This is a genomic window from Grimontia hollisae CIP 101886 (genome assembly GCF_000176515.1).
In the GTDB taxonomy this organism is placed as follows: Bacteria; Pseudomonadota; Gammaproteobacteria; order Enterobacterales; family Vibrionaceae; genus Enterovibrio; species Enterovibrio hollisae.
In genome coordinates this window covers 1-115,343 of record NZ_ADAQ01000011.1, presented here as the reverse complement: position 1 = coordinate 115,343, position 115,343 = coordinate 1, and the positions used below count along the sequence as shown (strand labels likewise).

General features: G+C 44.8%; 94 protein-coding genes, 1 tRNA gene, 1 other RNA gene and 3 pseudogenes (1 of these 99 running past the window's edge). 64 read left to right on the top strand and 35 right to left on the bottom strand.

The genetic code is table 11. The annotated features are described in order from the left end of the window. A protein-coding gene (locus tag VHA_RS06805; protein WP_005503040.1) for a methyl-accepting chemotaxis protein crosses the window boundary here: on the bottom strand, positions 1-643 show its 5' end (the start). Its footprint begins 740 nt before the window's first position; 643 of the gene's 1,383 nt are visible here — the first part of the coding sequence; it begins with the start codon at positions 641-643; its stop codon lies off the left edge, out of view. A gap of 97 nt (positions 644-740) precedes the next feature. Between VHA_RS06805 and yccX the strand changes: the two genes are divergently transcribed. Beyond that, positions 741-1,013 carry an acylphosphatase gene (gene yccX, locus VHA_RS06800; protein WP_040528407.1) on the top strand — a complete coding sequence of 91 codons (273 nt, stop codon included), beginning with the start codon at positions 741-743 and terminating at the stop codon, positions 1,011-1,013. A 48-nt stretch (positions 1,014-1,061) separates the two neighbouring features. On the opposite strand, the gene VHA_RS06795 is transcribed toward yccX, so the two are convergent. The 6 genes from VHA_RS06795 to VHA_RS06770 all read right to left on the bottom strand — a co-directional run bounded on the left by VHA_RS06795 (position 1,062) and on the right by VHA_RS06770 (position 6,691). Beyond that, positions 1,062-1,391, bottom strand: coding sequence for a TusE/DsrC/DsvC family sulfur relay protein (locus VHA_RS06795; RefSeq protein WP_005503037.1), 330 nt, complete (start codon positions 1,389-1,391; stop codon positions 1,062-1,064). Positions 1,392-1,486: 95 nt separating this feature from the next. After that, positions 1,487-2,152 carry a Bax inhibitor-1/YccA family protein gene (locus VHA_RS06790; RefSeq protein WP_005503028.1) on the bottom strand — a complete coding sequence of 222 codons (666 nt, stop codon included), beginning with the start codon at positions 2,150-2,152 and terminating at the stop codon, positions 1,487-1,489. A 213-nt stretch (positions 2,153-2,365) separates the two neighbouring features. Further along, the gene (locus VHA_RS06785) at positions 2,366-3,115 is read right to left on the bottom strand and encodes an amino acid ABC transporter ATP-binding protein (protein ID WP_005503027.1); all 750 of its coding nucleotides are present in this window, start codon (positions 3,113-3,115) and stop codon (positions 2,366-2,368) included. 18 nt (positions 3,116-3,133) lie between these two features. Beyond that, a complete protein-coding gene (locus VHA_RS06780) occupies positions 3,134-4,234 on the bottom strand; it encodes an amino acid ABC transporter permease (protein ID WP_005503026.1) in 1,101 nt (366 codons plus the stop codon). Positions 4,235-4,237: 3 nt separating this feature from the next. After that, complete coding sequence (locus VHA_RS06775; RefSeq protein ID WP_005503025.1) at positions 4,238-5,446, bottom strand: amino acid ABC transporter permease; 1,209 nt, start codon at positions 5,444-5,446, stop codon at positions 4,238-4,240. A gap of 99 nt (positions 5,447-5,545) precedes the next feature. Then, complete coding sequence (locus VHA_RS06770) at positions 5,546-6,691, bottom strand: transporter substrate-binding domain-containing protein (protein ID WP_005503024.1); 1,146 nt, start codon at positions 6,689-6,691, stop codon at positions 5,546-5,548. A gap of 539 nt (positions 6,692-7,230) precedes the next feature. On the opposite strand from VHA_RS06770, the gene VHA_RS06765 reads away from it, so the two are divergent. The 4 genes and pseudogenes from VHA_RS06765 to VHA_RS19280 all read left to right on the top strand — a co-directional run. Beyond that, positions 7,231-7,321, top strand: a tRNA-Ser gene (locus VHA_RS06765). A 43-nt stretch (positions 7,322-7,364) separates the two neighbouring features. Continuing rightward, positions 7,365-7,512: non-coding RNA, RtT sRNA (locus VHA_RS18610), on the top strand. A 125-nt stretch (positions 7,513-7,637) separates the two neighbouring features. Further along, positions 7,638-7,778 (top strand): annotated as a pseudogene (locus VHA_RS19005) (IS630 family transposase); the annotation flags it as partial. Beyond that, positions 7,755-7,883, top strand: a pseudogene (locus tag VHA_RS19280) (IS630 family transposase); the annotation flags it as partial. The pseudogenes VHA_RS19005 and VHA_RS19280, both read left to right, overlap by 24 nt. A 106-nt stretch (positions 7,884-7,989) precedes the next feature. Here the strand turns inward: VHA_RS19280 and VHA_RS06755 are convergent. The 4 genes from VHA_RS06755 to VHA_RS18605 form a co-directional block, all read right to left on the bottom strand. Then, positions 7,990-8,832: a hypothetical protein gene (locus VHA_RS06755; RefSeq protein WP_005503022.1), complete on the bottom strand. Its 843-nt coding sequence runs from the start codon at positions 8,830-8,832 to the stop codon at positions 7,990-7,992. A 22-nt stretch (positions 8,833-8,854) separates the two neighbouring features. Continuing rightward, positions 8,855-10,312: a CAF1 family ribonuclease gene (locus tag VHA_RS06750; RefSeq protein ID WP_005503021.1), complete on the bottom strand. Its 1,458-nt coding sequence runs from the start codon at positions 10,310-10,312 to the stop codon at positions 8,855-8,857. 225 nt (positions 10,313-10,537) lie between these two features. Next, a complete protein-coding gene (locus VHA_RS06745; RefSeq protein WP_005503020.1) occupies positions 10,538-11,743 on the bottom strand; it encodes a protein-tyrosine phosphatase family protein in 1,206 nt (401 codons plus the stop codon). 777 nt (positions 11,744-12,520) lie between these two features. Further along, positions 12,521-14,167, bottom strand: a complete 1,647-nt coding sequence (locus VHA_RS18605) for a WH2 domain-containing protein (protein ID WP_005503019.1) — start codon at positions 14,165-14,167, stop codon at positions 12,521-12,523. Between the two features lie 447 nt (positions 14,168-14,614). On the opposite strand from VHA_RS18605, the gene VHA_RS06735 reads away from it, so the two are divergent. The 43 genes from VHA_RS06735 to VHA_RS06515 all read left to right on the top strand — a co-directional run bounded on the left by VHA_RS06735 (position 14,615) and on the right by VHA_RS06515 (position 69,063). Then, on the top strand, positions 14,615-15,241 hold the full coding sequence (locus VHA_RS06735; protein ID WP_005503018.1) for a hypothetical protein: 627 nt from the start codon (positions 14,615-14,617) through the stop codon (positions 15,239-15,241). 451 nt (positions 15,242-15,692) lie between these two features. Continuing rightward, the gene (locus VHA_RS06730) at positions 15,693-15,944 is read left to right on the top strand and encodes an EscF/YscF/HrpA family type III secretion system needle major subunit (protein WP_005503015.1); all 252 of its coding nucleotides are present in this window, start codon (positions 15,693-15,695) and stop codon (positions 15,942-15,944) included. Position 15,945: 1 nt separating this feature from the next. Beyond that, positions 15,946-16,479, top strand: coding sequence for a hypothetical protein (locus VHA_RS06725; protein WP_005503014.1), 534 nt, complete (start codon positions 15,946-15,948; stop codon positions 16,477-16,479). Position 16,480: 1 nt separating this feature from the next. After that, positions 16,481-16,939: a hypothetical protein gene (locus tag VHA_RS06720; RefSeq protein WP_040528404.1), complete on the top strand. Its 459-nt coding sequence runs from the start codon at positions 16,481-16,483 to the stop codon at positions 16,937-16,939. A 26-nt stretch (positions 16,940-16,965) separates the two neighbouring features. After that, positions 16,966-17,454 (top strand): tetratricopeptide repeat protein, encoded by a 489-nt coding sequence (locus VHA_RS06715; protein ID WP_005503010.1) that lies wholly within the window; start codon positions 16,966-16,968, stop codon positions 17,452-17,454. A gap of 10 nt (positions 17,455-17,464) precedes the next feature. Continuing rightward, entirely contained in the window at positions 17,465-18,640 is a 1,176-nt protein-coding gene (locus VHA_RS06710) for a hypothetical protein (protein WP_005503008.1), read from the top strand. Between the two features lie 43 nt (positions 18,641-18,683). Continuing rightward, positions 18,684-20,090, top strand: a complete 1,407-nt coding sequence (locus VHA_RS06705) for a hypothetical protein (RefSeq protein WP_005503005.1) — start codon at positions 18,684-18,686, stop codon at positions 20,088-20,090. Positions 20,091-20,432: 342 nt separating this feature from the next. Further along, positions 20,433-21,482 (top strand): type III secretion system translocon subunit SctE, encoded by a 1,050-nt coding sequence (locus tag VHA_RS06700; protein ID WP_005503003.1) that lies wholly within the window; start codon positions 20,433-20,435, stop codon positions 21,480-21,482. Positions 21,483-21,494: 12 nt separating this feature from the next. After that, the gene (locus tag VHA_RS06695; protein ID WP_005503001.1) at positions 21,495-22,223 is read left to right on the top strand and encodes a hypothetical protein; all 729 of its coding nucleotides are present in this window, start codon (positions 21,495-21,497) and stop codon (positions 22,221-22,223) included. A 44-nt stretch (positions 22,224-22,267) separates the two neighbouring features. Further along, a complete protein-coding gene (locus tag VHA_RS06690; RefSeq protein ID WP_040528403.1) occupies positions 22,268-22,903 on the top strand; it encodes a hypothetical protein in 636 nt (211 codons plus the stop codon). Next, entirely contained in the window at positions 22,812-23,204 is a 393-nt protein-coding gene (locus VHA_RS06685; RefSeq protein ID WP_040528402.1) for a hypothetical protein, read from the top strand. Before VHA_RS06690 ends, VHA_RS06685 begins: the two co-directional genes overlap by 92 nt. Positions 23,205-23,215: 11 nt before the next feature. Continuing rightward, positions 23,216-23,791: a hypothetical protein gene (locus VHA_RS18810; protein ID WP_005502995.1), complete on the top strand. Its 576-nt coding sequence runs from the start codon at positions 23,216-23,218 to the stop codon at positions 23,789-23,791. 297 nt (positions 23,792-24,088) lie between these two features. Further along, entirely contained in the window at positions 24,089-28,651 is a 4,563-nt protein-coding gene (locus VHA_RS19125; protein WP_104439925.1) for a hypothetical protein, read from the top strand. Positions 28,652-28,781: 130 nt separating this feature from the next. Continuing rightward, a complete protein-coding gene (locus tag VHA_RS06660) occupies positions 28,782-29,378 on the top strand; it encodes a hypothetical protein (protein ID WP_040528400.1) in 597 nt (198 codons plus the stop codon). Continuing rightward, entirely contained in the window at positions 29,375-31,279 is a 1,905-nt protein-coding gene (locus VHA_RS06655) for an FHIPEP family type III secretion protein (protein ID WP_005502990.1), read from the top strand. The genes VHA_RS06660 and VHA_RS06655 overlap by 4 nt, the downstream gene beginning before the upstream one ends. Positions 31,280-31,301: 22 nt before the next feature. Continuing rightward, positions 31,302-32,336, top strand: coding sequence for an EscU/YscU/HrcU family type III secretion system export apparatus switch protein (locus VHA_RS06650; RefSeq protein WP_005502989.1), 1,035 nt, complete (start codon positions 31,302-31,304; stop codon positions 32,334-32,336). After that, complete coding sequence (locus tag VHA_RS06645) at positions 32,329-33,135, top strand: OmpA family protein (protein WP_005502987.1); 807 nt, start codon at positions 32,329-32,331, stop codon at positions 33,133-33,135. Before VHA_RS06650 ends, VHA_RS06645 begins: the two co-directional genes overlap by 8 nt. 16 nt (positions 33,136-33,151) lie before the next feature. After that, positions 33,152-33,517, top strand: coding sequence for a hypothetical protein (locus VHA_RS06640; protein WP_269467214.1), 366 nt, complete (start codon positions 33,152-33,154; stop codon positions 33,515-33,517). After that, positions 33,504-34,505 carry a hypothetical protein gene (locus tag VHA_RS06635; RefSeq protein ID WP_005502985.1) on the top strand — a complete coding sequence of 334 codons (1,002 nt, stop codon included), beginning with the start codon at positions 33,504-33,506 and terminating at the stop codon, positions 34,503-34,505. Before VHA_RS06640 ends, VHA_RS06635 begins: the two co-directional genes overlap by 14 nt. An 11-nt stretch (positions 34,506-34,516) precedes the next feature. Then, positions 34,517-35,161, top strand: a complete 645-nt coding sequence (locus VHA_RS06630) for a hypothetical protein (protein WP_005502984.1) — start codon at positions 34,517-34,519, stop codon at positions 35,159-35,161. A gap of 2 nt (positions 35,162-35,163) precedes the next feature. Beyond that, positions 35,164-35,379, top strand: a complete 216-nt coding sequence (locus VHA_RS06625) for a FliM/FliN family flagellar motor C-terminal domain-containing protein (RefSeq protein ID WP_005502983.1) — start codon at positions 35,164-35,166, stop codon at positions 35,377-35,379. 213 nt (positions 35,380-35,592) lie between these two features. Next, positions 35,593-36,150 (top strand): winged helix-turn-helix domain-containing protein, encoded by a 558-nt coding sequence (locus VHA_RS06620; RefSeq protein WP_005502982.1) that lies wholly within the window; start codon positions 35,593-35,595, stop codon positions 36,148-36,150. 237 nt (positions 36,151-36,387) lie between these two features. After that, positions 36,388-36,681: an IS66 family insertion sequence element accessory protein TnpA gene (gene tnpA / locus VHA_RS06615; RefSeq protein WP_005501083.1), complete on the top strand. Its 294-nt coding sequence runs from the start codon at positions 36,388-36,390 to the stop codon at positions 36,679-36,681. Beyond that, complete coding sequence (gene tnpB, locus VHA_RS06610; RefSeq protein WP_133163958.1) at positions 36,660-37,022, top strand: IS66 family insertion sequence element accessory protein TnpB; 363 nt, start codon at positions 36,660-36,662, stop codon at positions 37,020-37,022. The genes tnpA and tnpB overlap by 22 nt, the downstream gene beginning before the upstream one ends. An 88-nt stretch (positions 37,023-37,110) precedes the next feature. Then, positions 37,111-38,613, top strand: coding sequence for an IS66 family transposase (gene tnpC / locus VHA_RS06605; RefSeq protein WP_005501078.1), 1,503 nt, complete (start codon positions 37,111-37,113; stop codon positions 38,611-38,613). Between the two features lie 416 nt (positions 38,614-39,029). Then, the gene (locus VHA_RS06600) at positions 39,030-39,608 is read left to right on the top strand and encodes a hypothetical protein (protein ID WP_123912587.1); all 579 of its coding nucleotides are present in this window, start codon (positions 39,030-39,032) and stop codon (positions 39,606-39,608) included. A gap of 1 nt (position 39,609) precedes the next feature. After that, positions 39,610-40,959, top strand: a complete 1,350-nt coding sequence (locus VHA_RS06595; RefSeq protein ID WP_005502978.1) for a TolC family protein — start codon at positions 39,610-39,612, stop codon at positions 40,957-40,959. Further along, complete coding sequence (locus tag VHA_RS06590) at positions 40,940-42,226, top strand: HlyD family secretion protein (RefSeq protein WP_123912588.1); 1,287 nt, start codon at positions 40,940-40,942, stop codon at positions 42,224-42,226. Before VHA_RS06595 ends, VHA_RS06590 begins: the two co-directional genes overlap by 20 nt. Further along, positions 42,220-42,633 (top strand): hypothetical protein, encoded by a 414-nt coding sequence (locus tag VHA_RS06585; RefSeq protein ID WP_040528391.1) that lies wholly within the window; start codon positions 42,220-42,222, stop codon positions 42,631-42,633. Before VHA_RS06590 ends, VHA_RS06585 begins: the two co-directional genes overlap by 7 nt. A gap of 6 nt (positions 42,634-42,639) precedes the next feature. Further along, positions 42,640-43,098, top strand: a complete 459-nt coding sequence (locus VHA_RS06580) for a hypothetical protein (RefSeq protein WP_040528390.1) — start codon at positions 42,640-42,642, stop codon at positions 43,096-43,098. After that, on the top strand, positions 43,098-44,030 hold the full coding sequence (locus VHA_RS18410) for a hypothetical protein (protein WP_005502976.1): 933 nt from the start codon (positions 43,098-43,100) through the stop codon (positions 44,028-44,030). Before VHA_RS06580 ends, VHA_RS18410 begins: the two co-directional genes overlap by 1 nt. A gap of 111 nt (positions 44,031-44,141) precedes the next feature. Further along, positions 44,142-60,125 carry an Ig-like domain-containing protein gene (locus VHA_RS06570; protein WP_040528389.1) on the top strand — a complete coding sequence of 5,328 codons (15,984 nt, stop codon included), beginning with the start codon at positions 44,142-44,144 and terminating at the stop codon, positions 60,123-60,125. Positions 60,126-60,243: 118 nt separating this feature from the next. Next, entirely contained in the window at positions 60,244-62,175 is a 1,932-nt protein-coding gene (locus tag VHA_RS06565; RefSeq protein WP_005502972.1) for an ATP-binding cassette domain-containing protein, read from the top strand. Between the two features lie 435 nt (positions 62,176-62,610). After that, entirely contained in the window at positions 62,611-62,907 is a 297-nt protein-coding gene (locus tag VHA_RS06560; protein WP_005502970.1) for a hypothetical protein, read from the top strand. A 60-nt stretch (positions 62,908-62,967) separates the two neighbouring features. Then, positions 62,968-63,642, top strand: a complete 675-nt coding sequence (locus VHA_RS06555; RefSeq protein ID WP_005502968.1) for a flagellar type III secretion system pore protein FliP — start codon at positions 62,968-62,970, stop codon at positions 63,640-63,642. Positions 63,643-63,659: 17 nt separating this feature from the next. Next, positions 63,660-64,343, top strand: coding sequence for a hypothetical protein (locus tag VHA_RS06550; RefSeq protein WP_040528671.1), 684 nt, complete (start codon positions 63,660-63,662; stop codon positions 64,341-64,343). Beyond that, positions 64,336-64,584 carry a hypothetical protein gene (locus tag VHA_RS06545; protein WP_040528388.1) on the top strand — a complete coding sequence of 83 codons (249 nt, stop codon included), beginning with the start codon at positions 64,336-64,338 and terminating at the stop codon, positions 64,582-64,584. Before VHA_RS06550 ends, VHA_RS06545 begins: the two co-directional genes overlap by 8 nt. Then, entirely contained in the window at positions 64,574-66,043 is a 1,470-nt protein-coding gene (locus tag VHA_RS06540) for a secretin GspD/PilQ domain-containing protein (protein ID WP_005502956.1), read from the top strand. Before VHA_RS06545 ends, VHA_RS06540 begins: the two co-directional genes overlap by 11 nt. Continuing rightward, positions 66,043-67,305, top strand: coding sequence for a type III secretion system ATPase VscN2 (gene vscN2 / locus VHA_RS06535; RefSeq protein WP_005502951.1), 1,263 nt, complete (start codon positions 66,043-66,045; stop codon positions 67,303-67,305). Before VHA_RS06540 ends, vscN2 begins: the two co-directional genes overlap by 1 nt. Beyond that, positions 67,259-67,654, top strand: coding sequence for a hypothetical protein (locus VHA_RS06530; protein WP_005502950.1), 396 nt, complete (start codon positions 67,259-67,261; stop codon positions 67,652-67,654). Before vscN2 ends, VHA_RS06530 begins: the two co-directional genes overlap by 47 nt. Beyond that, positions 67,647-68,447, top strand: a complete 801-nt coding sequence (locus tag VHA_RS06525) for a hypothetical protein (protein WP_005502949.1) — start codon at positions 67,647-67,649, stop codon at positions 68,445-68,447. Before VHA_RS06530 ends, VHA_RS06525 begins: the two co-directional genes overlap by 8 nt. Continuing rightward, positions 68,434-68,667, top strand: coding sequence for a flagellar biosynthetic protein FliQ (locus VHA_RS06520; RefSeq protein WP_005502947.1), 234 nt, complete (start codon positions 68,434-68,436; stop codon positions 68,665-68,667). Before VHA_RS06525 ends, VHA_RS06520 begins: the two co-directional genes overlap by 14 nt. A gap of 18 nt (positions 68,668-68,685) precedes the next feature. Next, positions 68,686-69,063: a hypothetical protein gene (locus tag VHA_RS06515; protein ID WP_005502944.1), complete on the top strand. Its 378-nt coding sequence runs from the start codon at positions 68,686-68,688 to the stop codon at positions 69,061-69,063. Here the strand turns inward: VHA_RS06515 and VHA_RS06510 are convergent. After that, positions 69,060-69,545: a hypothetical protein gene (locus VHA_RS06510; RefSeq protein WP_040528387.1), complete on the bottom strand. Its 486-nt coding sequence runs from the start codon at positions 69,543-69,545 to the stop codon at positions 69,060-69,062. The two genes, VHA_RS06515 and VHA_RS06510, sit on opposite strands and share 4 nt — an antisense overlap. After that, a complete protein-coding gene (locus VHA_RS06505) occupies positions 69,529-70,329 on the bottom strand; it encodes a winged helix-turn-helix domain-containing protein (protein ID WP_005502940.1) in 801 nt (266 codons plus the stop codon). The genes VHA_RS06510 and VHA_RS06505 overlap by 17 nt, the downstream gene beginning before the upstream one ends. A 403-nt stretch (positions 70,330-70,732) precedes the next feature. Between VHA_RS06505 and VHA_RS06500 the strand changes: the two genes are divergently transcribed. The 3 genes from VHA_RS06500 (at position 70,733) to VHA_RS18400 (ending at position 73,497) form a co-directional block, all read left to right on the top strand. Beyond that, positions 70,733-71,011: a hypothetical protein gene (locus VHA_RS06500; RefSeq protein ID WP_040528385.1), complete on the top strand. Its 279-nt coding sequence runs from the start codon at positions 70,733-70,735 to the stop codon at positions 71,009-71,011. A gap of 190 nt (positions 71,012-71,201) precedes the next feature. Then, positions 71,202-71,834 carry a hypothetical protein gene (locus VHA_RS18405; RefSeq protein ID WP_050778533.1) on the top strand — a complete coding sequence of 211 codons (633 nt, stop codon included), beginning with the start codon at positions 71,202-71,204 and terminating at the stop codon, positions 71,832-71,834. 706 nt (positions 71,835-72,540) lie between these two features. Next, positions 72,541-73,497: an anthrax toxin lethal factor-related metalloendopeptidase gene (locus VHA_RS18400; protein WP_147280892.1), complete on the top strand. Its 957-nt coding sequence runs from the start codon at positions 72,541-72,543 to the stop codon at positions 73,495-73,497. Positions 73,498-73,627: 130 nt separating this feature from the next. Here the strand turns inward: VHA_RS18400 and VHA_RS06480 are convergent, their stop codons facing one another. After that, complete coding sequence (locus VHA_RS06480; RefSeq protein ID WP_040528668.1) at positions 73,628-74,404, bottom strand: alpha/beta fold hydrolase; 777 nt, start codon at positions 74,402-74,404, stop codon at positions 73,628-73,630. A 230-nt stretch (positions 74,405-74,634) separates the two neighbouring features. Here VHA_RS06480 and VHA_RS06475 point away from each other — a divergent pair, with 230 nt between their 5' ends. After that, a complete protein-coding gene (locus VHA_RS06475; RefSeq protein ID WP_005502934.1) occupies positions 74,635-75,423 on the top strand; it encodes a hypothetical protein in 789 nt (262 codons plus the stop codon). 326 nt (positions 75,424-75,749) lie between these two features. Further along, the gene (locus VHA_RS06470; RefSeq protein WP_005502926.1) at positions 75,750-76,535 is read left to right on the top strand and encodes a hypothetical protein; all 786 of its coding nucleotides are present in this window, start codon (positions 75,750-75,752) and stop codon (positions 76,533-76,535) included. A gap of 91 nt (positions 76,536-76,626) precedes the next feature. Here VHA_RS06470 and gltS read toward each other — a convergent pair whose 3' ends face one another. The 4 genes from gltS to VHA_RS06450 form a co-directional block, all read right to left on the bottom strand. Next, positions 76,627-77,853 carry a sodium/glutamate symporter gene (gene gltS / locus VHA_RS06465; RefSeq protein ID WP_005502925.1) on the bottom strand — a complete coding sequence of 409 codons (1,227 nt, stop codon included), beginning with the start codon at positions 77,851-77,853 and terminating at the stop codon, positions 76,627-76,629. A gap of 219 nt (positions 77,854-78,072) precedes the next feature. Continuing rightward, complete coding sequence (locus tag VHA_RS06460; protein ID WP_005502924.1) at positions 78,073-79,875, bottom strand: amidohydrolase; 1,803 nt, start codon at positions 79,873-79,875, stop codon at positions 78,073-78,075. A 117-nt stretch (positions 79,876-79,992) separates the two neighbouring features. After that, positions 79,993-81,210: an NRAMP family divalent metal transporter gene (locus VHA_RS06455; protein WP_005502923.1), complete on the bottom strand. Its 1,218-nt coding sequence runs from the start codon at positions 81,208-81,210 to the stop codon at positions 79,993-79,995. Positions 81,211-81,425: 215 nt separating this feature from the next. Then, positions 81,426-82,310, bottom strand: coding sequence for a sulfotransferase family protein (locus VHA_RS06450; protein WP_005502922.1), 885 nt, complete (start codon positions 82,308-82,310; stop codon positions 81,426-81,428). 561 nt (positions 82,311-82,871) lie between these two features. On the opposite strand from VHA_RS06450, the gene uvrY reads away from it, so the two are divergent. Genes uvrY through pgsA form a run of 3 tightly spaced genes read left to right on the top strand, consistent with a single transcriptional unit; the run spans position 82,872 to position 85,964 of the window. Further along, the gene (gene uvrY, locus VHA_RS06445) at positions 82,872-83,516 is read left to right on the top strand and encodes a UvrY/SirA/GacA family response regulator transcription factor (RefSeq protein WP_005502921.1); all 645 of its coding nucleotides are present in this window, start codon (positions 82,872-82,874) and stop codon (positions 83,514-83,516) included. Between the two features lie 6 nt (positions 83,517-83,522). Continuing rightward, complete coding sequence (uvrC, locus tag VHA_RS06440) at positions 83,523-85,358, top strand: excinuclease ABC subunit UvrC (RefSeq protein ID WP_172465035.1); 1,836 nt, start codon at positions 83,523-83,525, stop codon at positions 85,356-85,358. A 42-nt stretch (positions 85,359-85,400) separates the two neighbouring features. Then, positions 85,401-85,964: a CDP-diacylglycerol--glycerol-3-phosphate 3-phosphatidyltransferase gene (gene pgsA, locus VHA_RS06435; protein WP_005502918.1), complete on the top strand. Its 564-nt coding sequence runs from the start codon at positions 85,401-85,403 to the stop codon at positions 85,962-85,964. A 125-nt stretch (positions 85,965-86,089) separates the two neighbouring features. Here the strand turns inward: pgsA and VHA_RS06430 are convergent, their stop codons facing one another. The 8 genes from VHA_RS06430 to VHA_RS06395 form a co-directional block, all read right to left on the bottom strand. Next, positions 86,090-87,454: a TrkH family potassium uptake protein gene (locus VHA_RS06430; protein WP_005502914.1), complete on the bottom strand. Its 1,365-nt coding sequence runs from the start codon at positions 87,452-87,454 to the stop codon at positions 86,090-86,092. 1 nt (position 87,455) lies between these two features. Then, positions 87,456-88,109 (bottom strand): potassium channel family protein, encoded by a 654-nt coding sequence (locus VHA_RS06425; RefSeq protein ID WP_005502913.1) that lies wholly within the window; start codon positions 88,107-88,109, stop codon positions 87,456-87,458. A gap of 128 nt (positions 88,110-88,237) precedes the next feature. After that, positions 88,238-88,915: a response regulator transcription factor gene (locus VHA_RS06420; RefSeq protein WP_005502911.1), complete on the bottom strand. Its 678-nt coding sequence runs from the start codon at positions 88,913-88,915 to the stop codon at positions 88,238-88,240. Beyond that, on the bottom strand, positions 88,905-89,945 hold the full coding sequence (locus VHA_RS06415) for a sensor histidine kinase (RefSeq protein WP_005502909.1): 1,041 nt from the start codon (positions 89,943-89,945) through the stop codon (positions 88,905-88,907). Before VHA_RS06415 ends, VHA_RS06420 begins: the two co-directional genes overlap by 11 nt. Before the next feature lie 113 nt (positions 89,946-90,058). Continuing rightward, on the bottom strand, positions 90,059-91,417 hold the full coding sequence (locus VHA_RS06410) for an ATP-binding protein (protein ID WP_040528382.1): 1,359 nt from the start codon (positions 91,415-91,417) through the stop codon (positions 90,059-90,061). 1 nt (position 91,418) lies between these two features. Beyond that, positions 91,419-92,093, bottom strand: coding sequence for a response regulator (locus VHA_RS06405; protein ID WP_005502907.1), 675 nt, complete (start codon positions 92,091-92,093; stop codon positions 91,419-91,421). A 199-nt stretch (positions 92,094-92,292) separates the two neighbouring features. Then, on the bottom strand, positions 92,293-93,975 hold the full coding sequence (locus tag VHA_RS06400) for an aspartate:alanine antiporter (protein ID WP_005502906.1): 1,683 nt from the start codon (positions 93,973-93,975) through the stop codon (positions 92,293-92,295). Between the two features lie 215 nt (positions 93,976-94,190). Beyond that, positions 94,191-94,454 carry a GrxA family glutaredoxin gene (locus VHA_RS06395; RefSeq protein ID WP_005502905.1) on the bottom strand — a complete coding sequence of 88 codons (264 nt, stop codon included), beginning with the start codon at positions 94,452-94,454 and terminating at the stop codon, positions 94,191-94,193. Between the two features lie 541 nt (positions 94,455-94,995). On the opposite strand from VHA_RS06395, the gene VHA_RS06390 reads away from it, so the two are divergent. The 3 genes from VHA_RS06390 to VHA_RS06375 all read left to right on the top strand — a co-directional run bounded on the left by VHA_RS06390 (position 94,996) and on the right by VHA_RS06375 (position 98,540). Next, entirely contained in the window at positions 94,996-96,219 is a 1,224-nt protein-coding gene (locus VHA_RS06390; protein ID WP_005502897.1) for an L-lactate MFS transporter, read from the top strand. A 270-nt stretch (positions 96,220-96,489) separates the two neighbouring features. Continuing rightward, positions 96,490-97,650 carry a DUF481 domain-containing protein gene (locus VHA_RS06380; protein WP_005502895.1) on the top strand — a complete coding sequence of 387 codons (1,161 nt, stop codon included), beginning with the start codon at positions 96,490-96,492 and terminating at the stop codon, positions 97,648-97,650. Positions 97,651-97,955: 305 nt separating this feature from the next. After that, positions 97,956-98,540 (top strand): RNA polymerase sigma factor, encoded by a 585-nt coding sequence (locus VHA_RS06375; RefSeq protein ID WP_005502890.1) that lies wholly within the window; start codon positions 97,956-97,958, stop codon positions 98,538-98,540. A 79-nt stretch (positions 98,541-98,619) separates the two neighbouring features. Here VHA_RS06375 and VHA_RS06370 read toward each other — a convergent pair whose 3' ends face one another. The 4 genes from VHA_RS06370 to pabB all read right to left on the bottom strand — a co-directional run bounded on the left by VHA_RS06370 (position 98,620) and on the right by pabB (position 103,740). Then, positions 98,620-99,981, bottom strand: a complete 1,362-nt coding sequence (locus VHA_RS06370; RefSeq protein ID WP_005502888.1) for an L-serine ammonia-lyase — start codon at positions 99,979-99,981, stop codon at positions 98,620-98,622. A 189-nt stretch (positions 99,982-100,170) separates the two neighbouring features. Further along, the gene (locus VHA_RS06365; protein WP_005502886.1) at positions 100,171-101,436 is read right to left on the bottom strand and encodes an HAAAP family serine/threonine permease; all 1,266 of its coding nucleotides are present in this window, start codon (positions 101,434-101,436) and stop codon (positions 100,171-100,173) included. Between the two features lie 201 nt (positions 101,437-101,637). Continuing rightward, positions 101,638-102,330, bottom strand: coding sequence for a CoA pyrophosphatase (locus tag VHA_RS06360; protein ID WP_040528378.1), 693 nt, complete (start codon positions 102,328-102,330; stop codon positions 101,638-101,640). A 39-nt stretch (positions 102,331-102,369) separates the two neighbouring features. Beyond that, positions 102,370-103,740, bottom strand: coding sequence for an aminodeoxychorismate synthase component I (pabB, locus tag VHA_RS06355; RefSeq protein WP_005502884.1), 1,371 nt, complete (start codon positions 103,738-103,740; stop codon positions 102,370-102,372). Between the two features lie 300 nt (positions 103,741-104,040). Between pabB and VHA_RS06350 the strand changes: the two genes are divergently transcribed. After that, entirely contained in the window at positions 104,041-105,555 is a 1,515-nt protein-coding gene (locus tag VHA_RS06350) for a fumarate hydratase (RefSeq protein ID WP_005502883.1), read from the top strand. Positions 105,556-105,720: 165 nt separating this feature from the next. Here the strand turns inward: VHA_RS06350 and VHA_RS06345 are convergent, their stop codons facing one another. Next, positions 105,721-106,683 carry an integron integrase gene (locus VHA_RS06345; RefSeq protein WP_005502882.1) on the bottom strand — a complete coding sequence of 321 codons (963 nt, stop codon included), beginning with the start codon at positions 106,681-106,683 and terminating at the stop codon, positions 105,721-105,723. A 1,319-nt stretch (positions 106,684-108,002) separates the two neighbouring features. Continuing rightward, positions 108,003-109,025, bottom strand: a complete 1,023-nt coding sequence (locus VHA_RS06340) for an IS110 family RNA-guided transposase (RefSeq protein WP_005502881.1) — start codon at positions 109,023-109,025, stop codon at positions 108,003-108,005. A gap of 93 nt (positions 109,026-109,118) precedes the next feature. On the opposite strand from VHA_RS06340, the gene VHA_RS06335 reads away from it, so the two are divergent. Together VHA_RS06335 and VHA_RS06330 are read left to right on the top strand one after the other, a co-directional pair. Next, on the top strand, positions 109,119-109,697 hold the full coding sequence (locus tag VHA_RS06335; protein WP_040528664.1) for an O-methyltransferase: 579 nt from the start codon (positions 109,119-109,121) through the stop codon (positions 109,695-109,697). Positions 109,698-109,838: 141 nt separating this feature from the next. Then, positions 109,839-110,411, top strand: coding sequence for a hypothetical protein (locus VHA_RS06330; protein ID WP_040528375.1), 573 nt, complete (start codon positions 109,839-109,841; stop codon positions 110,409-110,411). A 456-nt stretch (positions 110,412-110,867) separates the two neighbouring features. On the opposite strand, the gene VHA_RS06325 is transcribed toward VHA_RS06330, so the two are convergent. Together VHA_RS06325 and VHA_RS06320 are read right to left on the bottom strand one after the other, a co-directional pair. Continuing rightward, on the bottom strand, positions 110,868-111,911 hold the full coding sequence (locus tag VHA_RS06325; protein ID WP_005502879.1) for an IS110 family RNA-guided transposase: 1,044 nt from the start codon (positions 111,909-111,911) through the stop codon (positions 110,868-110,870). Between the two features lie 446 nt (positions 111,912-112,357). Beyond that, positions 112,358-113,380, bottom strand: coding sequence for an IS110 family RNA-guided transposase (locus tag VHA_RS06320; RefSeq protein WP_040528373.1), 1,023 nt, complete (start codon positions 113,378-113,380; stop codon positions 112,358-112,360). A 135-nt stretch (positions 113,381-113,515) separates the two neighbouring features. Between VHA_RS06320 and VHA_RS06315 the strand changes: the two genes are divergently transcribed. Both VHA_RS06315 and VHA_RS06310 read left to right on the top strand, forming a co-directional pair. After that, positions 113,516-113,857 carry a DUF3709 domain-containing protein gene (locus VHA_RS06315; RefSeq protein ID WP_081456001.1) on the top strand — a complete coding sequence of 114 codons (342 nt, stop codon included), beginning with the start codon at positions 113,516-113,518 and terminating at the stop codon, positions 113,855-113,857. A 262-nt stretch (positions 113,858-114,119) separates the two neighbouring features. After that, the gene (locus VHA_RS06310; protein WP_040528369.1) at positions 114,120-114,665 is read left to right on the top strand and encodes a hypothetical protein; all 546 of its coding nucleotides are present in this window, start codon (positions 114,120-114,122) and stop codon (positions 114,663-114,665) included. A 456-nt stretch (positions 114,666-115,121) separates the two neighbouring features. On the opposite strand, the pseudogene VHA_RS06305 reads toward VHA_RS06310, so the two are convergent. Further along, a pseudogene (locus VHA_RS06305) lies at positions 115,122-115,343 on the bottom strand (IS110 family transposase); the annotation flags it as partial.

Below are 115,343 nucleotides of genomic sequence, written 5' to 3'. Positions count from 1 at the left end.
AGGAGCGTTGTTCGGTAGAAAGATGCTCACTGTCAGCGCTGCGACGGCCTAAATCAGCGGACAATTCCTCCATCAGTTGTGACGCATTTTTGATGGCTTTCGCCAGACTATGCTCACGGTCGGCGACATTGTCTACGGTTGTCGCGATAATGCTGAATTCATCGCGTACCGGAAAGAAGTTCATACGGCTGGTCAAATCACCATCTAACATACGCTGCAAAGCGTGGTTCATGGTGTACATGGCACCGCCGATAAAGCTGGAAACATAGTGAAGTGCCATCAAGCCAAGCACAAATAACACCAGCAGCACCCCCCATGACATTGGGTTGATTTGGGCCCAGAAACCGGCACTGGCTGCTTCATAAACAGCAGATGCACCGTAGGTGGATGTTGGGTGAACCCCATGTTTTGCCAACACTGACGCGGCGTCTGTTGCGCTGATGTCATAGTGAGACAATACGGCGCCCAGTGCTGCACTATGCTTTTGTTGTACCCCGTTGATCTCAGCGAGTGAGGCTGAATAGAAAATAAAGCCCGTTGCGATGGCAAGGGCAAAAATGAAGGCATAAAGGGCGTAGAATTTCTCTTTCAGACTGAGTTTGATCAGATACTGATCAACCCAGCGGAATGGGGTTTCTTTCATGATGTGGGCTTCTCTAATAACTGTGAGCATGTGCAAATATACCGTATGGCATATTACACTGTTACATATGTATAACACTAATGCAGGAGTGCTATATATGTCACATATATGCGTCAAAGCGACTGTTTCTGGTCGTGTTCAGAGAGTTGGGTTCAGGTTTCACACGGCGCATGAGGGATTGAAACACTCCCTCACAGGCTATGCACGTAATGAGGCTGACGGTTCGGTCACTGTGTTGATGTGTGGTGAAGAAAGGAATGTTGAAGCGCTGTTGGCCTGGCTTGTCCAAGGGCCACCAACAGCAAATGTGATTCAGCTGGTTCATGAGCACGTGGACTGGCAGGCAATTGATGGCTTTTCTATTCAATAGCTGAATAGATCAGTAGCGAAAATAAAGGAGGCGCCTTTTGGCCTCCCATTAAATGCATTTTACCGGCTTTGGTAACCCTGCCAGCTTGGTGGCTTGTTTTGCCGGGCCTTTCGGAAACAGCTTGTACAAGTAGCGGCTATTGCCTTTTTCAGGGCCGTACTTCTTTTCCATCGATTTCACCAGCAGACGAATGGCGGGTGACGTGTTAAATTCTTTGTAGAACGCCTGAACAAAGTAAATCACTTCCCAGTGCGCATCAGTCAGCGTGATGTTTTCCTGCTCCGCCAGCAAAGGCACTAATGCTTCCTGCCAATCAGAGACGTTTTTCAGGTAGCCCTGTGCGTCGGTTTCGATTTGCTTACCGTTTAATTCCAACATGGATCACCTCGTGTTTCGGACGCGCCAAGGATAATGCCTCTGCAAAAACAAAAAAAGCTCCCGCAGGAGCTTTTTTCTCAACAACCGTTTTTCGGTTAATCGTCGCCGCCGAAAATGCCAAGCAGTTGCAGCAGGCTCAGAAACAGGTTGTAGATTGACACATACAGGGTGATGGTCGCAGAAATATAATTGCTTTCACCACCACGAACAATTGATTGTGTCGTCAACAGGATTGCACCGGTTGAGAACAGCACAAAGATACCGCTCAGTGCCACAGAAATCATGGGCATTTGCAGGAAGATGTTTGCGATCATACCGACGATGATCACCACAAAACCTGCCAGCAGCATGCCGTTCAAAAACGACAGGTCACGTTTGGTGGTCAGTGCATAAGCAGACGCTGCCATAAAGGTCAGCGCTGTGCCGCCCAGTGCTGGTGCAATTGCCCACCCCATGCCTGCGCCGACATACATGTTCAGGATCGGCCCTAAGGTGTAACCGGTGAAGCCGGTAAACAGGAAGGTAAATACCAGACCCATCGAGTTGTTTTTGTTCTTTTCAGTTAAAAACAACAGGCCATAGAAACCAACCAGTGTAATGATAATGCCAGGGTAGGGCAGGTTTGCTGCCATAGATACACCAGCAACAACAGCGGCCCACACTAAGGTCAGTGACAACAAAAAGTAAGTGTTACGGAGTACTTTGTTTGTTGCCAACACACTCTGTTGTGTTTTACTGGCTGAAACAAAACGTTCGTTCATAGGTTTCTCCCAATGGGGTACATTCAATATCTATTACGACATTAATGGCGTCTTTGGCTTCGTTTTTCAAGTCACAAACGTTGCACTAGTGATAATAATGCGGCTTAGCCTCTGAAAATACTAATATATCGTGCCACATAGTTATGTCACAGATTGTAAATGGATGTTAATAAGCCGCCATATTGCTAAAGCATAACGGCTTTGAGTGAGGGTTTAATGGCGCAGGATCTGGCTCAGGAATAGCTGGGTACGATCAGATTGTGGGTTGTTGAAAAATGCTTCAGGGATATTTTCTTCAATGATTTCTCCCGCATCCATAAAGATCACGCGATCGGCCACTTCTTTTGCAAAACCCATTTCATGGGTGACACACAACATGGTCATTCCTTCTTCTGCCAGCTCAACCATCACGTCTAACACTTCCCGCACCATTTCCGGGTCAAGGGCCGATGTGGGTTCATCAAACAACATCACATGCGGGTTCATACATAGTGAACGCGCGATCGCCACACGCTGTTGCTGTCCGCCGGAGAGTTGGCCGGGGTATTTATCCGCCTGCTCGGGGATTTTTACCCGCTCCAGATACTTCATGGCGACCGCTTCTGCTTCGCCTTTGGGCATCTTATTCACCCAAATCGGGGCTAACGTGCAGTTTTCCAATACTGTGAGGTGCGGGAAAAGATTGAAATGCTGAAAGCACATACCGACTTCTCTGCGCACCGCTTCGATGTTTTTTAAATCATCAGTCAGCTCTGTCCCGGCTACTACAATCGAACCTTGCTGGTGTTCCTCCAACCGGTTAATGCATCGAATCATGGTAGATTTGCCCGATCCGGACGGGCCACAGATAACAATTTTCTCGCCTTTGGCGACCGTCAGGTTGATGTTTTTCAGCACGTGAAACTGACCATACCATTTGTTCATGTTGGCCAACTGGATAACCGGGGAGTCTTGTTGTGTCATAGATACCATCCTTGTTCTTTATCGCCTGTGACCAGTGTGAAGTTTGTTTTCGAGATAAATGCTGTAGCGGGACATGCCGAAACAGAAAATCCAGAACACAAGCGCGACAAACACATAGCTTTCTGTTGCAAAACCAAGCCAGTTTGGGTCAGTGTTCGCCGCCTGGCCGATACCCAGCACATCAAACATGCCGATGATCAGCACCAGACTGGTATCTTTAAACAGGCCGATAAAGGTATTCACGATAGAAGGAATAGAGATTTTCAATGCTTGCGGCAGAATGATGAGATTCATCTTTTTCCAGTAAGTCAGGCCAAGTGCATCTGCTGCCTCATACTGACCTTTGGGAATGGCCTGAAGGCCTCCACGCACCACTTCTGCCATGTATGCCGACGCGAACATCACAACACCAATCAAAGCACGCACCAGTTTGTTGCTTTCAGATTCGCCAGACATAAACAGCGGCAGCATGACTGATGCCATGAAAAGCACGGTGATAAGCGGCACACCACGCCACACTTCGATATAGACCGTTGACAGGCTGCGGATAATTGGCATGTCTGAACGGCGGCCAAGTGCCAGCACGATGCCGATAGGCAGTGATACGACTATGCCGACAATCGCGATAATCATGGTGATCAGCAAGCCTCCCCACAAATGGGTTTCCACGTTGGGCAGGCCAGCAACACCGCCGAACAGCAGGAATACCGCGAGCAACGGGAAAGCCACCAAAAACAGAAGCAGGATCCAGCCACGTTTCGGGGTTTTCTCGTACACCAGCAGGCAGGTAAACAGCGCTAACACCGCATAGAACAGCTGCGGACGCCACAATTCTTCTTGCGGATAGAAACCGAACATAAACTGGTCAAACCGCACATTGATAAACACCCAGCAAGCGCCTTCACTGGTGCAATCTTCACGTGTTGTACCTATCCAGTCAGAATGGATAAATGCCCAGTCGATGATGGCCCACAGCCCTTGGAAAGCGATATAGGCCAGCACCAGGGTCACCAGCGCATTGACCGGTGTAGAGAACAGGTTTTGTTTCATCCAACCTACCGGGCCTACCGTATTCGGTGGTGGCGGCAAATTGGGTTGAAACTCATGTTGTCTGGTCATGGACTACCTCTCAACCAGCGCCATCTTGGCGTTATAAATGTTCATCACCAGCGACGTTAACAAGCTGAGAGTCAGGTAAACCCCCATGGTCATTGCGATGATCTCAATAGCCTGGCCGGTTTGGTTCAGCGTTGTCCCGGCAAAGACAGACACCAGATCGGGGTAACCGATAGCCATCGCCAGCGATGAGTTCTTGGTCAGGTTGAGGTATTGGCTAGTCAGCGGTGGAATGATGATTCTCATGGCCTGTGGGATCACCACTAACCGTAGTGTTTTACTGCGCGAAAGGCCGAGTGCCATGGCTGCTTCTGTCTGTCCATGGCTGACGGCATTGATCCCTGAACGCACGATTTCTGCGATAAAGGATGCTGTGTAAATAGACAGGGCAAGCACAAGGGCTGCCAACTCCGGAATGATAGAAATGCCACCACGGAAGTTGAAGCCTTTGAGTTCTGGGTATTCGAGCGATACCGGCATGCCTGCAACAAAAAAGGCAATCAATGGCAAACCGATAATGGCTGCCAGCGAGACGATGAATACCGGTGTTTGCTCACCCGTCGCTTCCTGTTTCCTCTTTGCCCATCTGGAGAAAACAAAACTGAAAACCAGCGAGACCGCGAAGGCAATGAAAATCAGGTTTGAGCCTTCCTCAAATACCGGGCGGGTCATGTAAAGGCCACGCACGTTAATAAATAGGGAATCACCGACGCTGATACTTTCCCTTGGTGAAGGCAGAGCCTGCAAAACGGCGAAATACCAGAAGAATATCTGGAGAAGAAGGGGAATATTACGAAAGGTTTCAATGTATACCGCCGCAAACCTGCTTACCAGCCAGTTGCTGGAAAGGCGGGCGATACCCATGAGAAAGCCAATGATTGTCGCAAAGATAATCCCCAATACGGAGACCAACGCGGTATTCAGCAGACCGACAAAGAAGGTGCGGTCATAAGAGTATGTTTCATTATATTCAATGAGTGTCAGACCAATGCCGAATCCCGCTTCCTGCGTCAAAAACCCAAAACCGGTTGCAATTCCCCGTGAATCAAGATTGGCCAGAGCGTTATTAACGATGGTGTAGACAAAAAACACCAACGCAATGATGGCAATCGCCTGGAAGATAACGGAACGGAACGTCGGGTTATAAATGATGCTCTGCTTTCTCTCAGGGCGCGCAGCCGCCCCTGGGTTTAGCGCATTATTGTTAGATGCCATACATCTGCACCTCTATCCTTAACCGTAAAGGTCAATAGCCCCTAATAATGGGACACAGAAACCGGTGCCCCAGCATGCGTTTATTCAACGACCAGTTAATTAGCGGATAGGTGGCGCATACAGAATGCCGCCTTCGCTCCAAAGCGCATTTACACCCCGTGAAATTTGCAGGGGAGAGCCTGAGCCAACCGTACGTTGGAAACTTTCACCATAGTTACCGACTTGCTTGATCACCTGATAACCCCAGTCATCGTTCAGGCCAAGGCCTTTCCCTTTCGGTCCATCCTGGCCGAGGATACGGCGGATGTTTGGATCTTTTGAATTCACCATCTCGTCAACGTTGGCTGACGTGATACCGAATTCTTCACCGTTGATCATGGTATTGAGTGTCCACTTAGCGATGTTGAACCAGTTGTCATCGCCCTGGCGGACAACAGGCCCCAGCGGCTCTTTAGAAATGATCTCCGGCAGCACCACCGCACTGTCTGGATCGGCGAGTTTAATGCGTGATGCATACAAGCCGGATTGATCAGTGGTCAGGGTGTCACAGCGGCCAGACTCAAAGCCTTTCACCGTAGCATCATACGTATCGTAAACCACCGGTTTGAAAGACATACCATTCGAACGGAAGTAGTCAGAGAGGTTCAGCTCCGTTGTAGTGCCTGATTGCACGCACACAGATGCACCGTCCAACTCAAGGGCACTTTTCACGCCAAGGTCTTTTTTCACCATAAAGCCCTGACCGTCATAGTAGTTAACGCCGACAAAGTTCAGACCCAATGTACCGTCGCGTTGCAGCGTCCAGGTTGTGTTGCGTGACAATATATCAATTTCGCCAGATTGCAGGGCGGTAAAGCGCTCTTTTGCCGTCAGTGGAACATACTTAACCTTGTCTTTATCACCCAGCACTGCTGCTGCCATGGCCTGACAAAACTCTACGTCAATACCTTCCCACGCACCGTTTGAATTCGGATTAGAGAAGCCGGGCAAGCCGGTGCCGACACCACAGCTGATCACGCCTGATTTCTTCACTTTCTCCAGCGTATTTTCACCTTGGGCAGAAGGGGCTGGCGCCTGAGCCGTATTGGCTTTTGCTTCAGACAGTTGCTTTTCTAACGCGGCAACCTGCTGTTGAAGGTCGTCGATTTGCTTCTGGCTTTCAGCGCTATTTCCACCGCTGTCACAGCCTGCAAGCAGTAAAGCTGAGAGCACTGTAAGCCCCAGTGCTGGCTTTTTATTAACCATACCTATCAGTCCTTTATGGGTTTGTTACTTATGGACAAGGCTCGTTAGAGGCAAGCAGCCTAAAAGTGATGTGAACCTCGTAAAACCAGTTAAATTTATCCGTTAACATATAGTTAACAAATTCAGTATAGGAGGCATTGTATTGACTGCAAATTGAACAGGTTACAGCCGTGATCCAAACATTGATATTTGGGGGAATGGGGGAAATTTCACAAGAAAAGATGAAGAAGTCTGAATCCTAACATGCTGTTTTTATACAGAGGGTAGATGATATTGTTTAACGAATAGTTAACAGGCGGCGGCATTGTTATTACCTGATTATTTTTAGGGTTTATGTCTGATTAGAATATGTGTTCGAGGCTGAGTGTTTATGCACTTATGCATGGAAGATTTAGATTGTTTAAGTGTGACTGATTGAATATAAGCCTTGAGATGTTTGAGATTTGCACATACTGATGTAAATGTATGCATTTAAACCAAAGTGCATAAATAATGGGTTTACAGTACTGAATTCGCGCATTAGTATACGCAGCACTTACGGAGAGATGGCTGAGTGGTTGAAAGCACCGGTCTTGAAAACCGGCATACGTTAATAGCGTATCTAGGGTTCAAATCCCTATCTCTCCGCCACATTTGAAAGCCCGCTGAACTTAGCGGGCTTTTTCATATCTGGAACAAGCCTTTGGAGATAGGGATGCAGAACCCTAGACCCTGGGGGTTCAGCCGAGCGAAGCGAGACAACGTTGCCCGGCGAAGCCGAAAAGGCAACGGCCCGAAGGGCAAGGGAGCTTGCGACCGAGTAAATCCCTATCTCTCCGCCACATTTGAAAGCCCGCTGAATTTAGCGGGCTTTTTCGTATCTAGAATTACCAAATCACCGGTTACTTATACCCGTGATCATTGAAGATGCTTGATTTTCATCGGTATGAGGATCATGCTACGACCCATGAAAGTAACTCTGACCTACAAGCAAAAACAGGAACGCGAAAACCAGCACGATAAAACGCGTGATGGTCGAGTGCGTGACCGCATTAAAGCGGTACTGCTTGCTTCTGAAGGTTGGAGTACTGCCATGATTTCCCAAGCTGCCATTGGCCGATTTTTCACTGTGATCCTTCCAGAAATCGCAAGCTCTTTAGCATCTCGTATTAATGATAACTTTCAAGTGCTAAATCCTGCATCTTCAAGTTGAATGGGTATAAACTATTATAGAAAAGCCGCTTAATCATAAACGGCTTTATCAGATAGGTATCACAATTTAACTAATGTTTTAGGTGTGTTTTATATCCATATAGGTACTAATCCACTTGGCTGGTTAAAATAACACGTACGTCAGAACGGCGGATAATATTAACAGCAGGGATCTCTAAGCTCCTTAAATGTGATTGTGGTAAATTTTCTTCTTTAGAAGACACAAAAACGCCATTACCATGATAACCACTTACATGGACGTCAGTGAATCCTCTAGACCAAATTTCCTGGCTGACATGTTCAGCTAACGAGTGTTTTTCTCCAGAAAGAATTTTTTCAAGTGTGCCACTTTCTTTACGAGCGTTTTCTATATGTTCTTTGGAGAAAGATGTAGGTTTTCGTTTATCTGCAGAACCACATGATGTGAGACGAATATCTTTAATTTGTTCGAGAATACCTGAGGTCTGGAGTGCATCAACAATCTCCGGTACAGAAAAAAGTTGAGAGCCAGAACCTAAACAACCTACCCCAGCATTACCATGACCAGAAATATACAGCTTTCTATAGCTAGATATATCAGCATCTTCGATAAGTAGCGCTTTTTGTTTTAGTGCAGAGTACTTCAGTATTGCTGATAGTGCGTTATCAAAGCTTTTATCTTGAAGAGATAACTCCATCTCCCTTAACTTTTTACACGTTTTTTCATATTCATCAAATGCTTCCTTGTTCAAGAAAATGATATCCCTGACAGGTTTGTCTGTAACGACTCTAGGAACCTGTTGTCCAGTTATCCCAATAGCATCTTCTTCACTAATGCCTGACTTTGCAATAACAAGAATTGCTCCCTCTTTTTGGACACAATTTTTTATCCCTTTAACTTGAAAAGGTTGGGCATAGCTTTGTTCAGCGTTTCTAATGTTTGGGGTGGCTCCTGCAGATACTTTAAACATAACATTTCCTTAGAAAAGATAACTAAATTGTTTTTTTAGTAACAACCAATAGTGATTTTTCATCAATATTGAAATCAATACATTTTTCTAAATAACACTTGGCCCAATTTCCTTTTTTCCAGTTCTCACCATAAGCCGCATCTCTCGCACTTATGATATTTTCTGGGTGTAGAGTTAAGTGCGCATAGACTACATTTAATACATCTAACGTATATTTTGCTGCCAAAGACATAGCGTCGTGATGATCTACCTCAGATAACTTTTCAAACTCAGATAGGGCTGTCTTCAATACGGCAGGTAAGTATGTCGGTGCCTCACATTCTTTACTATTTATTACATTAACATAATTCTTTTTAAGATTTTCTTTTATGTCGCTATCAAAACTTTCATATCCAGATATAATATTGGATATTATTTCGTTAGTAGGGTTTTCAAAATAACTGATTAGCTGACAAATGATTTTTCTATCTACGCTGTCAAACCTTGAGTTTGACACTCTTTCATCTAGATTATAAAGGGAATCTAGATGTTCAGAATATTTCTCTTGAAATTCAAGAACATCAATTTTGTTATCTTGTACTTCTTCAACCAGGTTGAAAATGGTTTGCATCCTTTGATAGATAGACTCTGTTATGCCATATCCATTGCGATCAAAAGCACACAAATCAGATATCCAGCGAGCTTTCCACATACTCATATCATTTTTTGATATATTATTGATTCCTTGCATTAGCTCTTTCGTGGTACTTTCTTGGAAAATAATATGTCTTAAATGTGCATACTCAGGATAAGCCTTGGCAAGTAATGCATCTTGATTAGCGTTAAATTTTGATGCCCCAGGGATGAATTTTAATTCGTCTGCATTAAGTTGCATGACTTTTGACAGCATTAATTCCGAATCACTAGGGAAGTTAGGTGTCAAATCTTTATAGTTTTCGATCAAGGAACGAGATGGCTTCAAGATTGCAGTTAATCTGAATACTTCTCTTTCTTCTTCAGTCAGCGTTTTGCAGAAATTCCTTAAATCACGGAAAGATTGAAAGCTTAACTTGAACTCATCTGGTTGAGTCTTAATGAATTTAGTGTATGCCGAAAACTCACTTTGATCTTGTTCAAGAAGTAATTGAACGCGATAAAGCCGTAGTAGGCTTCGTTCGGACTCAAACCCCAACGAAAAAGAACTTTTATCTGAACACTCTGGTGACAGCTGAGTTTTTTCTGTGTTTGTTAATATTTGCGCGATCTCATCATCACTGGCCTTTAAAGTATAAAAATCAAATCCATTTTTCTTTGAAATGTTTTTCAACGCCTCAAGCGCATGTCTATCGAGAGCTCTTTTATTAGCGACAGGCTTGTAACTAACACCTTCTTTTGATGGAGAATGCTGGATTTTATTCACCATCAATAACCCGGACTGGCTATTAGCTGTTGTAGTTGAGTTTTGTTCGGCATGAAACGATAAGTTTTGTACTTTTATCATAACCTTTTCTTATATTGGTTGGAATTTCTTCAATAAAACTATGTCATATATATGCCACTACACCTAGTGAAAAAATGATTTATCATATTCAACATTTATCACATCGGTAAGCACCGTTTGTTATTAAAAACTTATTGATGAGAGAAGGGGGAAATAATCGAGTGAAGGGTATAAGAAACTGCCCTATCGGGCAGTTATATGGTTAATTTATATTAAAGGTAGGAATTAAGCGGAATAATCAATATTGCTTAACAATGACCGTCCTTGCTGTTGGGCAATTTTTACGAGCTCATCAAGCTGATCAGAAGTTTGAACCATGACACCATTGCGGCTTAGGCGCATTTCAGCAACCACATCTTCCAAGCTTAAATGAGCATTGGTTTGTTCATTCATTGCCAAACAACCGATGACCAATCCAGTACGGCCTACACCCGCCCGGCAATGAATTACAGGTAGTAACTTATTCACATCTCCTACCGCGGAACTGCCTGCTTTGACGTACATTGCGACTTTGTCCCGCATGTTTTTATCGATCAACGAAGAGATATTACTGACGATATCCGAGTTCAATGCTTGCTTATCTGGCCAGTTTCTTACATGAACAACCGGAATAACGATGCCTTTTCTACCTGAATCCTGCTGAGTCAGTGTCATTCGATATACATCAACATGAATACCGTTTGCGATCTCAATGCTTTCAGAAAGTTTCGAGCGTACGTTCATCGCCCCATAACTTCCGTCTTGGCGAAAATAATCAGGCATTTTATTTTTTGGCACTGATATTTCCTCATCGGAAGCGAGTACAGCTAACACCGGTGTACGATTATTGAACAACATCTGTAAGTGTTTTTCCAGCTGTGATTCGAGAGGATACTGACAGGCGATAGAACGATGTGTGCCAACTTGTACATAGTTAGCGTTTAGATCTGAACGCACAGCAGTAGATTTGTTTGCTTGTATGTCACGAAAACGATTGATACCGTCCCCTTGTTGATAGCGCTCTGGGCAGAAGCATGGTTTCAGCTGTGCCTGTAAATGGTTTAATCTATTGAAAAATTTTTGCTTTTCTCCAATAGCATCCGATCCAATACTCTCCACATGCACCTTATTTTTGTAAGCGCGTGGTGGGAGTGGCGGTGCAACCTCTTCTGTATTGTTAGATGAGGGTGTTAGAGGGACGATAGATTTTCTCTTTGTATTGTGAATTCGAGCCTCACTCTCCGTATACTTGTCACGCTTATCCATGAGTTTTTTGAGCTCATTCATTTGACGTGTAGACATAGTTTTCTTTCCAAGTAAAGAGAGGATTTTTACCTCGTTTTTTTCCCGTTTTATACAAATAATTTTGCTCGCTAAATCAAGGTTCCCGAGCTTTTCTGCAGAACTCGAGTGACCTAAAACATGAACTCGAAATAGTTCAATCGCTTTCATTTAGTCTTGCCTTAGATTAGATAAGCCATATCGATGAAAACATGTTGACATAGTACCAATCAAGGATGAAAAAGAATTCTCATGAATTTTGATGAGCATAGTCAGCGCAAGGCATCTCTCTGAAGTGGGTAACCATTCTATGATAAAAAATTTTTTTATCTTATGGGATATTTAAAAATAAAAAAAGCAACATCCATGTCGTAAAAACACCTAATCCTTTTAGGTACGTAGAGTTGACGATGTAGTTAGGATGCTTTATTGAATGATTTAACCTTTACTGGTTTTTTGAATATTCATCACATTCAACTTCCATGCTTACTTAACGTCTAATCATCAAGATTATATTGATAAGTAAGATGGCTATTTATCTTTGACTATATTCTGATTCAAATTGATGGATTGGAGAAGTGAATAGTTTTGTTGTTTTATGATAAAGAGAGCCTTGAAGATGATAGCTGAATTTTGTGATGCGGTTTTCCTCTTAATAAAATTTACAAATTCTGACATTTTTACGCGCTAGTGTGCGTGACAATAACATATTGATGTGTATAGATAAGCTCAACTTCCATGTCTAATTTCTCCAATGGGTGTGATATTGATATGAGCAGTGGTGCATATAGAGTCAACATCATATTGCCAATGCGGTAAATACAAAACTCACTAAGAAAAAAATTAAATGCAGAGACTGATACAGAAAAGATAAGGAAAAACAGGTGAGTCAACGTCGTGAGATAAAAAAGCCCCAATGAAGGGGCTTAAAAATAATATTAAGAAACATTACCCAACAAGCTTGGCAAGCTGAGCTTCTAGTCTCGCCAGTCGATCGGATAAACCTGAAAACGTATAACTTGAGAAACCGTTCTCAAAGTTATCTCTCATAAACCTGGTAATATCTTCTTGTGCATTACCGCCACTGGTAAAGGCTGCAAAGAAATCTCTGCGCAATGCACTGAAAGCCGCTTTACCATTTTGCTCGCTGAAGCCTTCCATAAAAGGCAGTTCACAAAGAATGCTAAACGTCGCTGACTTGATGTTATTGGACAGCAGTGCAGATTTCTCTTCATCGGTCATTGCAGCACGTGCGGCTTTAATAGCCGATTCCAATATAGCCTCACCTTTCTTCAGCTCTCTGGTGCCATTTTTGTTCTCAGCGCTGAATAGGCGAGAGCGACCACCATCAAGGCGCTTGAGCGCAGTTTCAATGACCGAAGACTTTGGTCCTCTCGGTGATTCTGGTGAGCTGATGTCAGCTTCTTTATAGCAATCACCATATTTCAGGATTTCCTTACAAAACGCTTGTACATACGCAGATTCATATTGTAGCCCTGTTTTCAAAACCTCCACATGAGTGAACTTACGTGTCGCATCGATAACTGCCTGCCTAATGTCAACCTCAGCGGCTGCCACCAAATAGTTGGCGGCTGCTTTTGACAGGGCGTCAAGATCAGATTCGCTCAAACGGGCACATTTACTGAGAAGGTCATCCGTCAAAAGCAGTGTGGCAATGTCGTCATTCTGCATCGATTTGTCGGTTGGCTGCTCAATACCTTTAGTATTGATGCTTTCAGTGCTTCCTGTTTTACGCAGGCGATCTTTACTGAACTTACTGATCTCTGACAGCAAGGCGTTACGGCCACCTTCGGATTTCTCTGTATTCGCCATCGGCAATGGTGGTGGTGGCGGAATATCTGAGCTTGATGTTCTTTTCAGCTTTGCACCACCGCTTAACAGCTCCACCATTAATTGAGAATGCGTGTCAGTAGGTGATTTTTCAGCTGGTAATATTTGGGAAGCAGGTCTTAGCATAACGCCCACGCGGATTTGTTCCATCAGTTTCGAGCGGGGGTCGTCCGTATTTGTTGTCACCGTCATTTTCATCTGCACTCTTTGCTTAGGTAGCTCAGGTGGAGCTGGAATCACGGCAGATGGCAATGGTGGGGCAGGAGGAATATCTCCAGGTTGTTGTGAGACAGCAGAGAGCGATGCAGGTAGCGGTGGCGCAGGTGGGATAGCCACAGTCGTATTCGTAGCAGATGCCGAGATTGGTTCAACATCCACAAACACTGAGTCGCTTTCACTTCCGCTGAGTGATGACAGATCGTCTCGTGAGGAAGTGCGGCTGCTTATCTTACTGGATACTGACGATCGACGAGATTCCGAATCGGTATTTTGCGTCGCATTCGTTGAAGAACCTGGATGCTGTGCGCCAGTTGCAGAAGAAGATGATGTCCGACGCTTCGCTGCAGCATCCTCTTTTGCTACATCGCTGAAACGACGGTATTTTTCAGCAAGATTTTGCAGTTTTTGGGTCAATGGCTTAGTTGTTACTGATCTAATGGAAATCTTCAACATCGTGCGTTGCGTATGACTATCAACAGCAGACGCCACCACATTCATTTGTGTCTGCGGGGTTATTTTAAACATGTGAACTCCTTGGGTTACCTAGGTATCTATCGGCGAATCACAGATGTGTTTAGCTCTGATTTTTCTAAAGAATACGCTGGCCCTGGTCATGCAATATTCACTCGTGCACATAAAGTCGCACAGATTGAGTCATTCAGAATGCATCCGAGTGAGTGCGGGCCAGCCATGTCTTCGCCTTACCTATTTGCACAGTTTAGGTTCCAGGTGCTTGTTCAATCATCATACTTTTTGTGATTTAGCGGTGTGGCAAACTTCGCATATACATATTGTTTAATATACATTATGAAAAATTGAGAAAAGCCAGGATAAAGGTCGGATCAGTTCAATGATAAAACCGTTTGACTTTCAGAATGTTTCATGAGTTTTACATTCGAACTGAGTGTAGAATGTACGCGTAAAGGAGAAAAATGCTCCACGTTTTTAGATATTAAAGATAATGGATATAGTATGAAAATTGTACAACACTGCACTGAAAGCAGTAGGTTAGAGAATGAATTGGATAATAACCAACCAAATTTTAATGTGAAGGCAGTAGAGCATAGATCAAAGCGGTTGCATTTCCCTTTTTCCATATTGGCAAGGCCTTCCGATAGCCAGCAACAAGGAATGCAGGCTAGCAGTGACAAGTATGCATTGATTGAAAAAGCGGCTATTTATGCATCAAAAACGGCAAAAAAAAGTATACCTAACGTTGATGTGAGGGCGACACCTTCAGCATTTTCACCCACGCCAGCTGAACTCGCCACCCAAATTGTCACGCAGATTTGTTCACAATCCGCCTATTGTGATGACGGTGTCATTGGTATTAAAGGCTCACTATTGCAAGCAGCGGTAGCTGTTAATAGAGAAGAAAAAGAAATTGTGCTGGTGCTAAATCGCAATCGGAAAGCAACAGGAATTAAACATATCCTTAATGGTTTTTCGCGTTCGCAACCCGATTATCTCTATGCTTCTAACATAGCAAAAACGTTGGTCACTCTTCGTGACAGAAACTATTCAGAGTACAGCATCACGATCACTGGAGACCAAAAAGAGTCCAAACTGATCAACTATGCGTTAAAAAACTGCAAGTAAAATTAATATCTTTGATTCATTATTTTCCTAATTCACAATATATTTTAATGTAAAATAGAAAAAGTGGTGTATCTCGATAGGGCATCTCAAGCCATGGAAGCGAGTTAGGGATACACCATCTGTCTTACAACACACTTATTTACTACATCTATTATCGTTGGATAGGCCAAGCAGATGGTCGATATTGTCGTCCGGTGTTTGAGTTACCCACCATGGGCCCAAAAAGCCCAGCTTCTCTTTACTCAGCGAATGCGACTTATCGCGTGTCACCGCTTACGCAGTTATTTTCAAACAATTCAGGCACAGCCAGACACAATAAAGAATCATAACGTACGGAAAAAGCAGGCTGAATAAATAGCGCTTCAGTTTGATTCACCTTTTCTCATTAGAGGGGTGATGAATGTTGAAGTAACGTGGACCAAATCATAAACCCAATGTCGATGAGGTAAACGTGTTTGATTTTAACATTTCAGGTATTGATGCGGCTAAACCATCAGTGCTGGAAAAAACGTACAACAATGTAGGGGAAAGTTTCGAACAGATTCTGGCAACCATTGACGCCATTCAGTCAGGCGGCATGTCAGCGGCTGATGCACTGCGTTTACAACAAGAAGTGTTTCATTACTCCATTTACCAGGAAACGGTAACCAAGATTGCTTCAAAAGCTGCAACGGCCATTAACGAAGTGATGAAGGCGCAATAAGATGAAAAAACTACTGCTGCTGGCATGTGTGCTACTTCTGGGTGGCTGTGGTACGACTGGAATGACACAGGTCGCTAAGTTTGAATCCGCCGATCTTTCAAACAAAGTGGTGGTACTACTGAACAAAAATAACGTCACAGCGAAGTTAGCATCATTGAAAGATGGTTACGGCGTGCTGGTTGACGATGAGCAAGAAATGCGCGCCCGTGAATTACTGGCGTATTACAACTTCTATTTTGAACGTGAAGATCTTAACGATCTGCTTGAATCAAAATTCGCGAGCTTGAGCAAACTTGAGAACGTAAAGAGTAACTTTCTGCAAAGTCGGGAGTTGTATAACAAGCTCAGCATCATGCCGAGCATTTTACGCGTAAGCGTTGTAGTCACCGGTGAAAAGGCAAAACGAACGTCGGTCCTTATCATTAGCCTGAGCGAGATCTCTCCTGAAAACAAAAGCAACATCGAGAGGTTCCTGAAAGGCGTATTAAACGAAGAGGATAAGTTGACCATCAGCTACTTTGTACAGGCGGTGTAAGTTGAAAAGATCTGAAAAATGGTACTTCAGGCTTAAACACCACTGTTTGGCAAAAGAGCATTTAACAAAAGAGCAATTTGAATCGTTGACACAGCTCTCTGACGAAGAAGTGGATGCCTTCTTTCAACAGTCCAGCCGACATATCAAAAAGCGTATGTCATGTCTTGGAAAAGTCGTGCGCTACCAGAATGCCAAAAAGGCAGAAATTAGTCATGAGTGGCCAACACTTAGACAGGAGCTGGGGCAAAAGCTTTGTCTGTGGTCTGATGCGCTGGGAATTAAACCGGTTAAAGGCCACGCGGATGACGTAACGCTTGGGTTAGCCATGCTAGCAAATACAGACAGAAAAAAAGCCATGATCTGGTCAATTCGGCTGAAAAAGGCCTTGCCAGACTTTCTTATTGAAGTAAAAAGCGTTCCGCGACTACAACAATTATTACTGCAAATTAACAAAGATTAATACCAAAAATTTTAGGTACGGTAGAGATGAGCGAGTTTGATGTAGATATAAAAAATATATCTGACGACTTTTTTGATTTACTTGATGGCAAAGTAATAGAAGCGCACATCAATAAAATCAAGAAAGAGAAGAGAATCACCGTAGAGATCCTTCAAGAACTGCTGGAACTGGGTGATTCTTTTTATAATAAATATCAACTAAAAGAAGCGGAGATTATTTATCTCTCTTATACCGGGTTATGTCCGTTTGATCACCGTGGCCCGGCAAGTCTTGCAGCAATATATCTGGAACAGGCACAGTTTCAAAAAGCGTTGGATATGTTGAATATTGTTAAAACCTATCCAACAGCTGATTTTGATGAAACGTTGATCAACATGGCACTTTGCCATTACAAACTGAAGCAATATATTGAAGCTGCAGCCGTTTTTATCATTATAAACGAAGGAAAACTTAACGACTTTTATTTAGAAAGATATACATTCTTGCGTAAGCAACTCAACCCATACTTAAATTAAGGATAATACTTTGAAAGTAAGCATACCAACTCCCGTGTCCATCAATATTCCACTTCCATCTGATACCCAAGCGGCATCAATGGATGATATTGATACCGCAGAAAAGATATTGGACGATGTTGGAGAAGTAAACAGCGAAAACTTGATGGTAGCGTTGAAAGCACAAAGAGAAGCAATCAATACAGCACCTCAAGTAGATACTGAAACCGCAATTAGCAATTCACTGCTAGAAGGTATTAATAATTCTGCGCTGGAGTTGGAAATACTCAATGGCTGGACTGAAGGGGGGAAAGCGATGTTCTCCTCTATCATCAGTGGCATCAGTGATAATATTCTGAAAGACGGTAAGGTCGAAGGCATCGAATTAGAAGATATGCTTCAACTGGTGCTGTTGGAAGCCATGGTCAACCAGGATAAATATGGATTGACCGAATATTTTAAGAAGCCAGATGTGAAGGAGAGTGTTGAGCATCTGTTGGAAAGTATTGGCAGTGCTAGTCATGGATTGCATGAATATGAATGGGCTAATGAGCAGACTTTGGCTGTAGCGGCTGTCTATATGATTGATGAACTTTTCAAAACTAATCCACCACCAAAGGGAAGTTTATTAGACAAGTTGATCACTGAAGCAGGTTTTAATAAAGAAGAAAAGATAACGGAGTTATATAAACAGATTAAAGATAACTATCATAAAGGTGATGGTTGGCTGATTTATAATAAAGCACAACAAAATGGCACGAAAGCCGCTAAGAAAGTAAGTCCTCTTATAGCGATGATGATCACCTCTGATATTTTGAATAAAAAGCCAGATATTACTAAAGAGCAAATGAATAAACTGCTCTCTCAGGATATCAAAGAGATAGAATCAGTGATGAAGGAAGTTTTTTCAGATGGAGGGCCTGATTCTATTCTAGAATGGATTAATCGTGATAATGATAAATGGCAGATTCAGACTGGAGACGCTGATACAGGTAATCATGGCGGTCAACTTGACTGGATAGGAAACGGTTTAAATATAAAAGATTTAGAAAATATTTATAACAACTTCCCTTCGCGTGTGTTGTCGGATGAAGATATTAAAGACATCAACCGAATTGGTGATAATGTAAAAATGATCATGCAAACGCTGAAGTATTGGTTCCAGATTTTGCGCGATGAAAGGGTCGCGATTGCAAGAAATATATAGCATGAAAATATTTACACACTGAAAGTAATAAAGGAAGACTGAAATGTTAGTCAATAACAATATATCCCCGTATCAATTTCATCCTGAGCCTTTAAAAAATACTGGGAATAATGAGCCAGAACAAGATGACACAACTGTTGATAAATTGCTTGAAAGCCAGCCTTCGCGTCAAAACAACGCGATGCTGAGAAAAGCTGCCGAAGAAGTTGCGACAACCAATAAAGAGCAAGAAATCGCTGATTCGCTAATTAATGCCATTGATGATCACACCACCCAACTGGAAGCGATTGCCAACTGGACTGATGGCGGCCTTAACGCCTTTAAGGGGGCCATCGAAATGATTGCCCAAAATATGATGGCAAATAAGCCAACAGATGGCTCCTATGGCAGTTATTATGAAGATCTGTTCCAGCTGGTGTTGATGGATGTGTTGGCTAATGCAAAGGAATATGGTGTAGAAAACGATCCTGTATTTATGCAGTTTCTATCTTGGTCACTGGAGTATGTTGGTACTGGGCAACATAACTCTTGGGTAGAAACGTTACCTGATCCTGAGACTTGTCAAGTAGGTACGAAGCCTGGTGCAATAGGTTCAGGAGGTAATAAAGGAAACCATTTGGTTAAAATTGCAGATTGTGTATGGTATGGGATTCAAAAAGGAATAAAAGATGGGAAGATTCCTGAGGATTCTTTGGCCGCACGTTTAATGAAATTTATCTGTGACAACGGAAATAGCAATAGCAGCCAGTCTGGTAGCCAAGGGACACATGGTATTACTCTTCATCTACCAGACTCCATTTACAACAACTTATATACAGCTAATAAGAATGGTTCATTCGTCAGTAATGGTCAAGGTTTTTATGATTCTAATGATGGCGGATGGATAACGAATAAAAATAATCATATGAGTCCATTAATGCGATTGACATTAATGAGCTATATTCTAAAGGATAAAGGTGAACTTTCGACACCCCATGTAAATACCATTATGTATGGTTCATTAGAGAAAATAAATGAGTTATACAAAAAATTATTCAACGTCCAAGATTCTGCTGTAGAGAGTCAAAGAGATACAATAGCTACAGTAGCAGAAAATGTGTATTTATATATTATTCGTTGGAATAAGGATAATACAGTAGAAAATGGATCTGATAATAGCATGCGTGATGGAACATTAGAGAAAGATAATAATGGGTGGCAAAACTCTGCGGCTAATGATGATCCTAATGCCAGACCACCTGGTGTAACTATTAGTTTGGATTTTGCTGGAGAGCTTGATTTTAAATGGTTAAAAGACTTATCTCAGAACTACCCACAACGCATTCTTGGCGATGAAGACATCAAAGAAATTAACCGACTGGGTGACTCAGCGAAAATGATCATGCAGACGCTGAAGTACTGGTTCCAGATTATGCGTGACGAACGCGCGGCAATTGCAAGAAATATATAAATTCATAAAAAATCATAATTTCTCACTGATGTCTTAGCGTGAGTGAGGTATAACAACCACATCGGAAAGCATTGTTTTGCTTATACTTACAGGCATTCCGAATGTAGTGATAAACGGCATAGCAATGACGAACATACGTTATATGACCGTTATCTATTTGATACGTTGTTGGTGAGGTGGGTTGTATTTAATAAATAAACCACCAATGAAAAAATAACAGAATTCGCGCACTTGTCGGCGTGCGCCACACGTTGTGCATAAGCAAGGTGTTATTCGCGGAAACAAGCAGAAACTGTTTCGCAAAGTAAGCCGATACCTATTAATTGTATGTAGGAAATGATGATGAACGTATCATTAGTAAATATCGCAGAGAACCAGGAATCTCTGTGGAGTCAGGCTAATCGAGATATCGAGAAAAAGCAGACTCAAACTCAGCAACAAGCTGAGCAAGGTGCTGTCATTCCAGGACAGCCTCTTCCTGGCAGCTCAGTGAACCTGAGCGATCTGTGGCGCTCAATTAAAGAGAGCATGAAGCAAGTAGCGGAATCCGTTTCTAGCGGTGCTCAAGAAAAAGTTGCTACTAAAAAAGGCCTGATCGAGCTGCAAAAAGATTCGCAAATCCAAATGCTTAACGAGCGTGCGGAGAAGCTTGAAGAGCAGCAGAAAGCGCAAAAAACCCAGGGCATTTGGGGCAAAATCGCCATGGCATTGGGTTTCCTTGCCGCGATCGTAATGGCGCCATTTAACCCTGTGATGGCAGCAATCATGATTGGCGGCATGGTTGCAGGCTTAGTAATCCCTAAAATTGCAGATGAAATCATGAAATCTGCCGGGGTTGCTGAGAGTATTCGCAGCAAAGTAAAAATGGGGCTGGAGATTGCTATCGGTCTTGGCAGCATGATCCTCAGCTTTAACCCAGGCAGTATTGCTTCTTCGGCGGGTAAAGCGATCGCAAGTGGTGCAGCCAAAGCAGCCACTGTGGTGAAAAAGGGATTAGATGCAGCAAAAACCATGAATTCGTTTGCTGCTATTTCTTCGAAAGCCAGCAACTTGGCAGATAAAGTGCGTAAAACGGCACAGCCATTGCTGGATAAAATTCAGGATTTTGCCAAAGGTGGCCAGATGAGTGCAGCGCGCATTGGTCAGGCAAGCTCGGTAGGGTCAAATGTTACCTCTGTGGTAAGCACCGGTTACGGTATTAAATCGGCAGATGTTTCCAAGCAATTGGAAGTGAAGCAAGCGCAGCAAGATGAATTGCAAACACGTATTGAACAAGTGTTGAAGATGATCGAGCAAGCCATGCGCGCGGTGTCGAATGCGTTCCAGTCATTGGCTGACGTAAATGCAGCGCACCGTAGCTTTACCAAAACCATTAACGCTATTCATATGTAAGGAGAGTTTGCTATGCCAATTAATGCTGTTAACCACGCGAATTTCGCACAACCTATCGACGTTGCATCTTCCTCTGCTGCTGGCACATCGATTGATGTGGACAAATGGAAACAGTTGGAATCGTCGGTGAAGCAAATTTCAACCGGCACAGTGACCATGTCTGATCTGCTGGCACTGATGGATGAAATTTTAAAAGCTAACCGTGAACTGCGTTCACAGGTGATGCAAAACCGAATTACTGAGGCCAAAGCGACAACCGATCTGGCTGTGGTCCTTGCTGATGATCGTAAGCATGATGCGCAAGTCAAATTTGGTATCACGCTGGCAGCAAGCGTTGTCAACATGGCGATTACCTCGGTAGCGTCAGTGCGTATTGGTCAGACCAAAACGCTGCAAGACAAACACCTGAAATCTATGACTGGTGATTCAGCTGCAAAGGTTTCAGATCTTTCTATGAAAGATATGAATAAGTTCAGTGCAAGTTTGCAGCAAGGACGGACTGCCAAATACAATACCGTTTCGCAAACTGGTAATATGGCGAACTCTATGGTTGGCAATATTAACGACATGCGTAATGCGGAAGAGGTGAAGCATCAGGAAGAAGGTACCGCCAGCAAGCAGCTGAAAGAAAAAGTAGATCAATTGCTGGATACCTATCTGCAAAACCTGACGCAAGCAAGCGTTAAGTTGAATGAAATCCTGGATGCAATGCAGAGAGCAAGTCTGGTAACTAACCGTTAATCAGCTTAAAGGACGAGCGGGTGTGAAGCCCGCTCTGTTTTTGTATGCGTAATGTATCTTTTGTTATGCCACTTAGGGCTGAGCGGGTCTCCGATGTCTCCAGCCCTAAAAATATTCGGGAGGAAGAACAAACCAAACGTGTACGGGATGTTAAAGAATCGGAAAAACAGGAGAAAAAACGCCACCGTATTTTCCGTATCCGTAAAACCCCGATGACGCCGCAACAGCAGCGTCAGTTTGCTCGTTTGTTGAATAGTTATCAACTTCGGGCGATGCGCGATTGGTACAGTTTTTCCAGCCAAATCGATACAAACTCGCTGAACGATGCACAGTTATGGATATTACTGGCGGCGAACCAGAGTCAGCATTTGTACCCAAAATCTGTTCGAAAGCAGATAAAACAATTTTTGGCCTCTGCCAATATTGATACAGCACAACTAGAGAGTCAGCCGGACAGTGAGGCAGTACAGCAATTAATTGCTTACGAGCATTATCTTGAGGGGCTGATTTCTATGCTTGTTTTGTGTCGCCGTTTCGACGAGCGAGAGAAGAAGAATCGAAAGAAATTGAAGCAACATTTTATTGACGATGAAGCATTTCAATCTGAAGCAGACGACGATGGATCCCTATCAGATCCTGAAGAGCAAATCGACCAGGATCAGTTGGAATGGTCTGTCTGACAGCCAGCAATATATAGATAAAACCGCCGTCATCGAATGGTTTGGTGAGTTGCGTGAATACTCAGAAGAGTTGGTTCAAGATATTGTGGTTAAAGGTATTTTAGAAAATGAGTTCCATAAGATTACCTTTATTCTAAATCTTATTCAAAACCCTGAGTTTCACTCAATGAGCTCTATGCAAGTCTATCAATTACTTTATAACTTTGTGTGTAAAACACCACAAAGCATTCTTGGTTGGATTGAAGAAAAAGATTTTGCGATGAGTCGGGATGTATTAGCTATTCTGGCAAGAAATCGTTAAAGGTATGTACAATGAGTCACTCGAATTGCGCTATTGTACCTGCGTATAGTGTTTCTGAAGATGTTTTTAGAACGGTGAACGATATAGCGGGTGCGGTATTTGATAATAATATAATTAGTTTGTCTTTCAATGGGGGGGTAACAAAATACACTTCCAGTTCTAATGCTTTAATTAAGTGTAAGTTAAAGACTGCTTATTTAGAAGCAACGCTCTATGTCGATAAATCTGAAGTTGAGCGTTTAACCGGATTTGAATTTTGTTACATGGATGAGAAATATCTTTCTTATCTTATGTCACAGCATCTGTTGAAATATGGGCTTTATTTTGAATCCGTTATCTTTGGCGGGCGAGAATTAGAAGAGTACTTATTAGCAAAAGCATCACTCACCCTTGAGCATATAAAGATGGATGTGATGGTAGAGATAGACAGTTTGCTCGTGGATAAAGCCATGTTGATGCACAGGCATGCACAACTGCCAGGCACACTGCCACTCAATACATCACTGAGTCTTTTAGAGACAGTGTTAGATAGCAATGAAATACTGTCACTGAGTACTGAAGATGTCATTCTTGTTTATCCCAAGTAAACACCATGAAGTTAGATGACATAGAACAATTTCTTCTCAAACTAGAACAGAATGAGGAAGTGGTTTTCAGAGATTGTCAAGATGATCTGATATTTCCTCTTATTCCGTTTTTTCAACTTGTTTACGTGTTGAATTTGGATGAAATTATACGGTTTATTATTTCCATAGAGCACAGCCAGAATGGAAAACTAGTAAGATTAGATAACACAATCATGATAACAATCCCAGAAGATAGTTATGATGAAGAACTATTGAGAAGATTAAACATTCAGCTTCTGGAAAGGATGAGGTTCTGATATGCCGCACAATATATCGCTAAACCGTACCGCTCCCATTTCAGCTCCTGATTCCCGTCAGGAGCTTTCTGGTATATCCGTAGCGACAGCCGCGAGTGCATTATCTCGTGTTGATTCTCAGCGCAGTACGGATGAATTGGAACTACCGCAAGGTGTTTCGGCTTCTGATAGTTGTTTAGAAAGCGAGGATACATCACGCGCTGAACAATCAGAGCTGAAAAACGACCAAGCTGAGAAAAAGAAAAAAGTTAATAAAAAATCAAACAAATATAGCAATAATACCAAAGCGAAAGGACATTTAGCTGCCATTGCAGGTGCGACAACACTGGGTGCAGTTCTTGCGCCGTTTACAGGTGGTTTGAGCCTATTGCCAACCGCCTTTGTGGTGTTGTTTGGTAATGCGACTGCATTGGCCATGTACGGCGGTTCTGAGTTTGTTGTTGGCCAGCAAGGGCCAAAAGATCAAATCGAGGATAAGAAAGAACCGGAAGAAGACAAGCAACCGCAAGACCTTGTACCTGTTGAGGATCCTCGTCCAAACCGTAACTTGTTTGGCCTTGATGAAGTGGATGCACCTCATCGTAGACCGGAAGACAATGGGCCTGGCGAAAACGAGCCAGGGGCTCGTGGGAATCATTCCTACACCTATGCGCCAGTCTTTAACATCAATGTGGGCGATCTGAATTTTTCGCAATTCAACACCCAAAATAACACGCAGAACAATACCCAAAACAACAATGACGTTCCGCCACAAGGTGAGAACAATGAACAGCCACCAACGCTGATTGAGCGTACCATCGAGAGATTTGGTGAGATCCCGGTTACCAATGTGGTTGAAATCGATCGCCCAACCTTGATCAGGGAAATCCGCGAGCAAGGACCAATCATCGGTCCTGAGCCACAAGTTGATGAAATGGTCGATGCACTGGTTGCATTCCACGAGCAAGTGGGTGAGGCGAAACTCATCAAAGTTGATTTCGAAGGCGGTCATAAAGCTTACATCGGCGGTATTCCAGAATCAGGTGACGCTGAGACCGTTGAACCGGTTAAAGCGGAAGTCGTTGTAGAAAAAACCAAAAAACAATGGCCTGAAGTTAAACCTGCGCAGCGTCTTATCACGACCAATGGTAACGCAACTGTTGGCATGTATTCGGGTTATCACAGCGCTAAAATTGAGCATCAGGGACAGACTGTGGGTTATGCCAATGTTGAGCACATTGTGAAACAACCCCAGTTTGCTGAGATTATTCCGCCTTCACAAAGCGGCAAGAAAGATATTGCCAGCCAGACAGACGTTGAACATTCATCGGTAGCGACTCAAACCACGGTTGAGCAAGGCACACAAACAGAAGCCACTTTTGTTGATGCGCAAACAGGATCTGAAGCAACAGGTCATGCTGTAAAAGCAGAACTGGTGACAGATCATGTCAACGTTGAGCAGGCGAAAAGCGGCGCAGTGAAGAAATGGCCAGAAGTGGCGGCACCTCAGCGTGTGATCACTACATCAGGTAATGCCAAAGTCGACGGTAACCCGGGTTATGTGAATGTACGTGTAGAAAAGAATGGGCAGACTGTTGGTTACGCACGCAGTGAACGTGTAGGCAGCCAATCTCAACTGGCTGAAACCGTGAACATGGCGCAAGGCAGTGATGGCAAGGTTCAACAAGGCCAGTCCACACAGGCCAACCAAGGCGTAGAAACGGTGGGCACCCAGACAGGTGCCGCACAGACATCGGTATCTACCCAAACCACGGTTGAGCAAGGCACACAAACAGAAGCCACTTTTGTTGATGCGCAAACAGGATCTGAAGCAACAGGTCATGCTGTAAAAGCAGAACTGGTGACAGATCATGTCAACGTTGAGCAGGCGAAAAGCGGCGCAGTGAAGAAATGGCCAGAAGTGGCGGCACCTCAGCGTGTGATCACCACATCCGGAAATGCCAAAGTCGACGGTAACCCGGGTTATGTGAATGTACGTGTCGAAAAGAATGGGCAGACTGTTGGTTACGCACGCAGTGAACGTGTAGGCAGCCAGTCTCAGCAAGCTGAAACCGTGAATGTGGCGCAGGGCAATGATGGCAAGGTGCAGCAAGGTCAGGCGACACAGGCCAATCAGGGCGGGAAATCGATTGCGGCGCAGACGGGTGAAGCGCAACAGGCTGTTTCAACACAAACGGGTATAGAGCAAGGTACGCAAACCGACGCGGCTTTTGTTGACGCTCAGGTGACCACAGAAAACGTCGGCCGTGCAGTAAAAATGCAGCAGGGCTCAGAGACGGGCGGTGTTGAACAAGGTTCTCAGACATCATCGGATGTTGAAGCCAATGGCAGTGTTACGGCTGACAAGTACGCGGTGAAAGCAGAACTGGTGACAGATCATGTCAACGTCGAGCAGGTGCAAAGCCGTGATGGAAAGAAATGGCCAGAAGTGGCAGCACCTCAGCGCGTGATCACCACCGCAGGGAATGCCAAGGTTGATAGCAATCCCGGTTATGTGAACGTACGTGTAGAAAAGAATGGCCAAACTGTCGGTTATGCACGCAGTGAACGTGTAGGCAGCCAGTCTCAGCAAGCTGATACCGTGAATGTGGCGAAAGCCAATGATGGTAAGGTGCAGCAAGGTCAGGCGACACAGGCCAATCAGGGCGGGAAATCGATTGCGACACAGACGGGTGAAGCGCAACAGGCTGTTTCAACACAAACGGGTGTAGAGCAAGGTACGCAAACCGACGCGGCTTTTGTTGACGCTCAGGTGACAACAGAAAACGTCGGCCGTGCAGCCAAAATGCAGCAGGGCTCAGAGACGGGCGGTGTTGAACAAGGTTCTCAGACATCATCGGATGTTGAAGCCAATGGCAGTGCTACGGCTGACAAGTACGCGGTGAAAGCAGAACTGGTGACAGATCATGTCAACGTCGAGCAGGTGCAAAGCCGTGATGGAAAGAAATGGCCAGAAGTGGCAGCACCTCAGCGCGTGATCACCACCGCAGGGAATGCCAAGGTTGATAGCAATCCCGGTTATGTGAACGTACGTGTAGAAAAGAATGGCCAAACTGTCGGTTATGCACGCAGTGAACGTGTAGGCAGCCAGTCTCAGCAAGCTGATACCGTGAATGTGGCGAAAGCCAATGATGGCAAGGTGCAGCAAGGTCAGGCGACACAGGCCAATCAGGGCGGGAAATCGATTGCGACACAGACGGGTGAAGCGAAACAGGCTGTTTCAACACAAACGGGTGTAGAACAAGGTACGCAAACCGACGCGGCTTTTGTTGACGCTCAGGTGACCACAGAAAAAGTCGGTCATGCAGTAAAAATGCAGCAAGGTTCAGCGACGCAGGATGTGGCAAAAGGCACTGAGCCAGAGTCAGGCTTTGTTGACGCTCAGGTGACCACGGAAAAAGTGGGCCATGCAGTAAAAATGCAGCAAGGCTCAGCGACGCAGGATGTGGCAAAAGGCACTGAGCCAGAGTCAGGCTTTGTTGACGCTCAGGTGACCACGGAAAAAGTGGGCCATGCAGTAAAAATGCAGCAAGGCTCAGCGACGCAGGATGTGGCAAAAGGCACTGAGTCAGAGTCAGGCTTTGTTGACGCTCAGGTGACCACGGAAAAAGTGGGCCATGCAGTAAAAATGCAGCAAGGCTCAGCGACGCAGGATGTAGCAAAAGGCACTGAGCCAGAGTCAGGCTTTGTTGACGCTCAAGTCACTACAGAAAACGTTGGTCATGCTGAGAAAGCCCAGCAGGCGACAAAGACAGCCGATGTTGAGCGCGAGCAAAACAACGGGGGAAGAAAGTGGCCTGACGTTATCATGCCTCAACGCGTGATCACCACGGGAGGTAATGCAAAAGTTGACGGTAATCCCGGCTATACGAATGCGAAAGTCGAGATTTCTGGCGCAACATATGGTTACCAACGTGCGCAACGTTCATCTAGCCAATCGTCTTTGTTTGCCGGGATAAATCCGCTGACAAGCAAAAGCGAAGCAGCAACTGAGCGTAAAAAAGTGGTATCAGACATTACCAAATTGGTTGATATTGAAAGTCTGAAAACCACGACGGTGAGCCAGCAAGACGCACCACCCCGTTATGTTTCAAAACTTCATATCACCTTAAAAGGGAATCAAGGTCATGAAGCATCAACAGCCAATGGGACGCATGATGAATGGCAAGCTCCGACGCTGATCAAAGACGGGGTAGGTGTTAACCGTGCAAATAAGGTAACGGTGAGTAACGGTGCTGAAGGTCTTAATATGGCTGTCGCATCAGAAAACACTGAGGCCGTAAACTCAGCGATCGTACAAAGCAACATTACGGGAAAGAAATGGACCGTTAAACTGCCGCAACCTGTACTGACAACACAAGGGACGGTAAGTGCGAGAGGAAAAAACTTCACCCAGGGGCTCTTTAACAACATGAGAGATCTGAACACAACTAAAACCCAAATTGAAATGACATTACCGTCAGGTGATATCACTGAGAAAAAACCGGTTTCCGTTGTGGTGGTGGGCGAACGAGCACTCCCCGTGAAGCCCCTCCAGCTCAGTAATCTGAAGGTTGCTTCATGATGGCATAATCTCACATAAAATGAAAAAAGACTAAATCAGCATCGTTCAGGTTTAGTCTTTTTTTTTCTTTTGAAGGGGGGAATTTGGGATAGATAAAATCTGAAAAATTTTGAATGAAAGGGTGAGTTCCTTGTATATCGAATTAGATGCATCGCAAAAAGCGATTCCTCGCGTGGGCTTCGTGCGGTCACGCCAATCTAATCTGATCAAGCGTTCTGAAATAGCAACTTACCAGGAGTCTAAAGCGCTCATCATGGCGCTAGAAGAGAAGGTAAAGGAATATCAGGCATTGCTTGAAGAACAAGTGCTTGTGATGTTGGAAGAGAAAGAGCAACTGTTAAATAATGCTATAGAGGAAGAATACTTAAAACTGTCTGATGCGTGGCAAGAGCAGCAAATTGAATGGTTCAATGTTGCTGAAAAGGAACTCGCTCGCCACTTAAGAGAACAGGAAGAAGCGGTCTCGGAGATTAAACGAGAACTGAAACATCAGATAGCCAGTGAAATTCAGGCACGTTTAACCAAGCTAACACATAGTGAGAAGCTGATCTCGCATTTGGTCGAAGTGTTGCACAGTGAAATGGATGATGTTTGTAAAGAATTGCAAGTGGAGACGAAGCAACAGGAAGACGGTGTCATCCTGACTATCGAGAACGAAGATCGCATTATCACTATTGATAGCAAGACAATCGTTGAAGAATTGAAGCGAGGATTAGACGCAATATGATAGCGAAGTTACGTCTATCATCACTGAAATTACGTAAATCATCGCTGCTCTTTAACCCCAGTAGTGTTCTGATTGCCTTTTTATTACCGACAATCATTCTGGTAACACTGCCTGGCGTGGTGATTGATTTCTTCTTGATGATAAGCTTTGTCAGTTCAGCATTGCTATTAGTCATCATGTTGGAAAACGATGAACCGTTAAAGGTGACGTTTTTGCCCACCATGGTGCTGCTGTTGACCACATTTCGTCTTTTGCTTTCGATTGCGACGACACGAAATATTATCGCAAACGAAGATGTGGGGCAGGTCATTGAAACTGTTGGTCAGTTTGTAATGGGGGGGAACTTACTCTCAGGGCTGCTGATATTTATCATTATCACCATTGTACAGTTTCTGGTGGTAACCAAGGGGGGGGAGCGTGTGGCTGAAGTGGGCGCACGTTTCTCTCTGGATGCGTTGCCAGGTAAACAGATGACGATCGATGGTGACTTAAAAAGTGGCTTGATCACGGGTGAACAGGCCCAGAAGCTGCGTGCAGATCTGGGTACAGAAAACAAACTGTTTGGTTCGTTAGATGGCGCGATGAAGTTCGTAAAGGGCGACGCAATCGCGGGTATCTTAATCAGTTTAGTGAACCTTTTTGGCGGCATTTATGTCGGGATCAACCAGTTTGACCTGTCATTGGCAGACAGTGTAAGCCGATTCTCTGTATTGACTGTCGGTGATGGCCTGGTGTCACAAATCCCCAGTTTGTTGCTGTCTATGGCGTGTGGTGTATACCTGACCCGTATTAAAGGGTCGGATGATGAATCCACCTCATTTATGACACAGCTGATGACGCAGATCCGGACATTCTGGAAGAGTCTGCTTGTGATCGGTGTGATCATTATTGTGCTGGGTATCGCCAACCCTAACTTGCTGTATATTTGTATACCGCTAGCCATACTGTGTGGTGGCCTGGCAATGTGGCTCTGGAAAAAAGACGATAACGAGGTTGCCGTCAGCAGCTTTGAGCCTAAAGGCCATGGCTTGTTTGAATCACTGAAGTTTGTATTCCGTGATAGCCAATATCAGAGCCTGGTTCAGCGTAATGTTGAGAACAAAGAAAAAGTGTTATGGGGCCAGGCATTGGGGTCACCCGCGGTGCTTGTTGATCCAACACTTGAGGATGATCTGAAGGTCTATGTTTCTGATATTGAAATGTATAGCTACAAACATGCTGAAGCAGGCAGTGTAGTAGACATTCAGAATGATGAATTGTTCGTGGCTTCTGCGGATGTCGCCAGTAATTTGAATAACATCATCAGTTACTTTATTCATCATCGCTTTATTGAAAAATATAACCTTCAGTACAGTAACAACATTGTTGCGGGCTTGGCACAGCAAAGTGAGATCATGAAAAGTGAAATCGACTCTGCTGTGGGGTTGAATCGCGTGCATGATGTGTTGAAACAAATGATCCGGTCACCGGAGTTTTATCTGGACCGCATCAGCTTCTTCGAAGCATTAATTTACTGGTCTCGTGTTGAAAGTGATCCGAGAAACTGGTTAACTCGCATCCGCAGCCAGGCAAGGTATGACATTACGGCGAATTTGTTAAACCAAGAAGGTAAAGTCAATGTTGTCTTGCTAACCCCTGAGCTAACTGAAGAGATATCAGGCTTTGTGGCTGGTGAGTTTGATGATGTTGATCGTTTGATCGCGGTACAAACAGGGCTTCGTAACGAAATAAAACGACTGCTTGTTCAGTATGGTGTTAAACCTGTGGTTGTCGTGAATGAAAATGAACTCAATGTTGTGAAAGCATTCTTCCAACAAGTCATGAGTACCGTGATTGTTTGCAGCCATGCAGATATTGTTAACTCTAATTGTATTGAAAACTCGGAGACAATTAACATTTAAGTAATGATTCTCGGAGGGTATGATGGAGGAATCTACAGAACCCAAGAAATATCCGCCCACAGAAAAGAAATTACGAGACTTAAAACAAAAAGGTCAATTTCCTAAAACAGAGCTGGCTGAACCAACATTAGAGTTGGTCGTATTTACAGTGATCATCATACTTGCGTTGTATTATTTGTTTGAATACTCAAGCGAATGGTTTTCAGCAATACTGCAAGCAGATGTTCAGGTTGGATTAGACAGTGGCTACGATGTGCTCTGGTGGTGTATTGGTGGTTTAGCTCTGTTAAAATTAGTGATGGCGGCATTTGAATGGGTAATGATCAATAAAGCGGTTGTCAGCACGGAAGCACTGGGGCTGAAAATGGATAAAATAAACCCAGTCAACGGTGCTAAGAATATATTTGGTATTGAGGCAATTTCCCGTTCACTCAGAAAAATACTGGAGCTTTTATTTTTATTGTTTTTGCTTAAGTATGTGGCAGATGTATTGGGGAGTAAGTTATATCAGTTACATGAAATTAACAATTACCCGTATTTTATCTACTACTTAATGCTGTCAATTTTAGCAGCGTCAGTATTTTATTTGATATTTGGTGTTTGTGTGGGCACGGTCGATTTCATGGCAGAAAAATACCATTTCATGCAGAAAAACCGTATGACATTCACCGAGATGAAAAACGAGTTGAAGGAAACCGAGGGTTCTCCAGAAATAAAGTATGAGCGAAAACGGCGAATGCGTGAGGTAATGGAAACACCAATAACGCAGGGTAGAAGGCCGAACTTTGCTTTAGCAAACCCAACGCATATCTTGGTGCCGATTTGTTATGACCCCAAGATTGAGCGTGTGCCAGTGGTATTAAAAATATGCACTGAGTCGCTTGCGTTGGAAGAAAGAAGCCGATTGGAAACAATGGATATTCCGATTATCGAGAATGTTCCATTGGCGCGTGCTATCTACACGAAAATGAAGCAAGGCGAAGATTTTCTGCCACCCGAATTTTTCCGTGATGTCGCAATCATTATTTCTCGATTAAAAAGGAAAAATAATGTTTAAAAAATCACTACTTGCTAGCTCTTTTGCATTGGCATTGCTTTCTGGCTGTAGCAACCAAGTGAAAGACAATAACCTGATTTTAGATCAAGAGTGGCAGCCTGATATTTACAATATTGTTGTTTCTCACGTGGGTGATGTCGATAACGTGAGATTTTGGGTAAGACGGGCACCCACGTATGAAGATGGTTACCCCCATGCATTGGCCTGTGTTGAGGTTGCACAACCCCTGGAGCCAAACCGTTTTTACATTGCGAACCTCAATACCTATGGCTTAAATCAGGTTTACAACTGTGAAGAAGATTATTGGCGTTACAGCAACCTGGTCGATCCGTATGCCAGCCGTGAAGTGGACTTGAGTGCCTGGGATCCTAAAGCAGCGCAGCGTCGCTATTCGAGTTATCCCGTTAATATGAACACCAATATGGATGGTGTGCAGGGCATGTTAACCGGCCATGGTCAACTGCGTTTGGTATTCAGCGATTTATTCCCAGTGAATGAATACCAACTGACTAATAAAGGCGTGCAAACCCTGTTTGAAGTGATTGACAACCTGAAACACCTTCCGGTTGATGAGCTGACCATTTATGGCGTTGCGGATTCTTCCGGTAATTACAAAAAGAACCGAGTATTGGCGGATCGCCGGGCTCAGTCTGTGAGAACGTTCTTGGTTGAAGAAGGTTTGAACTATATGCCGATGAAGCTGCGTGGAACGGTAGAAAATGGGCTTTCCACCCCACAACAACGCGTGATGCAGCGTCGATTCGTCATCGAAGTGAGGTTCCGTACCGATGAAAAATAGGAAGTTCGCCTTGCTGGTGAACGAATTTGCTCAAATGATTGGACAAAGCGCGGTCTCTTTGGAGAGGGATCAAGGTCTCATCTGCCATTACCAAGGGTGCGACCTCCGCATTGAAGACGGTCAACGCATCGGATTGTCCAACCAAATCGTGGTGCTCGCGGTGGTAGGGCAAAAAGTCGCCAGCAAAACACAGGTGAAAATCAATGGGTCGTTTGCCCTGAGTAAAGATGGCTACCTGGCCGAGATAAAAAAACTGGGATGTTGTTTGGTGCGCCATATACCGATGCCGGAGCATCCAAGAACCTTACTGGAAGAAGTCAACAATAGCCTGACGCTTGCAAAGCAAATTCGACAAGAGATAGAAAGCAATGTGGCTCGTTGAATTTTTTAGCGGATGTATTAAAGGTGTAACGTTACCGATTGAAAATAAACTGGTGTTGGTCGGTAGCAGTGAAAGTTCGGATGAAAATCGGATCCCTTTGCCGGAATTTTTATCTGCGGATGAGCACATTGAACTGGAAGAGCAAGGCGGGACTATCCAGGCGAGGGGACTGTCGAAAAAAACGCTGAAACTGACGGAAAATAAACTCTATCGTTATAAAGGGTTAACGTTGTGTGTTTATCGTCAAGGTAAGCGTAACCCTTCGTTAAAGCGTTTTCGTCTGAAACAGTTCCAACCTCTTCTTTTGGTGAGTGTAGGTGTGCACCTGGCATTGGCGTTGGGGGGTTATGCGCTTAATGAAGAGAGGCAAGCTCAGCTATTTGGCAAATATATGCAGGTGTTAAACAGCGGTTATATCAAGCAAGGCCAGCTATACACATTGCAACAGCCTGATTTCAGCGAGTTACCTAATGCGTGGGGGAAATACATTCAGACCATTGAACCCAAAGGGAATTTACAAGCTAGCCAGTTTAATTTGGAGCTGATTTCAAACTATTCCGGCAAGCCGATAAAAGGCGAAGTGGTCAGCTTGTCAGAACACGATCAAATTCGAGTGGAAACGTTTGAGCTCGACAACTTGGTCATGGCTGCCCTCGGTAAACACGCGATCAGCTTTTATAAAGATGGCGATCACTGGTTTGTGTCTGATCCAACCCGCGCGAAGCAGGTACTGACAGACAGTGGACTGAACGACATGATCTCGAAGCTGAAATCCCGTGCTGATGGCGCTGAATTGATCACGGATGCGGAGTTCCCTTACTCCATATTCTATACCTCCCATTCGGGCAAATATCTCTATGATGATTCAGGACGTTATTGGGAAGGTAGCCGGGTACCTAAGCTGGGCATTATTCAGGAAATCAGTGAGGATCGGGTTGTTTTCTTTGATGGAAAACATACACGTGCGTATTTAATTCATGTGAAGTAAGAGAAACGACGATGCATAATGTAACACTTAATCATGCTGGCAGTGCCGCGGGAATATCAACCCATGATCGTCAGGCTGCCGCGCAACAATTAACAGAGCAATATCCCATTATTAAAAAGGCGCAGGAAGAAACAACACCGCCTAAAACCACCGGAACCATTAAAGATCCTTTGGATTTGATTGATGAGCTGTTGGGCAAATATCTGGTTGAGCAAACCAACCGCGCAGAATCTATGGCCGACAGCGTAAAAACCCGCTCCAATGCCATTTCTGAAATCAGCCGTCTATGGGGGTTGGTGATGCAAGAAACCATGAAGGGGACTAATCCTAATGATAATGGCAAAACAGTAAAGTTTAGTGGACCTGCAAAAGAATATCTTCAACAAATAGACAAGATTATCACAGACCAACTTAAAGATAAGCGTGGTATTTCGGCGATAACTGGAAAGAATCTAGATACAACAAAAAATATGAGTGTCAACTACACCGACCTACAATCTTTGGATGCAACCGTCACCGCATTTAACGATACCATCCAGGTGGATATTGACACTGAGCAACAACGTTTCAGAAACGTAATGACTGAAATTTCTTCGGCACAGGAAGAAATTCGAGACGTACGTCAGGTCATTATCAGACTTTCACAGGCGATGTAACCATGAAAATAGCGTTAGATGTCGTGATTGCCCACTGCAACCTGACCTTGGATGAGTTGAATCAACTCAACAAAGGCAAGATGCTAAAGATTGATGACTTTGTTCAATCAGAAGTGATGTTGAAAAGCGGTAATGAACTGGTTGCGACGGGGCGACTGATCAAAGTTGATGACCAGTATGCAATAACGGTTGATTTTGTGAATGAGGTGAAACAGTAAAAGGGGTGGCGCACCCCTTTTGTTTTAATTTACAAATGTTTCAGCATTTTTCATGGTTTTTCATCATTTAATCACAACTTCATGCCGCTGATAGGTGACTATTCTCCATCATGAAAAAAGATGCTCTGCGAGTGTATCCTGGGTCATCTGATAGGAGAGTTGTCCTTTATAACAATAATAAAACAAACAAAATACAGAGTGATTAGGTAGACGATGTTAAGAAATTACTTACTTGGCAACCAAGTTATTTTTGACACCCTGAAACGGGAAGTGCTAACCACAGACAAAATTATCAGCCTGGGAGGGAGGGAAGCTGCCATTCTCAAACTTCTGTGTGAAAACGCCAATATGGTGATCACCAAAGAAGAAATTAATGACAAAGTCTGGGGTAAGGTTTTTGTCAGTGAAACATCATTAACGAAAGCGATTTCTAATTTAAGAAAGTCGCTACAGTTAATTGATGGGGTAATGTGCGAGATCAAAACCATTCCCAAAGAAGGCTACATGCTGATCCTGGAAGGGGAAAACCTTGGCTTAATGGTGACTGAAGATGAGCCACCGCTAGAAGTTAAGCGTATTGAATCGAAAGATCTGGCAATGATCAAACCCCCTTCAGCCAATAACCGAATGCTGTCATCAAATGTTATTGGCCAGAGCCAGCATCCAGCGAATAGCGTATTGATGAAGCCTAGCTGGTTTTTTATGACGATACTGTCAGCGGTATTGCTCTCCTCTATCACCAGTAGCGCCATCGTGTTACTGCTCAAATAAGGTAGAATAAAAAAGCAAAGCGAACAGCTTTGCTTTTTTACATCATATGTATACCCAAGCGATTTAGATATAAAAATTGTTTGGGTATTAATCCCCCGGTAATTTCCCCTTTTCTACAGTCAATTTTTCTTTTAGTCATACAAAGTCAAAAACAGTGCACAACGGTAAGCGGTTAATAAACCCCACATACCAATAATGCCGACGCTTTGACATAGTGCCTTTTTCAACGGAGGCACTATGAACCAAGCACAAAAACGCGCTCACTGGACATCCGTCATCGAGCAACAAAAGCAAAGTCAGCTATCCATAAAACAGTTCTGCGAAGACAAAGGTATTAGCTATCAAACCTTCTTTTACTGGTCTAAGCGACTGCGCACCCCTGAGACAGTGCAGACGTTGCAGCCCATTGAGTTTGATGAGCCGCGCCATTCGCTCTCTGTTGTCCTGTTCTTTACCAATGGTATTCGTGCAGAGCTGCCAGCGGCACTCAGTCCCGCGCAAATCAAACATTGGGTCGACGCGCTGCAATGACACCGTCCGGCAAGGTCTTCCTGGTCTCCGGCGTGACCGATATGCGCAAGTCCATTGATGGGCTGTCGTTGATTGTCGCCGAACAACTGGACATGGATCCGTTCAGCGAAGCCTGGTTCATCTTCTGCAATCGTGGACGAGATAAACTCAAAATCCTGTTTTGGGATACCAACGGGTTTTGGCTTTACTATCGCCGTTTGGAGAAAGGCACTTTCAAATGGCCACGCCCCAACCCTCAAGGCGTGATTGTCATCAGTAAACCCCAGCTTCACTGGTTGCTCTCTGGGCTGTCACTCGAGAACAGCAAAGCCCATCGGCCCTTAAATGGACTGGAAGTGTGACGCCAGATACTGATCGTGATTTTGCACTTGAACGATCCTTTTTAGCCGTCACACTGGGCACCATTCCATGCTGTAGATGATGCCCCAAATGACCGACTTCCCCGATGACATCGAACAACTCAAAGCCATGCTTCTTGCCAAGGATGCTTTGTTGCAGGCCAAAGAGGAGGAGGTCGCCGCCCTGAAAACCCAGGTGCAACTGCTCGTTGAGCAACTCAATCTCAGCAAATCCAAACGCTTTGCTTCCCAAAGCGAAAAAGTCGCCAAAGGCACGTTTAACGAAGCGGAGCAGCAAGACGCGTTACCTTCCTCACCCAAAGCGCGCAAAAAAACCGGCCGTAAACCGCTGCCTGCCGACCTTGAACGCGAGGTGCAAACCCACACCTTAAATGCCCCGTATTGCGACTGCTGTGATGCGCCGTTACATGAATGTGGTAAGGAAGTCAGCGAAACCCTGAAAATCCTGCCCCAGCGCGTGAGTGTCATCCGCCACGAGCGCACCAAATATGCCTGTCGCCAGTGCGAGCAAACAGCTGAAACCAGTAACGTGGTCACCGCCCCGAAACCGGCGAGCATGATCCCCAAAAGCCTTGGCAGCGCCGAAGCCTTCGCGGCGGTGGTCACCGCTAAATACGTGGATGCGCTGCCGCTGTACCGTCAGGTCGACATCCTCAACCGCTCCGGCATTGATATCAGCCGCGCCACGCTGGCAAACTGGTGTGTGAAGCTAGGCAGTAAAGTGCAGGTCATTATCGATGCAATGAAAACGCAGCTTCTCAAAGAAACTCTCATCTGTGCGGATGAAACCACCGTGCAGGTGCTGAGAGAAGAAGACCGACAAGCGCAATCCAACTCCTATATGTGGGTCTATCGCAGCGGCGAGTTCACCCCCAATCCCGTGGTGATTTACGACTATCACCCCAGCCGAGCAGGCGCATGTGTGCGTGAGTTCCTCGGTGATTACCACGGTTATCTGTTGTCCGATGGTTACAGTGCGTATGACACCGTAGACGGTGTCACTCAAGCGGCGTGCATGGCGCATGTGCGCCGAAAATTCACTGATGCCCAAAAGGCATCCCCGTCGAAAAAGGCGGGAAAGCCCGAAAAAGCCTTAGCCTTTATCGCCAAACTGTACGGGATAGAGAAGCGAGCCAAAGACCTGTCGGCACAAGCGCGCCAACAGATGAGGATGCAAGAAAGCCTGCCCATCCTGAATGACTTTAAAGCGTGGCTGGATAGCCTGAGTGTGTTGCCGAAAGGGGCACTAGGCCAGGCTATCACCTACACCAAGAATCAGTGGCCCAAACTGCTGACCTACCTGGAAGATGGACATATCAGCATCGACAACAATGTGACAGAGCGGGATATCCGTCCGTTCACGACGGGGCGAAAAAACTGGATGTTCTCAACGTCAGTCGGTGGCGCGAAAGCCAGTGCCAATCTGTATAGCTTGGTGATGACGTGTCGTGCGAATGATATCAATCCTTACTATTACTTCCGGCACCTGTTCACGGAGTTGCCAAAGCGTTCACTCGCCGATGATATGTCGGATCTGATGCCGTGGAATGTTGATCTGAGTAGCGTTGACTGAGGCTTCACTGGTTTACTTACCGCTTACGCACAACGAGAGTTGTCCGTTTCATATTACAAGCCCGTGAACAACAGCAATATTGCTTTATGTCGGCATCTGAGCTTGCCACTCTCCCTGTTGGAGCGGCAGTCTGCATTCGCATTTCTCCTGCTTTCATATTGTCCACCTTCCCTCTATCGCCATTGTTTCCTGTAATGGCATGTTCAATGTCCATAGACAAACGCTATTTCCCTCATATTTCAGGTAAAAAAAACATCAATTAACATGAAACAGCATAAGGCGCTGAAATTTATCTAAATTTTCCTAATGTGAATAAAGGTGAAAATGGATTCGTAACTTGTGTGGAGTGTTGCTGGAAATAAAATCCCGTCATCCCAAATCGGGGTAAATTTTCTATCAAGTTTAAGAGGTGCTATATGAAAACGAGAATGATCTTATTAGCATGTCTATCCACATTCATATGCAATGTTTCCTTTGCTGAGGAAAGTAGTGATAGCCAAGATCTTACTCCGAGCTTTGTAAACCACATTGTAGATAATGAGATACTCGATACAGAGAATGACAGTATCTTCTCGTTTGGTGTCAGCTCTCACAGAATAAAAGCGGGACGTGCAAACGGTTTCTATGTTTCAGGGTTGATCCCCATTGGCGATACAGACTTCGGTGTTTATGGCCGTGGCAACATCATTTCAGACAAATATAAAACCGGACATTTCTGGTCTTGGAATATGGCGGTTGGCGCTGGTTACTATTTGAATGATTCTGTCATCCCCCTGGCGACAGTAGGTAAATGTTTTTCAAATTACTCGACATGTTATTTCAACACACGCCATCCTACCGCAAATGATGATGATATTGATGCGATCTACTATGGTCTGGGTGCATATATAAAAGATCCTTTTTTTAACGGTATGTGGGAAATTTCTGGCGATTGGAGTCCATACAAAGGATATAACGGCATGTCTCTGTACATTGGTTATGGAGTGAAATTCTAATATGAAAGCGAAACCAATGTTATTGCTAATGGCCGTCTTTCCTTTAGCAAGCTATGCCACAATTTCTGATTTTGATTTGAATATTAAAGATAAAGACAGGGTTTATCATCTAGATAACAATCAGTTATATGTAGACTCTATTGAAGGCTCATATAAAGTTGATAGCCAAAAACATGCAATAAAATCAGAAGAACATTTGTATGATGCGGCTAACTATTACTATATACCATCGGTGACAATCTCTTCACAGATCCAGCAGAAAATGGATAGACCGGGGCATCCTTCTCCAAATACAGAGTTTTCGTTGGAGTTGTCTGCAAGGTTGAAAATGTGGAGTGATACCGTCGGTGATCAAAAAGATGCCGCTTACTATCGTTTGCTGTCGGAGAAAGATACCTATAACCAACGGGTAAATGAAGTATACAGTATTGTTCACCAAAACCTGGTCAAGATCGAAGCTGCGAGAACATTCTTAGAGCGTTCAAAACACTACAAAGCGAAAATGGATTTATTGCTTTCCCGAATGGATGTATCCAGTAAGGCGGGTATTTTGAAAAAATCCGACCGTGTTTTTGCAGACGTGACACTGAAAAAATTTGATGAGTCTGTTCTTAATATTCAATCTCAAGTTGAACAGTATAAGAGCTTAATCAATAACTTAACACCAAACTCACTCTACAAAGATGGGTACGGTCTTTCTAACGCATACATTAAGGAGTATATCAAGCTAACTGATGATCTTTTTGATTTTGACCGAGTGGTAAGTCGTAATTTTAAAATCAAATCAAAAAGAAACAGCTTGATGGCTGATAAATATAATATGGAGGCGACTAATGAAAACTTTAAAGTTGAATTAGTTACTCAGCACAATATTAAAGAAAATAAATTATCTAGCATAAAGAACAAAGATAACGTAGCGACGGAAGGCTACACCTATGACAATGATGGAAACTCTTACATTGGTGTTCAAGCTACATTCACAGGGATCAACTATGCGGGTTTCAAGAACAAACAAAGTGAGCGTGAAAAATATATTCAAAAATCCATTGAGTATGACGAGTTCCTGCACACAACAAAGGTTGAACTTAACACATTGAAAAGCCAGTCAAAATTAATTTATGAAAGAATGGCTAGTGTTGAGAATCAAATAAACTTGACGACAAATGTTATCAAAAATCAGCTGAATGAAATGTCAGTTGACGAATCAAGCGCAATGGATATTTTCAGGAATATATCATCGCTATTAGATTTGGAAATTAACAAGCTTACTATTCTTAATGAGTTGATTGATCTTTCAACTAAGATTAATGAGTTTAATGCGAATATTCCAAATGAGTATGTTATTAAATAAAGTCATTGATAAGTTAAAAACACCATCACTCGATGGCCTATTAAATATATCGTTGAGTAAACCGATAAAGACCTCTGCGTTAGCAGTGTCTGCGGTAGTGATGTTTTATTTGGTCTTTTTGGCCAAGTTTGACATTGTTTCTGAAGGGGAAGGTATCCTTGCTATTAATGATAGTAATGTAAATATCCTATCTCCTTCATCGGGTATCATTAAGTCTATTAATGTGACCCGGGGTGATGATGTAAAAGTTGGTAGTACATTGCTGCTGATAGAAAACATCGAAGATGGCCACAAAAAGGAGCTGTTAACCTTCAATACTGATTTCTATAAGAATGAGGTAGAAAAGTTTTCCAACGACCTTAAATTTCTTAAAAAGACAATAAAGGATGGAAAACCTGCTGTTTTCGAAGGTGATAAATCAGTTGCTGTACTGAAAGTGGAAAGTAAGTATGAGACTTACGTCAATAAAAATAGTGACTTTAATAAGAAAAGTGAAAACTTCAAACTGAAAAAAGAAAACCTAAATGAACAGGAGATGTTGCTAAAACGTAAGAGTGAATTAATTTACAAGTCTTTAGGGGAAACGGTTAGATATTTAGAGTCAAAGCTTGAAGTTGAAAAGATAAAACTGCAAGTTTTGGAAAGCCAGTTATTGCTGGATGAAGCGAAGAGCTTAGCGGACGCTGCATACAGTGACTTTACGCAAACCACATTAGACTTAACAGAGCAGACTGAAGATGAGCTGTTAAAGTCGCAAGAACAGTTAGCGGCTAATATCTCTGAATACAATACGGTAACAGATAGGATTGACTCTACTGTGATTAACTCCACAGTGGATGGTTCTGTGCTGTCCATTAAAGATGGTTTGGCAAAAGGTGTTTTCATAGAACGCAATGCTGAAATACTGACGCTAAAACGTAATGACGACGGTATCTTCGTAGACGCAAAATTTGACTCCAAGTTTAGACCGTACATTTCCACGAATAGTTTAGTGAAAATGAAAGTTGAAGCACCTGGGATCAAAAATGTGTTCTATGGAAGAATTTCTGATGTCAGTGTCGACAGTTTCGCGTACGAAGAATATGCCAAAGAGGGGGGCCGATACTATAAAGCCAGGATTGCGTTCGAGAACTCAGATGAAAATGTGAAAAAGTTAAAGGCATTCATTGGCTTGAAAATGAAAGTCTATGCCATTAACGATGAAATGACATTTATTGAGTATGTCCTTTCAGTGTTCAATAAAGACTTGGATTTTTCTGTATGGTAGGTTTTATTGGCGCGCTCTCTTCATCTTTGTGTATTTTAATTCTTGTTTTTATTACTTTGGTCGTTGGGTATATCGACTCCTTAATACCCAGCTCAGTAATGCAACAAATAGATGAAAACACGTATAGATATCCAGTAAAAACGTATTATGTTTCTCAGGACATCATCACTGAAGTTGAGCAAAAAATTGTTGAGCTTAAAGAAAAAGAAAATTTTGAAACAAACTATCTACAGGTAGGGTGTGAAGGAGGATTTGATATTGATTTAAAATCAGCAGATAACATCATGGTTTTTAATACGATAAAGATGAATTCTCATCAATATAATATACCCGTAATCATGTATGACGGGCCTACGGTATCTGAACATAGTTTGAATTACTGTTATATAGACTTCAAAAGAGAGTGACGATAGATGGATGATGAAAGTGATGAAGTAATGGCCCCCATGGTGGATGCCTTAACAGGAGCAATGTCTGCGATATTGTTGGTCAGTATCTTTCTCATGATCAGTACAATATCTGTTGTTCCTGAATCAGTAAAAGAATACGGAAAAATAGCGTTAACAAAAAACAGTAAGCTTTTTGAAGATATTTTTGATAGAACTCCACCGATACTAGATATCAAGAATTTTAAAATATCATTTTATAAAATATACAAGTTTACTGATGATCAATTGGTCATATTAAAAAATGAATTTGTAGAGCCACCTTCTTCTATAGATGTGTACTCTAGTGATAAGAGTGAGGTTGTTACGTATAACCTGCTCAGTTTTATGTCCCAAGTTGGACTTATTGAAGATTATGACAACATTACCATTAACTTTCACGAAGCAAGAGAAAGTGGTTTAACAGAAATATTTTGGAGTAAATGATGAAATACATTGGCTTCGCACTTTATGTGTTGATTTTTATCTTGGTTGGTTTCTTTAAACCAGCACAAGACTTTTTCAATTCATCGTATGAACTGGCACCGGAAATCACTATTCTGGTATCCATATTTTACACATATATTGTTATTTTGTGCTTTGGCTTATCCTTGTTCCCTAATGCTGTTTCAAACAGAGCCGTTATGTTTGAAAGCCATTTGAAAATGGCAAGTTCAGTGATGGTTTCATTGGGTCTCGTGGGTACATTCCTTGGTCTGGTTGACATGATTTCTGGTATTGCAGCCGCGCTATCAGGTGGCGATGCAGACTTTGCGGCACGTATGGAGGGGCTTCTAAGCGCGATTTCTACGTCTCTTGGCGCGATGTCATTCGCGTTTATGACGTCGATTCTGGGTGTAGGTATCTCTGCATATTCACTCGTTGCAGGTGTTTTCATTATCTCTGCGTATAAAGAAGAAGATAAGAAGAAAGCAAAGGGCAAACAGCCAGCTAAGGACGAATCAATCGACCAACCATCAGATATTCATAAACGTATTGAAGAATTAGAAAAGATCGTTTCAGAAAATAGATTGAGAAATCTCGAAGATGAAGTCTCACCTATCGTATTCTTGAACGATATCAAGTCTACATTTGATGAGGTATCTACACAGATCAAAAACTCAAATTACTATCAAGCAGAGATTTTGAATGAGCTGAAAACCTTGGTTGCTCATTCAAAAGATAATGAGCAGCTGCTCTCTAAAATGGCAAATGATTTGTCACAGTTAGAAAATGTCGCAACACGTACTCAAGTAAGTGGTTTGCAAGCTGAAATTTCAGTTATTAATCAGGGTGTTTCTGAAGTCAGCAGAAAATTGACAGCGGCAGAACAAAAAGCAGAGCGTGTTGTTGATAACCTGAAAAAAGTTTTTGGGTGATTTTTATCGCCTTTTAATCTGCAACGTTATGTTGCTTATCCTTTAATAATTATTGTTTAAATACATATTGTTTAAATATTTATTATTTTTTAATTGACGAGAGTTATTGTAATGCAAGATATTAAAATTAATGGTACTGATAGTATTCAGGTTTCCGGTTTTGATATTCGAGTAACGGATGCAAGTGGTAATGTCACGGTTTATGAAGGCGGTCTTCAAGACCTTCTTCGTGGTAAATTGACATTTACATCAGATGACGGTTCTAAAATTTCCAACTCGGCAATTCTATCTGGTATTAACCTAGATGGTATGTCCGGTCATATCATTCCAGAAGTCATCTCTAACGATAAAAACGAAGACAATAAAAAAGCCTCTCAAAATAATAAAGAGAAAACACAAGAACAGCTCAAGGAAATTCAGAAACAACTGGCTGAATTGAAAGAGCTGAAGAAGAAGCTAGAGGAAGAGCAAAAAGAAAAGAGTGAATCTGAAGAAGAACAGCAACCTGTTAATGAGAACGTAGAGCTGCTTAATCAAATGATTGCGCAGCTGTCTGCGCAGGCTCCAATGCAAGCGATGCAGCAGGAGCAAATGTCTGAAGAAGAGGTGAACGATAACACCAGCACCAAGAAAGCAGATTCAGACGCGATTTCTATGTCTTCAAGCTCAGGTTCTTCAAATGCACCTGCGGATGCAGAAGTGCCTGCGGATGATGAAAAAGACTCTGAAATCTTTGTTGAAGTAAAACTTTCTGGCCGCAGTGACAGTGGTGAGAAAGGCGACTTTATTACCAATGCTAAAAAGCCTACGTTTGAGCTGAAAACACTGCCAAATGCAACGGTTTCTGTTGAAATCAATGGCGTAACCTATGAAGCCAAAGCAGACAGCAATGGTGCGGCCATTATTTCTGTTGCAGAAGATTTGCCAGATGGCGAGTACAACATGAAGGTGGAAGCGAAAGACGAAGCCGGCAATGTTGCGACTGTGAATCAGCAATTGGTGATTGATACCGTTGCACCGGAAATTACCTTTGATCTGGCAACTGACTCCGGTGTGTCAGACGCGGATGGCCTCACCAATGTAAACAAACCAACCTTTACGGGTAGTATTTCAGGCGACCCAGTGTCTGTTTACATCCAGGTTGGTGATGTTAAATATGATCTGTCCGCTAAAAATGGTCAATTCTCATTTACCTTCCCGATTGAGTTTCCTGACGGTGAATACGAATTCACGCTGCATGCTGTAGACGGTGCGGGCAACGAATCAATTATTCCGCAAAAAGTGATCATTGATACCGTCAATGACTTTAAAGTATCAATGTCAGATCTTTCTGACTCAGGCGTGAAAGGGGACTGGATCACAAACAGTGATAAGCCTGTTTTCCGTTTTGATCACGAGCCAAATTCTACTATTCAAGTGATCTATAACGATCAAGTGATCGATGTAGAGTCGCAAAACTCACCAACCATCTTCCAATTTGAAAACGCGCTGGAAGAAGGTGAGCACACCATCACTTTCGTTTCTACCGACGCTGCGGGTAACAAATCTGAGATCACTCAGACAGTTGTCATCGACCAAACAGCACCAGATTTTTCTATTGAAGGTCTGACCAACGAAGCAGATACCGGTAACGATGGCGATAACATTACCGCTGACAATACACCAACCTTCCACGGTAAAGCTGAAGCAGGCTCTACGGTCTATCTGGAAATTGATGGTGATGTGTATCAAGCCGTTGTTGGCGAAAATGGCCGCTGGTCAATTAATGTTACCAATGAACTGAAAGACGGTGACTATACCGTGGTGTCTTACGCGCAAGACGCGGCAGGCAACATCTCAAAAAAAGTTGAATCCAAAGTAACCATCGATACCATTGGTCCTGAGATCAAAGGTGGTTTTGACGAATCTACTGATACCGGTTCATCAGCAAAAGACGGCATCACCAACTCTGAAAAACTGGCGTTCAAAGGTACCACCGACGCGCACGCCAAAGTGACGCTGACCATTGAGTCTTTGGGTATCACTCAAGAAGTGACCGCAAAAGCGAATGGTGAATGGTCATTTGAGCTGACTGATGTTCCAGAAGGTAGCTACTCTTATGTCATTTCAGCGTTTGACGTTGCAGGCAACGCAAGTATTAAGAACGTTGAAGGCACCGTGGTGGTTGACCGATCAATCACTGATTTCTCAGCCAACATGAGCGCGGAAACGGATTCTGGTGAATCTCAAGAAGATGCGCTGACCAATTCAAAAACACCGACCTTTACCGGTACAGCAGAACCAGGTTCAAAAGTACAGGTCACTATCCGTCCAGAAGGTAACGGTAAAGAGCTGCCGACTTACGCACCAGTAACCGTGGGTGACGACGGTAAGTGGTCTTATACTGTTCCAGATGCACTGGAAGACGGTAAATATACCGTATCGTTTAACGTTACCGATCTGGCAGGTAACGAGAAAACCGTTGAATTGCCGATTGAAATTGATACGCAAATTTCACTGACAGCACAATTCGACACCCATTCCGATTCTGGTGATAAGAATGACTATATCACCAACATCGCGACACCTAAGATTCAGGGTACTGCTGATGCTGGCGCACTGATCAAGCTCACCTTGACGCACGCGGAAACGAATAAGCAAATTGAATTGGAAACCCGTGCAAATGCATCGGGTCAGTGGTCGATCACTGTGCCTAAAGAATTTGCACTGGCAGATCAAGGCGAATGGTCTTGGACGGTGAATGCGACAGACGTGGCGGGTAACAAAGCGGAACCTGTTGAAGGTAAGTTCACGTTCGATAGTGAAGCCCCAGATGTGTCTGTGGAGCTTGTGTCAGAGACCGGCTTTAACCCAACGCACACCAATGATAAGACCCTAGACTTAGCGATTACTACTGAGCCCGGTGCTAAAATCAGCGTTACTGTGTACAAGGTTGAGAAAGGCGGTGTGATCAGCTCGAAGCCATCTTATTCAACCGAAAATCCTGTTGTTGTCGGTGACAATGGTCAGGTTTCTTACGCGGTGAAAGATCTGGCTGATGGCGAATATGTGTATCAAGTCACTGTTACTGACGTGGCAGGTAACGTCACCAAAACAGAGCAGCAGCCAGTCACTATTGATACCAAGGTACCTGAGCTGGGTAACATCACCCTGACTGACAGCTCTGATTCAAATATCAACAATGATGGTATTACCAATGTTAAAGAGTTGAGCCTGAAAGGGGTTGGCTCAGAGGTGGGTAGTCGCATATACATCACAGTTGAAAATAAAAAGACAGGTGAAAAGGTTGCGTTAGAACCTGATTTTATTGAAGTAAACAGTGCTAACTGGGTGTACAAACTGCCAGCCGAATTAGCTGACGGTAACTATGACATTTCGTTTGTTGCGGTTGACTCTGCCGGTAACCAATCACCAGAGAAAAGCATCGATGTCACTATTGACACTGTGGCACCAGAAATTTCTGGCGTGGTGCTGAAAACGGAGTCAGATACCGGTTTTGAGAACAATGACTTTATCACCAAAGAGCAAAGCCCAGTCTTTGTCGGTAATGCCGATAAAGGTTCAGATATCACAATAGCGATTTATCGTGGTGAAACACTGGTTAAGACTGTCACCACAAAAGTGACCAGCGAAGATGGTCGCTGGGAAGTGAAGGTTGATGGCCTCAATGATGGTGATTATAAGTGGGTTGTTTCAGCGAAAGACCTGGCAGGTAACGAAACCGTTCTGAATGATGCAAACCAAACGCTGAAAATCGACACTGCGTACGTAGGCGCGTCCGGTAAACTGCATGATGAGACTAACTCAGGTTCACAAGCGGACAACATTACCAACGAACGCGATGCCAAACTGTCTGGTAAAGGTGAACCAGGATCGAGCGTTAAACTGCTGAATCTGACCGGACCTGATGGACAAACCATCGATGTGTCTGCGGTTGATGCAGTATCTGTTAGCGCGACGGGTGAATGGGAACTCAAGCTGCCAACACTGGCTAACGGTGATGGTAAGTACACTTGGAAAGTTGAGCTGACCGATGTCGCCGGTAACGTGACGACAGTCAGTGGTAACATTGTTCTGGATACCGAAACTGAAGTGACCGCGTCACTGGAGTCTGATTACGGTCATTCTGCCGTCGATGGTATCACCAACGACTCAACACCAACATTCGCGGGTACAGCTGAAAAAGGCAGTACCGTTGAGCTGATCATTCTTGATTCAAATAATAAGAAAGTTGAAGGCATTCCAACCGCAGTAGTGGGTGCAGATGGCACGTGGAAAATCACTGCGCCGGAGCTCACCCTGCAAGGTGAATATACCTGGTATGCCAAAGTGACCGACGTGGCAGGTAACACGGCCTCAACCAAAGAGTCTACGTTTACCCTAGATACTTCTGCGCCAATCATTGTTGACGCGAAGTTGGATCCGAAGAGTGACGCGGGCTTTGAATCTGACATCCCACAAACCAATGTGGATACCCCAACCTTTACGGGCCAGACCTCAGAAGGCTTAGCTTCTGTGGTCGTGAAACTTTATAAAGTGACCAATGGGGTACCAAACGGTGTGGCGGCATACACGTCTGAAGAAGCGAAAGCGAACGAAGACGGTTACTTCAGCGTGCAAATGAAAACACCTGTTGCCGAAGGTGAATACGTTTGGGTGATTGAAGCCACCGACGTGGCGGGCAACAAAGCGGTTTCTCAGCAACAGCCGTTGATCATTGATAAAACCGAGCCATCACTGAGCGACGTGAAACTGTCTGAAGAAAGCGACACCAGCTTAGTGGCGGGTACTAACTACTCAAACGACAACACTCCAACCCTGACTGGTAAAGCAGAGCCAGGTTCACGTGTATCGATCAACCTGACAAAAGCAGATGGTACACCAGTAGACGTTCGGCCTGACTATGTTGTGGTAAACCCAGATGGCACTTGGTCATTTACCCCAACCTCAGCGCTTGAAGATGGTCAATATACATGGACCGCTCAAGCAATGGATGCCGCGGGTAACACCAAAACCAGCGAAAAAATCACGCTGAACATCGACACCAAAGCACCGACATTGAGCGATGTGAAGCTGGACAGCAGCACGGATAGCGGAAGCAATACCAGTGATGGTATCACTAATGATACAACACCATCGTTCTCCGGTACGGCTGAGAAAGGCAATAAAATTGAGCTGAAACTGTTTGATGTCAACAACCCATCAGTGCCAGCCTATGTCTTTGAAACAACCGTTACTGATAACAACGGTGCATGGACGATTAACACCACGGCGTTGCCAGAAGGTTCGTATACCTGGACAGTAGTGGCAACCGATGCGGCAGGTAACACCACAGAGCACAACAGTGATAAGAATCTGGTGATCGATACCTCTATCGATGAGTTCACTGCTGGTCTGGATGCGAAAACAGACAGTGGCGATCACAGTGATGATGACATCACTAACAACAAACAAATTACCCTGAGTGGTAAAGGTGAAGTGGGCGCCACGGTGAAACTGACCTCTTTGGTGAATAAAACCACAAACGAGAAAGTTTCACTGACAGGTAATGTGACAGTGACTGTTGATAAAGATGGTAACTGGACATTGAATGCGCCAGCACTGGGTGAAGACGGTACCTATGAGTGGACCGTTGAGCTGGTGGATATTGCCGGTAATAAGTCAGAACTGAAAGGTGATTTCCAATTAGATACCACTATTACTGTAGATGGCCGTCTGGATGCTGCATCAGACTCTGGTGAATCTGACAGTGACAACATCACCAACAATACCAAGCCAACTCTGTCTGGTACCGGTACTGATGGCGACAAGATCAAGGTGACATTGACAGGACCAGGCGGTTACAGCCATGTAATGGAAACCACCGTTGAGAATGGTACATGGCAAGTAACGGTTGAACCGGCACTGGAGAATGATGGTAAATATTCATGGGTGGTTGAATCTACAGATATTGCAGGTAATACAGCCCAAGATAAAGGCCAGTTCACACTGGATACCCAAGCGCCAAGCGTGAAAGTGTCACTGGAGAATGACTCAGGCCTGAACAAAAATGATGGCATCACTAATAAAGATCTATTGCAAATCAAGGCGATAGCTACCGGTAATGCAGCCAAAGTGGAATTGGTGGTGTGGAAGAAAGGCGAGTCTAAAGAACATGAGGTCTTTAACGAGACTCATGAGTTTACGGGCAATGACCAAGAGCACACCTTCAACGTTTCACACCTGGAAGACGGTGACTATGAGTATCAGGTCATTGTAACGGATGTGGCCGGTAACGTCGCACAGTCTGCTGTTCAGCAAGTGACTGTGGATACTGTTGCGCCTAATCTGGATGAAGTAACGCTTAAGAATACGCAAAATGGCGAGTATGTCAGCGATGCATCACTGAGCTTTAGCGGTACAGCTGAAGCGGGAGCGCGTATCTATCTGACCCTGAAAGACAGTGCGGGTCAACCTATTGATGTTGAGCCTGCATATGTCCAAGTGGGTAATAATGGTTCCTGGACGTATAACCTGTCTGAAGAAACAGCTGAGTTGCTGAAAGACGGTACATATTCTTGGTCATTTGTGGCTGAAGACGTGGCAGGCAACCGTTCTGCTGAGCAGAAAGGGGAATTTAAGCTTGATACCAAAGGGCCTGAGGTCACCTTTACTGGCATCACCAAGGAAACAGATACCGGCAACGCTCAAGATGACATGCTGACCAACAATGAGAAGCCTGTTTTCACCGGTACTGTGTCTGAAGCATCAAAAGTGACGGTGACATTAACACCCGCGAATGGTGGTAAGTCGTACACCTTCACCACCTCTGAGTATGTCAATGGGAACTGGTCGATCACACCAAATGTTGATCTGGCAGATGGTCAATATACGGTCACCATTACTGCGACCGATATGGCGGGTAACGTCAGCAACTCTGTGGTGAGCGAGAAACCACTGGTCATTGATACGGACGTATCTGGTGGTGAGGAGTTTGGCTTAACCCAAGATACTGATTCGGGTATTGACGGTGACAACATCACCAATCAGCAGTCACTTAAACTGTCTGGTAACGTTGAGCCGGGTACAACTGTCAAACTGATCGGACTGAAGAAACCGAATGGTGAATCTATTACCGTTGAGCAAGTGTCTGTTGTTGCCAACGAAGATGGCTCTTGGGAACTGAGCATTCCTAACTTCGGCACTGATAACGGTGAGTACACCTATACACTGCAATACACAGATGAGGCTGGTAACGTTAAAGAGGTTGAAGGCCACTTTACCTTTGATAATCAGATCGAACTGAGTGCGAAATTCGCATCAGAAACAGGTAAAGATCAGGATGTTATTTACACCAATAACAAGCAGCCAGTAATCAATGGTACCGGTAATGCAGGCGATAAAATCACCGTGGTGATTAATGGTCCTGCGGGTACCCAGACGTTGACCACTGAAGTGGGCACAGATGGTCGTTGGTCTGTGACCGCTAATGAGCTGAACCAAGACGGTGCATACACCTGGAAAGTCACTGCAACGGATGCAGCAGGAAATAGCACTGTGGAAAACGGTAGCTTTACACTGGATACCCAAGCACCGACGGCTGAAGTGTCACTGGAAAATGACACTGGCTTTGCAACCAATGATGGCATCACCAACCAAAAAGCACTGCAACTGAAAGTCGATGCTTCCGGTGCAGCGAAAGTGCAACTGCTGGTGTGGAAAGTGGGCAGTGAAAACAGCCCAGCGGTGAATGAAACGGTTAACCTTAATGGTCAGTCATCACATACCTTCACCACCAAGCAGCTGGATGATGGCAATTATCAATATAAAGTCATTGTGACCGATATTGCCGGTAACACTGCCGAATCAACAGTGGGAGCGGTAACGGTTGATACGGCCGCTCCGGAGATTCGTGATGTGGTTGTGAATGGTGTTGAAAACCAATACTTCGCCAAAGATGCAGCTCTGTCGTTCTCGGGTTCAGCTGAAAAAGGTTCACGTATCAGCCTGACGCTGACCAAGAAAAATGGTGAAGAGGTAAAAGTCAGCCCTGCCTATGTGGAAGTTAACGAGCAAGGTAAGTGGACGTACAAGCTGGATGCAACCACAGCCGCTAAACTGGCGGATGGTGAATATACCTGGTCATTTGTGGCGACGGATGCGGCGGGTAACCAGTCACAGGCTATCACCGGCCCAATTGTGATTGACAAAACCGCACCAGCGCTGACGGTTGAAGGCATTACTGATGCGTCAGACAGTGGGGTACAAAACGATAAAATCACCAACAATACGCAGCCTACCTTCACCGGTAATGTGGGTGAATATGCCAAGATCAAGATTGTGATCACACCTGTTAATGGTGGGGCATCGCACACCTATGAAACCGCCGATTTTGTTAACGGTAAATGGGAGTTGCAAGTCGGTACTGCGTTGGCAGAAGGCCAATACACCATTGCAATTACTGCAACTGACCTGGCGGGCAATGAAAGCCCTGTTAAGAACAGCACATTGACCATTGATAAAACAGTTGAAGGTGGTGACAAAGGATCGTTTGGTCTTGCGGATGAAAGCGATTCGGGCACATCGCAAGATGACAATGTCACCAACAAAACCGATCTGAAACTGAGCGGTAAAGTGGAAGCGGGTACCACCGTTTCACTGGTCTCACTGACAGGGCCAAATGGTCAACCAGTCTCCATTACGGATGTTTCGACTGAAACTGATGAACATGGTAACTGGACATTAAATCTGCCAAAAATCGATGGTGATAACGGGGTATATAACTACACCCTGAAATATGTCGATGTGGCGGGTAATGAAAAAGAGGTAAATGGTCAGTTTACGTTTGATAATGAGATTGAAGTAACCGGACAGTTTAATTCTCAAACTGGCACAGCGGATAACATTGTCTATACCAATGACAATACACCAGCGTTCTCGGGTACGGGTACCAAAGGTGATGTGATTCGTCTCACTATCACTGATAAGAAGGGTTACACCAAAACCATCGAAACCACGGTGAATGAAAACGGTCAGTGGTCGATTACCTCTGAGCAATTGCCTGCGGATGGGGAATATACCTGGTCTATTGTGGCAACTGATGCGGCAGGTAACAGACAAGACAACATCAATGGCGAATTTACGCTGGATACCACTGCGCCAGAAATTAAGGAAATTGGTCTGGCTGAAAACTCAGACACCGGTTTCTCGGCCAATGACGGTATTACCAGTGACACCACACCTAGCTTTGTGGTGAAAGGTGAGCCTGGTTCTAAAGTGGTATTGAAACTGTGGAGTGGCACAACGACTACAGGTGCAGCGAAATGGACATCTGAAGCTGTGACCATACCAGAAGATGGTCAGGTGGTGATCCCTCACGCCAGTACATTGACAGACGGTACCTACAGTTGGACTGTAACCCTGACGGACATCGCAGGTAACGAAACTGTGTCTGAGGTACAAACCCTGAAAGTCGATACACAGGCGCCGACAGGCGGTGAGTTTGATTTGGGTGCAAACTCAGATTCAGGCACATCTCATGTTGACAATATCACCAATGTGAAAGCACCGTTGTTTACTGGTAAAGGTGCTGAAGCGGGGGCGCGAGTCTATATCACCATCAAGGATGCGCACGGTGCGCCTGTCAACGTTGAGCCAGAATATGTCACTGTCGGTACAAATGGCTCATGGAGCTACCAGCTGACCAATCAGTTGATTGATGGCAAGTACACTGTACAGGCCCATGTGGTGGATGCAGCAGGTAATGTTAGCAGTTTAACTGAGCAGAACCTGGAGATTGACACAACACCGCCAACAGTCACTGATGTGAAATTAGCTGATGGCAGTGATTCCGGTGAAAACAAAGCGGACAACATCACCAATGTGAAGAACCCAACTTTTACCGGTGTATCAGAAAAAGGTGCAACCATTAGTCTGGTTATCAGCAAAGACGGCCAGGTTCAACACACACTTACTACGGTGGTTGCAGAGGAAAATGGTCAATGGACCATTTCTAATGTGCCGGAATTAGAAGACGGCAAGTACACATGGAGCGTCACTGCCACTGACGTAGCAGGTAACGTGTCTGAAGCAGTTGCTGGTGAAGTGAAGATCGATACTACTATTGATCGCTTTACGGTCCAGTTGGCAGAAGACGATGATACAGGCCATGCAAACAACGACGGCATCACTAACCAGAAAGACATTGTGCTGAAAGGTACCGCGGAAGCGGGGGCTAAAGTGACCTTAAAATCACTTAAATTCGGTGAAGAAGAGATTAATGTTACTTCTGTCGCCGCCGTTTCAGTGGTTAATGGTCAATGGGAGATAGATCTTCCTCTATTAGACAAAGGTGATGGTACTTATACCTATACCGTTGAAATTGAGGATATTGCAGGGAACAAGCATGAAATCACAAAAACCATCACTCTGGATACAGACAAGCCAGGAGTTAACGCAGATCTGGTCGCTGAATCCGACAGTGGGGATGTGAAAAACGACGGTATCACTAACGATAAGACACCATTATTCAAGGGCACTGTAGATGAAGCATCGAAGGTCAAACTGGAGATCTTTAAAAACGGTGAACGTGTTGATGTGTATGGGCCTATTGATGCCAACGGTGAGTGGTCAATTCAGGCGACTAACCCATTGGAAGATGGTGTATATACCTGGAAAGTGACGGCAGAAGACGTCGCAGGTAACACTCATGTGGTTGAGAAAACCATCGTCATTGATACGACACCGCCGGCTTTAACAGCAGGCTTAGATGCAGCATCAGACACAGGTGAGTCTAACAGCGACGGTATTACTAAGGATAACTCGCTGACAATCAAGGGTACGGTAGGTGGCGAAGGGAAGCACGATGTTAAGGTCCGTTTGGAATTTGGTCCAGTTAATGGGCAAATGCAGCAACAAGAAGTTATAGCTGAAAAAGGTAAGTACTCATTTAATGTTGATGTAACAACAGATGGTACCTATAGCTGGAAAGTGATTGCCGTTGACGTGGCGGGTAACGAGTCCGTTAAGACTGGGACTGTTGTGGTCGATACCAAGCTACAAGAATTCTCTGAAGGTACGGGGTTAGAGAGTGAGTCAGATACGGGATCGTCAAAAGAAGACAAGATCTCGAATGACAGAACACCTACTTTCTCCGGTAAAACTGAGCCAAATGCGAAAGTTATTCTGAAACTGCAGCTTAAAGGAAGCAATGAAGAACCTATAACTGTAGAAGCACAAGCTAATGATGATGGTAACTTTATCATCACTGTGCCGGATAATAAGCAATTGACGGTTGATGGTGAATATACCTGGACCATGGTCGCAAGAGATCTGGCGGGCAACGAGAAAACGGTGACCGGTGAGTACACTCTGGATACTACGCCGCCTGCGATCACCTTCGATATGAATGATGATACAGGCAAGGATGGGGACTGGATCACCCAAGATAAGACGCTTTCTATCAACGGGACAACCAATGATTCAAATGCGTCTATCAAAGTAACCATTATGTCGGGTGGTACTGTTGTTGATACGCAAACAGTACAAGCGACAGGTGGCAATTGGTCATATAACTATGCCACAGAACTGCAAGACGGTACTTACACCGTAAAAGTGGAATCGACAGACGTTGCGGGCAATACCTATGTGTCTGAGAAAACGTTGGTTGTTGACACGCAAATCGTCAACGAATTTGAACTGACGTCAGATTCAGGTGCATTGGATGATGACCACCTAACCAATGCTGAGCATCTGGAGTTTGGTGGACAAACGGATAAAGATGCGACCTTAGAGCTGGTGGTTAAGTCTGAAGATGGTCAAAAGGTACTCCATACCTACAGACCAGAAGTGAATCCAACCACAGGACAGTGGAGCTTCGAGCTGCCAGATGTGTTAGCGGAAGGTAAGTATGTCATCGTTGTAACTGCAACGGATGCTGCGGGCAATACCAACACCAGTGAAGATTACAAGGTGGAAATTGACCGTACACCACCAACACTGTCTGATATCACCATGGATAGTGATGATGACACGGGTGTCATCGGAGATTGGATCACTGAAACGCATCAGATATCTATCAGTGGTCAGACGGCGATTGGGGCAACGGTTAAGATCCTGATCAGTGGTGTTAACCAGACGATTACAGCAGGTGTGGCTGCGGACGGTAAATTTACGGCTGAATTACCACGACTGGAATTTGGTGATTACACCCTGACCATTATTGCGACGGATGCCGCGGGTAACGCAACGCAGCATGAGCAAAAACTGTCTGTGAGTCCAAACGTGCTGCCGTTCGTGGTTGGCATTGAAGACAACAGTGACAGTGGCGTGAAAGGCGACAATATCACCAACGTGACCAAACCGGTGATTAGCGGTGCAGGTACACCTGGCTTTAAAGTGGAAGCAACCATCAATGGTCATAAATACACAGCAACCATTGATAGTAAAGGCCAGTGGAAATTCCAGCTGAACCAAGCGCTGACAGATGGCACACACACCATTCACTTTGTGGTGAAAGATGCAACAGGCAAAGAAGTTGAAGTTAAGGATTATCAATTTACGGTTGATACATCTGTAACGACAACGATTGCTCTGGATGACACAACAGATACCGGTGTGAAAGGTGACTTTATTACCAACGCACAAAATGTGTATCTGACCGGTGTCACTGAGGTGGGTGTCACTGTTGTAATTAAGGAAAAAGAATCGGGTAAAGTAATCACCGAGTTTGTCACAACAGGCGAGAGCTGGGGTTACATGTTGACCGGCCTGCGTGAAGGAACACATGATTTTGTTATTGAGTTAACGGATAAAGCAGGAAATACCAGCTCACATGAAACATCAGTGACTGTAGACCGTTCAGCACCTGAATTGACGGTGAAAGTGAACGGTGAGAATGACAACTCTGTGGTTACCAATAAAACGGAACACACCTTCTCCGGTACGGTAGAAGCGGGCGTGCACTCTCTGGTGCTGATTGTGAATGGTAAGGAGCATAAGATCACACCTGAGAAAAATGGTAACTGGTCTATTAAACTGGATCTGCAAGAAGGCTTTAACAACTATACCGTTAAAGCAACGGATGTGGCGGGTAACGTGACCACCAACCAGGGTACTATCAATATCAAGACCTCTATCCGTTTCACCATGGAAGTGGAAAACGACAATGGTCGATTTGAGACAGATAAGATCCTGAATGGTAAAAAAGTAGTTGTGGGTGGTACAGGTAGCGCTGGTGATGTTGTGACGCTTGTGTTGACTGATAGCAAAGGAACTGAAACAACCCATACCTTTACTGTGGATGAAACAGGTCGTTGGAGCCATGAGTTTACTGGACTGAACGATGGCACTTATAAAGTTCATGCAACCATTCGTGATGATGCAGGTAACGAAGCTCAGCGTGAGATCAGTAATATCACTATTGATAATACCAATACTGACTTCAGTGCTTCTCTGGTTGATGAAGATGGTGCGACAAATGACAAGGTTGTTGCGGACAAGCAACCGACGTTCAGCGGCCGCGGTGAAGTTGGTGCGGAAGTGGTCTTGGTAATTAACAATGAAACCTATACCACACAAGTAAGCTCAACCGGCACATGGCAGTTCCAGCTACCGATTGAACTCACAGATGGCAACTATACCGCTAAGATTCACTCTGTGGATTTGGCGGGTAATGAAAGCCCTGAACAGACTATCGAGTTCAAGGTAGACAGCACTGCTGCGACCGTGACACACGAAATTGAAGGTGTGTATAAGAACGGTGATAAGCAGTATGTCAACAGCGAACAAGGAAAGCTGGTGTTCAAAGGCACGGCCTCTGAAGCAGGTAAAATTATCTTGCAAATCAATAACCAAGAGTTTACTCAGGTTATTGATAAAGGCGGTGACTGGAGCATCAATGTTGGCGATATCATCGAGCGTGAACATTCGTACACCCTGATCTTTGAAGATGTGGCAGGTAACAGAACAACCCATAAAGGCGAAGTGATTGTCGATAAAACCATCAACACCTTTGTCGGTTTGAGTTGGGATTCGGATACCTATGGAAACGATAGCCAGACGTTCGATGGCCGTACCAATGATAAGTCATTGAGGTTTGAATTTAACCGCAATACCTCAACCACAGATAAAGATGTGATTGCGACGGTGAAAGTCACTGGCCCAGATAAGACAAGCCATACTTACACCGATATTCAAACATCAAACGGCCATTGGGATATGCCGCATGAACTGACGGGTGGCGACGGTGTGTATAAGTTTGAGTGGTCGTTTGTGGATGCGGCAGGTAACACCAAGACCAGCACTATAAACGTGACACTGGATACCACCATTGAAAAAATGGATATCACCGATATTCAGGTAAATGGTGAAGCACTGGTAGAAAATGAAGAACTGTTTACCAACAAAGACACCCTGTCGATGGTGTTCAAGCCTGACAACGGTCACGAATACGTGAAAGTGGCTGTGGTGGTCAATGGTGTCACCATTCAGGCAACTAAGACCAGTGAAGGCTTTACCTTCTATGGTATTCCGCTGAACAAAGGTGATAACCAATTGACCTTTAAAGCATGGGATGCGGCAGGTAACGTTACCACCATTACGCATACTGTGGTCCAGAAGACAGAGATCAATATAGAAGAATTCTCTATTGAAGGACACGAACAGGGTGATGTAAACAACATTGGTGACTACTACAGCAATGAGACAGATAAAACTATCAGTCTGGCGGGTAAAGTCGATGTGGGCTCTTCATTTACCATCTTTGTCAATGGTAAAGAAGTAGTACACAAAACCGAAGTTGGTGAAAACGGTGAATGGAAACACGACTTAGTTCTGGAAGAAGGTACTAACCGTATTCAGATTAACTTTGTCGATGCGGCGGGTAACGAGAAAGTCGTCAGCTTTAACTCGGTTATCGATACCGTTGCGCCAATCATTACGGTTGACAGCATTGCTGAAAATGACGGCGAGCAGTCAAACAGCAATGATAAAGACAGCGTTGTGACGAAAGATTCGATCACCCTGTCTGGCCGTATCGATAACGGTTCGACCATCACCAAGATCACGGTCAATGGTGTTGTGATTGATAATCTGAGTAAAGCGTTAACCTTTGATGGTGGTAAATGGACCATTAACGTTGATGGCTTAAAAGAAGGTGATAACACCATCGTCATCAGTGCGGTCGATAAAGCGGGTAACACCTACGATCACAATATGACGGTTGTGAAGGATTCACAGGTGACCACTTTGACCGCAAAAGTGTCAGAGGATCAATCAGCCATCGTCGGTACGGTTGAAGCGGGTTCAAAAGTGGTGGTGGAATTTACCAAAGCCAACGCCACAGAGAAGTCTGCTGAGACAGTACAGGTCGAAGCGGTTGTTGACTCAAAAGGCAACTGGACAGCCGAGCTGCCAGAAGGTATGGAGCAAGGTGAATGGTCATGGACCGTGACGGCCACCGATGCCGCAGGTAACACTGCTACCCAGCAAAGCGATGGTAACAGCAACATCGTGGTTGGTGGTAACACAGGTGGAACTGGTGACAATGGTTCAGGAACGCCAGAGGATGAGAACGAGGCGGTAACACTGCCATCATTCCCAGATCAGGATATGGAGACATTACCAGAACTGAAAAATTCTGATGAAGAGGTGAACACATCTATCAATGATGAAACAGCGCAAACAGCGAAACACATTGATAACCAAGGTGAAAAAGATTCAGAAGATGAAGGATCACTCTTGTTTACCCAAGAGTTGATTGAAACAAAAGTCTTCAGCGGTGAATCTATGCCTGATAGCAGTGTTACCCTCGAAATTTCTGGTAAAGTGTACGAAACCGACGCAGACGAAGATGGCGATTGGTTAATTAAAGCGGAATTCAGTAGTCAAGGTTCTTATGACTATCAACTGACTTACACCGATCTAAACGGTGAGGTGAAAGTGGAAACAGGGTCTGTTGATATCAAACAAGTCAACCTGGACATGAATGAAGCGGCAAACCAAGCGGAATCTGACGCCGCAGCGACAGAAAGCGCGTCTTCTTCAAACACGGCGACTGCTGACTATGCATCAAGCTATAGTCATGACTGGAGCGTACCGAACCACGACTATTACTAATGTAGTCTCTCCATAAACGGGGTGTTGCCGCAGGTAAAGCGGCAACACCAAACCGGAAGGAAACCTAATAACACTAGGCCAATGGAAACATTGGCCTAATTTTTGAGGCCTTAAGAGAATGAAAAACGTCTTTATTAGCCTGATTGACGAATTAGAAATTAATTGCCCAAGATCGCTTGAAAAAGAAATCCTTCATGCAGCAAGTGAAGAGCTTATTATTAAGCATATTGAAAAAGGCTTAGACAATAATCTTTTTACCTATAAATTCTTTATTGGACAGATCACACAGAATGTCTCTATTTTGTCCCACTTTGTGATTAGCTATGAAGATGGGTATAAATTAATTAAATACATTAACGGTGCGTATTATGACAGTGCCGGTGCAGCGGTTAATCTGAATGACTTTTTAGGGTGTCGTTATTTCGAATTACGTGAAACGGCAAAAAAAGTGGCATCAGATGATCTGATCACAGAGATATACCATTTAACGCCACTGTGGTCGGTGCTGTTATTATTACTGACCCCGTTTGCGTTGGTCACGCCGTTGTACACCAATATATTTAATACCCGACTGGTGTATTCCAATGCGGTCACTACCTTGTTTGTGGTGAGTGCTTTCTTCCTGATGATGTATATCGGGGAGTTTTTTGCAAAGCGTAAAATTAAAGAAGAATGTTTTAAAGCCAATAAAAGATCATCGAAACTGTTTGAACGCTATCTGTTTTCGTTCTTCCCTTATTTTAATGGCTTTTCATATGCCAACAGTTTAAGAACGGTAGAGCAATACAGGAAGATGGTGTGGGACAGCATCCCGATGATCGCCTCTGATGCACTGTCGTTCATCTTGCTGTTTATCGCCATGAGTGTGTTCCTGTCATGGCTCAGCGTCTACTTCTTGATGTTTTATGCGGTGATCTTTTTTATTTTCTTTGTCTACCGTTCAAAACTGTATAAGAAAATGGCCGACAACGAAAACGCCGCCAACGACATGTTGAAACTGCGTCTGTCTTATATTGATAACCGTGACAGCATCCGTTTTGTCAATAAATTCAACCTGCTGAAGAAATACTACAACACCTACAATATGTCGTTGCATTACGATGAAAAAATTTCTTCCTTCAATTTCTATTGGGATGAATTAACAAAACTGGTGTCTTTTTTGGCGCTGACACTATTGTTTGTTCTGTGTTTTGCCGGGATCAGCACCTCGACATTAAACCCCGCGTATATGATCGTGCTATTTATTATCAGCTCGCGGTTGTCGGGATTAATGGCCCAAATCGTTACACGCTTGTCACATTTAAAAGCGGGCCTTTATCACCTTAAACAATCCCTGGATATGTTGATGGGGGATAATATCACCAAAGACACCATTGATGATGTCGGTGTAAAAGCAGAATCGATAGATAAAATTAAACTGACAGGGTTAACCATTAAACATGATGAAGCCAGCATTCTGGAGAATGTGTCGCTCAAACTGAAAAAAGGCATTCTTTATGGTTTGAAAGGGGGCGTCGGTACCGGTAAATCCACCCTGATGAAAACCCTGATTGGCAGCCACCATAACTACAAAGGGAAAATTGAGTACGCAGGCATCGATTTGAATATCCTCGATAAATCGATGCTGGAATCGAAAGTCAGTTATCTGTCGGCAGACATGAGTTTCTTCTCCGGCACGCTGTACGACAACTTTGTGTTCCGGGGGTGTAATGCACCCAAAACCATGGATGCGATATTAAAAGAGTGTTTCCCGGGGCGAAACTTTGACTACCAGAACCTGTATGTGGATGACATTGACAATATCCCGATGTCTACCGGCCAGAAAAGGAAGCTGCTGTTCTTAATGGCGATATTGAGCAATGCAGATGTGTATGTTTTGGATGAATCTCTGGTCAACCTGTCACCGGAAGACGTGGTGAAATGCCTGGGCTTGCTGAGAAAATACGCCGCGCAATCGATTGTGATCCTCTCAAGTCACAACGATTCGGTGCTCTCAGCGTGCGATGTGGTGCTGGAAATCAAAGACAAAACCATTATTGAACACCAGTAAAGCAGGCAAACTGGAGAAGTTCCTGTCTAACTTGTTGTTATGATTGGTTTATTTTTGCACAAATTTCTGTGACAAAAATTGACAAAAGCCACAGAAATTCTGATTTGCCTGACTTTCTAGGCTTTTGCTGTGGGCGTAAATACAGTTGATAAGACACATTTATCAACTGTGGCACAACGCCAACAAAGCCAGGCAGCACAAGGCTTGCTTTGGATTTTTCGTCGATGATTGAATGAGTTAGCGGTCAGGGTGGAAAAACATTCTCCGAGTTTTGTCGTGTTTTTTCAGTGGATTTTTTTTGGGGCAAATAAATAATGTTCTCAACAAGGCGAAATGCAGAAATCAAAATGGCGCGTAAAAGTAGAACGTGTATATGATTAGTGCGATATATAGTAGCGTCTTGTCGTTTAATCTATCTTTCTAGGAGAAAAAAGAATGAGTTCGGGTGTAAATGCTTTAGCAGGTCGTGCGCTGACAAATGTTATTAACAAAGATTCAGATCTGAAGACTACAGAAGTGGGTAAGAATTTTGAAGAGCTTGTTAATGTTGCAGATTTGGCGGTTGAGACATTCCTTGAACAAAAAGGAACCCAAGATGGTTTACAGTTATCAGCAGCTGAGTCCTTGGAGTTGCAACGTCTGATGGGTGACCAAAGTATTACTGTGCAAACCGGTACTTCAACCCTGAAGTCGATCAAAGATTCCATTACTTCAGCAGCACGTAATATCTAATTACTTTTACTAATCGCAACGCCGGACTATGCCGGCGTTGATGTCGTGGTGAGAAAAGGCATGGTTGAACTATTAAGCCCTGAAAATGCCTATGCGGGTGTTAACCTGGTCACCTTTTTGGTGCTGGTGTTATTATCTGCAGTGGTGTTTATCTGCTTTAGCGGCTTTGTTAAATATTCCATTGTGCTGAATATTATTAAAAACGCCGTAGGTACCCAGCAGATCCCGCCAGCGATTGTGGTCAACCTGCTGGCCGCGCTGATGGCACTGAACAGCATTTGGCCACAACTGCAACCGGGTATTGAGCGGGTTGAACCCTATTTTTCACAGCAAACCCAGGAAGAGCTGAATAAACAGATTGATCAAGATCTGCCCAAAGGGGTAACCATGTATACCCTGGTCAGCCACTGGGCGGAGTTTTTCCCGGAAGTGTTGGAAAATGCCAAGCAGAAAACAGAAAAGCTGACGGAAGTGATCACTCTGCCGTTTAATTTTGACCAGGAACATGACACCTTTAAGTATTTTATCGGCAGTTTAATCTGGGATTTATATAAAGGGTTTGAGCTCGGGCTTAAGCTCTATATTGTGTTTGTCAGTATCGACTTTTTAATTGCGGTGATATTGAGCGGTGTGGGGATGACCATGCTGTCACCAACCGTGATATCCACGCCGGTTAAACTGGCGGTATTTTATTTTTCAGACAGCTGGACGATTTTATTTAAAGCCTTGGGGTAAACCGCATGTCAGTAAGCATGGATCAGTTCCTTTTTCCTAACTGGCTGTTATTTGCGGGTTTTTATCTTTTTTTGAGAATTTTTAATCCCACGCGGCTTTATTTAGATAACACCAGTTGCTTAGCGATTGCCATTATGCTGGCCATCGGGTTAGAAAAGATGCATATTAGCAGCCCTGTCACCTTTTCGTGGGTGATGGGCTGTGTTATTTTTGCGTTCGTCTGCTCGGTGCCCTACTGGCTAAGCGGTATGGTGGGCGGCGTGTTACAGCAAATGTTACTGCTGAACGAGCAATCGGTGCAGGACCAGCGCTTTACAGAAGAATCCGAAGCACTGGCCAAATTGTGCAGCCTGGTGTTTGTGGCATTTGCACTGGAAAACGGGGCAGTATTTAAGCCGCTGCTGGATCTTATTACCAGCAAACATCTCACCCTGAGTGAGGTGTCGTTTTCCAGTCTTTATCATACCGTGGTGGAACATATGCAGATGATTGTCATCATCACCGGAAAATATATTATTCTGATGCTGGTGATCACCATTTGCTGCGGTTATTTGGATTTGTTTTTTAAAAAGGCGTCGCTGTCTATGTTTGTGACGCCCAATATAAAATCGATCGTGATTATCGTGCTGTTAAATATCTGGCTGTTTCATGATCAGTTCTATGTGTTTGATAAGATGATGCAGAGTTTAGGCTATGAGTAGTATTAACCCAATCTCAGTCAATTCCATGGCGCTACATGCGCCACAAAACATTGAATTTGAAGACGTCCTGACCCAGGAAACACAACGCATCGCAAAAAGTGAATCCGCGGGTGAGGATGAAGTTATTTATAACGATGCCCAAATCGCAGACATGATTGTCGCCAATGGAGTGATTAGCGAGTCCATCCGACAGATGCGGGAAAATGAGCAAAAGCTGAAGGAGATCCTCGATGAAGCTTAGTCGGCTGTTGCTGATTTTTTGCTGTTTGTCGTTTACTGCCTCGGCCGATGTGTTGATCAAGCAACAGGACATGGATTTGAGGCAGGCGCTGGATGCGATCGCCAAAGACATGCAGCTAAAACTGGTGTCAAACATTGACAGCAAAACCGGATCGCAACCCATTACCCAGACCATCTCCGGGTCAGGGCCGGCGTTGTTGGCCGAACTGTCTGCGGTGTTTGATTTCGACTGGTACACCTTTGGTGGCACCCTGACCATTCAATCCGGTCAGCAATACCTTAATTACACCTATAAACCGAAGAACATTTCGCCTTCGCAACTGCTGGCTGAAATGAAAACGGCGTTTAAAACCAACACCACCACTAAAATCAAGCTGGTGGAACGTGGTAACTCCCTGTTGTTTTCCGGTACCCGCAGTTTCGTGACTGACGCCATGGGTTATGCCTCGATGGTGGATAAAAACCAGTTTCTCGAAGCGGGCAATAACCTTGAGGTAGCACGTATCGAGTTTAACTATATCTCGGTGTTGGACCGCAGCATTGCCACCTTCGACGGTGAAGTGAACTTCCCCGGTGCGCAATCGCTGATTGCCGCTGCCATTACCAATATCGGTCAGTTTACCAACCTGACCGATGAGGAAATGGCCACCCGCGCTTACCGCGTAAAGCTCAGTCAGGGGGAAAAGCAGGCACTGGAAGAAGACGAAAAGTCAACCAAAGTGCAGGCGTTGCCTGGGCCGAATGCGCTGCTAGTGCGCGGTACACAAGAAGAAGTCAAACTGGCGAAACGCATCGCAGCCCTGATTGATGTGAAGCGTCGCCAGTTGCTGTTTTCGCTCAAAGTGTATGACATCGCTACCGAGCGCAAAGAAAACCTGGGCATTGATGGTGGCTGGGTGAACGGCAGTCGGGGTATTTACGACATTGTGGTGCCGCCTTTTACTGAAACCAAAGACTTCCTGAAGAATTTCCAGGCGCTTTACAGCAATGGTATTGCACGCAGTGTGTATGAAACCAACCTGTTAGTGCTGGAAAACCAGCAAGGACAGTTTGGTAAGAAACAAACTGCCACTCTGGCGCTGGTGTCAAACAAGCAAATCCAGACTGAAAAAATCGAAGCGGATAACAGCTTGTACGTGACAGGGCGTTTGCTGCCATCCGGTCAGGTGCAGGCACGTGTTCAGTATGTTGAAGAAGCGCTGGATGACGAAGGTGAAGAGAGTGAAGGCAGCCAACGTCCACCACGTGTGAGTTCGCAATCGATGACCTCGGAAGTGTATATCAAACCGGATCAAACCGTGATTCTGGGCGGCTTTGACAATACGGTGACTGAACAGCGCATCACTGGTGTGCCGCTTATTTCGCACCTGCCGCTGATCGGTAATCTGTTCAAATATACGTCGGAAAGTAAGCACAAATATAAGCGCTATATATCCATTTCATTTCAGGTAATTGAATAATGCTGAAATGTTATTTTAAGGTGAAAGAGTCGTATCAGGACACGGTGAAATGCCGTGTCAATATTGATACCTTTGTCGGACAGGAATGTTTTGTTTACACCGTCGATGATGAGCGTATCCGGGGCGAAATTGTGAAGGTGATTGGCCCGGATCTTGAAATAAAACTGCTTCAGCCTGGTGCGGTGCAACGGGGCGGGAAAGTGGAAATCACGCCACGGCGCTTCTGCTTCCCGTTAAATGAAGAGGCACTGGTCGGCAAGGTCATTAACTGTTATGGCGAAAGTTTGTATGGCGACAGCTATCTCGAACAGCCGGGAGAGTTTATTGACCTGCCTATCGCGGTGGAGCCGATCCCCCTGCAAATGCGTGCGCCGATTGAAACGGTGTTTCCGACCAAGCTGAAGATTATCGATGGGCTGTTTACCATCGGGGAAGGGCAGCGACTGGGCTTGTTCGCACCAGCGGGAGCGGGTAAAACCACCACGGTATCGATCATGGCGAACAACATGGATGCCGATGTGGTGATTTTTGCCATGATCGGTGAACGTGCGCGGGAAGTGGTTGAGTTTCTTGAAGGGGAAATTGGCCCTGAAGTGATTAAAAAGTCCATCACCATTGTCTCGACATCAGAAGCGAACCCGCTGGAAAAAGTGCGTTCAGGACTGGTGGCCGTATCGATTGCCCGTTACTACATGGAGCAGGGCAAGAAAGTGGTGCTGTATTTTGACTCACTGACCCGTTTTGCCCGTGCCCAGGCGATGCTGGATGGCACCCCGATCAAAGGCGGTATCCCGATTGGTGTATCACTGGCGTTGTCCCGTTTGGTGGAAAGCTGTGGTAACTCCATTAGAGGGTCAGTCACCGGGATCTTTACGGTGCTGATCGAGCGTGAGATTGATGATGACCCGATTGCCCATGAGGTAAAATCATTGATCGATGGACACCTTGTCTATTCCACGACCATCGCGGCGACAGGGCGATACCCGGCGATTGACGTACTAAAGAGCAAGAGCCGTCTGCAAAACAAAGTGCAGGACAAGCATTACGTGCGTCTGTCCGAAAAAATCAAGGATATGGTTTATCGCTATTTCAATGTAGAGCTGTTGATCCGGGTGGGTGAATATGAAAAAGGCAACGATTTAGAAACCGATGAGGCGATCGAGTTGTATCCAAAGATCATGGAATTCCTGAAACAAGGTTTTGAAGGCGTTGAGTATGAAGAAACCCTCCAAGAAATGGAAAGAATTTGGTCAAATTATTGAAATCGTTGATATCAGGATAGAAAAACAAGCAAGGAAGCTGGATAAGCTACAAAAGAAAAGAGCGGAAATTAAACAGGCATTGTTGAGTAAATGGGATGAAATAGAAGCGCTACAACACCATTTGCAATCCATGGGAATGCAAAATGAACAAGATGGGTTAAAACGCCTCTTTATGCGACGGGAAAGCATTCGATCAAAAATAGAATCAACCTTCTATGATGCGTCAGTGATCAAGCAAGATCTGGACGAAGTTATGATTGAAATGCAGCAGGTACAGCAAGAAAAAAGAAATTTGGAGAAAAGGAAAGATCGTTTAGTCGAAATGCGAGAACAATTAATGTATGAGTAGCACTGATAATTTTGTGTCCTTTTATCATGTTGATTCTATCGATGATCACTCTGATGAAGTGATGCCCATTCTCGTCAAAGAAGAACATGAATTTACAAAAATGCTTCAGCGTGTAGACAAAGTTGAAACAGACGTTGGTGAGGGGGACATTGATATAGAAGAAGAGGATGAGAATAGCGACACAGATCTATCAGTAAAAAGAGGATTTATAGAGAAAATTGAAGGAAGAGACGATCTGGATCTCTTATTAAGCCATCAGTTTAATTCATGCATAAATGCAGAAGAAAGTAATGCTCCCGGAGGAGGTGCCGAGGCACTGCCGCAATTTGAACAAGGCTCGTATTGTGTACAGTATCGGCTAGTACAAGTAAATGGAAAAAATGTTCGGTTTGACAGTAGAATAGATGAAATTAAAAACTTCAATACAATTCATTTTGATACTGAGCCTGGAGATTACAAAGTAGATGACGCCAATCAGTTAGGCATGTTGGATTTTTCTAACACGTTACATGAAACCGGCCACAGCAACCACCATACACAAACGGTATACAGTGATAGCCATGATGGTGGCGGCAGTAAAAACAGTGGCGATAATGATGGTAACAACAGCGGTAATAATGAAAGTGAAGTGAATAGTTTGCGGGCAACAGATTTTAAGGTGTCTGATAACTGTTTGAACCAAATGAATGGCTTGGTACGGTACCGCGTATTTTATAAGAAAAAATATTATATATTTGAATTTAATAACGGGTGTCTGACACAGTTAAAGCGAGGAGTCGATGACGGTTCTTGATGTGACTGCCGCCAGTCTAAGTATTTTAACAGATGCAATTATTCTATTTTCAGTTGCATTTGTAATCACCGGCGTATTAGTGGGTCTTTTACAAACAGTATTCAGTATTCAAGATCCTGGTCTGCCAATGGCAGCGAAACTGGTTGTGTTTATGATGCTGCTTACTCAATTTGGGGGCAGTATTTATGAACAATTTCATTTATTATTCAGAGAGTTATAGATATAGGTAGGAGTAGGTATGAAGTCACTTCGAGAAATTGTGTATAAAACCCTGGTTGAAAATTTGAATGTTTCACCGGGTTTGCTGTCTCGCATTGAGACTAACGAACCGATCAGCATCGAATTGATGGGTGGAGAGGAAATTTTTATCCATGTGAATGATTCAGTGCTGCAAACATTTATCGAAATTCCGTTGAAAGACGCCAGAAGTTTACGATACAAAGCGCCAAAGATCATTGAACTTGTCCAAGAAGACCCTGAAATGTTCATGAATATTCAGAAAGAAAAAATGGTGCTGGTAACGGAAATTGATAAAAACAAGGTTAGCATAGAAAAAGATCTTTCAGACAAACTGACATTGTTCAACCGAATGGCATCTGAAATTAAAGTCAATTAATGACCTTCTAAAATAAGAATTTGACCATCATAGAAGAAAAACTTTACAACAATATATTCATTAGACCAGTGAAGCACTTCTAATGGATTGTAATCTTCAATAAGTGTTTGTGTGATATTCTTGTGGTCGAATGGCTTCAAATTATTTTCATTGGTTCCTTTATACACATCAATATTATCAAATTTTAAATAGTATTGATGTGTGTTTTTCATTACAAGCTTACCTTCACCCAATACTTTATAGTAATTTTTTTCCTTCTTTCGGTCGAGTTCCCGTACAATTATCTCGGTATGAAATGTGTTATTATCGATGACAAAGTTAACCGCTACATCATGTCGGTAATTTTTGTCTAATGACATTAATACATAGCTTGCATCGAAAAAGTGAACATTTCCCTTATGATTTGTGTAAAAGACAAATGCTAATGTTAATGCCGTGATCAACGTTATAATGGCATGTATTTTATTAAGGGTGAATTTCATTAATAATAATCTCACTGATTGTCTTTATGTCTTTATTTTTCTCGACTTTAATCACGTAATTCCTACTGATGTTATCACTGGTAATATAACTAAAAGAGACAGTCTCACCATTAAGCATTATATATAATTTTCGTAATGATATCTCTTTAATGCCGAGGGCGGTTAACACATCATTGCCCAGTGCCTCGGCAAATGAAAAATCTGAAGAATAGACGTAGATATATTCTTCCTGAAAGCCTAATCCGGGATAGCGTTTTTCACTTTTAACAACAAGAAGAGAGGGAAAAGTAATCACACTGATTTGGTAACAGATGAAGATGACTTGAACGGTTATGCTGATAATTAAAAAAAACGTCGTGATATTATATTTTTTATTTTCCGGGGTAAATTCATCACGAGTCAAAGTGGTTTGTGACGTTGGGGAAGGAGACTGAATAGTTTCAATCACCTCTACAAATTCGCTTTCTAGTAGGTATCCTTTTTTAGTGATTGTTTTGATGTGTTTTTGACTCTTACCGTCATCATTTAGATAAGCACGTATATTACGAATAGCTTGAGTCAGTGAACTGTCGGATACGAATTTGCCTGGCCAGCCTATTTCCAAAAGCAGATTTTTGTCTATTACTTTCCCCGGATTTTCACACAAAGCCAGTAGCACCAAATGTTCATGTGTGCCTATTTTAAGACGTTTTTGTGAGTCTATATCCAGCATAAAGGGGGAATCAACCTCAACGATCTTTCTGTCTATTCTGTACTGTTGTGGTTTCAGAAATGAGTTATCCATTATACATTGCCATTTTTCATAACATCATCATGTTAACACAGTCTAGGGGATATGGTATTAAAACCTCAACGTGACGCCGTATTTTCTTCACAAGAGTCGGCAGCAGTAATCTTCAGAGTATCAATGGCTTTTCATGATGACATATTACTCATTTTGAATCTTTAATTTTCATTGCTAGTGTGCTGTTACCTATAGGTTTTATGGAGAGTGGATTGTTAATCATGCTGTGACACTTTGCGAGCTAGAGTGGTGGGTGAAAATTAGAGAATCAATAAGATTCTCTTGTTCGCAAACGTCCTTTTGTTAACATATCTAGAGTTATTGACATAATTGTCTGATATTAGATAATGCGAATACCATTCTATGTCTAACTGAGTAAACTATAATACATACAGGAGCAACTATGTTACGTATTGCTTTACGACCTCAAAATTTGACTGCTGCTTGCCAGGCAACAAAGCAAGCAGTACAGAACAAGCTTAATTTTGGTTCATCGGTTACTACTGTGAAAAACTGTGGTGAACGACTTGCGAGTACGCAGCCAACGGCTCAAAACGTTTCTTCAATTGTTGATCGTCTAAAAGCTGCTGTGGAAATTCATGAAAGAAAGGTTGCCGTTGCCAACCGTTATGGTATGGAGGTTTTGTACCACTGCGGTAACTTCGAAAAAAATTATCGTTAATAATAGCTATAAAAAGGCCAATATTGATTCATCTTGGCCTTTTTGTCTTTATACTATTTTTGAAAAACTCCCGCAAATTCTCACTATCGGATTTTTATCTTGTCCGCGATAGTTCATATTATTTAAGTGGTCTTTAATAATATTATTATTTAAACTATGAGAATAAGAATACAGCTTGTTGGAGTTATACATGATCGGCCCTATAAAAGTTACAACACCAGCACTCATGTCAAGCTTAATTTTTAATAGCTTGACAAGACATGCTAAAACATTAAATGTAGTTCGAGTCGTTAATTTTAGAAAGCAGGATAAGCGAACTGATTTTGACACTAAAATGAATTTTGTGAAGACGAACAACGCAGAAAAAGAATCTAGTTTCTTTAAATTTCGTCAGCTCTTAAACTTTCATAGAAATGTTACTCAATCCAGAACACCAGAAGCACCAAAAACATCAGATGTTAGAGCCCTGGCTCGTGAGGCTGCACTTTCTGGTTTGAATCGAGCATTGCGCGCAGGAAAATTTGATGCTGAGACCTTTAAAGATCAATTTGATGCTTTGGCTTCGGGTAACGGCTCCCTTAGAACCATGGTCACCGCCTTGCAGGGAATCAGCCAATTTACACAAGGTCAGATGAAAGAAAATGCGGATAAATTATTATCGACCGATATTCTTGGCGTTAAATTTTCTCAATTTGGAACGTGTTCAGGTCCGGCTTTAGCCCTACTTTCATCTGCCTCAAAAAATGAGATGGAACAGATTATATCAATTATCAATGCGATATATGGCATAGTACCGACGCATCTTATCGGCACTGAAGTTTAACGACAAACAAGAAAGAAACTAATATTCGTTGTTAAGAAATGATTAAAAAACCACCCTGCGCGGGTGGTTTTTTAATTACTCACAAATGCAATTTTGACGAACAAGCTTAGGGCGGCTTGGTTTCTCAGGTGTTTGCGATATAGTCGGATCTTTGACATCCTTCTCTTTTTTGCTGGTTTTTTCTACTTTAAATTCGAATTCTGCACCGAAACCAAAAGCTTCCGCTTCTATATTGATATTACGGTCTTTACCTTCTTTTTATACTCCAATACCTCCGCCACCAAAAGGCGTTTTAATGCGAAGCTTAATCGCTTTAAACTTAATGCCATCAATTTCATCAAAGGAAGGGATATTGATGGCTTGCGAAGAGGTTTGTCTTACGCACAGATATACTTATATCTGTGCTTTAAACGTCGATTGGTGAGTTATTTTTTGTCGTTGGAATTTCTGGCAATGATATTGAACGTTGTAGCATAAATCTATCCTTTTTTGTATAGGCTATCTATTTCATTATCACATGAAATAATCTTTATTTATTTTACCCATCATTATTCATAAGGCTAATGAATGTGATTGAATCCTGATTCAATAATTATCATTTTAGCGATATCTAATGATGTGGTAGATCTATGGTATGGTTGGATAGATTTTTATCATTATGATTAAATTCCCAAAAGTTAACATTATTCACACAACGAGCTCTGCATTGAGCAACGGTGATCTGACATTTGCTCAGAAAATAGCAAGAATTAAAGTGGAACAATCAAAAAAAACATCGAAATATAAAACATTTAATAAAGTAAATAAAAATAAAGAGAGGAGGGAGGAAAAACTCGCGCTTGTTAACACGCTCATAGCATACAATGCAAACTATTATGGTGAGAAGTTTCTTTTTTGTAGTACTTATGAGAGGCTGGTAAAGAACATCAGACATAAATTTGATGGTTTGGCCTGGGATTATATTAATCAAAATCTATGTTTTGAGAATAAGTCTGGAGTCATATCAAGTGATGATATGATAAAGCTTATAAAAATAGTTCGTTCTACAGAATTTACAAAACTTAATGTTCTGTCAAAGATGGTTACAGTCAATAAGACATCTAACATTGATGAGCATGCACGTAAGTTAGTGATGAAAGAGCTTGATAAGCTTCCGTCTTCGTTGATTTTTGAGGCTTATAATAAAGGTATGACAGTGGTGATCACCCATGATGATGTAACAACATATCGTACTGATTTATTGGATGAATCTGTTCCTGGATGGGAGAAAGAATCTTGGGAGGGAATTCCAGGTGCTGGAGGATTTGAAAATAAAGAAACGGTTATTGCACTTAAATTTAATCCTAATCGTAAATGTTGGGAAATTCCTAATAATCATGGCTCCTGTAATTTGATACTTCATGAGTTTGGTCACTCTATCGATAAAGTGTTAGGAGTGGCGAGAACAGGAATGGTAACCAGCGAAACTAAGAGTTTTTATAAGGCATGGTATGCTGATTTTAACTTACTTGATGGTGATTACTATCAAGGTAATGAGAGTGATGTGGACTTCTATCGGCCTCTTTCAGAAAGCTATGCTGAGGCATTTGCCTTGACATTTAATGATAAGAATGAAATAAAGTGGCCACATATACAAAAATATATAAAGGACCAATTTATTTAAAATCATTCTAATATTGTTGGGTTTTTATTTTTGTGAGTATACCCAAGCTATTTGAGCGTCTTTGATCAAGTTCAGGTTGCCCCCTCTACGTTTAATTATTAGATAACTTGGGTATATTATAGATTGTTGCTTAATTACTCCTTAAAAAATTAAGTATAATTTTATTGATTTCTTCATGATGCGTTAGACAGATTCCATGTTTCCCATTTTCGATAACGTGCAGTGTTGCATCATTGATCAGTTTTTCTAACTTATAGGCCGCATCAAGGGGGATCCCGTCATCGCTATCACCATGAATAATAGCGACTGGACACTGTATTTTGCTTAGTTTATGACAAAAATCTTCTCTTTCTATCATTGCTTGCATGGCCAAAGAAATATCTTGTGCATCATAGCTTAACCAAATATCTCGCCATTCATCAGAAATTACCACATTGTCACCGAAGAACACCTTCAAAAGGTATTCAATTACCTCACACCTAGATTGATAGAAATGCCAGTTTTTTACCAATTCTTTATAATGTTGTATGATTTCTGGGTTATCTTTGTTTGATTGCGTCGAGATAAGCACCATTCCTTTTACTTTTGGTGAGCTTAATATTGATAGTCTCTGAGCAATGTATCCCCCCATGGACATACCGACAACATAGTATTCGGATATTCCATTATTTTTTAGTATATCCACAATATCGTTAACGAGATCATCAAGTGTGAATGAATTATCACATTGGTTTGATTTTCCAAAGCATCTGAAATCTGGGCATATTACCCTATAGTGATTTGATAGTGCTTCGATTTGGTGTTTGAACATCATATGGCTCATGAAAAAACCATGAAGAAAAACAATAGTGGGCTTTTTGTTTTTATCTTGTGGATCACTATCAAAATAAAATAATTTCTCTAACACATTAACCCTAATTAAAATGCACATCATTCATCATATTTTTTGCCGCTATTGACTTTTGTCAAGCTATTTTAACTGAAATATTATTAATCAAGTGTCATTTAAATTCATTTGTTGTTCTGTTAATGAAAATATAATTTTCTTACCATGTGTTGTGTGTTTTCATTTTGCGAATGCATATATACATCTTGTTTGATAGATCTAGTGCCGCATATGTTATTTTGGGGTAAATGATGATGCTTAATAATGTAAAGTATAATTTGCAGACTGGTCGCATTGATAGTGGTTTTAAGAGTTGTTTTAGTGGTAAAGATTGGGGTTCTTTTGCTAAAAGTGTCCGTAACACTTGCCTTAAATGCTCTTGGTTTTTCACGCTTTGCACCAAAAACACAAAGAAAAATGCAGAAAAAGCTGTTTATATACCTGAAGATTCAAAAAAGAACATTTGTTCCTTTTTTGAATCAAAGAAGAAGATGGACTTCTTTGTTGGTGCCATGGAACTGGATCTTTTACGTGCAAATTATAAGGTTAGTATTGTTGATCATGAGCTTTTCTCTCATAGTGTTGAATCTTCGCTGTGTGAAAGTGAGGCACATACTCAAAAGGAAAATACAATTGGCGTTTTGAAGCAGATTCTTTCAAAAGATCAGTACAGCTTGTTATCAAAGCTCGCATGCCAAAATTTAGTAACGTTCCTTATTAACAATAAAGGATTTGAGAATAAACTTTTAGAAGACGGGTGTTTCTTTCTCCCCGATCTTTCAAGTGCAGAAGCTGCGGGTAGATTTATTAGCTCCTCACAAAAATTTGTGATAAATATTCTTGAAGATAAAACGGTGAATGTAGAATGCAGTTTTAACAGTCGGGATGCAGATATAGAATATATGGAATCCATAGCTGATCTATTGGAATTGGACGATATAACTGGCTTGGATGTTAAAATTTCATTGAATATAGATACTAATGCAAAGGTCAGAATCAATGATTTTTATTTGGTTGTCTATGACCTGCTGAGAAGGTGATAGCGCGTTTACGTTAGCGCTGTCGCGTGTAAAAAGCCTGCTTTTTCATTGATGGAGAAGCAGGCTTCTTGATTATGGCGTAATGTATTGATTCCTATTTGATAAGAAACATGACATTAACGTAAATTATCGTTAACGAGATCATCGAGTAAGAATGATTTATCACCTTTCTTTGTTAAATACAATTGAATATAAGGAGTGTGTTTTGTTTTTATTTCATTGATCTATTTGTGATAGATAGTGTTTTACTTATAAAAATGATTTTTACTCATTATAAAAATAATTGATTTTAATAAGTTTTAGCGATGGTTTTGAGGTAAATTATTATGTTCAGTGTTTTAAGAAAAAATGTAGCAAGTGGTTTTAATGAGATTGTTAGAATGGGGGATGCTAATAGTAGGAGCATTAGTGATCTTACAGGAAAAATCATTAACGTTAAAAATGAACTGAGAGATACCATTGTAAATGGTGTTGGTTTTATTGATATGAAGATAAGATCAGAGAAATGTATTTACATATCAGAGGAATCAAAAAAAAATATTTGCGAATTCTTTGAATCCTCCAAAAGGGAGGATTTAGTTGGATGTTTGGAAAAGGATATATTACGCGCGAATTATAAGATTAATGTTATTGGAGAACAGCTTTTTTCTCATAAAGCTGGCTCTTCTTCTTGCGAAGATATAAAAAAGAAAGAGGATACGCTAGAAATTTTACAACAGCTTCTTTCTGATAATCAGTATCATTTGTTGTCAAAGTTAGCATGTCAAAACTTGGTGACATTTATCATTAACAATAAGGCTTTTGAAGATACAAACTCACCCCAAAAATTCTTTTTCTTGCCGGATTTATCAAGCTCTGAAGCGGCAGGGAGGTTTATTAGTCATTCACAAAAGTTTGCTATAAACGTTCTTGAAGACAAAACAGTAGACGTAGAATGTAGCTTTGATAGTCGAAGTGCAGATAAAGACTATATAGCATCCGTAGCTGAATCATTGCAGTTGAATAATATAACTGGTTTAGACGTTAAAATTTCCATCAATATTGATGAGAAGGCAAAAATTCAAATAAATAACTTTGAGTTAAGTGTATATAATTTGCTAAGAAAACAATAACGTTTCTATTCTGCCTGCTTCCCCGATAACGGCGAAGCAGGCTTTTCTGTATCAGACCATGTTATATGGATCTTGCAAATGTTGGATAGCTTTAACCAATCAGGCTAAGTGTCGTCTGCAAAATCACAAGGTTAGCGATATCAATAAAAAATGCACCGACGATAGGCACCACCATGAAGGCCTGTGGCGAAGGGCCAAACCGGTTTACTACGGATCCCATGTTCATGACGGCCGTGGGGGTTGCGCCTAAGCCAAAGCCACAATGGCCGCTTGCAATCACCGCGGCATCGTAATTTTTACCCATGACCCGGTAAGTCACGAAATAGGCGAAAAGCGCCAGCATCAGAGACTGCACCATCAAAATCACCAGGAATGGCAGTGCCAAATCCAGGATGTTCCAGAGCTTCAGACTCATCAAGGCCATGGCCAGAAACAGCGCCAATGATACCGTCCCTAAAATATCGACAGTCTCGATGTCCATTTTTCTCGCGTTGGTGACTTCAAGCACGTTGGTGATGACAACGCCAATAAAGAGGGCATAAACAAAATCCGGGATCATCAGCCAGCTGATATTGAAGCTGCTGATCCATTGTTCAAGATATTTCGCGCCAGCCACACAGATCAGCAGAACAAACAGGGTTTCGATCACTTTCTTCGCGGTCACTCTTTCCTGTTCATTTTCGTTGTAGGTCACCAGCTCCGGAAATTCTTCGTGCGCGTTGTTGGCACTGCCGTACTGGGATTTTAGTGTGTTTTTTTCGATCAGCCGCTGGGCCACAGGCGAGCCAATAATGCCGCCCATGACCAAACCAAAGGTCGCTGATGCCATAGCAACCTCCAGGACGTTTTCCAACCCGTAAACATCCTGAAAAGTTTGGGACCAGGCTGCGCCTGTGCCATGGCCACCAGATAAGGTAATGGATCCGGCAATCAACCCCATCAATGGGTCAAGACCGAACGCAGTGGCCATCGAAATGCCTATGCCGTTTTGCACCACGATATACACGGATGCAACGGCAAGGAAGATAAAGACTTTTGCACCGCCTTTTACAAGCTGGGTGTAGTTGGCTGCCAAACCGACAGTGGCAAAGAACATCAGCATAAACGTATGTTGCAGTGGCAAATTGAACGCTAGGTCAATGCCCTTGAAATGGAGGACGGTGATACCTGCGGCGACAACCAAGCCTCCCACAATCGGTTCAGGAATGTTGAATTTCTTCAATGTGGGTATCCAGGCGTTGATAACATGCCCAAGTAAAAGAACAAAAATGGCAATCAGTAAGGATTCAATGACGCCGACAGAAATGAGTTGATTCATACAGCCTCTGTGGTTCCATCATCTCCCAGAACGCAATACGGGTCCTTAACCGCTGCGCTGGGGGGCTACAACATGATCGACGTTATCGCATATTGTTGGACAGGATGACAAGCCTATCTGGTGAAAATTATCGCACTTTTTGAGTGTGTTACGGGCAAAAACAAACGGACAAGGGCTTGAGCTTGTCCGTCTGAGGTTTCTGGGGGCCTAACCGTATAGTCAGTGCTTATGGGGAATAAGCCCGGCAATCATCATGGTGTGTGATGCTAATTTTTGGCACGGTTTGGATTCGGCGCAGCTTTGCACAGCGGCTTGGTCGTCAGCTTTGGTGTAAATAATTTTCCCGTGTTTGATGGTGGCCAGTACAGAGATATCTGCCAGCTTGAGTGGGGCGATCTTGAGAGGGTTGTCTGAGAGCAATACCAAGTCGGCCACTTTTCCTACTTCGATAGATCCTTTGGTCGCTTCCTCAAAATGCTGATAGGCAGACCAGAGCGTTTGCGCTTTTAATGCCGTCATTGAAGAGACGCGCTGGTCCTTCCCCAGAATGCGGCCGCTGCGTGTGATTCGATTCACCGTCGCAGAATAAACGCGCATCGAATCCGGGAAGGCAACAGGGGCGTCATGGTGGGAAGTGAAGATCATCCCGCGGTCCAGTGCCCAGCCTGTTGGAGAGATGTTTTCAGCCCGTGCATCACCGAGTACGGATTGTGCATGCCAATCCCCCCAGTAAAAGGTGTGCATGGGGAAAAACGAAGGGAGCACGTTTAGCTCTTTAAAAGCCTGAACCTGATCTTCTCGGGCCGTTTGGGCATGGATCGCCACAAAGCGGCGTTCTTTCGCGCCAAATTTTTCGGTCGCTTTTTTCATTGCGCGGAGGTATTGGTCGAGTGAGGCATCGCCATTGGCGTGTGTTAATAATTGCCAGCCATTTTCCATCGCCATACTGACATACTTTTCTGCGTCTTCATCGGACATGATGGGATAACCGCGGTAGTCTGCATTTTGCCCGTCAGGCGGCACTTTGTAGGGTTTGGTCAGCCAGGCTGTTTTTCCTTGGGGTGAGCCATCCAGGGTGAGCTTCACACCGCCGAGACGAAAACCGTTGGTGTAGTCCTTGCTGAGATAAGGCGGTTTTAGGATGTCAGTACCCAGTTGAATGTCGGTGTACGCGACCACATCGATAGGTAGGGGAGATTTCTGGGCAATCTCATACATGGTCTTCACGCTGTCTGACATGGCGCGTCCTTCTTGTGCGGTGGTGTAGCCGTATTTGGCATACAACTTCATCCCGGCGCGGAACAACATTTCATTTTCATCGGGACTGATCTGGCTGAACAACGGGATCAGGGCACCGAAGAAAGCGGATTCTTCGAGTACACCGTTAGGTTCTTCATTACCTTTAATGCGACGGATCACACCCCCCGGCGGGTTTTTGCTGTTAGCGGTGAGCTTCATCATTTCCAGCGCTTTGCTGTTCATTACACCAAGGTGGCCCGATTGGTGAATGATAAGAATTGGGACGTCAGTGGAGACCTTGTCCAGATCAAACCGGGTGGGGTGGACTTTCTCTTTCAACTGAGAATCATCATAACCAAAGCCAATGATGAATCCCTGCGCTTTGTTTACCGGGATGTCGGCCCATTTCCTCAGCGCTTCCTGCAATGTCGCGATGTCAGTGACGGGGCCATCAGGCGGGGAAAGCAGGTTGGCAGACACCGCCTGCAAACCAGTATTCATTACATGGCCGTGGGCGTCGATAAACCCCGGGATCATCGTCAGCCCTTTCAAATCGACCACCTTGGTTCTATCGCCTTTCAGGCGCAACAGATCGTTATTGTCACCCACGGCCAAAATCTTGCCATCTAATATCGCAACCGCTTGTGCTTCAGGTTGGGTATCATTGACCGTGATGATCTGGGCGTTGTGATAAATGGTGTCAGCGAAAGGCGTGGTAGGGCTGGCCGCCGTGGCGGTGAAGGCGATGAGTAACGCAGAAAGGGAGATGATTAAAGCTTTCATTGAGACTCCTCAGAAGCGGGGAAGCCCCGCTTCGTGTACGCAACTGGTTGGAATCAGTGTATGTGGTGTTTTTGCGAAGCGTCGTCCAGAATTTGCACCATTCCCCTTTTATGTCGCTCAGGCGCCAATGAATTTGGCAATAAAGCCCTGCACGTTGCCCAGACTCGCAATCGCCATGATAACCACGATGATTGCGCCAATGACAGTCAGGTATACCGGGTGCTTGTATTCGCCGACAATGTCTTTGCGTCGGGTCGCGGCAAGAACAAACCCCAATACGATTGGCAGAATGATACTGTTCACCAGACCTGCCAGCATCAGCAACAGGATAGGCATGTCCATCAGTACGGTGCCAGCACTGGTCAGAATGATAAAGCCACAGCACCATGCTTTTTCATTGCGTGCAACGACCGGGAACAGTGTTTTGATAAGGGAAATTGCCATGTAGGAGTTGCCAACCACGGAGGTGATTGAAGCGACAAAAAGCACTAAACCAAAGATAAAGTAACCCACTTCACCGGCACCCTGACGGAAAGCGTCTGCTGCCGGGTTTGCGGTATCCAACACAGCGCCAGCGGCAATCACACCAAATACAGCCAGAAACAGCAGAACACGGATAATCACTGCAATGGAAATGCCAGCCCATGCCGCCTTATTGATGTGAGGGACATTCTCTTTGCCCTGTAAGCCAATATCGACCAGACGCTGTGCGCCAGTGTAATAACCACCTACCGCGCCGCCGACAATGGTCAGTGTTGGCAGCAGAAGATTGCCCACATCAGAAGGCATGACCGCCGCCGTAAGGGTTTCTCCCATCGGTGGTAGGCTGGTCATGGCAACATAGGCAATCAGCACAACCATAAACAAGCCGAGGTATCGTGCCATCTGGTCCATGCGTTTTGAGGCGTTGTGCACGACGAACAGCAGGCATCCTGCCACGCCAGTAAACAGGGCACCCCAGGTGGTATCAACGCCTGTCAATACGTTAATCCCCAGTGCAGACCCACTGACGTTACCAAAGTTGAAGGCAACCGCTCCTAAAGCCAGCAAAATACCGATGAAGTAACCTGCTCCCGGCGCAATTTTGTTGGCGATGTCTTGGATACGAAGGCCAGATACACCCACGATTCGCCACAGGTTCATCACGATGCCGAAAGTGATGAACATGGATGCGAATACAGGAAACGCCATGTCGACTTTATAGATGTTGGTGAAAACTGCGGTTTGCGTCAGAAAGCCAGGGCCAACAGAGGTGGTTGCCATCAAAAAGGCAACGCTGAAAATGGCTTTTGATTGCCAGTTTGTTGAGAGGTGGGTGTGTGCTTTTGCTGTCATGCCGAATCCAGATTTTGTTGTCTTCCTACTTATAAAAAACAGAAAAACAACTGACCGGGATCAGCTGAGTATAAGCCGTTAAGCTCTTGAAAAATACCGCTCTTGTGAGCGTTCATTTTTGCTGGGCGCGAATATTAATGGTAAGGCAAAGCCAAGTCAATCACCCAATCGCATAAATTTCACAGGCAGCCCATTGAAAGCAATATTCTGTGTTGTCAATACGCCGGGCACCAGGTGTACACCGTGTTCACATCTGTTGCAGGCATCCTCAGTACGTTGTTGCTGCACCGAATATTATTTTGCCTGAGCGCGGCATTGACCGTCTCACTTGCGGGTAGTTCAGCGAAATCAAGCACCCGGGCAATGGTCTGATCTGGTGCGCTGACAAAGTCTTCATACTGGATAGTCAACACATCCAGATCCAACTCAGACGCTTCACGTTTGGCAGTTTGGAGCAGTTTGTTTAACTGGAACGCTGTCCCTGCCACCGGGTGTCCCCTGAGTTGATCATATTGGGCCAATTCCTTGAGTGAATAGGCGCCTCGCCACCATAGCAGATGTTTGCCCTGATACTCCCATTCTTCGGTAGACAGCATGGAGTGTACAGTTGATGCAGGGTCGCGGCTGATATAAATGAACTTGGCATCCGGAAAAAGGCTATGCAGGAAACAAAGGCGGGCTGGACCGGTAAACTTCAGCGCCAGCCGACTTTTTTGAGAAAGTGCAACCCGCTTGCCTAGGATGTTGCGTAAGGTGGAAATTTCCAATGGTGTTGCATGTTTTCCCCGGGCAAATCCACGATAGAAATCGATTTCATCTCGGGTGTTTTCGTCCCAGAAATGTGTTGCTTCTGAGGGGGATGGTGAAAACTCCCTGACCAAGTCGCCAAGAAAAGAATGGATGTTCAATGCGTTGTTTCGACATTGACATTTGTGCCTGAACAAACGGTGTTCCAGCCCAGATTTAGGATGCTTGTTAAAGCGCTCATCAAGCCAGCAAAATGCCTCATGATAGAAAATAATGTCAGAAACCAGAGTCACTCCGGAACGCGGGGGACCAAGAAAAATAACGGGTTGGTTCAACGACGGTACGTGGCGCATAACAACACTCCTTCTCTCATTTAACCAAGAAAGAGCAATTACAATGCCAATGCGGTTAACGCATTAATTCATAGAGATAGAACGGTATGCCGTACGGGGTATCATCTTGGGTTGCAAAATGAAAAGCCCTGCGTCATGTCGGATTGTGCACTTTGCGATGGTGAGTTTTTTAACAGGGTAGGCGAAAAAGTGAACCCAAGAGGCAGATTTCTCTGCTCAATGTGTCATCAAACGATAATGACAGACTTAAAAAAGTATAAAATATGCCGATTGAGAATATCTTGATGTTAACGTTTTCAGATATCAGGCCGGGGCGATGGCATTTAGATTTATGAACCAGGTTTTTGTATTTTGGGAGAAATTTTCTCCTTTTTTCATGCGGTGACGTAAATTAAGACATCGGACTGATTAATTTATTGCAGGTTGGCTATAAAAACATGCACTCTTGCACAGAATCAATGTGTTCGGTCTTTTATTGTTAGGTTAAACTCAAGTAAGATGCATCAAAAGTCGAGCGCCATCCGGCGCATGGCGAGCCAAAATCATAGTGGAGATACAAGCTTGATTAGTGTTTTCCTTGTAGATGATCACGAGCTGGTTCGCACAGGGATACGTCGTCTTCTCGAAGATGAACGTGGTGTAAAAGTGGTAGGGGAAGCCGAAAGCGGTGAGGAAGCTGTCAAATGGTGTCGCAGTAATCATGCCGACATTATTTTGATGGACATGAATATGCCTGGTATTGGCGGTTTGGAAGCAACACGAAAGCTTCTTCGCTATAACCCAGATGCGAAGATAATTGTCCTGACAATTCATACTGAAAACCCATTTCCAACCAAGGTGATGCAAGCTGGTGCAGCTGGATACCTGACTAAAGGTGCTGGTGCAAACGAAATGGTGAATGCCATTCGTGCGGTGAGCAGTGGCCAACGCTACATTTCGCCTGAAATTGCACAGCAAATGGCCCTGAGCCAGTTTTCTCCAGCACAGGAGAACCCTTTCAAAAACCTGTCTGAACGTGAACTTCAGATCATGTTGATGATTACGAAAGGACAAAAAGTGACCGATATTTCTGAGCAGCTGAACCTGAGCCCTAAGACGGTAAACAGTTATCGCTACCGTTTGTTCAGTAAACTGGGTATCAATGGTGACGTTGAACTGACCCATCTTGCTATTCGACATGGTATGCTAGACACAGAAACACTTTAATAACGCCTGCTCGCTGTGTTTGACGCCAAAAACTTCCTAAAAACAGTCTCCGACAAGCCCGGTGTCTATCGAATGATGGACGCCTCAGGAGAAATTATTTACGTCGGCAAAGCCAAATCTCTCAAGAAGCGGCTTTCCAGCTATTTTCGTGCCAATGTCTCGGGTGAGAAAACGCGTGCTTTGGTGAAAAATATCGCCAATGTGGAAGTGACGATCACCCACACTGAAACAGAGGCGCTGATCCTTGAGCATAACCTCATTAAACAGCATTTACCGCGCTATAACGTGCTGTTGCGTGATGATAAGTCCTATCCGTACATCTTTCTTTCTGCCAGCAAGCACCCAAGGCTTTCGGTTCACCGTGGAGCGAAAAAGCGTAAAGGAGAATATTTCGGGCCATTTCCCGATGCCGGAGCGGTAAGGCAAAGCCTTTACCTGTTGCAGAAAATCTTTCCTGTTCGCCAATGTGAAGACTCGGTTTACGCCAACCGTACCCGTCCGTGTTTGATGTATCAAATCAAGCGCTGCGCGGGCCCGTGCGTGAAAGGCATCATCACTGATGAAGAGTATGCAGAACTGGTGAACTTTACTCGTTTGTTCTTACAGGGCAAAGACAGACAGGTGATTACGACGTTGGTGGAGAAAATGGAATCCGCCAGCCAGTCACTGGCGTTTGAGAAGGCAGCACAGTATCGCGACCAGATCCAGGCATTGCGCCGTGTTCAGGAACAGCAGTTTGTATCGCAGGACAGCGATGACGATCTGGATGCCATTGGTGTGTCGATTGAAAATGGTATTGCCTGTATCCATGTGCTGTTTTTACGTCAGGGTAAGGTATTGGGCAGCCGCAGTTATTTCCCGAAAATGCCAGCCGATACCGGTGTGAATGAATTGGTATCGAGTTTTATTGGCCAGTTCTATATTAAACAGGCAGAGGGAAACACGATACCTTCCAGCATCCTGATCAGTCAGGACTTGGGGGAGGAACTGCATTCGCTGGCAACGGCCCTGTCAGAGATCGCTGGCCGTAAAGTGAGTGTGCAATGTAAGCCACGAGGTACACGTGCCCGATTCCTTAAACTGGCGCAAACCAACGCCGCGACGGCATTGACCAGTAAAATTAACCACAAAATGACCATCCATAACCGTTTTTCTGTGCTTTCAGACACTCTGGATCTGGAGCCAGTGAAACGGATGGAATGTTTTGATATCAGCCATACCATGGGCGAGCAAACCGTGGCATCGTGTGTGGTGTTTAATCATGACGGACCGCTCAAACAGGAATACCGCCGTTACAACATTACCGGCATTACCGGCGGTGACGATTATGCTGCCATGGCACAGGTGCTGGAGCGCCGTTACAGTAAACAGGTCGATCCGGATAAGATCCCGGACATCATTTTGATTGATGGCGGTAAAGGCCAGCTAAACCGTGCGTGGGAGGTGGTGAAGCCCCTCATGGCCGACTGGCCAAAACATCCGTTAATGTTAGGGGTAGCAAAAGGAACCACGCGGCGTCCCGGCCTTGAAACCCTGATCAAAGTGTCCGGTGAGGAATTTTCGCTGCCTTCTGACTCCCCGGCACTGCACCTTATCCAACATATTCGGGATGAAAGCCACAACCATGCCATTTCAGGACACCGTGCTAAACGCGCCAAAGTGCGGAAGAGCAGTGTGTTAGAGGAGATTGAAGGTGTAGGGCCCAAACGCCGTCAGGCGCTGTTGAAATACCTCGGTGGAATTCAGGAACTTAAACGGGCTTCTGTTGAAGAAATCGCCAAAGTGCCTGGTATCAGCCGTGTTTTAGCCGAGAAGATTCATTCGTCATTGCAACAGCAGTGACTTTCAAGCAACATAGGCCGTTACTCACAAAAAATTATAATTATGCGACTGAATATCCCCATTATCCTGACCCTGATACGTATTGCGCTCATTCCCGTTTTTGTCATCGCGTTTTACCTCCCTTACCAATGGTCTGCGTTCGTTACGGCGCTGATTTTTGTTATTGCTGGAGCCACGGATTGGCTGGATGGCTACCTTGCCCGCTCCCTTGGACAAACTACCCGCTTCGGTGCATTTCTTGACCCGGTAGCCGACAAGGTGATGGTCGCGATTGCATTGGTGCTTATCGCTGAATATTACAGCTCTATTTGGGTCACCATTCCGGCGGCCACGATGATTGCCCGTGAAGTGATCATCTCCGCGTTACGTGAGTGGATGGCGGAACTGGGTAAGCGCGCCAGTGTGGCCGTTTCCTGGGTAGGGAAATTTAAGACGGCTGCGCAGATGTTTGCACTGACCATGCTGCTTTGGCGTGAGAATGAGTGGATCATTTATGTCGGTTATACCGCCCTTTATATCGCCACTGCATTGACTTATTGGTCGATGTATCAATATTTGCTGGCGGCGAAAGATGACTTGCTGAACTCAGACGACGATAAGTTCTAGCCCTTCACTGACAAGAATGAGAAAGGCCAACAATTCCCGTTGTTGGCCTTTTTGTATTTTGCGATACCGGATAGTGAAAACAATATCCGGCAAGTTTGACTATCTTGTCCGCTGCACTTGAGTCATTAACCAATAGCCAGTTTCGTTTCCGCATAACGGAGCTTTTTAGCCCGGGGACTTGCCAGGAAATAGGCCAGTGTCAACGGGCCCAGTCGGCCGATATACATCAATATGATGATGATAAGTTGACCTGATACAGAAAGCTGTGGCGTCAACCCCCGGGACAGTCCGACCGTGCTTAATGCTGAAACCGCCTCAAAAATGACGTCTACCATCGGTGCCTTCTCGCTCAGCAAAAGGGCAAACACAGACAACCAGGTAACGCCAACAGAAATCATAGTGAGCGCCAGTGCTTTGCTGACCGTTTCTTTCGATATTTCGCGGCCATAGACATACACCTGCTGATCGCGTCTCAGGAAGCTGTAGGTTGACAGTATCAATACCATAAATGTCACGACTTTTATGCCGCTTGCTGTGCTCAGGGAGCCACCTCCGATAAACATCAGGAACAGGATAATGGCCGTGGTGGCGTCTTCCAGTTGGTCGATAGCCAAAGTATTGAAGCCAGCGGTCCGTGGTGTGACGGCCTGAAACCAGGCTGCCAGCCATTTACCCGATGCCGATAAGTGCGCCAGTGTATCTGGGTTGTCATATTCGATAAGGTAAATAGCAAACAGAGCGACCACATTGATGATCACCGTACCCATGATCATCATCCGACTGTAAATGGTTAACTTACTCCACCGGCGTTGGCGTTTCAGATCCATCCACACCGAAAAACCCAGTCCCCCGACAATAAACAATCCTGTAATGGTGAGGTTTACCACTGGGTCGTCAACATACGGAATCAGGTTGTCTGCGCTCAAGGCAAACCCTGCATTGTTAAAGGCACTGATGGTATAGAAGAAACCATGGAACAGGCTGGTTTTCCATCCCAGCTCATTGTGCCAGTGAATCGACAGGATAAGCATGCCAACCAGTTCTACCGCCAATGAAAACACCAGCACCGATTTGGCGATGGCCACCAGGTTGGAGGTGTCTGTTTGATTGAATGCTTCCCGGGCGATGGTTTTCTCCAGAAACCCCATTTTACCGCCCAGCGCAATCAGGGTGACGATGGCGAATGTCATCACCCCGAGGCCTCCCAACTGGATGAGCATTGCAATAATGATTTGCCCAAACAGGGTGAAACGGGTGCCGGTATCGACAACGCCTAACCCGGTTACTGTGACCGCAGACGTGGCCGTAAATAAGCTCTGAATCCAACTGATAGGGGTATGGGTTGCTATCGGCAATTTGAGCAAAAGCGTGCCTAACAGCATCACTAAAAGGAAGCTTCCACAGAGAATGACAGGCGGTGCGCAAAGCAGTTTTTTCCCCGCTTTTGGGGAACGTTCGATCATGCGAACGGAAGGATGCCACTGTTCCATCTCACAATAACCTTGGTGCCAGATATTTGAGCTCTGAGCGTGTGCCGCAAAACAGCACGATATCGTTGGCCCTGAGTTCAAAGCTGTCTGTGATGTCGGTAAACACATCCTGTTCGCGTTTTACCAGCACGGCCTTAATGTTGCCTTTGGACTCATTCAACACCTGTGACAGGGGAACGTAATGAAGGTTGGGTTTGATGTGAATTTCGACGACATAGAGACCATGGCCGATTGAAAGGTAATCGTTGACCATGGGGTAGTTGAGAGCCTGTGCAACGCGTACCCCCATTTCCTCTTCAGGATGAATAATACGCTGAACGCCCAATTTGGAGACGATCGTGTGATGGGCCTGGGTGCTGGCTTTTACCCAGATTTCTTTAACCCCTAGATTTTTTAACGCCAATGTGCATAGCAAGCTGGCTTGCATATCCTCGCCAATGGCAACCACGACAGCTTCACTGTTTTCTAAATCTAATTCCCTCAATGCCGCTTCATCGGTCGCATCACAAATGACGGCTTGTGTGAAATCTTCGATATATTTTTCGACCATTTTTGGGTCTTTGTCGACGCCGGTTACTGTGTGACCCAGATGAATCAATTCCAGACTTGCAGCAACGCCAAAGCGTCCTAATCCAATGACAGTAAAATGTGCCATAGTTTCACCAACGTACAATTAATAACGTAAAAAGAGTGATTCGAATAAAAATACCGGGTGTTGTGCCAAAATAACCTCTATTCAAGCATCTTCAGGTTACTTGGGAATATGTTTTACAATGTGGGAAATTAAACCAGGCGATAACCCACACCTGATTCGGTTTTGATAATATTTTGTTCATCAGCACTGTCGTGTAGTTTCTTTCTTAGCTGGCTTACCAAAATACGTAAATAATGTGTGTCATTTTCATGGCTCTGGCCCCAAATTGTCGTTAATAATTCAGATTGTTTGACCAAACGCCCGGGGGGTGCCATTAATTTTTCAATAAAAGCAAATTCTTTTTTTGTCAGCGATACTTCTTCGCCATCAATCCATGCTTGGTGAGTGCTTTTGTTGATTTTTAGTCGGTTGTATTCAAGTATGTCAGATAGAGTGTCAGTGTTTACTAAATCCCTAACCAGCACCTTGATACGTGCGATTAATTCACGTACCCCGAAGGGTTTGCTCAAATAATCATTTGCTCCAGCTTCAAGCAGACGTATTTTTTCGTCTTCCTGATCTCTGGCCGTTAATATGAGTATCGGTGTTTTACTTGATGCCCTCACGTTGTTTAATACGTCAATCCCGTCGCCATCCGGCAAGCCAAGGTCTAATACAATCACATCCGGTTCGGCGTCATGAATCACTTTTAATGCTGAGCGAACACTGTTTGCACCCACATATTCAAAGCCTTCTGCCGTGAGTGAAATACGGATAAATGTATGTATTTGCGGCTCGTCGTCGATGACCAGAACGTTATATTTCATTTTCGTTTCTCTCTTCACCTACTGGCAAAGTTATGCGAAGAAGACAGCCTTCCATAACATCCACCACGCAAATTGTTCCGCCATGTGCATGGATGATTCCTTTGGAAACAGCCAAGCCAAGGCCAATACCCCTATCGGCATTTTTTCCTTGCTGGCGAGAATAGAAAAGGTCAAAAATACGGTTTTTCTCTGATTCAGAGATAGGTTCTCCCTGATTAAAAATATCGATACTGATGGTTTCTTCTTGCTGGAAAATAGACACATTCACCGGGATATTTGGGGGCGAATAACGGAGCGCATTATCAAGAATATTGAACAATGCCTGTTCAATAAGTGAATGGCTGACATTTACCGTTGCAATATCACCGCTTATATTGACATGAATTTTTCTGCCACCCTCCGGGAAGCGGTGAATGGTATTCTTCAAGATATGGATAATCGATTCCTGATTTTTCCTGATCACTAAATTACCGTGTTGAAGTTTCGTTGCTTGCAGCAGGTTTTCAATGTATTGGTGTAACCGATGGCTTTCAGTCGTTGCGCTTTCCAGCAGTTCAAACCGTTCGTTTTCGCTTAATTGGGAGAAATATTCTTTCAATGTGGTCAGGTTACCGATAATGCCCGCCAACGGTGTTCGCAGATCATGCGACACAGAGAGAAGGATCTGGTTTCGCAATTGAACCTGTTTTAACTCGTTTTGTTTATTTTGGTATCTTTGCGCGAGTGTGTTGATTGAAAACGCAGTGATGATAAACACACAAAGGTTGGCGATATCTTCCGCGTGAAACATCTGGAAAGAATAGCGCGGCTGGGTAAAGAGTAAGTTAAAGCATAGCGCTTCAGCCACGGCGACGACATAGGTTAAACGGGTATGGCCGAGGAAGACGGTTGCAACAATAGAAAATTGCATAATCAGCAAAACAGCAACGCTTGATTCGACCCAAAGGTCGACAATGAGTGACGTGCCAATCGCTGCCGAAATAATGGATAGCAGGAGCAGGTGGCGATGCTTCAGCCAATGTGCCGTCATAATAAGAAACACTACAACTTATCAGGAGTGGAAACTTTAGCAGAAGCGATCAGGGGATGCGCGTAAAAAATGCGTAAAAAAGCCCTGTGAAAACAGGGCGCTGAAGAAGACAGTTATCGCTGTGGTGGAAACGTCATAATAAACGCGGCGCCTTCTAAATCTTGTGAGTCAATCACACGGATCTTACCGCCATAACTGGCGACAATCTCATCACAGACAGCGAGACCAATGCCTGTTCCCGGATTGAGTTGGTCAGCCCGTACGCCGCGTTGGAATATCGACTCTTTGTGGGCATCAGCCACACCCGGCCCATCGTCTTCTATGATAAGCATATAACCGTCGTTTCCCTGTTGGGCGGTGATCCTGATGGTTGTCAGAGTAAACCGATATGCATTTTCCAGCAGGTTGCCCAACAGCTCCGTAAGGTCAGATTTGTTCAGCGGCAGTGACGGTGACCCTTCAAGCTGGTAACGCACATCGACCAGTTTATTATCGTATATTTTGGCGAACATTCCCGTCAGGCTGTCGAGAACCGGGCGAAGTTCGGTTTTTTCCCTTACCAGACCAGATTGTCCTAGCAGTGCCCGCTTAAGCTGATATTGCACCATGTCATCCATCTGGCTGACTTGCTCTATAATCCGTTTGCTCATCGCTTCGCGGCTCAGGCTGGCATCATCCAAAAGCGCATTGGTTGCGGCTAAGCGGCTTTTCAGGCTGTGCGCCAAATCGTCCATGGCGTGCCGGTAGCGTTGGGTTTGTTTTTCGCGCAGCGTTATCATACGGTTTAGGGCATCTGTCACTTCGCCCAATTCTTTGGGGTAGTTATCGCCCAGTTTTTCACGGCGGGATTCTGCAATCTCATTGAGTTCTCCAGCCAGTTTACGCAACGGACTAAAGCTCCAATAGGAGGCGGCATAGAGTAACCCCGTTGCGATGGTAAAGAGCAAGCCCATATAGAGCCAGGTCTTCCGCTTTATTTGGGCAAGGTTTTCCAGTTGCTTACTGACTTCGCGCAAAACGAAAAAGGACTCTTCGGTTGAATAGGTTGCTTCTGAGATCACATGAATAACGTATGGAAAGCCTTTGTAGTCAATCAGATCGGGGCCTTTTAGGCCGAAAGGGACGATGTTACACACATCCCCCATGTTGTTGTTGCGTGCCGCGGAGGACATCCAGGAGGTGGTGCCATTTTGCCCGCAGATAAAAGCAAGGTATTTAGAGGGCTTGCTGACAGTGATAGACGGGTCTTTGGGTGGGGTATTATCATTGTTGAGCATTAGCATATTATCACGCTGGAGTTCGCCAATAATGCTCGGGACTTCGGTCACTAGATTCGTCGAATACATGGCGATATAGTTTTTGACGTATATTTCGTTGATCACAACGCCCAACGCCAGGGAAAACACCATAATGATGCTAATAGAGGTGACGATGACCCGCTTGTGGATTTCGGGCATCATTTTCCGTGCCATATTAACTGACCTGCAGTTCGAAAATATAACCCTGGCCGCGTACGGTAGAAATCGGGTTTTCCTGACCGGCCTGTGTCAGCTTTTTACGTAGACGGCTCATCATCACTTCAATGGTATTTGGGTCGCCTTCCTGATCCTGATACAGCACGTCCAGTAAGCGTTGCTTTGATACCACCTGCCGGTTATAGCGGACCAGATATTCCAGCAAGTCATATTCAAAGGCCGTGAGCTCGACAGACTGTCCGTCGATAGAAACCTTTTTAGCAAGCAAATCGATAGTAATCTTACCGGCACGGATTTCCGGTTTTACAAAACCCGCGCTGCGGCGAACCAGCGCATTAAGGCGTGCAACCAGTTCTTCTTTCTGGAACGGTTTGACCAGATAATCATCAGCCCCGGCATCCAGCCCGGAGACTTTATCCTGCCAGTTGGCCCGGCCAGTGAGGATCAGAATGGGCATGCGAATGTCTGCGCGGCGAATGTCGCGGATAAGGCTAAGACCATCTCTGTCGGGCAAGCCCAAATCCACAATAGCGATATCGTTAGGGTATTCTTTGGCAACGAACAGGCCTTCATAGGCTGTTTGTGCGCAATGCACCTGATGACCAAGTTCCGATAACTCGGTTTTCAAATGATGACTGAGCAGTGGGTCGTCTTCGACAATAAGAATGCGCATTAACCGTGACCTTCTACGACTGTTTCGTTCTGCTTCCCAGCCTAATGAAACTTGCACTGATGCAAACCACTTACGGGGTTGTTTCCAACCGGTCAGTAAGGGAGGCTGGGAATAGTTGGATGATTTAGCAACCAGTGTAATCCCTGTTCGCTGAATCTATGCTGACTGCCTTGCCGGTTATGTGACAAGGCAGGGATGATTAGGTCAGGATAACCAAAAGCGTACCGGCAAACGTGAGCAGAACGTTGGCGATGGCATAAGTACCCGCGTAGCCCAGGGCAGGAATAGTACTGCGGGCATGTTGGTTAATCATGTCCATGGCGGGTGCACAGGTCCGGGCGCCAATAATAGCACCAAACAGCAGGGCGCGGTTCATATTCAGAATGTATGCACCCACCAGATACGCCAGAATGACAGGCAAGACACTCACTGCCAGCGCGCCGAACATAATGGTGAAGCCCATTTGCTGGAGATATTCAACCAGGTTGCTGCCGGCGCTCAATCCGACACCCACCATAAAGGTCATCAAGCCCAGCTCTTTGAGCATATTGATGGCACCTTGCGGTACATAACCGAAAGTCGGGTGGTTGGCCCGCAAGAAACCCAGCAGAATACCGGCAATCAATAGGCCTGATGCGTTACCTAGCCCAATCGTCATTTGACCAAAGGTCATGGTAACCAGACCGAAAAGCAGGCCAAAGATAAAAAAGGAGCAAAACGCCAGCATGTCCGATACCTGGCTGTGAATCGAGATAAAACCGATGCGTTCTGCCAGTCCCATTACACGGCGTTTTTCACCACTGACCTGAAGCACGTCCCCCTTGGAAAGCAGGATATTGTGATCCATCGGCATTTCAATCTGGGCACGGATGACGCGGTTCAGGAAACAACCGTATTCCGCCAGATTCAGGTCAGACAGACGTTTGCCGATAATCGCGTCGTTTTTAACCACGATTTCCTCCTCGACCACACGAAGGTCAAGCAGGTCGCGGTCAAACACTTCTTTTCCGTTACGGAAAGAGGGGTCAAGGCGGGCATGGCTGTCTGGGTATCCCACCAGGGCAATTTCATCACCTTCCTGCAAGATGGCATCGCCATCCGGGTTGGCAAGAATGCCGTGGCGGCGAATACGCTCAATATAGCAACCGGTCTGGCGGTAAATACCCAGTTCACGCAGGTTGCGGCCATCAACCCAGTTAATCAGTTCCGGCCCCACTCGGTAAGCCCGGATGATGGGCAGGTAGACCTTGCGCTGTGAAGAATTGCCGAGTCCGCGTTCCATGGCAATTTTCTGCGCTGAATGCTCTAGGTTTTCCTTTTGCAGTTTTGGCATAAAGTTCGCGAGCACAATCAGGCTTACCAGACCGACCAGGTATGCCAACGCATAGCCAACACTCAGGTTGTCAATCATGCCTGCCAGTTGATCTGGCGTGAAATCACCGGCCAGACCAGCATTTAACGCATCTTTTGCGCCAACAAGGACTGGTGTGGCGGTCATTGCCCCAGCCATCATGCCGGTAGCGATGCTGCCATCAACACCGAATTGGTAGCGCATCAGTAAGGTGATACCCACAGAGGCTGCGAGCACTGTGCAGGCGAGCACCAGATATGACTTGCCATCACGGAAGAAGATACCAAAGAAGTTCGGGCCGGCTTCAATACCCACGCAGAAAATGAACAACATAAAACCAATGTTCAGCGCCTCCGGGCTGAACGCAAACCCTGCGTGTCCAAAAGATAAGGCGGTGATAAGAACACCGATGGAATTACCACACTGGAAGCTGCCGATTTTGACTTTGCCAATGGCCAGGCCGATCGCCAACACGACAAACAGAAGAAGGATATCGTTATTAACAAGCAGGTTATAAACGTCGATGTTCACTGAACAATTATCCGCGCACGGGTCAAGAAAAATTCTGGGGCGCCATTATACGTATTTGCAATGAAATGTAATAAAAAGTTGCATGAAAAATAATATTAGATTTCACCGATTTTTCTAATGGATGAAATGAATGATTGTTTAAATGCTATCTTATTGTTTTTATTGCAGTAAAAAGCCGGCAGTTGCGCCGGCTCTATCGAAAGGCGTTGCGAAAGTTACTGGTAGAGACCCAGATTTTCTTTTGCATATGCTTCAAAGTCGGTGAAGCCGCCAACGTGCTCCTGATCAACGAAGATTTGTGGCACGGTTTCAACAGGTTTGCCGACGGTTTTTTCAAGGTCAGCTTTGCTGATGCCTTCGGCATGGATATCGACGTAGCGGTAGTTGAAATCGTCACGTTCTTCTTTCAGTTTTTCAGCAAGATCTTTCGCACGAACACAAAACGGACAGCCAGGGCGACCAAAGATAACCACGAACATATTCAATTTCCTTACTTATTTAATTTTACGGGATGGTGCCGGTGAACGAAGGTGCGTCCCGGACGGATCCACCCTCTGACTGTTTCTAACTATGCCTTAAGCACTTGGCAGATAAAAGAAGGTTTTGTCTTTTAATTCAATCGAAATTATCTATCAATATGGCAGGCTCCTTGACGGTGATGGTCCAGCCTGATTTGTCTGTGGCACGACGTTTCGCGCCCGGTATAAAGGGGAAGTGGTCTTTTTCTATTTTGTGTGTCTGGGAGAGAGTTGTTAATGGCCGAAAACTCACCGTTCGATACATTTTTTAACGATAAGGAAAAGTAGATGGTGATCACAGTCTCATTCCCTGCTAGACTCCGCGCGCTTTTGTCGTTCTCATCAAATTTGAAGAATACAAAAAATTATTGATAACCCAGATCATTTAAAGGCTTATGTCACGGTTACAGACGCTTTTAAGTGATGTGTAGGTGTGGTGGGTGGCGCAGTAGGGGGCTTTTGCCAGCGACACCTTTCATTTGTGAATTTATTGAGTCGTAACATGAATAAACTGAACAAAGCTACTGGCGTTCTCGCTGCTGGTTTCTTTATCAATATGTGTATCGGCATCTTGTATGCGTGGTCTGTGTTCAAGCAGTCACTGGTAGAACAGGGCTGGTCAAACGCTGATGCATCGATGCCATACACCGTCGCAACCATCTGTTTTTCACTTTCTTTGCTGGTGGCGGGTAATCTGCAGGATCGCATGGGGCCGCGTAAAGTATTGATTCTGGGTACCATCATGGTAGGTATCGGTATGATCATCTCCAGCTTTGCTTCATCTCCGATGACACTGTTGCTGAGCTTTGGTTTGATCACCGGTTGCGGTATCGGCATTGGTTATGCGTGTCTGGCACCTGCGGCAATGAAGTGGTTCCACCCTTCTAAAAAGGGCATGGTTAACGGTTTGATTGCGGCAGGCTTTGGACTGGCGGCGGTTTACCTGGCCCCCCTGACGTCAACCCTGATTGCAAACTACGGCGTGAACACCAGCTTCCTGATCCTGGGTGTCGGTGTCCTGGCTATCGCAGTGCCACTGGCATGCACCATCAATAACCCGCCAGCGGATTACGTCCCGGAAGCCCCTGCGGGCTATGTGGCTAAGAAGGGGTCTGGCAGCGTAGACATGGGCTGGCGTGAAATGGTGAAAACGCCTCAGTTTTACTCACTATGGCTGATGTATGCGCTGGCGTCTTCTGCGGGTCTGATGATCATTGGTAACATCACGTCTATCGCGATCAATCAGTCTGATCTGACTCAGGTTGCGTTCCTGGTGGTTGTGCTGTCTATCTTCAACTCTGGCGGTCGTGTGGCTGCGGGCCTGCTGTCTGACAAAATTGGTGGCATTAAAACCCTGATGCTGGCATTCATCATGCAAGGTATCAACATGATGATGTTTGCCACTTACAACACCGAGTTCACCCTGATGGTGGGTGCAGCGGTGGCGGGTGTAGGTTACGGCACGCTGCTGGCAGTGTTCCCATCTATCACTGCCGATTACTACGGCCTGAAAAACTACGGCGGTAACTACGGTGTGCTTTACACCGCATGGGGTGTGAGTGGTTTCATTGGTCCTGTGGTTGCTGCAACAGCAGTAGATATGACTGGTAACTATGTCATGGCATACTCTATCTGTGCGGCGATGCTGGCAGTAGCGGTTGTGCTGACTTTCGTTACCAAGCCTGTGAAATCAGCAACGGCTGATAAGCAAAAAGCCACTGCGTAACTGACTTAGCATAAGATGTCTGAGCCCGCTTCATGCGGGCTTTTTTGTTGTGAGACAGTCTAGGTTATGAATCATGTTGCTGACGGGGATCTTAACCAATCTCTTACATTTTATACCTTCAAAAAAAACCATCACCCTGCCTGCTTTTCTCGTGACCTTCATCCATGCCGGGTAGTCAGCCTTTGTACCCGGTTTTGCATTACGGGAGGAGAAAGCCATGCATTGTGGCTATCAACATCACTTCCAATTTAAAAAAATCAGGATGACTTTATGAAAAAGCATGTGCACTCATTGATTGCGACCGGTATTTCGCTTTCATTTGCGCCCCTCGTATTTGCCGAGACTCCGGTTACGATGTATGACTATGATGAGGCGACATCTGCATATGAAGATGCTTATCTGGATATGCAATTCAACCTCAATGATGGAAACCAGGATCAATCCAGTTATAACGGTTATATCAACCTTGATTATGAGCAAGTTTTTGACTCTGCCGACCGAAACACCAAGATAGATTTCACGGGGACAGGGTCCCGCTCCCGGGGGCCAAACGCCACGGATAAAAGTGTGTCTAATTACCAGGCTGTTGGTGCCCTTACCAACGACATGTACTTCCAGCCGAATAGCAACGGTTTGTTCTGGTATGGTAAAGGCGAAGTGGGTGTTCAGAAGGGTATGAAAGACCCCTTTACTAAACTTACCGTCGGCTTTGGTTATGGGCGTGTGGTGAATGCGACACCGATGGCAAAATCGATTCGTCTTATCGAAGCTTTGCAAGAGCGGGCCATCTTAAGTGGGATGGATCGTCAAACCTATATTGCTGTTGCTGATGTCATTTCCCGAGAGGAGGAGTACATCAGTAGGTACGGTTCGGATGAATATCTGGAATACTGGATTGAAGATATTGATGCATTGCTTGGTGATGTTGGCGCCCGTGGTGCGATACGTTCCTATGATGTGTTGGAGAACGAGCGCATCTCGACAAGGAAATACGGTTGGTTAGTGCGTGGTGGTGTTGGCTCTGTGATTTCCAATTATGATGGCTCGAACAGTAAACCTGTGTTGGAGTTGGGCGCTGAATACCATCTGCCCATTAACAACCTAACCCAGTTTTCAGAAGAAGCAATCATGACAGCCATTCTTGATGATGGTGAAAATGGCTATGTGCTTTCAAACGATTTGTCATTGACTTATGAGCTTTCAGACAACATTGATTGGGAAAATGGCTGGTTGCTGACGCACTCTGAGTACGAGAAAAGCAACGATATTACCACCAACAGTGTGGCCTCCACATTCCGTTACTACATTTCAAACTCGTTAAGCCTGTCCCTCACAGGATTGCTTGAAGATACTGAAGACAATATCGATGGAAACGGTAATGATGAGATTGATCGCTCACTCTTGTTCGGTATGACTTACCGCTTGAAATAACCTGTCAACAAAACCCTTCACTACGGAGGGTTTTTTATTCTGCTGTCATGATCCCCGTGTGTTATTGATTCATTCCTGAGACACGGTGGAAAATAAATAACGGTCCAGTGTTGCTCACAATAAAACACTGTTTTTAATTTTTGATTGTAACCCAATGATAATCGCTGTGTTTTTTATGTTATCCAGGCTTTCCGGGTGCTTTTGAGGCCCATTTAGCCTTCTTGCTGAATAGAAAACACTGTTTGATTGTTTGGTTTTCATTGGTTAGGTTGAGTTCACCACTCGAATACCAGGAGGGTATTAACATGCATTCAGTGGATTCAACCTGTGTTAAAAACAGTGAGCGTGAACAGATTGCTAAGATTCAAGCGGGGCACCCGTTAGCCCGCAACTATTTCGACCAATTGGTTGCGAGCTATCTGTCACCATTACATCGTCGATGCATGGCTTGGTTAGGTTGTCCTTATGACGCAGATGATGTGTTGCAAGAAACCTTGGTACGGAGTTACCGCTACATTCACGCCTATCGTGGCGAAGCTGCATTTAGAAGCTGGTTATATGCGATTGCAGATAATCAGTGCCGGAGCTATTTAAAAAAACGCGCAATGTATTCGCAACGTTTTGTCTCGGATGAGTTTCAAGAGGAAATAGGTGTGGAAGAGCAGTGCCCGGTGACATCCGAGCAGGGGATTGCCCCATCGGTGCAGTCATTGGCAAAAAACGCACAAGAAATCCTGGTGTTGCGTTTTGAACATGATCTCTCGCTTGAAGAAATCAGTAACGTGTTGGGGCTAGGCCTGAGCGCGACGAAAATGCGCCTTTATCGTGCCATTGATGCCGCAGGGAAGCATGTGCTGAATAACGGGGAGGAATTACTCGCAACCGCTTGAGAGTCAAAACCTGCACAGAGAGGATGAATAAAAGAAAACCGCCGGCTTGGGCGGTTTCCTTTTTCTGCATGAGGGTGGTTTAGCAAAGTACTTTGATGGCCAGACCGCCTTGTGAGGTTTCACGGTATTTGGCGTTCATGTCTTTACCTGTCTCCAGCATGGTTTCAATGACCTTATCCAAAGACACACGTGGCTCAGAAGAGCGGCGTAGTGCCATACGGGTTGCGTTAATGGCTTTCATTGCTGCAATACCGTTACGTTCGATACAGGGAACCTGTACCTGGCCAGCAACCGGGTCACAGGTCAGGCCCAGATTGTGCTCCATACCGATTTCAGCAGCGATGCAGACTTGTTGTGGGCTGGCACCCATCAGCTCAGCCAGACCGGCTGCTGCCATGGAGCATGCAACGCCAACTTCACCCTGACAGCCCACTTCTGCCCCGGAAATAGACGCATTTTGCTTATACAGGCCACCAATGGCACCTGAAACCGCAAAGTAACGGGTGTATTCACGTGGCCCCACGTTTTGAATGAACTTGTCGTAGTACGCCAGAACCGCAGGAATAATGCCACATGCACCGTTGGTTGGTGCCGTAACCACACGGCCACCGGCGGCGTTTTCTTCGTTAACCGCGAACGCGAACATGTTAACCCAGTCAACCACTGCCATCGGGTCATTGTTTGATTTCTCAGACGCGATCAGTTGTTGGCGAAGGGCAGCCGCGCGGCGTGGAACACGCAGAGGACCCGGCAGCACGCCTTCGTTGCTCATTCCACGATCCAGACACTCGCGCATGGTGCGCCATATATTGCCGAAGTACGTCTGGATTTCGTCTTCCGAGTGCATGGCTCGCATGTTTGCCATCACAACCGCACTGATAGACAAACCGGTCTCAGTACAGTGCTTCAACAGTTCTTCAGCGCTGCTGAACGCATAAGGCACTTTGATTTTGTTTTCGTCTTTCTTGCCGAAGTTTTCTTCATCAACAATGAAGCCACCGCCGATAGAGTAGTAAGTTTTTGAGTAAACCTTCTCTTCCCCCATCCAAGCGTGGATTGACATGCCATTTTCGTGCAAAGGCAGGTTAGTGGTATGGAAGTTCATGCCACCTTCACGGGGGAAATCGACGGTGTGGCAGTGCATACCTACCGGTAGTCGCTCGGTTTCTTCAACGCGCGCAATAAAACCAGGAATGCTGTCAATATCAACGTGTTCTGGTGTGTTACCTGCCAGGCCCATAATGATAGCAATATCTGTGTGATGGCCTTTACCGGTCAGAGACAGTGAACCGTAGACGTCAACGGTGATTTTGGTGACATCACGGAGTTTGTTCATGCTGCGCAGATCGTCGATAAATGATTTACCGGCTTTCATTGGGCCTACTGTGTGTGAGCTTGAAGGGCCTACGCCGATTTTATAGATATCAAAAACGCTGATCATTTGTCATACCTCAGTCAATGCCCGTGGTTTACCGAAACGGGCATTTGGATTAATTCGTTTCTATCCATCCTTGGAGGTGACGCTTTGCTGAGCTGTTGCTTGTCTTCGTGGCTCAGGAAGGGAAAGCAAAAAGAGCAAGATGCGTCACAAGCATCCTGCTCTTTCTATAGCGCTAGTCTACACCATTTATTATGCGATGAAACTGTACAAAATCGCTGAAATCGCTACCAGTCCCATCACCGTGACGAAGACATTGCTGAACTTGCCCGCGTACTTCTGCATGGCGGGTACTTTCTTGATGGCATACATCGGCATAATGAACAGAATCGCGGCGATGATTGGGCCACCCAGCGATTCGATCATCCCCAGAATACTTGGGTTAATGGTTGCCACAATCCAGCTGGTAACGATCACGAATGCCACCGTGAACATGTCCACTTTCTTGGTATTCACTTGTTTACCGCGAGAGCGAAGCTGTTTGATGATGATACCGTTCAGACCTTCACGTGCCCCCAGATAGTGGCCGAAGAAAGAAGAAACGATAGCCACAAACGCAATGATTGGGCCCAGGTAAGAAATGAATGGGCTTTCATGTTTGTTCGCCAGGTAAGAAAGCACGGCCAGGTTTTGTTCTTTGGCCTCTGCCAAATCAGCAGGTGTCAGGCTCAGGACGCAAGAGAAAACGAACAGCATAACAAAGCCAAGCAGCATGCCCGCAGTGCGGAACAGGATTTGTTGTGCTTTGCGCTCTGCGTTGTCACCGTGGTCTCGTGATTGTGCCATAGAGAAAGCAGAGATCGCTGGGCTGTGGTTGAACGCGAATACCAATACAGGAATTGAGATCCACAAGGTGGTCATAAAATCACCGGCTGAAGGGATTTGCTGCATGGCAGACGTATTCCAATCCGGGATCAGGTAAACCGACAGGAACAGCAAGATACCAACCAGTGGGTAAACCAGGAATTGGGTTACTTTCAGCATCAGTTTCTCGCCTGCCAGCATGACTGACATCATGCCCATGATCAGGATGATTGACAGGACAGAGCGTGGCAGAGATTCCATGCCCAGTTGATTAACCATAAAAGAATCAACGGTGTTGGTGATACCAACGCCATAAATCAGAACGATTGGGTAAATCGCAAAAAAGTAAAGCAAAGTGATGAGTTTACCCGCTGTTGCACCGAAGTGCTCTTCTACAACCTCAGTGATATCACTACCGGGTTTCTTGGAAGACAGGACAAAACGTGCAAGACCACGGTGAGCCAGATAAGTCATTGGGCCGACGAGAATGGCCAGCGCAAGCAGTGGCCAGAAACCGTTCAGGCCAGCATTGATAGGAAGAAACAGAATACCTGCGCCTACGGCTGTACCAAACAGGGATAGCATCCAGGTGGTGTCTTGGGCAGACCACTTCATTTTGTCTGCGCTCGAAGTCATGGTTGACTGTGTTTGCATCGTTTAATCACCAAAATAATTACGGAACGATTCGGAAATCGGTGCGTATTGTTTACATTTTTGCATTATAAACCGTGATGGGGATCATTTTTGGGGCAAGTAAATTTCGTGCGACGGAATTATTTTATCTCAACACATTTACATTTTTTATGGTTTAAAAATACAGTTTAAACACTGTGGGAAAAGTTGAGATATTAAAAATTAGTTGATAGAAATTTGCTGGCTTAGGGCATGAAGTATCTGAGCTGTGATACCCCAGATTAGGTGATCTTCATAGCTCATAGCGTAAATGTGGTAGATATTGCCACGAACCAGGAAAGCTTGCTTGGTGATCGCATTTTGTCTTAAAAATTGAGCGAGTGGCACCTCAAAAAGCGTATGCACCTCGTTTTCATCGAGCACCGGGGTGTAGTTGGCTTCAATGAATGCGATAACGGGGGTAACAAGGTAACCGCTCACCGTTGGGAGCGGGGCCAAACAGCCCAGAAGATGCTGCCTGTCCGTGGTGACACCAATTTCTTCTTCCATTTCGCGAATAGCGGTTTCGACGATATCGGTGTCCGATTCCTCGACTTTTCCGCCGGGAAAGCTGATTTGGCCCGGGTGGTGTTTCAGGTGTGTTGCGCGTTTGGTGAGCAAAAGATGCAATTCGCCATCGCGCTCTGTAAGAGCGATCATTACGGCAGCCGGGCGAAGTTCGGAGATACCCTGATGGCGCATGGTATCGGTCGCGCGCTGAATGACACGTTTGTCATAATGATAACTGGGGCTTAGGCTGAAACGTTGTACGAACCAATGACGAGAGAGAGGGCGCATCGGACTCTGGCGGATATGTCGAAAGAGGGAAGTTGGTGTTTGTAGCGGGTTGTGAACCCTCCTTGGTGTTTTTAACATGCGTCCTTCCTACTTATCGATGCGCTGTGTTATCTGCCTTTACGCTGACAACACAGGAAGAATTCTACTTAGCTTGTCCAGTGTTTCCTGATATTCCGATGCCACGTCACTGTCTGCGACGACGCCGCCACCTGCCCAGGCGTAAATATGCTGCTGGTAACAGACCAGGGTACGAATCGTAATGCTGGTATCCATCGTGCCACAGCGGCTTAAGTAACCAATGCTGCCACAGTAAACACTGCGTCGGTGAGGTTCCAGTTCCTCAATGATCTCCATTGCCCGCACTTTCGGTGCCCCAGTGATAGAACCGCCCGGAAAACAGGCGCGGAGCAAATCTTCACCATACTTACCTTCTGAAAGGGTGCCTGTTACCGTGCTGACCATGTGATGGACAGCAGGAAACGTCTCAATATCAAAAAGTTTAGGTACATTTACTGAACCTGGCGAGGCCACACGACCAATATCATTGCGCAGAAGATCAACAATCATCAGGTTTTCCGCCCGATCTTTTTCTGCATTTTTCAGGCTTTGGATATTGGCTGCATCTATCGTTGCATCTTGGTGCCGCGGACGTGTTCCTTTGATGGGTTTGGTTTCAATTTCTCTGTCATGCAGTTGCAGGAAGCGTTCTGGTGAGACAGAGACGATGGCCGTATTTGCTAAACGGATAAAGGCGGAAAAAGGTGCGCCATTAGTTTGTGCCAGCTTTTGGTAAGCCTCCCATTCACTGCCTTGATACGGTGCTTTAAAACGTTGAGCAAGGTTGATTTGATAACAATCCCCGGATTTCAGGTAGGCCTGAACACGATTGAACTTATCTTTATAGGTTTCAAATGTCATGTTTGCCTGCCAGTTCCCGGTCAATGAAAACGCCGGTCTGGCTTTTTCCTGCAAACCTTCCAGCCATGCTAAGCGGTTGTCCCCATCAGGCTGAATCAGTGCCAGCTTCTTCTCTTTATGATCAGCAATCAGGGCCCAGTCATAAATGCCGACAGCCATATCCGGAATGTCGATATCCCGGGTAGCCAGCGCTGGGAGGGTTTCTACCTGACGACCGAGGTCATAGGAAAAATAGCCGAGTGCTCCACCAAGGAAAGGCCAAGGTGAAACAGGATCAATTTGCGGTAAAAGCGAAAGCTGTAACGCACGCAAGGCTGCAAATGGATCGCCTTTGCTGGAAGCGTTACGCCCATCACGATAGGTAATGTGGTTGGTTTCTCCGTCACTGCAGAGTGTGGCAATAGGATCAGCCACCAGAATATCAAAGCGGTTATCCGGGTGATTTTCCGCTGCGGACTGTAGCAACATCGCCCAAGGGTGGGATTCAATATGGGAAAAAAGAGATATGAGTGCTGATGGTGAGTACTCAATATACTGCAAGGTGATAGGCGTTCGTTTTGATTCAGTCATTTTCGTGTTTTTGTGATCGGTATTGGAGCATCTGTTAGCGCAAAATCGACCGTAAGAGTATCATATCCGTGGCTTTTAAAGCGAAGTTTGGACAGTGAAAATCACTCGGTGAAATGCCATTCGCCTACTCAAGGATCAGAGAAGGTCGCTGCTCTGGCAAAGCTGCCTGAATAAGAGAAAGCGGCTTACTATTTTGTAATATCAACTCGACATATAACGCTCGACTGGAAGCACTGTTTAGCCCGCATTGATAAGCGAGTGAACAGCGCCAAGGAATCATAACAATTCAAAGAGGCAACTATGACTGTCATTCGTAAGGAAGATGTCATCGACAGTGTCGCTGACGCCCTACAGTACATCTCTTACTATCACCCCCTCGACTTTGTTAAAGCGCTGGAAAAAGCTTACGAAAAAGAGCAGAGCCAGGCCGCGAAGGATGCCATTGCGCAAATTCTGATCAACTCCCGCATGTCGGCAGAAGGCAAGCGACCCATCTGTCAGGACACCGGTATTGTTACCTGCTTTGTGAACATTGGCATGAATGTTCAGTGGGAAAGTGACATGACCGTGCAGGAGATGGTTGATGAAGGCGTTCGCCGCGCATATAACAACCCTGACAACCCGCTTCGTGCATCGGTGGTGGCAGACCCAGCAGGCGCGCGTAAAAACACCAAAGACAACACGCCGGCAGTGGTTCACATCAACATGGTGCCGGGAGATAAAGTGGAGATTCAAATCGCAGCGAAAGGCGGCGGTTCAGAAAACAAAACCAAGATGGTGATGCTGAACCCATCAGACGATGTGGCGGCATGGGTAGAGAAAATTTTGCCAACCATGGGAGCAGGCTGGTGCCCACCGGGCATGCTGGGCATTGGTATTGGTGGTACGGCTGAAAAAGCGGCGGTATTGGCAAAAGAATCCCTGATGGAGCACATCGACATTCATGAGCTGATTGAGCGCGGCCCACAAAATGCCGAAGAAGAACTTCGTCTGGATATCTTCAACCGTGTCAACAAGCTGGGTATCGGTGCACAAGGCCTGGGCGGTTTAACCACAGTCGTTGACGTGAAAATCAAAACCGCGCCGACACATGCGGCTTCAAAACCTGTTTGTCTGATCCCGAACTGTGCGGCAACCCGTCACGTTCACTTTACGTTGGATGGCTCCGGCCCGGCTGAACTTAAGCCACCAAAACTTGAAGAATGGCCAGAAGTGACCTGGGAAGTGGGTGAAAACGTTCGCCGGGTGAATCTGGATGAAATCACCAAAGAAGACATTCAGGAATGGAAAACCGGTGAAACCGTGTTGCTTTCCGGCAAAATCCTGACAGGTCGCGATGCCGCGCACAAACGTATTCAGGAAATGCTGAACAGCGGACAAGGCCTGCCAGACGGCGTGGATTTCAACGGACGCTTTATCTACTACGTTGGCCCTGTTGATGCAGTGGGTGATGAAGTGGTTGGCCCTGCTGGCCCAACGACCTCAACCCGTATGGACAAATTTACTGACATGATGCTTAGCGAAACTGGCCTGATGGGCATGATAGGTAAAGCTGAGCGTGGTCCTGCTACAGTTGAATCCATCAAACAGCACAAAGCCGTTTATCTGATGGCAGTGGGTGGCGCCGCATATCTGGTAGCAAAAGCCATCAAGAAAGCGCGTGTTGTTGCATTTGAAGACTTGGGTATGGAAGCGATTTACGAGTTTGAGGTCGAAGATATGCCTGTCACCGTTGCTGTTGATTCACGTGGCGACAACGCCCACCAAATTGGCCCTGACACCTGGAAAGTGAAAATCGCAGAAATGGAAGGCTGATTTCACACGCACACCATGAACAAAAAAACCGCAGCCCGTCTGCGGTTTTTCTTTTCTTACTGCTTTGATATCACTCGTAAAAAATCTGTATCAGGCATCTTCAGGTCGGTTGGGGATATACACGCATACTGGGTTGATTCATCAGGGGCGGTAGCGTGTCAAATTTTAGATAGTTGAGAGTGGGCTGGTAACGCCTTGAGCGCCATTTTGCAGGATATGGGTATAAACCTGTGTTGTTCTTACATCTGAGTGGCCCAATTGCGCTTGCACCGTGCGGATATCCGCACCGGATTGAAGAAGGTGGGTCGCAAACGAATGACGTAATGTATGTGGCGTTACATGTTTTCTTATGTTGGCTTTTTTTGCCGTCGTATTTATCGAGCGTTGAATCTGTTTTTCATTAATATGATGCCGTCGAATAACGCGAGTTTCTGGGTCAATACTTACCTTGTGGGAAGGAAACAGATACTGCCACGGCAGACTCTTACTTTGAGATGCGTACTTCTGGCGTAACCGATGAGGCATCCATACGCCAGCGTAGTTATGATGATTCACATCACGGCAGAGAATGGAGTTAACCTGATCAATTTGCTGTTTCAACGGGCATTGTAACTCGGTTGCCAAAGTAACAATCCTGCTTTTTCCGCCCTTACCATCAAATATCCTTAGGCATTGGTAGTCGAAATCAACATCCTTTACACGCAGTCTCACAGCTTCCATCAAACGAAGGCCGCTGCCATACATCAAAGCACTGATCAAATAATGCTGGGCAGGAACGAGTGATAACAGTTTTTTGACTTCCTCACGGGTCAATACAACTGGGAGTTTTTGTTTTCTCTTTGTCATGGCGAAATCAAGAGAAACAGAAAGAGGTTGCTGAATAATATCTCGATAGAGAAAAACAAGCGCATTTAGCGCCAATGCTTGAGTATTGGGAGAAACATCGCGCTGATTTGCTAAATGGCTCAAAAACAGTTCAACATCTACATCACCCATTTCCGCCGGATGCTTCATATTGTGAAAACGAATAAATGCTGCAATCCAGTGGAGGTAAGCCTCAATGCTTTTCTTGGCATATCGTTTGCGGTACATATGTTCTTTGATAGACAGTAAGAAAAGCGATTTCATGCGTATCCCCTGTGACATTGTCTGTTTTTATATACAGTTATCATCATGTGGGGGCAGCACGCAACAAAAACCCCACAATGGGGCATTTCCGCATCACATTTTTGAGTGTTACGTTTTCATTATTTGAAATCAACGGGTTAGTTAGTGACTAAAAATGTGCAGGTGATAAAATTGGACAAATTGGGGTGTTTAAACACCCCAATTTGGGATCTAATAAATTGTTATATCGCTTAATCTTTTTGTGTTTACTCGGTCCGAGGTTTGGCAAGCTAAACCGGTTTTTCATAGCTGGTGGTTTAAATTGGTTTGGCTTTGAATTGTCATCTGGCGGGTTGTTTAAAGTGTCTGTTTCTCAATGTTCAGTTCTGAGTTTAAACGAAAAGGCTTTTTCTTGGTGGTTTGTTGAAGCAGTTTCGTTTGGCTTTAAGTGAAAAGTCTTGTTCAAATGGTGGTTGGCGGCAAGCCGCGATCGTCTTTTTGTAGCGTATAACAAGGCTATAAACAGGGACGCTTTGTCAATGCGGCAGCTTTTCAAAGTGTTGTGAATACAAGGGATTAAAGCAGTTTTGGGCGGTTTGGTAAGCGCCCGTTATTGCAACGTTAACTGGCGCAGAAAATACGAAAGTACATTGATACGGTTTCTAGGTTAAGAAATTTAGTGTGTTCGGTCGGTATCCTTAATTGAGCTAATGCGAACAATTCCAATTTGGTACTTAAGTTTATAGGTGTGAAAGGCGGCGCAAAGCCTTCTAATAATATAAGGCATTCCCGATTAGTTAGGCGTACTTACATCGACGAAGTATGGTGTTGTGAGACGCATTTCAAACTAAAGATAAACAGTAATCTTTTGGTTAGATTCATATTTGAGTTAGCTTTACTAATCACTACTTAGGAAAGCTAGCTTTGGCTAAAGTGGCTGTAAGTTCGGCGAAAACCGAAAGGCGCTCAGTTAACAAACTGTTCAAGAGGGATTCGCAACGCGTGGCATTTTTACTATGCGTTTGTTTTAGTGTTTAAGGTGGTATGCGGTGGCTTTTGTATTGCGTTGCTCACCCCTTAACAGGGCTACATGGATTCCCCCGTTCGTCAAACATCCGCTACACTTTTTGAGTTGGGTTTGGACTGCCGCTCTACATTCGGCCTTTCAGTGGCTCACGCCATGGCCCTGATGACATTACGCGGTTGCAGTGCCTCATTCGTTAGAAGGTATCAATGGTACCCGCCGCATTAACAGGCTCTCTGCAAATGGTCTTCACCTTTCCTCATCAGCTCGCGTCTGCAATGACCCGGTTGGTGTGTTTCCCTGCGCCGCCTCTTACTTAGGCGGCGTAGTCTTGATACTCAGTTTGGTTATGTAGCAGTGCCCAGATGATACGAGCATTCTTCGCTGCCAGCGCAACAATAGCGCGGTTCATTCCCCGTCGTTCGAGGATATCTCGTGCCCAGACACTGAGCCTGTCCTGTTTTTCCCCAAGGTTAGTGATAGCCGCTCTAGCGCCATGCACTAACAGAGTTCGCAGGTATTTGTCACCGCGTTTACTTATTCGTCCAAGCCTTGGTTTCCCGCCCGTTGAATACTGTTTCGGAACCAACCCGAGCCAGGCGGCAAAATCTCTGCCGGAATCGAACTGTTCGCCTTTGCCGATGGTAGCAATGATGGCTGTAGCAGTTTGCGGGCCAATGCCGCGCACGTTGAGAATACGTTGTGCATTGGGACTGGCTTTAGAGACCATATCAAAACATTGCTCTGTATCATCGATGCGTTGATTGAGCGTTTGCAGGTGGTCAAAACAATCTGCCAAAACAGCACGGGCAATATCAGGCAACGCATTATCAACGGCCTCGAGAATGAGCGGCACTTCCCGTTGCACAGCAGCACGGCCTGTCGGGAAGACAATGCCGAACTCACAGAGCAAAGCGCGTATACGGTTGATAAGGGCTGTGCGTTCTTGAACCCAGTGTTCACGCATTCGATGAATAGCAAGAATGGCTTGTCTCTCAGGCGATTTAACAGGAACAAATCGCGTGTTGGGGCGCTGAACAGCTTCACATATAGCAATAGCATCATTAAGGTCGTTTTTGCCTTTTGTTCGATAAGGACCAACATACTTAGCGGCCATGATACGAGCATCGTGCCCTAACTTGATGAATTCTCGGGCCCAATAATGCGCACCACTGCACGCTTCAATGCCTATACGCATAGCTGGGATATTTGCTAATGTAGTCAACAATTTAGCGCGTGATACGGATTTGTGAAGAATGACCTTTCCACGGTCATCAACCGCGTGCAGGGAAAAGTGGTGTTTGGCGAGGTCAACGCCACAAAAGAATTGAGAAGACATGGTTACCTCCGGTATTTAACGCGACACCTAAGTGTGGCAAATCCTCGTGAGGGGGAATCCATGTCATTCGTTATACCTATCGAGGGAAATACGTTGGAAATTCAAAGAATCATGGAAGATTTAGAGCAGTTTGGGATCAAAAACGATCTTGCTCAATCGGATAAATCAAAGAAGTACCTGAATATCACACGAGACACTGGTGAGTTTCTATCTGTGCTTGTTAAAGCAATGGGCGCACGCAAGATCTTGGAAATTGGTACATCTAACGGATATTCGACGATTTGGTTAGCTTCGGCACTTCCTGATGATGGTAAGGTCTATACCATTGAAGCGAACCCTCAGAAAGTCGAAGAAGCCTCGCTAAATTTCGATCAGACGCATACAAGTTCGAAGATTGTTCAACTTGTCGGAGACGTTACAGAAGTTCTATCTGATGTGTCTGAAAGTGTGGATTTCATCTTCCTTGATGCTGACAGAAAAACCTATCTATCACTAGCTGAGGGCTTGTTCAATCTTCTGAAAACGGGTGGTTTACTGGTCTGTGACAATGCCACCTCTCACGCAGATGAGCTGTCAGAATTTAGAGCGTGGGTAAGCTCTCAGCAAAACCTGAGCGTTTCGTTAGTGCCAGTAGGTAAAGGTGAGTTACTGGTCTATAAGGGTGAAAAATAGGTATCAAACGCCTCAAGAGGGACTGTCAACGCGTGGCGTTTCCGGTCCCATTGAGCCGCGGTGGTTGCAGTTGTTGCGTTTGAGTTTAGTGGTAGTGCGTTGTCAGCCCCTTAGGCGGGCGTTAAGCGTAAGGAGATATATTTGAAAGCTCATGGTGAATTTCCAGATGTTGTATATCGGGCATTTGATAAACGTGAATACGCAGAAGCTTTTATAGCAGGAAATGTACGTTTCGCAAATTGTAATAACTACTTGGATATAACCGATTCAAGACGAGATGTTACAGAGGGGACGGGGCTGTATTTGAAAGATGATAGATTAACAACGATTCGTTTTTGTTCTAATAGTATATTCATTCAATCTTTTCATAGAACTTTTGAGTCTGCTCGGAATGCTGGACATGGTAGGTACATAATTGAATTGCACAATCCTTTCAATCTAGCGACTGCCATTACAAAGGAGCTTCATGACTCTTCTTTCAAGGCTTATGGAGGGGTTGAGGGAGTAAACATTATTTATCAACATGGTGACTTTAAAGGAGAACAATTACCTTCTTATCAAAGCTCGCGATTCACCTATAGCCAAAAGCCTTCTAGTTACTCAAGTGAAGAAGAATTTAGATTTGTCTTGATTACTGAGCGTCTAGATAAACATCAGATTTTCATTCAAGTTAATCCCAATGAGGAATGCAAATTTATTCGGCATTACGCTTAACACATATGAGCCCTTCTCCGGTCAATAGGCAATAGTATTCTTTTGGCTGCGCCAGCAGCCAATGCTCTCGAACAACAAATCTGTCTACTTCGTTCTGTCGCTTTCGCCGTTAAGTCGTTGCTTACGGCAAACACATATAGAAGGTCTCTTACTGCGGTCTCAGCGCTGCCTGCCAGTCGTGTGACAGGGCCATTAGACATTATTCGGTTAACCCAAGCTGGCACTATTCAAAAAGAAGGCTAAACAATGGTTTTCCAGTTATCTTCAGGCTCAGGTTGGGTGTAAGCAACTTTGTTGTTCGTTTGGGGGCGCAACAATGGGGCGGCTAATCAAAGCAAAGGGGCTTGGACAACCGTTGGCACAGCAGGCCATGAGGGCTTAATGCCCAGTGAACTCAGTCAGCAGTGTGCTCATTCTCAGCACCAGTTAGACGTTCAGCTCACCCCATTGTGCGACTTATTCGGGTAAGAACTTGTGTTCATCAAACACGGTTTTGTTCCTCAACATAAAGTAAACACAGCGCCCCAGCTTGTGAGCGAGTGCAGACAAGGCTTTGGCTTTGCTCATCCGCTTTTGTAATCGGTTTAGGTATTTCTTGGCCTTTTTATTGCCGCGAAGATAAAGCACCGCCGCTTCAGAGAACGCCCATTTCAGGTGTGCGTTACCGATTTTGTTGCCATTAGTCCCGTATTGTTTTCCCGCAGACTCGGCTTTGCATTTAATCAGCCGCGAATAAGAAGCGAACTGTTGGACCGTCGGAAAACGCTGGATATTGCCAATTTCGTAAAGAATGGTCAGCGCCAGAATGCGGCCAATGCCAGGAACGGTTTGCAGCAGTTGGTAATCTTGCGGATTGTGTTGTTTGGCGTTCTGCTCGATAAAGTGTTCAACGCTCGCAAGTTCTTTGGTGTAGAAAGCAATCACGTTCAAATCGATATCGAGATTGCGGTTTATTGCTGGTTCGTTGAAGCGGTTACGAACCTCCTCTCTGGCGTAGGGGTAGCGCAGTTGAAGGTTAGGTGCAGAATGATTGTACTGACTGAAGGTGTTGGAGACATGAGCTTTCAAATCCGCACCATGACGCATGATTTTGGTTCGACGGCGAAGTAAATCGCGAGTCGCCCGCATAGCTTTTGGATAGACATAAGCCAGCGGAAAGTTACCGCCCCTGAGAAGAGAAGCAATCTTATAGGAATCAATGCGGTCGTTTTTAGTTTTCCCGCCGTGAATCGCCTTCATGTAAAGCGCGTGACCAAGTACAAAATCAAAGGCGTAGTCGAGGCATAGGTCACTGACCCAATACCAGCAATGCATGCACTCGACGCCGACAACAATTTGGTCTTGAAAGGGCGCAAGAACGTCTAAGAGTGCGTCAGGGTTGGCGTCAATTTTTTTATGAAGCACGGTGTTGCCCGCAGAATCAACGATACAGACGTAAAGAATGCGCGCATGCAGATCGATCCCGCAGTAATAATCGTGCAGTTGGTTATAAAATCTCATTGAGTCTTCTCCGTTTGGTTTCGTCGCCTTCCAGCTTAGCCGGACGGTTAAGTTGGAGGAGAAGGCTCAATGAGTATCAAACTGTTTAAGAGTGATTCGCAACGCGTGGCGATTTCAGTTTAAACTTGGGTTTAGTGTTTAAGGTGCAGTGGTTTGGGTTAGGTGTTTAGCGTTGTTCGCACCTTAATGCGGCTACATGGATTCCCCCGTTCGTCAAACATCCGCTAAACTTTTGAAGATGGGTTTTGGACTGCCGCTCTACATTCGGCCTTTCGCTGACTCACGTCATGGCCCTGATGACATTGCGCGGTTGCAGTGCCTTATTCGTTAGAAGGTATCAATGGTACCCGCCGCATTAACAGGCTCTCTGCAAATGGTCTTCACCTTTCCTCATCAGCTCGCGTCTGCAATGACCCGGTTGGTGTGTTTCTCTGCGCCGCCTTCGCTTAGACGGCGTAGTCTTGATAGTCGGTTTGGTTATGTAACAGCGCCCAGATGATACGGGCGTTCTTGGCTGCCAGAGCAACAATGGCGCGGTTCATTCCCCTTCGTTCAAGAATGTTCCGCCCCCAGACACTGAGCCTGTCCTGTTTCTCCCCAAGGTTAGTGATGACCGCTCTTGCGCCATGCACTAAGAGAGTTCGCAGATATTTGTCACCGCGTTTACTTATCCGCCCAAGCCTGGGTTTACCGCCTGTTGAATACTGTTTGGGAACCAGCCCGAGCCAGGCGGCAAAGTCTCTGCCGGAGTCGAACTGTTCGCCTTTACCAATGGTGGCAATAATGGCGGTTGCCGTCTGAGGACCAATGCCTCGTACCTTAAGAATACGCTGTGCATTGGGGCTGGCCTTGGTGACTATGTCAAAGCACAGTTCGGTGTCGTCGATACGTTGGTTGAGTACTTGTAGATGCTCAAAACTATCGCCGAGCACAGCGCGAGCAATATCAGGCAGTCCGTAATCCGCCGCTTCGAGAATAAGCGGAACATCACGCTGAATTGCGTGGCGTCCGGTAGGGATAACAATCCCAAACTCAGCGAGCAGGGCACGAATGCGATTAATGAGCGCGGTGCGCTCCTGCACCCAATGCTCGCGCATACGGTGAATGGAAAGAATGGCTTGCCGCTCAGGTGATTTGACGGGTACAAAACGGGTGTTGGGTCGTTGAACGGCTTCACAAATGGCGATGGCATCGTTAAGGTCATTTTTGCCTTTGGTGCGGTAAGGGCCGACATATTTGGCGGCCATGACACGGGCATCATGCCCTAACTTGATGAACTCTCTCGCCCAATAATGTGCCCCACTGCACGCTTCAATGCCTATACGCATAGGTGGCATATTTGCTAATGTAGTCAGTAATTTAGCGCGTGAAACGGACTTATGGAGAATGACCTTTCCGCGGTCATCGACAGCGTGCAGAGAAAAGTGGTGTTTGGCGAGGTCAACGCCACAAAAGAAATGAGAAGACATGGTTACCTCCGGTATGTAGTGCGACACCTAAGTGTGGCAAATCCTCGTGAGGGGGAATCCATGTCATTCGTTATGCTTAATCCATAAAAATCAGCAGGTTGTTATTGTCAATTCCTTTGGCATTTCGTTCTGGTTTTGTCGGCAATTCAATATTGTTTGTTGCTGCCTAATGAAGCGGCAATGTATCTGGTGCTGAAAATTCAGTGTTATCGCCTCATTGAAATGTTGAGTCTGCGTGGGGTGAATGTTGCTGGCTCAAGTCGTTTTGAGCAGTTTGGTGCCTTTACTTACAGGCTGAAAGTCAGTCGGCAATTGAGCATTGTTTTGCGCTGCCTAATGAAACGGCAATGTGTCTGTCGCTGTAAATTTCAGTGTTATTGCCTCATTGAGTTGTCGTGCCCATGCGTGGTGAGTGAGTTTGTCGGAGAGGTTTTACACATTGGCCTAGTTGCTAAAATGGAAGCCTGCATTGGTTAGTTCATAGGTAAATATTGAGCCAGTTCCAATTCAAGAAAACTCGAAGCTTGGTCAATAATTTCAGTGAGTTATCATTGGGTTGGTTCAAATGTAAAGTGTTGAAGCTTAAGCATAACAAACGCCTCAAAGGGACTGCCAACGCGCGGCGTTTCCAGTCCCATTGAGCCGTGGTGGTTACGGTTGTTGTGGTTGAGTTTAGTGGTATGCGTTGCCAGCCCCTTAGGCGGGCGTTATGTAAATTAATATAAAGTCGGAGTGTTGTTTGTTTAAGTTCAGTGAAGAAGTTCAAAAATTAAAAACGCAGACATTAGTTCTATCTGGCGTTGCGATGTTTATTGCCATTACGGGAGCATTGCCAGAGAAAATTGCAATCATTGGGCTTGACTTGTCCGCTAGCAAATCAACAGCAGGCTGGTTTCTATTTATAATTTTAGTTTACTTTTCCATCAAGTATTTGGTGCTTTCTGCTCTAGAAGTATGTGGAAAACACCTCCCTAAGTGGATCGCTTATAAAGTTAGAAACGTGCGAGGCGACACTTTAGGTCTATCACCAGACGAGGTCGAAGTTGAATATGAAAAGTACAACTTTGATGAGGATGAAGAAGATGTTGGAACACTTTCTGGGGAAATAAAGGAGATAAAAAGAAAGCAGGAGCAGTTAGAGTCAACATACAAATCTAGGTATGTGAAAATTTATAATGCTTGGGTCTACTTTGTCGATTTCGCTTTCCCGGCTTTTTTATCTGTCTACTCATCTGTTGCGCTTTACAAATTTTTGGCATGTGGCTTGGTGCACACATTTACATAACACATATGAGCCCTTCTCCGGTCAATAGGCAATAGTATTCTTTTGGCTGCGCCAGCAGCCAATGCTCTCGAACAACAAAGCTGTCTACTTCGTTCTGTCACTTTCGCCGTTAAGTCGTTGCTTACGGCAAACACATATAGAAGGTCTCTTACTGCGGTCTCAGCGCTGCCTGCCAGTCGTGTGACAGGGCCATTAGACATTATTCGGTTAACCCAAGCTGGCACTATTCAAAAAGAAGGCTAAACAATGGTTTTCCAGTTATCTTCAGGCTCAGGTTGGGTGTAAGCAACTTTGTTGTTCGTTTGGGGGCGCAACAATGGGGCGGCTAATCAAAGCAAAGGGGCTTGGACAACCGTTGGCACAGCAGGCCATGAGGGCTTAATGCCCAGTGAACTCAGTCAGCAACGTGCTCCTTCTCAGCACCAGTTAGACGTTCAGCTCACCCCATTGTGCGACTTATTCAGGTAAGAACTTCTGTTCATCAAACACGGTTTTATTCCTCAACATAAAGTAAACACAGCGCCCCAGCTTGTGGGCGAGTGCAGACAAGGCTTTGGCTTTGCTCATGCGTTTTTGTAAACGTGTGAGGTATTTCTTCGCTTTTTCATTGCCACGAAGGTAAAGGACAGCAGCTTCGGAGAAGGCCCATTTAAGGTGTGCGTTGCCGATCTTATTGCC

Excerpts from the sequence above, each read along its gene's own strand:
- VHA_RS06785 (WP_005503027.1), bottom strand. The coding sequence starts at position 3,115 with ATGACACAACAAGACTCCCCGGTTATCCAGTTGGCCAACATGAACAAA.
- VHA_RS18810 (WP_005502995.1), top strand. The coding sequence starts at position 23,216 with ATGAGTCACTCGAATTGCGCTATTGTACCTGCGTATAGTGTTTCTGAA.
- VHA_RS06505 (WP_005502940.1), bottom strand. The coding sequence starts at position 70,329 with ATGGATAACTCATTTCTGAAACCACAACAGTACAGAATAGACAGAAAG.
- VHA_RS06375 (WP_005502890.1), top strand. The coding sequence starts at position 97,956 with ATGCATTCAGTGGATTCAACCTGTGTTAAAAACAGTGAGCGTGAACAG.
- VHA_RS06775 (WP_005503025.1), bottom strand. The coding sequence starts at position 5,446 with ATGGCATCTAACAATAATGCGCTAAACCCAGGGGCGGCTGCGCGCCCT.
- VHA_RS06715 (WP_005503010.1), top strand. The coding sequence starts at position 16,966 with ATGAGCGAGTTTGATGTAGATATAAAAAATATATCTGACGACTTTTTT.
- VHA_RS06390 (WP_005502897.1), top strand. The coding sequence starts at position 94,996 with ATGAATAAACTGAACAAAGCTACTGGCGTTCTCGCTGCTGGTTTCTTT.
- VHA_RS06460 (WP_005502924.1), bottom strand. The coding sequence starts at position 79,875 with ATGAAAGCTTTAATCATCTCCCTTTCTGCGTTACTCATCGCCTTCACC.
- VHA_RS06590 (WP_123912588.1), top strand. The coding sequence starts at position 40,940 with ATGAGTATGTTATTAAATAAAGTCATTGATAAGTTAAAAACACCATCA.
- yccX (WP_040528407.1), top strand. The coding sequence starts at position 741 with ATGTCACATATATGCGTCAAAGCGACTGTTTCTGGTCGTGTTCAGAGA.
- VHA_RS06455 (WP_005502923.1), bottom strand. The coding sequence starts at position 81,210 with ATGACAGCAAAAGCACACACCCACCTCTCAACAAACTGGCAATCAAAA.
- VHA_RS06425 (WP_005502913.1), bottom strand. The coding sequence starts at position 88,109 with ATGGCACATTTTACTGTCATTGGATTAGGACGCTTTGGCGTTGCTGCA.
- VHA_RS06545 (WP_040528388.1), top strand. The coding sequence starts at position 64,336 with ATGAGTAGTATTAACCCAATCTCAGTCAATTCCATGGCGCTACATGCG.
- VHA_RS06365 (WP_005502886.1), bottom strand. The coding sequence starts at position 101,436 with ATGCAAACACAGTCAACCATGACTTCGAGCGCAGACAAAATGAAGTGG.
- VHA_RS06370 (WP_005502888.1), bottom strand. The coding sequence starts at position 99,981 with ATGATCAGCGTTTTTGATATCTATAAAATCGGCGTAGGCCCTTCAAGC.
- tnpA (WP_005501083.1), top strand. The coding sequence starts at position 36,388 with ATGAACCAAGCACAAAAACGCGCTCACTGGACATCCGTCATCGAGCAA.
- VHA_RS06780 (WP_005503026.1), bottom strand. The coding sequence starts at position 4,234 with ATGACCAGACAACATGAGTTTCAACCCAATTTGCCGCCACCACCGAAT.
- pabB (WP_005502884.1), bottom strand. The coding sequence starts at position 103,740 with ATGACTGAATCAAAACGAACGCCTATCACCTTGCAGTATATTGAGTAC.
- VHA_RS06755 (WP_005503022.1), bottom strand. The coding sequence starts at position 8,832 with ATGTTTAAAGTATCTGCAGGAGCCACCCCAAACATTAGAAACGCTGAA.
- VHA_RS06745 (WP_005503020.1), bottom strand. The coding sequence starts at position 11,743 with ATGAAAGCGATTGAACTATTTCGAGTTCATGTTTTAGGTCACTCGAGT.
- VHA_RS06420 (WP_005502911.1), bottom strand. The coding sequence starts at position 88,915 with ATGAAATATAACGTTCTGGTCATCGACGACGAGCCGCAAATACATACA.
- VHA_RS06540 (WP_005502956.1), top strand. The coding sequence starts at position 64,574 with ATGAAGCTTAGTCGGCTGTTGCTGATTTTTTGCTGTTTGTCGTTTACT.
- VHA_RS06790 (WP_005503028.1), bottom strand. The coding sequence starts at position 2,152 with ATGAACGAACGTTTTGTTTCAGCCAGTAAAACACAACAGAGTGTGTTG.
- VHA_RS06520 (WP_005502947.1), top strand. The coding sequence starts at position 68,434 with ATGACGGTTCTTGATGTGACTGCCGCCAGTCTAAGTATTTTAACAGAT.
- VHA_RS18410 (WP_005502976.1), top strand. The coding sequence starts at position 43,098 with ATGAAATACATTGGCTTCGCACTTTATGTGTTGATTTTTATCTTGGTT.
- VHA_RS06625 (WP_005502983.1), top strand. The coding sequence starts at position 35,164 with ATGAAAATAGCGTTAGATGTCGTGATTGCCCACTGCAACCTGACCTTG.
- VHA_RS06650 (WP_005502989.1), top strand. The coding sequence starts at position 31,302 with ATGGAGGAATCTACAGAACCCAAGAAATATCCGCCCACAGAAAAGAAA.
- VHA_RS06630 (WP_005502984.1), top strand. The coding sequence starts at position 34,517 with ATGCATAATGTAACACTTAATCATGCTGGCAGTGCCGCGGGAATATCA.
- VHA_RS06345 (WP_005502882.1), bottom strand. The coding sequence starts at position 106,683 with ATGAAATCGCTTTTCTTACTGTCTATCAAAGAACATATGTACCGCAAA.
- VHA_RS06685 (WP_040528402.1), top strand. The coding sequence starts at position 22,812 with ATGAAGCATTTCAATCTGAAGCAGACGACGATGGATCCCTATCAGATC.
- VHA_RS06530 (WP_005502950.1), top strand. The coding sequence starts at position 67,259 with ATGAAGAAACCCTCCAAGAAATGGAAAGAATTTGGTCAAATTATTGAA.
- VHA_RS06515 (WP_005502944.1), top strand. The coding sequence starts at position 68,686 with ATGAAGTCACTTCGAGAAATTGTGTATAAAACCCTGGTTGAAAATTTG.
- VHA_RS06525 (WP_005502949.1), top strand. The coding sequence starts at position 67,647 with ATGAGTAGCACTGATAATTTTGTGTCCTTTTATCATGTTGATTCTATC.
- VHA_RS06600 (WP_123912587.1), top strand. The coding sequence starts at position 39,030 with ATGAAAACGAGAATGATCTTATTAGCATGTCTATCCACATTCATATGC.
- VHA_RS06620 (WP_005502982.1), top strand. The coding sequence starts at position 35,593 with ATGTTAAGAAATTACTTACTTGGCAACCAAGTTATTTTTGACACCCTG.
- VHA_RS06585 (WP_040528391.1), top strand. The coding sequence starts at position 42,220 with ATGGTAGGTTTTATTGGCGCGCTCTCTTCATCTTTGTGTATTTTAATT.
- vscN2 (WP_005502951.1), top strand. The coding sequence starts at position 66,043 with ATGCTGAAATGTTATTTTAAGGTGAAAGAGTCGTATCAGGACACGGTG.
- VHA_RS06450 (WP_005502922.1), bottom strand. The coding sequence starts at position 82,310 with ATGCGCCACGTACCGTCGTTGAACCAACCCGTTATTTTTCTTGGTCCC.
- VHA_RS06405 (WP_005502907.1), bottom strand. The coding sequence starts at position 92,093 with ATGCGCATTCTTATTGTCGAAGACGACCCACTGCTCAGTCATCATTTG.
- VHA_RS06635 (WP_005502985.1), top strand. The coding sequence starts at position 33,504 with ATGTGGCTCGTTGAATTTTTTAGCGGATGTATTAAAGGTGTAACGTTA.
- VHA_RS06570 (WP_040528389.1), top strand. The coding sequence starts at position 44,142 with ATGCAAGATATTAAAATTAATGGTACTGATAGTATTCAGGTTTCCGGT.
- VHA_RS06555 (WP_005502968.1), top strand. The coding sequence starts at position 62,968 with ATGGTTGAACTATTAAGCCCTGAAAATGCCTATGCGGGTGTTAACCTG.
- VHA_RS06750 (WP_005503021.1), bottom strand. The coding sequence starts at position 10,312 with ATGATAAAAGTACAAAACTTATCGTTTCATGCCGAACAAAACTCAACT.
- VHA_RS06695 (WP_005503001.1), top strand. The coding sequence starts at position 21,495 with ATGCCAATTAATGCTGTTAACCACGCGAATTTCGCACAACCTATCGAC.
- VHA_RS06395 (WP_005502905.1), bottom strand. The coding sequence starts at position 94,454 with ATGTTCGTGGTTATCTTTGGTCGCCCTGGCTGTCCGTTTTGTGTTCGT.
- VHA_RS06655 (WP_005502990.1), top strand. The coding sequence starts at position 29,375 with ATGATAGCGAAGTTACGTCTATCATCACTGAAATTACGTAAATCATCG.
- VHA_RS19125 (WP_104439925.1), top strand. The coding sequence starts at position 24,089 with ATGCCGCACAATATATCGCTAAACCGTACCGCTCCCATTTCAGCTCCT.
- VHA_RS06415 (WP_005502909.1), bottom strand. The coding sequence starts at position 89,945 with ATGACGGCACATTGGCTGAAGCATCGCCACCTGCTCCTGCTATCCATT.
- tnpC (WP_005501078.1), top strand. The coding sequence starts at position 37,111 with ATGACCGACTTCCCCGATGACATCGAACAACTCAAAGCCATGCTTCTT.
- VHA_RS06795 (WP_005503037.1), bottom strand. The coding sequence starts at position 1,391 with ATGTTGGAATTAAACGGTAAGCAAATCGAAACCGACGCACAGGGCTAC.
- VHA_RS06430 (WP_005502914.1), bottom strand. The coding sequence starts at position 87,454 with ATGGAACAGTGGCATCCTTCCGTTCGCATGATCGAACGTTCCCCAAAA.
- VHA_RS06690 (WP_040528403.1), top strand. The coding sequence starts at position 22,268 with ATGCGTAATGTATCTTTTGTTATGCCACTTAGGGCTGAGCGGGTCTCC.
- VHA_RS06500 (WP_040528385.1), top strand. The coding sequence starts at position 70,733 with ATGTTACGTATTGCTTTACGACCTCAAAATTTGACTGCTGCTTGCCAG.
- VHA_RS18605 (WP_005503019.1), bottom strand. The coding sequence starts at position 14,167 with ATGTTTAAAATAACCCCGCAGACACAAATGAATGTGGTGGCGTCTGCT.
- VHA_RS06470 (WP_005502926.1), top strand. The coding sequence starts at position 75,750 with ATGTTCAGTGTTTTAAGAAAAAATGTAGCAAGTGGTTTTAATGAGATT.
- gltS (WP_005502925.1), bottom strand. The coding sequence starts at position 77,853 with ATGAATCAACTCATTTCTGTCGGCGTCATTGAATCCTTACTGATTGCC.
- VHA_RS06475 (WP_005502934.1), top strand. The coding sequence starts at position 74,635 with ATGATGCTTAATAATGTAAAGTATAATTTGCAGACTGGTCGCATTGAT.
- VHA_RS06700 (WP_005503003.1), top strand. The coding sequence starts at position 20,433 with ATGAACGTATCATTAGTAAATATCGCAGAGAACCAGGAATCTCTGTGG.
- VHA_RS06595 (WP_005502978.1), top strand. The coding sequence starts at position 39,610 with ATGAAAGCGAAACCAATGTTATTGCTAATGGCCGTCTTTCCTTTAGCA.
- VHA_RS06360 (WP_040528378.1), bottom strand. The coding sequence starts at position 102,330 with ATGTTAAAAACACCAAGGAGGGTTCACAACCCGCTACAAACACCAACT.
- VHA_RS06550 (WP_040528671.1), top strand. The coding sequence starts at position 63,660 with ATGGATCAGTTCCTTTTTCCTAACTGGCTGTTATTTGCGGGTTTTTAT.
- VHA_RS06770 (WP_005503024.1), bottom strand. The coding sequence starts at position 6,691 with ATGGTTAATAAAAAGCCAGCACTGGGGCTTACAGTGCTCTCAGCTTTA.
- VHA_RS06380 (WP_005502895.1), top strand. The coding sequence starts at position 96,490 with ATGAAAAAGCATGTGCACTCATTGATTGCGACCGGTATTTCGCTTTCA.
- VHA_RS06320 (WP_040528373.1), bottom strand. The coding sequence starts at position 113,380 with ATGTCTTCTCATTTCTTTTGTGGCGTTGACCTCGCCAAACACCACTTT.
- VHA_RS06350 (WP_005502883.1), top strand. The coding sequence starts at position 104,041 with ATGACTGTCATTCGTAAGGAAGATGTCATCGACAGTGTCGCTGACGCC.
- VHA_RS18405 (WP_050778533.1), top strand. The coding sequence starts at position 71,202 with ATGATCGGCCCTATAAAAGTTACAACACCAGCACTCATGTCAAGCTTA.
- VHA_RS06340 (WP_005502881.1), bottom strand. The coding sequence starts at position 109,025 with ATGTCTTCTCAATTCTTTTGTGGCGTTGACCTCGCCAAACACCACTTT.
- VHA_RS06735 (WP_005503018.1), top strand. The coding sequence starts at position 14,615 with ATGAAAATTGTACAACACTGCACTGAAAGCAGTAGGTTAGAGAATGAA.
- VHA_RS06565 (WP_005502972.1), top strand. The coding sequence starts at position 60,244 with ATGAAAAACGTCTTTATTAGCCTGATTGACGAATTAGAAATTAATTGC.
- VHA_RS06510 (WP_040528387.1), bottom strand. The coding sequence starts at position 69,545 with ATGAAATTCACCCTTAATAAAATACATGCCATTATAACGTTGATCACG.
- VHA_RS06725 (WP_005503014.1), top strand. The coding sequence starts at position 15,946 with ATGAAAAAACTACTGCTGCTGGCATGTGTGCTACTTCTGGGTGGCTGT.
- VHA_RS06645 (WP_005502987.1), top strand. The coding sequence starts at position 32,329 with ATGTTTAAAAAATCACTACTTGCTAGCTCTTTTGCATTGGCATTGCTT.
- VHA_RS06410 (WP_040528382.1), bottom strand. The coding sequence starts at position 91,417 with ATGGCACGGAAAATGATGCCCGAAATCCACAAGCGGGTCATCGTCACC.
- pgsA (WP_005502918.1), top strand. The coding sequence starts at position 85,401 with ATGCGACTGAATATCCCCATTATCCTGACCCTGATACGTATTGCGCTC.
- VHA_RS06325 (WP_005502879.1), bottom strand. The coding sequence starts at position 111,911 with ATGAGATTTTATAACCAACTGCACGATTATTACTGCGGGATCGATCTG.
- VHA_RS06580 (WP_040528390.1), top strand. The coding sequence starts at position 42,640 with ATGGATGATGAAAGTGATGAAGTAATGGCCCCCATGGTGGATGCCTTA.
- VHA_RS06560 (WP_005502970.1), top strand. The coding sequence starts at position 62,611 with ATGAGTTCGGGTGTAAATGCTTTAGCAGGTCGTGCGCTGACAAATGTT.
- VHA_RS06705 (WP_005503005.1), top strand. The coding sequence starts at position 18,684 with ATGTTAGTCAATAACAATATATCCCCGTATCAATTTCATCCTGAGCCT.